Origin of the sequence: Bacillus sp. (in: firmicutes), assembly GCA_012842745.1 — a bacterium.
GTDB lineage: Bacteria > Bacillota > Bacilli > Bacillales > Bacillaceae_J > Schinkia.
Genome location: DUSF01000044.1, coordinates 1 through 105,099 on the forward strand (window position 1 = coordinate 1; position 105,099 = coordinate 105,099).

General features: G+C 38.8%; 95 protein-coding genes and 3 pseudogenes. 80 read left to right on the top strand and 18 right to left on the bottom strand.

Annotation, left to right across the window (positions count from 1 at the left end; translation table 11 throughout):
* Nucleotides 1-118 precede the first annotated feature (118 nt).
* The 3 genes and pseudogenes from GX497_11195 to GX497_11205 form a co-directional block, all read right to left on the bottom strand.
* Nucleotides 119-382, bottom strand: a pseudogene (locus GX497_11195) (glycosyltransferase family 1 protein).
* Between the two features lie 195 nt (nt 383-577).
* Nucleotides 578-1,540 (bottom strand): peptide-methionine (S)-S-oxide reductase MsrA, encoded by a 963-nt coding sequence (gene msrA / locus GX497_11200; protein ID HHY73760.1) that lies wholly within the window; start codon nt 1,538-1,540, stop codon nt 578-580.
* A gap of 1 nt (nt 1,541) precedes the next feature.
* Nucleotides 1,542-3,614, bottom strand: coding sequence for a hypothetical protein (locus GX497_11205; GenBank protein HHY73761.1), 2,073 nt, complete (start codon nt 3,612-3,614; stop codon nt 1,542-1,544).
* 50 nt (nt 3,615-3,664) lie between these two features.
* Here GX497_11205 and GX497_11210 point away from each other — a divergent pair, with 50 nt between their 5' ends.
* From GX497_11210 to GX497_11255, 10 genes and pseudogenes are all read left to right on the top strand, one after another.
* Nucleotides 3,665-4,357, top strand: coding sequence for a response regulator transcription factor (locus tag GX497_11210; protein HHY73762.1), 693 nt, complete (start codon nt 3,665-3,667; stop codon nt 4,355-4,357).
* A gap of 169 nt (nt 4,358-4,526) precedes the next feature.
* Nucleotides 4,527-4,643, top strand: coding sequence for a DNA-binding anti-repressor SinI (gene sinI, locus GX497_11215; protein HHY73763.1), 117 nt, complete (start codon nt 4,527-4,529; stop codon nt 4,641-4,643).
* A 368-nt stretch (nt 4,644-5,011) separates the two neighbouring features.
* Nucleotides 5,012-5,224 (top strand): annotated as a pseudogene (locus tag GX497_11220) (UTP--glucose-1-phosphate uridylyltransferase).
* 419 nt (nt 5,225-5,643) lie between these two features.
* Nucleotides 5,644-6,855, top strand: a complete 1,212-nt coding sequence (locus tag GX497_11225; protein HHY73764.1) for an ABC transporter substrate-binding protein — start codon at nt 5,644-5,646, stop codon at nt 6,853-6,855.
* Between the two features lie 97 nt (nt 6,856-6,952).
* Nucleotides 6,953-7,828, top strand: coding sequence for a branched-chain amino acid ABC transporter permease (locus tag GX497_11230; GenBank protein ID HHY73765.1), 876 nt, complete (start codon nt 6,953-6,955; stop codon nt 7,826-7,828).
* A 12-nt stretch (nt 7,829-7,840) separates the two neighbouring features.
* Nucleotides 7,841-8,800: a branched-chain amino acid ABC transporter permease gene (locus GX497_11235; protein HHY73766.1), complete on the top strand. Its 960-nt coding sequence runs from the start codon at nt 7,841-7,843 to the stop codon at nt 8,798-8,800.
* A complete protein-coding gene (locus tag GX497_11240) occupies nt 8,790-9,578 on the top strand; it encodes an ABC transporter ATP-binding protein (protein ID HHY73767.1) in 789 nt (262 codons plus the stop codon). Before GX497_11235 ends, GX497_11240 begins: the two co-directional genes overlap by 11 nt.
* Nucleotides 9,571-10,278: an ABC transporter ATP-binding protein gene (locus GX497_11245; protein HHY73768.1), complete on the top strand. Its 708-nt coding sequence runs from the start codon at nt 9,571-9,573 to the stop codon at nt 10,276-10,278. The genes GX497_11240 and GX497_11245 overlap by 8 nt, the downstream gene beginning before the upstream one ends.
* 146 nt (nt 10,279-10,424) lie before the next feature.
* Nucleotides 10,425-12,959, top strand: coding sequence for an EAL domain-containing protein (locus GX497_11250; protein HHY73769.1), 2,535 nt, complete (start codon nt 10,425-10,427; stop codon nt 12,957-12,959).
* A gap of 207 nt (nt 12,960-13,166) precedes the next feature.
* Nucleotides 13,167-13,652 (top strand): PaaI family thioesterase, encoded by a 486-nt coding sequence (locus GX497_11255; protein ID HHY73770.1) that lies wholly within the window; start codon nt 13,167-13,169, stop codon nt 13,650-13,652.
* A gap of 72 nt (nt 13,653-13,724) precedes the next feature.
* Here GX497_11255 and GX497_11260 read toward each other — a convergent pair whose 3' ends face one another.
* Nucleotides 13,725-14,711: a diaminopimelate dehydrogenase gene (locus tag GX497_11260; GenBank protein ID HHY73771.1), complete on the bottom strand. Its 987-nt coding sequence runs from the start codon at nt 14,709-14,711 to the stop codon at nt 13,725-13,727.
* A gap of 231 nt (nt 14,712-14,942) precedes the next feature.
* Nucleotides 14,943-15,197, bottom strand: a pseudogene (locus GX497_11265) (MFS transporter).
* Between the two features lie 130 nt (nt 15,198-15,327).
* Between GX497_11265 and GX497_11270 the strand changes: the two are divergent.
* From GX497_11270 to GX497_11280, 3 genes are read left to right on the top strand one after another with little or no spacing between them, the layout of a single operon-like run.
* A complete protein-coding gene (locus GX497_11270; GenBank protein HHY73772.1) occupies nt 15,328-16,032 on the top strand; it encodes an ABC transporter ATP-binding protein in 705 nt (234 codons plus the stop codon).
* Nucleotides 16,032-18,392, top strand: a complete 2,361-nt coding sequence (locus tag GX497_11275; GenBank protein HHY73773.1) for an FtsX-like permease family protein — start codon at nt 16,032-16,034, stop codon at nt 18,390-18,392. Before GX497_11270 ends, GX497_11275 begins: the two co-directional genes overlap by 1 nt.
* Nucleotides 18,393-18,396: 4 nt before the next feature.
* Complete coding sequence (locus tag GX497_11280) at nt 18,397-19,638, top strand: efflux RND transporter periplasmic adaptor subunit (GenBank protein ID HHY73774.1); 1,242 nt, start codon at nt 18,397-18,399, stop codon at nt 19,636-19,638.
* Between the two features lie 84 nt (nt 19,639-19,722).
* On the opposite strand, the gene GX497_11285 is transcribed toward GX497_11280, so the two are convergent.
* Nucleotides 19,723-19,860, bottom strand: a complete 138-nt coding sequence (locus tag GX497_11285; protein ID HHY73775.1) for a DUF4023 family protein — start codon at nt 19,858-19,860, stop codon at nt 19,723-19,725.
* A gap of 198 nt (nt 19,861-20,058) precedes the next feature.
* On the opposite strand from GX497_11285, the gene GX497_11290 reads away from it, so the two are divergent.
* From GX497_11290 to GX497_11320, 7 genes are all read left to right on the top strand, one after another.
* Nucleotides 20,059-20,403 carry an ASCH domain-containing protein gene (locus GX497_11290; GenBank protein HHY73776.1) on the top strand — a complete coding sequence of 115 codons (345 nt, stop codon included), beginning with the start codon at nt 20,059-20,061 and terminating at the stop codon, nt 20,401-20,403.
* 30 nt (nt 20,404-20,433) lie between these two features.
* A complete protein-coding gene (locus tag GX497_11295; GenBank protein ID HHY73777.1) occupies nt 20,434-20,877 on the top strand; it encodes a DUF2269 family protein in 444 nt (147 codons plus the stop codon).
* 139 nt (nt 20,878-21,016) lie between these two features.
* Nucleotides 21,017-22,762 (top strand): ABC transporter ATP-binding protein, encoded by a 1,746-nt coding sequence (locus GX497_11300; protein HHY73778.1) that lies wholly within the window; start codon nt 21,017-21,019, stop codon nt 22,760-22,762.
* Nucleotides 22,763-24,625 (top strand): ABC transporter ATP-binding protein, encoded by a 1,863-nt coding sequence (locus tag GX497_11305; GenBank protein ID HHY73779.1) that lies wholly within the window; start codon nt 22,763-22,765, stop codon nt 24,623-24,625. It begins immediately after the preceding gene.
* A gap of 390 nt (nt 24,626-25,015) precedes the next feature.
* Nucleotides 25,016-25,711 carry a response regulator transcription factor gene (locus GX497_11310; protein HHY73780.1) on the top strand — a complete coding sequence of 232 codons (696 nt, stop codon included), beginning with the start codon at nt 25,016-25,018 and terminating at the stop codon, nt 25,709-25,711.
* Nucleotides 25,689-27,890 carry a GHKL domain-containing protein gene (locus GX497_11315; GenBank protein ID HHY73781.1) on the top strand — a complete coding sequence of 734 codons (2,202 nt, stop codon included), beginning with the start codon at nt 25,689-25,691 and terminating at the stop codon, nt 27,888-27,890. The genes GX497_11310 and GX497_11315 overlap by 23 nt, the downstream gene beginning before the upstream one ends.
* A 327-nt stretch (nt 27,891-28,217) precedes the next feature.
* Nucleotides 28,218-29,942, top strand: coding sequence for an LTA synthase family protein (locus GX497_11320; protein ID HHY73782.1), 1,725 nt, complete (start codon nt 28,218-28,220; stop codon nt 29,940-29,942).
* A 60-nt stretch (nt 29,943-30,002) separates the two neighbouring features.
* On the opposite strand, the gene GX497_11325 is transcribed toward GX497_11320, so the two are convergent.
* Together GX497_11325 and GX497_11330 are read right to left on the bottom strand one after the other, a co-directional pair.
* Nucleotides 30,003-30,320: a DUF2680 domain-containing protein gene (locus GX497_11325; protein HHY73783.1), complete on the bottom strand. Its 318-nt coding sequence runs from the start codon at nt 30,318-30,320 to the stop codon at nt 30,003-30,005.
* 80 nt (nt 30,321-30,400) lie between these two features.
* Nucleotides 30,401-31,543, bottom strand: a complete 1,143-nt coding sequence (locus tag GX497_11330) for an HD domain-containing protein (protein HHY73784.1) — start codon at nt 31,541-31,543, stop codon at nt 30,401-30,403.
* Nucleotides 31,544-31,696: 153 nt separating this feature from the next.
* Here GX497_11330 and GX497_11335 point away from each other — a divergent pair, with 153 nt between their 5' ends.
* The 4 genes from GX497_11335 to GX497_11350 all read left to right on the top strand — a co-directional run bounded on the left by GX497_11335 (nt 31,697) and on the right by GX497_11350 (nt 34,498).
* Nucleotides 31,697-33,190: a hypothetical protein gene (locus tag GX497_11335; GenBank protein HHY73785.1), complete on the top strand. Its 1,494-nt coding sequence runs from the start codon at nt 31,697-31,699 to the stop codon at nt 33,188-33,190.
* Nucleotides 33,191-33,264: 74 nt separating this feature from the next.
* Complete coding sequence (locus tag GX497_11340) at nt 33,265-33,609, top strand: DUF3307 domain-containing protein (GenBank protein ID HHY73786.1); 345 nt, start codon at nt 33,265-33,267, stop codon at nt 33,607-33,609.
* Nucleotides 33,610-33,812: 203 nt separating this feature from the next.
* A complete protein-coding gene (locus GX497_11345) occupies nt 33,813-34,079 on the top strand; it encodes an AbrB/MazE/SpoVT family DNA-binding domain-containing protein (GenBank protein HHY73787.1) in 267 nt (88 codons plus the stop codon).
* An 8-nt stretch (nt 34,080-34,087) separates the two neighbouring features.
* The gene (locus tag GX497_11350) at nt 34,088-34,498 is read left to right on the top strand and encodes a type II toxin-antitoxin system death-on-curing family toxin (GenBank protein HHY73788.1); all 411 of its coding nucleotides are present in this window, start codon (nt 34,088-34,090) and stop codon (nt 34,496-34,498) included.
* A 55-nt stretch (nt 34,499-34,553) separates the two neighbouring features.
* Here the strand turns inward: GX497_11350 and GX497_11355 are convergent, their stop codons facing one another.
* Both GX497_11355 and GX497_11360 read right to left on the bottom strand, forming a co-directional pair.
* The gene (locus tag GX497_11355) at nt 34,554-38,330 is read right to left on the bottom strand and encodes a hypothetical protein (protein HHY73789.1); all 3,777 of its coding nucleotides are present in this window, start codon (nt 38,328-38,330) and stop codon (nt 34,554-34,556) included.
* A gap of 180 nt (nt 38,331-38,510) precedes the next feature.
* Nucleotides 38,511-40,337 (bottom strand): CHASE2 domain-containing protein, encoded by a 1,827-nt coding sequence (locus GX497_11360; protein ID HHY73790.1) that lies wholly within the window; start codon nt 40,335-40,337, stop codon nt 38,511-38,513.
* A 292-nt stretch (nt 40,338-40,629) separates the two neighbouring features.
* Between GX497_11360 and GX497_11365 the strand changes: the two genes are divergently transcribed.
* The 3 genes from GX497_11365 (at nt 40,630) to GX497_11375 (ending at nt 43,922) form a co-directional block, all read left to right on the top strand.
* Nucleotides 40,630-41,001 (top strand): DUF423 domain-containing protein, encoded by a 372-nt coding sequence (locus GX497_11365; protein ID HHY73791.1) that lies wholly within the window; start codon nt 40,630-40,632, stop codon nt 40,999-41,001.
* A 251-nt stretch (nt 41,002-41,252) separates the two neighbouring features.
* Entirely contained in the window at nt 41,253-43,085 is a 1,833-nt protein-coding gene (locus GX497_11370; protein HHY73792.1) for a hypothetical protein, read from the top strand.
* An 81-nt stretch (nt 43,086-43,166) separates the two neighbouring features.
* Nucleotides 43,167-43,922: an S-layer homology domain-containing protein gene (locus GX497_11375; GenBank protein HHY73793.1), complete on the top strand. Its 756-nt coding sequence runs from the start codon at nt 43,167-43,169 to the stop codon at nt 43,920-43,922.
* A gap of 150 nt (nt 43,923-44,072) precedes the next feature.
* On the opposite strand, the gene gerQ is transcribed toward GX497_11375, so the two are convergent.
* From gerQ to GX497_11390, 3 genes are all read right to left on the bottom strand, one after another.
* Nucleotides 44,073-44,528, bottom strand: coding sequence for a spore coat protein GerQ (gene gerQ, locus GX497_11380; GenBank protein HHY73794.1), 456 nt, complete (start codon nt 44,526-44,528; stop codon nt 44,073-44,075).
* A 73-nt stretch (nt 44,529-44,601) separates the two neighbouring features.
* On the bottom strand, nt 44,602-45,027 hold the full coding sequence (locus tag GX497_11385) for a cell wall hydrolase (GenBank protein ID HHY73795.1): 426 nt from the start codon (nt 45,025-45,027) through the stop codon (nt 44,602-44,604).
* A 165-nt stretch (nt 45,028-45,192) separates the two neighbouring features.
* On the bottom strand, nt 45,193-45,936 hold the full coding sequence (locus GX497_11390; protein ID HHY73796.1) for a heme-dependent peroxidase: 744 nt from the start codon (nt 45,934-45,936) through the stop codon (nt 45,193-45,195).
* A gap of 325 nt (nt 45,937-46,261) precedes the next feature.
* On the opposite strand from GX497_11390, the gene pta reads away from it, so the two are divergent.
* Nucleotides 46,262-47,233 carry a phosphate acetyltransferase gene (gene pta, locus GX497_11395; GenBank protein ID HHY73797.1) on the top strand — a complete coding sequence of 324 codons (972 nt, stop codon included), beginning with the start codon at nt 46,262-46,264 and terminating at the stop codon, nt 47,231-47,233.
* 59 nt (nt 47,234-47,292) lie between these two features.
* Here pta and GX497_11400 read toward each other — a convergent pair whose 3' ends face one another.
* Both GX497_11400 and GX497_11405 read right to left on the bottom strand, forming a co-directional pair.
* Entirely contained in the window at nt 47,293-48,123 is an 831-nt protein-coding gene (locus GX497_11400) for a lipoate--protein ligase family protein (GenBank protein ID HHY73798.1), read from the bottom strand.
* 123 nt (nt 48,124-48,246) lie between these two features.
* Nucleotides 48,247-48,924: an RsfA family transcriptional regulator gene (locus GX497_11405; protein HHY73799.1), complete on the bottom strand. Its 678-nt coding sequence runs from the start codon at nt 48,922-48,924 to the stop codon at nt 48,247-48,249.
* A gap of 265 nt (nt 48,925-49,189) precedes the next feature.
* Here GX497_11405 and GX497_11410 point away from each other — a divergent pair, with 265 nt between their 5' ends.
* From GX497_11410 to GX497_11420, 3 genes are all read left to right on the top strand, one after another.
* Nucleotides 49,190-49,414: a DUF1450 domain-containing protein gene (locus GX497_11410; protein HHY73800.1), complete on the top strand. Its 225-nt coding sequence runs from the start codon at nt 49,190-49,192 to the stop codon at nt 49,412-49,414.
* A gap of 104 nt (nt 49,415-49,518) precedes the next feature.
* Nucleotides 49,519-50,811 carry an HD domain-containing protein gene (locus tag GX497_11415; GenBank protein HHY73801.1) on the top strand — a complete coding sequence of 431 codons (1,293 nt, stop codon included), beginning with the start codon at nt 49,519-49,521 and terminating at the stop codon, nt 50,809-50,811.
* A gap of 13 nt (nt 50,812-50,824) precedes the next feature.
* The gene (locus GX497_11420; protein ID HHY73802.1) at nt 50,825-51,346 is read left to right on the top strand and encodes a YwgA family protein; all 522 of its coding nucleotides are present in this window, start codon (nt 50,825-50,827) and stop codon (nt 51,344-51,346) included.
* Between the two features lie 12 nt (nt 51,347-51,358).
* Here GX497_11420 and GX497_11425 read toward each other — a convergent pair whose 3' ends face one another.
* Nucleotides 51,359-51,571 carry a 4-oxalocrotonate tautomerase gene (locus tag GX497_11425; protein ID HHY73803.1) on the bottom strand — a complete coding sequence of 71 codons (213 nt, stop codon included), beginning with the start codon at nt 51,569-51,571 and terminating at the stop codon, nt 51,359-51,361.
* 182 nt (nt 51,572-51,753) lie between these two features.
* Between GX497_11425 and GX497_11430 the strand changes: the two genes are divergently transcribed.
* On the top strand, nt 51,754-52,245 hold the full coding sequence (locus GX497_11430) for a hypothetical protein (protein ID HHY73804.1): 492 nt from the start codon (nt 51,754-51,756) through the stop codon (nt 52,243-52,245).
* 170 nt (nt 52,246-52,415) lie between these two features.
* Here GX497_11430 and GX497_11435 read toward each other — a convergent pair whose 3' ends face one another.
* Nucleotides 52,416-54,527 (bottom strand): penicillin-binding protein, encoded by a 2,112-nt coding sequence (locus GX497_11435; GenBank protein HHY73805.1) that lies wholly within the window; start codon nt 54,525-54,527, stop codon nt 52,416-52,418.
* Nucleotides 54,528-54,745: 218 nt separating this feature from the next.
* On the opposite strand from GX497_11435, the gene speE reads away from it, so the two are divergent.
* The 9 genes from speE to GX497_11480 all read left to right on the top strand — a co-directional run bounded on the left by speE (nt 54,746) and on the right by GX497_11480 (nt 63,500).
* Nucleotides 54,746-55,573: a spermidine synthase gene (speE, locus tag GX497_11440; GenBank protein ID HHY73806.1), complete on the top strand. Its 828-nt coding sequence runs from the start codon at nt 54,746-54,748 to the stop codon at nt 55,571-55,573.
* Between the two features lie 177 nt (nt 55,574-55,750).
* Nucleotides 55,751-56,632: an agmatinase gene (speB, locus tag GX497_11445; protein ID HHY73807.1), complete on the top strand. Its 882-nt coding sequence runs from the start codon at nt 55,751-55,753 to the stop codon at nt 56,630-56,632.
* Between the two features lie 274 nt (nt 56,633-56,906).
* Nucleotides 56,907-57,296 (top strand): GntR family transcriptional regulator, encoded by a 390-nt coding sequence (locus tag GX497_11450; GenBank protein ID HHY73808.1) that lies wholly within the window; start codon nt 56,907-56,909, stop codon nt 57,294-57,296.
* The gene (locus GX497_11455) at nt 57,289-58,191 is read left to right on the top strand and encodes an ABC transporter ATP-binding protein (protein ID HHY73809.1); all 903 of its coding nucleotides are present in this window, start codon (nt 57,289-57,291) and stop codon (nt 58,189-58,191) included. Before GX497_11450 ends, GX497_11455 begins: the two co-directional genes overlap by 8 nt.
* Entirely contained in the window at nt 58,166-60,193 is a 2,028-nt protein-coding gene (locus GX497_11460; protein ID HHY73810.1) for a multidrug ABC transporter permease, read from the top strand. Before GX497_11455 ends, GX497_11460 begins: the two co-directional genes overlap by 26 nt.
* A 126-nt stretch (nt 60,194-60,319) precedes the next feature.
* Nucleotides 60,320-60,745 (top strand): universal stress protein, encoded by a 426-nt coding sequence (locus GX497_11465; GenBank protein HHY73811.1) that lies wholly within the window; start codon nt 60,320-60,322, stop codon nt 60,743-60,745.
* A gap of 162 nt (nt 60,746-60,907) precedes the next feature.
* A complete protein-coding gene (locus GX497_11470) occupies nt 60,908-61,357 on the top strand; it encodes a DUF1934 domain-containing protein (protein HHY73812.1) in 450 nt (149 codons plus the stop codon).
* Between the two features lie 22 nt (nt 61,358-61,379).
* Complete coding sequence (locus GX497_11475) at nt 61,380-63,050, top strand: arginine--tRNA ligase (protein ID HHY73813.1); 1,671 nt, start codon at nt 61,380-61,382, stop codon at nt 63,048-63,050.
* Nucleotides 63,051-63,125: 75 nt separating this feature from the next.
* A complete protein-coding gene (locus GX497_11480) occupies nt 63,126-63,500 on the top strand; it encodes a DUF488 domain-containing protein (GenBank protein HHY73814.1) in 375 nt (124 codons plus the stop codon).
* A gap of 5 nt (nt 63,501-63,505) precedes the next feature.
* Here the strand turns inward: GX497_11480 and cls are convergent, their stop codons facing one another.
* Nucleotides 63,506-64,702 (bottom strand): cardiolipin synthase, encoded by a 1,197-nt coding sequence (gene cls, locus GX497_11485; protein ID HHY73815.1) that lies wholly within the window; start codon nt 64,700-64,702, stop codon nt 63,506-63,508.
* A 214-nt stretch (nt 64,703-64,916) separates the two neighbouring features.
* Here cls and GX497_11490 point away from each other — a divergent pair, with 214 nt between their 5' ends.
* The 39 genes from GX497_11490 to GX497_11680 form a co-directional block, all read left to right on the top strand.
* Nucleotides 64,917-67,025: a 4Fe-4S dicluster domain-containing protein gene (locus tag GX497_11490; protein ID HHY73816.1), complete on the top strand. Its 2,109-nt coding sequence runs from the start codon at nt 64,917-64,919 to the stop codon at nt 67,023-67,025.
* Nucleotides 67,022-68,212: an acetyl-CoA C-acetyltransferase gene (locus tag GX497_11495; GenBank protein HHY73817.1), complete on the top strand. Its 1,191-nt coding sequence runs from the start codon at nt 67,022-67,024 to the stop codon at nt 68,210-68,212. Before GX497_11490 ends, GX497_11495 begins: the two co-directional genes overlap by 4 nt.
* A 140-nt stretch (nt 68,213-68,352) precedes the next feature.
* On the top strand, nt 68,353-69,204 hold the full coding sequence (locus GX497_11500; GenBank protein HHY73818.1) for a 3-hydroxybutyryl-CoA dehydrogenase: 852 nt from the start codon (nt 68,353-68,355) through the stop codon (nt 69,202-69,204).
* A gap of 34 nt (nt 69,205-69,238) precedes the next feature.
* Nucleotides 69,239-70,381, top strand: coding sequence for an acyl-CoA dehydrogenase (locus tag GX497_11505; GenBank protein ID HHY73819.1), 1,143 nt, complete (start codon nt 69,239-69,241; stop codon nt 70,379-70,381).
* Between the two features lie 135 nt (nt 70,382-70,516).
* On the top strand, nt 70,517-71,659 hold the full coding sequence (locus GX497_11510; protein HHY73820.1) for an acyl-CoA dehydrogenase: 1,143 nt from the start codon (nt 70,517-70,519) through the stop codon (nt 71,657-71,659).
* Nucleotides 71,660-71,743: 84 nt separating this feature from the next.
* Nucleotides 71,744-72,367, top strand: coding sequence for a TetR/AcrR family transcriptional regulator (locus tag GX497_11515; protein ID HHY73821.1), 624 nt, complete (start codon nt 71,744-71,746; stop codon nt 72,365-72,367).
* 26 nt (nt 72,368-72,393) lie between these two features.
* Nucleotides 72,394-75,654, top strand: coding sequence for a methylmalonyl-CoA mutase family protein (locus tag GX497_11520; protein ID HHY73822.1), 3,261 nt, complete (start codon nt 72,394-72,396; stop codon nt 75,652-75,654).
* Nucleotides 75,655-75,866: 212 nt separating this feature from the next.
* Nucleotides 75,867-76,466 (top strand): DNA-directed RNA polymerase subunit delta, encoded by a 600-nt coding sequence (locus GX497_11525; GenBank protein ID HHY73823.1) that lies wholly within the window; start codon nt 75,867-75,869, stop codon nt 76,464-76,466.
* 199 nt (nt 76,467-76,665) lie between these two features.
* Entirely contained in the window at nt 76,666-78,267 is a 1,602-nt protein-coding gene (locus GX497_11530; GenBank protein ID HHY73824.1) for a CTP synthase, read from the top strand.
* A gap of 159 nt (nt 78,268-78,426) precedes the next feature.
* A complete protein-coding gene (locus GX497_11535; protein ID HHY73825.1) occupies nt 78,427-78,798 on the top strand; it encodes a response regulator in 372 nt (123 codons plus the stop codon).
* A gap of 128 nt (nt 78,799-78,926) precedes the next feature.
* The gene (gene fba / locus GX497_11540) at nt 78,927-79,790 is read left to right on the top strand and encodes a class II fructose-1,6-bisphosphate aldolase (GenBank protein ID HHY73826.1); all 864 of its coding nucleotides are present in this window, start codon (nt 78,927-78,929) and stop codon (nt 79,788-79,790) included.
* Nucleotides 79,791-79,865: 75 nt separating this feature from the next.
* Entirely contained in the window at nt 79,866-80,510 is a 645-nt protein-coding gene (gene fsa, locus GX497_11545; GenBank protein ID HHY73827.1) for a fructose-6-phosphate aldolase, read from the top strand.
* Nucleotides 80,511-80,656: 146 nt separating this feature from the next.
* Nucleotides 80,657-81,943 (top strand): UDP-N-acetylglucosamine 1-carboxyvinyltransferase, encoded by a 1,287-nt coding sequence (locus GX497_11550; protein ID HHY73828.1) that lies wholly within the window; start codon nt 80,657-80,659, stop codon nt 81,941-81,943.
* A 30-nt stretch (nt 81,944-81,973) separates the two neighbouring features.
* Nucleotides 81,974-82,939 (top strand): class II fructose-bisphosphatase, encoded by a 966-nt coding sequence (glpX, locus tag GX497_11555; protein HHY73829.1) that lies wholly within the window; start codon nt 81,974-81,976, stop codon nt 82,937-82,939.
* Between the two features lie 306 nt (nt 82,940-83,245).
* A complete protein-coding gene (gene rho / locus GX497_11560; protein ID HHY73830.1) occupies nt 83,246-84,517 on the top strand; it encodes a transcription termination factor Rho in 1,272 nt (423 codons plus the stop codon).
* 127 nt (nt 84,518-84,644) lie between these two features.
* Entirely contained in the window at nt 84,645-84,845 is a 201-nt protein-coding gene (gene rpmE, locus GX497_11565) for a 50S ribosomal protein L31 (GenBank protein HHY73831.1), read from the top strand.
* 179 nt (nt 84,846-85,024) lie between these two features.
* On the top strand, nt 85,025-86,092 hold the full coding sequence (gene prfA, locus GX497_11570; protein ID HHY73832.1) for a peptide chain release factor 1: 1,068 nt from the start codon (nt 85,025-85,027) through the stop codon (nt 86,090-86,092).
* Between the two features lie 5 nt (nt 86,093-86,097).
* Nucleotides 86,098-87,000, top strand: a complete 903-nt coding sequence (gene prmC, locus GX497_11575) for a peptide chain release factor N(5)-glutamine methyltransferase (protein ID HHY73833.1) — start codon at nt 86,098-86,100, stop codon at nt 86,998-87,000.
* 254 nt (nt 87,001-87,254) lie between these two features.
* Nucleotides 87,255-87,830, top strand: a complete 576-nt coding sequence (gene spoIIR, locus GX497_11580; GenBank protein HHY73834.1) for a stage II sporulation protein R — start codon at nt 87,255-87,257, stop codon at nt 87,828-87,830.
* A 112-nt stretch (nt 87,831-87,942) separates the two neighbouring features.
* Nucleotides 87,943-88,416, top strand: coding sequence for a GNAT family N-acetyltransferase (locus GX497_11585; GenBank protein ID HHY73835.1), 474 nt, complete (start codon nt 87,943-87,945; stop codon nt 88,414-88,416).
* Nucleotides 88,417-88,506: 90 nt separating this feature from the next.
* Nucleotides 88,507-89,556, top strand: coding sequence for a threonylcarbamoyl-AMP synthase (locus GX497_11590; GenBank protein HHY73836.1), 1,050 nt, complete (start codon nt 88,507-88,509; stop codon nt 89,554-89,556).
* Nucleotides 89,557-89,669: 113 nt separating this feature from the next.
* Complete coding sequence (locus tag GX497_11595; GenBank protein HHY73837.1) at nt 89,670-90,230, top strand: hypothetical protein; 561 nt, start codon at nt 89,670-89,672, stop codon at nt 90,228-90,230.
* 175 nt (nt 90,231-90,405) lie between these two features.
* Entirely contained in the window at nt 90,406-90,843 is a 438-nt protein-coding gene (locus GX497_11600) for a low molecular weight protein arginine phosphatase (protein HHY73838.1), read from the top strand.
* Between the two features lie 84 nt (nt 90,844-90,927).
* Nucleotides 90,928-92,229: a HAMP domain-containing protein gene (locus GX497_11605; GenBank protein ID HHY73839.1), complete on the top strand. Its 1,302-nt coding sequence runs from the start codon at nt 90,928-90,930 to the stop codon at nt 92,227-92,229.
* Nucleotide 92,230: 1 nt separating this feature from the next.
* Entirely contained in the window at nt 92,231-92,671 is a 441-nt protein-coding gene (gene rpiB / locus GX497_11610) for a ribose 5-phosphate isomerase B (GenBank protein ID HHY73840.1), read from the top strand.
* Between the two features lie 82 nt (nt 92,672-92,753).
* A complete protein-coding gene (locus GX497_11615; protein HHY73841.1) occupies nt 92,754-93,332 on the top strand; it encodes a TIGR01440 family protein in 579 nt (192 codons plus the stop codon).
* Nucleotides 93,333-93,432: 100 nt separating this feature from the next.
* Nucleotides 93,433-94,674, top strand: a complete 1,242-nt coding sequence (locus GX497_11620; GenBank protein HHY73842.1) for a serine hydroxymethyltransferase — start codon at nt 93,433-93,435, stop codon at nt 94,672-94,674.
* A gap of 233 nt (nt 94,675-94,907) precedes the next feature.
* Entirely contained in the window at nt 94,908-95,537 is a 630-nt protein-coding gene (gene upp / locus GX497_11625) for a uracil phosphoribosyltransferase (protein ID HHY73843.1), read from the top strand.
* A gap of 15 nt (nt 95,538-95,552) precedes the next feature.
* Nucleotides 95,553-96,716, top strand: a complete 1,164-nt coding sequence (gene wecB, locus GX497_11630; GenBank protein HHY73844.1) for a UDP-N-acetylglucosamine 2-epimerase (non-hydrolyzing) — start codon at nt 95,553-95,555, stop codon at nt 96,714-96,716.
* Nucleotides 96,717-96,961: 245 nt separating this feature from the next.
* Entirely contained in the window at nt 96,962-99,235 is a 2,274-nt protein-coding gene (locus tag GX497_11635) for a S8 family serine peptidase (GenBank protein HHY73845.1), read from the top strand.
* A 196-nt stretch (nt 99,236-99,431) separates the two neighbouring features.
* Nucleotides 99,432-99,629 (top strand): AtpZ/AtpI family protein, encoded by a 198-nt coding sequence (locus GX497_11640; GenBank protein HHY73846.1) that lies wholly within the window; start codon nt 99,432-99,434, stop codon nt 99,627-99,629.
* Nucleotides 99,630-99,682: 53 nt separating this feature from the next.
* A complete protein-coding gene (locus GX497_11645) occupies nt 99,683-100,081 on the top strand; it encodes an ATP synthase subunit I (GenBank protein ID HHY73847.1) in 399 nt (132 codons plus the stop codon).
* Nucleotides 100,082-100,098: 17 nt separating this feature from the next.
* Entirely contained in the window at nt 100,099-100,809 is a 711-nt protein-coding gene (gene atpB, locus GX497_11650) for a F0F1 ATP synthase subunit A (protein HHY73848.1), read from the top strand.
* A 54-nt stretch (nt 100,810-100,863) separates the two neighbouring features.
* Nucleotides 100,864-101,076 carry a F0F1 ATP synthase subunit C gene (gene atpE, locus GX497_11655; GenBank protein ID HHY73849.1) on the top strand — a complete coding sequence of 71 codons (213 nt, stop codon included), beginning with the start codon at nt 100,864-100,866 and terminating at the stop codon, nt 101,074-101,076.
* Between the two features lie 150 nt (nt 101,077-101,226).
* The gene (atpF, locus tag GX497_11660; GenBank protein ID HHY73850.1) at nt 101,227-101,754 is read left to right on the top strand and encodes a F0F1 ATP synthase subunit B; all 528 of its coding nucleotides are present in this window, start codon (nt 101,227-101,229) and stop codon (nt 101,752-101,754) included.
* Nucleotides 101,751-102,296, top strand: coding sequence for a F0F1 ATP synthase subunit delta (locus GX497_11665; protein HHY73851.1), 546 nt, complete (start codon nt 101,751-101,753; stop codon nt 102,294-102,296). Before atpF ends, GX497_11665 begins: the two co-directional genes overlap by 4 nt.
* An 18-nt stretch (nt 102,297-102,314) precedes the next feature.
* Nucleotides 102,315-103,826, top strand: coding sequence for a F0F1 ATP synthase subunit alpha (gene atpA / locus GX497_11670; protein HHY73852.1), 1,512 nt, complete (start codon nt 102,315-102,317; stop codon nt 103,824-103,826).
* 77 nt (nt 103,827-103,903) lie between these two features.
* On the top strand, nt 103,904-104,764 hold the full coding sequence (locus tag GX497_11675) for a F0F1 ATP synthase subunit gamma (GenBank protein ID HHY73853.1): 861 nt from the start codon (nt 103,904-103,906) through the stop codon (nt 104,762-104,764).
* Between the two features lie 73 nt (nt 104,765-104,837).
* Nucleotides 104,838-105,099: F0F1 ATP synthase subunit beta (locus tag GX497_11680; protein ID HHY73854.1), on the top strand; the 262-nt coding region annotated here is incomplete at its 3' end.

Here is a 105,099-nt window from a genome sequence, read left to right on the forward strand (position 1 = left end):
ACAATGTGGGGGAGACATGTACCCTGAGTATTATAAAGGTGTACATGGCATAGAATATAAGATTTCGGATATCTTCTAGACAAAAAAGGACTGAGTGAGGTGGTTTTCCTCACTCAGTTTTTCTTATCCATTTATAAGCAGCGTCTGTATCAGCTACAATAATGGCATCATAAGTATTATTTTTTATAATTGAAATAATCTTGTCTTCATCCTTTGTCAAATAAACCGGAGCAACATCCTGCATAATGTGCAACCCGCCATGGTCTGTTGTGTAAAGAAACTCTGTTTCAATTCCATGCTTTTTAAAATAGATTGAGCGATGTCGCCATCCAGCATTTACTCCACCAACAGTGAGCAGACGCCAAATTACAAGTACTTTCATAATCGTTTCTCCTCGTTTATTTTTGCTCGGATACCTCCTCATCTTAGCATTTTTGCAATTGATAGTATCTCTTTACATTTTGAATTAACGAAGCCTTCTCCTATATTTAATTCAACTATGGTACAAAATGTACAGGCACATATCTATATAATTAAAAAAAGACCGCTCCAATTTTTAATAGAGCGCTCCCTATTTTTATTGTGTTTGAAACAAACTCAAAAACTGCCCATACCCTTCTTCTTCCAACTTATCCTTATGAATAAAGCGAAGGGCAGCAGAATTGATACAATATCGTGCTTTATCAGGACCTGGTCCATCATCAAAGACATGGCCTAAATGTGAGTCCGATTGTTTAGCTCTTACTTCAATTCTTCTCATGCCATGTGACAAGTCCAACCGTTCCTCTAAGTCCATCCGCCGCAATGGCTTCATAAAACTCGGCCAGCCGCAACCTGCATCATATTTATCTGTTGAGCTGAACAACGGTTCACCAGAAATAATGTCAACATAAATTCCATCCTCGAAATTATTCCAATATTCATTCCGAAACGGCGGCTCAGTTGCATTATTCTTTGTTACTTCATATTGAAGTGCAGTTAGCTCTTTCCGCAATTGTTCATCACTTTTTACCGTTTTCCAATTTTTACGGATAAAGCGCGCCCGACCAGAACCTTCTTTATAAAGATTGTAATGTAGTGGGTTTCTTTTATAATAATCTTGATGCCTTTCCTCTGCACGGTAGAAAGGACCTACCGGCAAGATTTCTGTTACAATCGGCTTTTGAAAACGTCCACTCATAGCTAAGACTGCCTTTGAAGCCTCTGCCAATCTCCTTTGCTCCTCATCATGATAAAAAATCGCTGTTCGGTAAGACTGACCCCTATCATGAAACTGCCCACCGGCATCTGTTGGGTCAATTTGCTGCCAAAACAAATCAAGTAATTTTTCATATGGAAAAACAGCTGGGTTATACGTAATTTGAACCGCTTCGTAATGTCCAGTTGTATTAGAACAAACTTCCTCATATGTAGGGTTTTCTTTATGACCGCCAGTGTAGCCTGAAATAACTTCCTTTATCCCAGGCTGTTCGTCAAACGGTGAAACCATACACCAAAAACACCCTCCTGCAAACGTAGCTAATTTATATTCTTCAAACATTTTACATTCCACTCCTTTGTAAAGGTAAAATAAAGTAAAAGCAGCTTCCCTTGCCTACTTTACTCTCCACACCAATAATCCCGTTGTGATACTCAATAATTTCTTTTGAAATGGCAAGACCTAGCCCAGACCCATTGTGCGTTTTACTTTGGCTTTTACTTTTATAAAATCGATCAAATACAAAATCAAGCTCGTCTTCCTTTATACCCGTGCCGTTATCCTTTACTTTAATAACGACATTGTGCTCATCCCATTTTCCAAGCTCAAAATCAATTTTGCCATTTTCATTTACAAATCTTTGAGCGTTTTTAAGTAAATTCACAATAACCTGCTCTATTCGTAATGGATCCATTAAGACAAGAAATTCATTTTCTTCACCGGAAAGCAAATTATTACATACAAAGTGAATCTCCTGCTTTTCAATATCCAACCTATTTTTTTCATATAATTCATAAATATACTCACAGATATTTACCTTTTGCAAGTCAAATTTAATTTGCCGATTTTCGATATCTGTCATATCGTGAAGGTCATGCAACAGTAATGATAAGTAAAGACTGTGGTTATAAACTAATTGAATATAATCCTTATTACTTGGAACAACCCCATCTAACATTCCCATCGTATAAGCCCGAATACTTGTTAATGGAGTCGATATTTCGTGGGAAATATTTCGAATCCACATACTTCTTGATTGGTGCGCTTCTTCAAGACTTTCATTAGCGATTTTAAGCTGCTCATTCGCCTGTTGCAACTCTTTTGTACGCTCAAGTACTTGCCGCTCTAATGATGTATTAAGAATCGCCAAATCGTTAGATAGTTTTTCTGTACGCACAAAAGCCATTGCGTATCTTTTCGAAATCATAATAGATTGTGTAAATAAAAAGAAAAACAAACCGACAGAAGCCAATTCAGTTGTACGAATGAAGTGATTATAGTATAAAGTATCATTAACCGTCGTCAAGAATAACATTAGTAGGGCTATAGTATTTAATAACGACCCTTCCCGCTTCTTCCGAAAAGCTGTTATATACACATAAACTAAATATAGAAAAACAAGATCAATAATAAATTGTAGCAAAACCATTGTTTTTGTATAAAAAATAGCGGGAGTAAGTATGATAAAAAGGCTATACATAGCCAAAATTACAGCAATAATATTTCTTATTTTGCGATTCATATCTTCGGGAAACTGTGTATAAGCAAATAAAGTAAAAAACAAAACACCAGCGGATGCACCTAAATACTCCAGCTTCCTTGCCATTTCCCAATTCAAAAAGAAAAGAATCTCCGAGGCAAGCCCTTCTTCAAGAATAGTTGCTCGAATAGCGACCAAGATGCACAATACACCAAAATAAATTAAAGACCTTTCTTTTCTTCGGTATAAAAACATCAGGATATGGTAGATTCCGATAATCGTTAAGCTTGTTACAATGATTGAACGGTAAATCACCCTTTTTTCCTTGTATGTAAGAATGGTTTCTGGCTCTCCGATTAAAACTGATCCAAAAATCCCAGCCTTTCGTTGCTGAAAATTAGATACTTGCATAATCAGCTCAATCTCGTTTGTATCGACTTGGAACTGGACAATCTTCGGAACATTATTAGGTACTGTTGTGCCTTTACTTAAACCAACCATACCATTCTGCGCTTTTTCTTCACCGTTAACCCATAATTTATATGCTGAGGATACACCAGATATATATAAAGCTTTTATTTTACCAATCTCCTCTTTTGCAAGTTCAATTCGCAAACGGTATGTAGCGTATCCCACAAACGGCAGTTTTTCATCTCCTATATTGTAGTTTCGCCATGGGCTAGGGACTTGGACCATCTGAGGAGTAGGCTTGGAGGAACTTTGCAAAAACTCTTGCGGCGTATAAAGCTTCTGCCAATAAAATTCCCATTCTCCATCTAATTTCACAATCCTACCTTCTTGCATATGATTAAGACCAAAAATCCCTCCATTCGCTGTTTCACTTGTATTAGCTTTTACGGAAACAACTAATAAAATTGTACTAATGCTGAGAAAAAGTAATAATAATTTAAAGTATGTTGATTTTGTCTTTATCATCTTTAACATCCTTATCACTTATTTCTAAATTTGTAATGGAGGACGATATTGTGAGTCCAATCAAAATTTTAGTAATTGAAGATGATGCTTCAATTGTAGAAATTTTACGTATATATCTTCTGCGAGAAGGTTTTACTGTCTATACATCACCAAATGCAGCTGATGGGATACGCTTAATAGAAAAGGAAACACCCAACATATTGTTATTAGACATCAATCTCCCCGATGAAAATGGTTTTGAAATTGCCCGAAAGTATCGTGAAATTTCTGATGGTATTCTTATCTTTCTTACTGGTGAAAGAACAAAACGCTCGATTATCCATGGTTTTGGCATTGGATGTGATGACTATTTAACGAAGCCATTTGACCCAGGTGAATTACTAGCTAGAATAAAGGCCCAACTTAGAAGAGTCGGAATAGCCTCCTCTAAAGTTCTTACGACTGGAAATTTAACGATCAATTTCACTGATAAAAGTATATACAAAAAAGGTGAAAAGATTGACCTATTTACAAAAGAAAAAATGTTGCTTTTCCATTTAGCTGAACATCCTGGCCAAATATTTAGCGCGGAACAATTATATGAAAGGATATGGGGCATTGATTATAATGCTGATTTGAAAACTGTTTCTGTTCACATAAGTACATTGCGAAAGAAAGTGGAAGATGACCCTAAAAAACCACAATTCATTCAAACGGTCAGAGGGTTTGGATACAAATTTTCAATTCCGAATAAAAAAGTTTAACATATGTTTTTATCCATTCACTCCTTTACTCACCAAAATATACCCCAATTTTCTTAATATTTAATATTTTATTTAACCCAATTTTAACCTCATCCGTTTAGAGTAGGAATGGGAACTTTAATCTGGGCTATATGGTTAATCATAAATAGTAAACAGGAGTGAATTGTGGATGTTAGATCACGAATGGCTAAAACTAATCCTACAAGCAAAAGGTTTAGGGCTAACAATAGAGGAGATAAGGGAATTTCTTTATAAGGAACAGAAAAACATTAAAATAAAAAAATGAATTAGCGAGCGAAAATAATGTCATTACGTTCTCATTAAATATTAATCGTTTGCCTTAAAATTTCTTTGGAGCATCCGACCGCCCCCCGTGATCCATTATTTTCGTAATTCGAGCCCTATCCACAATAACAACATAGGTGGAATCATAAAGAAAGTTAATGGCCACATGTCGGTCTTAATTCCTAAGAAATCTACTAAAAAAATGTTCATAGGATGAACTGGTGCATGATATATCACAAAAAGCATCCCGCTTATAATATAACCATAGGAAATATTATTTTTGCATTTTCAGCTTGTTCTTTTGATTCCAATTTAACTTTCCCAGAAACTTTAACACCTTTTGTTAATAAAATGCCTTGGTTTACTTTATTAGTAGAAAAACCAAATAAAGAAGAGGCACCTTCAAGATATGCAATTATGAGGCGCTACGTATTAAGGCCTGAGATTTTTGAAATTCTCGATAAGCTTCCAGCTGGGCGGGGAAATGAATGACAGCTGACAGATGCCCTTAACGTCCTTAATAAACACCAGGCTGTTCTTGCTTATAAATTTGAAGGAACTCGTTATAATATTGGCGATAAAAACGAATTTAAAAATGTAGCCCTTAATCAACTCTTAAAAAAGATGAAAAGTCCGATTATTTTTGATGGTCGTAATATTTTTGAAGTTGTTAAGCTACAAGAATGTGAGGTGGTTGAATACTATCCAATTGGAAAACCTGCTCCTATAGTCGGAGATGAATAAACGATAGGAAGCAGGGAAAGATTCCCCTGCTTTCTATCACAATATAATTTTTAATTAGTATTCAGAAATATAGAAATACATAAAAAATTTACTAGACTTAATAGACGCTATGGTTTAAAATACTGTTATTGAAATAATATTATTAATTATTTTTTTACTCTGACAGATTCCGATGAATTAGTATATTAGACAAATAAATTACTGAGCTCATTATTGTCAGAATAATGGAATAATTATGCAAAAGGGGGATTTCTTAGATGAGTAAAAGATTTTCTAAAATTCTTTTATCGACTGCTTTATTTGCAGGTCTACTTGCCGGATGTTCAGGCGGTGGCGGCGACCAAGGGGCAGGAAATACAGGCGCGGGCGGTGGTGGAAAAGTAGCTGATGCTGATGTAATTAAAATCGGCGTAAATATGGAGCTTTCAGGTGCAGTTGCTTCTTATGGACAATCTAACACTGAAGGCGTTGAACTAGCTGTTGATGAAATCAATGCAGCTGGTGGTATTGATGGCAAAAAGATTGAGCTAATCAAAGTTGACAATAAGTCAGATGCTGCTGAAGCTACGAATATTGCAATCCGTTTGACAAGCCAAGACAAAGTAAATGCCATTATCGGTGCATCTACTAGCGGCAATACAGTGGCCCAAGCACAAATTGCGAATGGTACACCAACAGTTCTTATTTCACCATCAGGTACAAGCCCAACTGTTACAGTGAAAGAAGATGGCTCAGTTAATGAATACGTATTCCGTACATCATTCATCGATCCGTTCCAAGGAACCGTTGCAGCTAACTTTGCTGCAAATGATTTAGGGGTAAAAAATGCAGCTATCTTTGCAGATAATGCAAGTGATTATGCAAAAGGACTTGCAGTTGCCTTTAAAGAAACATTTGAAGCAGCGGGTGGCAAAATTGTTGTACAAGACGCATATGTAGCAAAAGATACAGATTTCCGTTCTACACTAACTCGTATTAAATCAAAAAATCCAGAGTTTATTTTTATCCCAGGTTACTATGAAGAAGTGGGCTTAATCGTAAAGCAAGCTCGTGAAATGGGCATTACTGCGCCATTAATGGGCGGTGATGGCTGGGATTCACCGAAGTTAGTGGAATTAGCTGGTGCAGAAGCTTTAAATAATACATTCATGACAAACCACTATTCTGCTGAAGACCCAAATCAAAAAATTCAAGACTTTGTTACAAAGTTTAAAGAGAAGTACAAAGGAAAATCACCTGATGCTTTCAATGGCTTAGGATATGACACAGTGTATTTATTAAAAGATGCCATTGAGCGTGCTGGTAGCTTAGACCCAGTGGCAATTAAGGATGCATTAGCAGCAACAAAAGACTTATCTTTAGTAACTGGTACAGTTACAATTGATGAAAACCATCATCCAATAAAAGCAATAACTGTTATCGAATTTGTCGATGGAAAGCATCAATTCAAGACGAAGATTAATCCTTAAGAATTAAATAATAAAGCTAGTGAAATGGGAGGAAATCCTTCCATTTCCCTTTTTTTGTAAAGCTATATTTGTATTTTAATAGAAGGAGTGAGAAATAATGGAGTGGGTCCAACAAATCGTAAATGGTATTTCGTTAGGAAGTATTTACGCTTTAATCGCATTAGGTTATACGATGGTTTATGGAATTATAAAGCTCATTAATTTTGCCCATGGCGATGTGTTCATGGTTGGTTCCTTTATTGGATTTTACGCCATTGTGGGCTTGGGTTTAGGGTTTCTCCCAGCCTTATTATTAGCAATGGCAGCTTGTGCTGTATTTGGTGTCTTGATTGAACGAATCGCTTATAAACCGCTTCGAAATGCTACGCGAATTGCGGCATTAATAACGGCAATCGGGGTTTCATTTCTAATTGAAAATGTCATGATTTATGCTCGTGGTGCCCAGCTTGAAACTTACCCGAATGTGTTACCAAACAAAACCTTTGATTTCTTCGGTGCTCAAATTAGCAGCCAATCCCTCCTTATTTTGTCGATTTCAATTACTCTGATGCTTATTTTGCAAATTATTGTGCAACGGACAAAAATCGGTAAGGCAATGCGGGCTGTTTCCTTTGATACAGAAGCAGCTCAGTTGATGGGTATTAACGTAAACACTACGATTTCTGCAACATTTGCGATTGGTTCAGCCCTAGCAGGTGCAGCAGGGGTAATTTTTGGTGTATATTATACAAAGATTGAGCCTTTAATGGGAGTTATCCCTGGTATTAAGGCGTTCATTGCTGCTGTATTAGGTGGAATCGGTATTATTCCCGGTGCAATGGTTGGCGGACTGCTGTTAGGAGTTGTAGAATCAATCGTGACGGCCTTAGGGTACTCACTATGGAGAGATGCAGCTGCATTTGTTATTCTTATCTTAATTTTGATTTTTAGACCAACTGGTCTTTTCGGAAAAAACACGAGAGAGAAAGTGTAGGTGAGATCAACGATGAAAAAATCAAAGGGATTTTGGCTATTTTTAGTTTTATCCATTATTATTTATACGGCTGTTCAATTCGCCATCAATTCCGGCATCATAAATACATTTTATATGAATACATTAATTGTTATCGCTATAAATGTTATTTTAGCTGTAAGTCTTCATTTGGTTATCGGTGTTACTGGACAATTTTCAATCGGACATGCAGGTTTTTTAGCGGTGGGGGCTTATATTTCAGCGATTATCACAATGAAAATGCACTTGCCTTTTCCAGTGGCATTGGTAGTTGGAGGCGTTGTTGCAGCAGCAGCTGGATTACTTGTCGGCATTCCGAGCTTACGTTTGCGCGGGGACTATTTGGCGATTGCAACATTAGGGTTTGCTGAAATTATTCGGATTATCTTTTTAAATATAGATTATGTAGGTGGAGCTGCGGGAATGCAGGTTTCCCATATGACTACTTGGACTTATGCTTTTATATGTTTATTGATTACTTTAATTGTGATTATGAACTTTACGAATTCGCGTCATGGAAGAGCTTGTATTTCTGTTCGAGAAAATGAAATAGCTGCTGATGCTATGGGTATCAGTACAACTTATTATAAGGTTATTGCTTTTACACTGGGGTCATTTTTCGCTGGAGTTGCTGGCGGATTGTATTCCCATAATTTCTATATTATTCAACCTAACCCGGTTAGTTTTGGTTTCTTTAAATCGTTTGATATATTAGTTTTCGTCGTATTAGGCGGACTTGGAAGTTTATCTGGTTCTGTCATAGCAGCAGTTTTATTAACAATTGTTTCAACGTTCTTACAAGGATATCCTGAAACGAGGATGATTATTTATAGTCTTGTCCTTGTTATTGTTATGATATACAGACCACAAGGATTAATGGGTACACGTGAAATTACAGATTTGTTCGGTAGTAAGTGGAAGAGTGCGAAAGGAGGCAACGGATATGGCAAATAATCCATTGCTTCAAGTTCAAGGAGCAGGCATTCAATTTGGCGGACTGAAGGCTGTTTCTGGAGTTAATATCGAAATCAACCAAGGAGAACTTGTTGGACTGATTGGGCCAAATGGCGCAGGGAAAACAACTTGCTTTAATTTGCTTACAGGAGTGTACGTACCAACGGAAGGCAATATTATTTTCAATGGTGAACGTGTGAATGGACAGCCGCCATACAAAGTAACGCGGAAAGGAATTGCCCGCACCTTTCAAAACATTCGTCTGTTCAACGAATTATCCGTGTTAGATAATGTGAAAGTTGCCTATCATTCGTTAGCTAAGCATTCTATTCTTAGTTCCGTTTTGCGGTTGCCATCCTATTTTTCTGGAGAAAAAGAGATGGAAGAGAAATCGATTGAGTTTCTAAAAATCTTTCAGTTGGATAGATTAAAAGATGAAAAAGCAAAAAATTTACCATACGGCCAGCAAAGGCGCTTGGAAATTGCGAGAGCCTTAGCTGCTGGTCCGAAGTTATTGCTTCTAGATGAGCCGGCAGCAGGTATGAATCCACAAGAGACGCATGAATTGATGAAGTTAATTGCGTTTATCCGCAATCAGTTTGATTTAACAATTTTGTTAATTGAGCATGATATGAAATTAGTAATGGGTATATGTGAAAGGATTTATGTATTAGATCACGGTCAGCTTATTGCTGAAGGAACCCCAGATGAAATCCGCAACAATCCTAAAGTAATTGAGGCTTATTTAGGAGAGGAAGTTGGTGATGATGATGCTTAAAGTTGACCATATTGATGTATATTACGGAAATATTCAAGCCTTGAAGGAAGTTTCATTAGAAGTAAAGGAAGGTGAAATTGTCACTTTAATCGGGGCAAATGGAGCGGGAAAAAGCACTCTCTTGAAAACATTATCAGGTTTATTGAAGCCAAAGAAAGGTGACATCCAATATTTAGGTGCATCTATTGCCGGAAAGCCAGCTCAGGCAATCGTAAAAGCAGGAATTTCTCATGTCCCTGAAGGGCGTAGAGTTTTTGCCAACATGACAGTGGAAGAAAACCTTGAATTAGGTGCCTATTTACGAAAGGATAAAAAGGAAATTCGTGAGGATTTAAATAAAGTTTATGAAATCTTCCCACGCCTTTTAGAACGGCGCAAACAATTATCGGGAACACTTTCAGGCGGCGAGCAGCAAATGCTTGCAATGGGGAGAGCAATTATGGCTAGACCGAAGCTCCTTTTACTTGATGAGCCATCAATGGGGCTCGCACCATTAATGGTGCAAACAATTTTCAACATTATTGAAGAAATAAATAAGGCTGGCACGACGATTTTATTAGTTGAACAAAATGCGAACATGGCTTTATCGATTGCCAATCGCGCCTATGTTATTGAAACGGGACGTGTTGTTGTTTCAGGAACAGCGGCAGAGCTACAAGCAAGTGAACAAATTAAACAAGCCTATCTTGGTGGGCTGTAATAAAGGGGGAGCAGAGAGTAAAATCTTTTGCTTCCTTTTTTTAAAATGTCATCAATTATAAAAAAGTTTCCTAAATTATTTAAATGATTTTGTTGTACAATGTTGTTATATTCTATCTTAAACGGCCTCTGGGAAGAAGGTGCATGATGAAGTCAGCATTTCAAAATATTTTAGCTTTTAAGAAGGGCAATGGCACAATTATTGTTTTTTCGGTCTTGCTTTTATTTATTGCCTTATTTTTTCGGGAATCATTGTACGGAATTTTTGGGGAACAGAACTATTTAACAATCCATTTAATTATGGAGTTTTTTATTATAACTATCGCTTTTACAATTGCAATACAATCATGGATGGTTTTTCCCCATATTCTTTCAAGCTATCGGTTATGGATAGGGGCCTTATTTTTTTCAGTTGGCATAATAGAAGTAGCGCATGCCATTACATATAAAGGAATGCCCTTTTTTATATCGGAAAGCTCTGCTTATAAAGCAACGTGGTTTTTTATGGCAGCTAGGTTAACGGAAGTGATTGTGATGTTAGCAATCGTAACCTCGAAAGACCGCCTAGTTAGTTCACGCCAAAGATATGTAGCTTATAGTATAGCCTTTCTGTATTCTGCAGTTTGGCTTGTAGCTGTTTATTATCCAAAACCGCTTCTGCCAGATCTTGTAATGGAAGGAATCGGGACAACTACCTTAAAAAATAACCTCCAATTTGTTGGAATTGGTATCGAACTTATTATTATTTATGTTGTAGCTAGTCGCTTTCAATCGAAACAAGTGTTTAACTATATGCTTATTACAGCATCGGTCTATTTAATCATTGCTGATTATTATTTTACGACTTATAAAAGCGTTTATGATATTAATAATTTTATAGGCCACTTGTTTCAGTTAGCGGGCTTTTATTTTTTGCAAAGAGCGGTTTATCATACATCGGTAGAGGAGCCGTTTGAAAAGAAAATAGAGACAGAAATTCTATTGAAACAAAGTGAGGAGTTTCTCCAATCGATTACCTCAAATATGGGGGAAGGGCTTATCGTTATGAATGATAATGGTGAGCTGACTTATATGAATTTTGAGGCAGAACAGCTTCTAGGCTGGTCTAAGGAAGATTTATTAGGCAAAAATATTCATGATTATATTCATCGTCATAAAGATGGGAGCCATTTTCCTAAAGAAAATTGTCCATCTTTAAAGGCAAGTAAAGAAGGAGAGGTGTATCGGGTTAATGAGGATTATTTTATTCGAAAAAATGGTAAAATATTTCCGGTATCCTATGTTGTTACGCCTTTTGCTAACAAGGGACAAGCATCTGGAGCAATTATAGTCTTTCGTGACATCACTCAAATGAAAAAGGATGAAGAACTTATCCATTATTTGGCCTTTTACGACGAATTAACAAAACTGCCGAACATCCGCTGTTTAAAGGAAAAGTGGGAGGAAATTGTTGAAGGGCTTCCAAATCAAAAGGCTGCCATTCTAATTCTTGATATAAATCGCTTTAAAAATATAAATGAAGCGTTAGGCCATTCATTTGGAGATTTAATCCTCCAAGAGGCTGCAAAACGGCTAAATGAACAACTCTTTCCAAATATGTTTTTATATAGGATGACAGGTGATGAATTTGTTTTAATTCTTCCGACAGAGGAGGAAACAGAAATCCTAACTAAATTTGAAGCGATTCAGCTAGGCTTCAAAGAACCGTTACGGGCACAACAATTATTATTAAATGTTACATTTAGATGCGGTGTTGCCCTTTATCCCCAACATGGGTCGGAAATAGAGGGACTACTTCAGCATGCAAATATTGCGCTTATGGAGGCGCAAAATCAAAACAAGTCGATTCAGCTTTATGAGCCATTTATGGATGGCAAGGCATTAGATAATCTCGTTTTTGAAAATGACTTATACAATGCTATTTCAAGAAATGAGCTCTATGTTGTCTATCAGCCGCAAGTTGAACTTGGCAGCGGTAAAATTATTGGGGTTGAGGCATTGATCCGTTGGCATCATCCTGCACACGGTTGGATTTCACCAGGGAAATTTATTTCCATAGCTGAGGAAACGGGGTTAATCATCCCGATTGGGGAATGGATATTACGTACAGCCTGTAGGCAAATGAAACAATGGCATAACGAAGGGCTTCCGCCACTTCGTGTCGCCGTCAATTTGTCAATTAGGCAATTCTATCAACAAAATTTATCAGATACAGTTCAAGAAATTTTGCAAGAAACAGGTCTATTACCACAATACTTAGAGCTGGAAATCACCGAAAGTATGATGATGAATATTGACCATACGAAGAAAACTTTAGATGCCTTAAAGCACTTAGGCATCGAAATTTCTATTGATGATTTTGGCACAGGCTATTCTTCTTTAGCTTATTTAAAGCATCTTCCGGTTGATAGATTAAAAATTGATCAATCTTTCGTTCGTGATATTGTCAATAAAGATAGTGATATGACGATTATTTCAACAATTATTTCAATGGCACGTTTCTTAAATCTTGAGGTTATTGCTGAAGGCGTAGAAACGGTAATCCAAAAGGAAATGCTGCAAAATGAGCAATGTATGCAAATTCAAGGGTATTTAATTAGCAAACCATTACCTCCTGACGAATTACTTAAAAAGTTTGATAGTCTTCAAGAAACGGCTAGGGTAATTGTTACAGGGGTATAAAGCTCATTTGCGTGGAATCCATATATTTGCAAAAAAAAGGAATACAAGCTACTTATTCATAATATTTTAATAGTAAAAGGCAATGTCTAAATAGCTCAATTAATAAATTTTTTAGGCATTGCTCTTTTATTTGCTAGGATATGTTATAATATTCTGAAAATACTAAAAACAGCTCTAAATAGCTGTAAATTAAAAGGGGGAGAAACAATGGAAGAAAAGGTAGTAAAGGCAATTCAAGATGATTATCCAGATGATTTTGCATGGTGTTATGGTTGTGGACGTTTAAACGAAAGTGGGCATCATTTTCGAACAGGTTGGCAAGGGAAAAATACGGTCACTATTTTTGAGCCACAACCTGAGCATTTGGCGTTACCGGGATTTGTTTATGGTGGCTTAACAGCATCATTAGTTGACTGTCACGGTACGGGTTCTGCTGCCCTTGCGTTGCATCGCAAAAATGGACATGAGCCTGGGGGCGAGGCTGAGCCACCGCGCTTTGTAACCGCCTCCTTACATGTTGACTTTTTAAAGCCAACACCACATGGTGTGCCATTAAAGGCGATTGGAACGGTTGAAGAGATTCATCCGAAAAAATGGAAAGTTAATGCGGAAGTTTACGCAAGTGATACACTTTGTGCTCGTGGCGAAGTCATTGCAGTTGTCATGCCAAGTACATTTGCGAAAAAAGAGTAGATTCCTACATAGGTATGTGCACAGCTGTATAAAAAACGCTTGGACGATTTATCCAAGCGTTTTTTGCAACTTTTATAGAAGCTCTTTCCGTAAATCAGCCGCTGACTTAGGGGATAAGTACCCTGGTGCAACATCAAATACAGTTTTTGCGCCATATTGCCCTTCTTGATTCATGCGGTAAGCTGCCCGTGCATAAGCAACGAGGACACTAGAGGTAAACTCAGGATTGCTGTCAAGCTTAATTGCATACTCAATAACTTGGTTCGTGCCTTCGCTAGTTTGTCCACTACGGATGACGAATCCACCATGCGGCATTGCCCCATGATTAGCTTTAAATTCCTCTTCGGAAATGAAATTTACAGTAGTATCATAGTCCGCAAAGTAGTTCGGCATTGTTTTGATTGCTGTTTCGATTTCTGTAGTGTTAGCACCATCTTCAGCCACTACCCAGCATTCTCTCAAATGCTTCTCTCTCGTTGAAAGCTTTGGATTTTCGGAATTGCGGACGCGTTCTACCGCTTCCTCAATCGGAATGGTATATTGTGCGCCTGCCTTAACACCTGGAACGCGGCGGATCGCGTCAGAGTGTCCTTGGCTTAAGCCTTTGCCCCAGAATGTATATGTATTGCCGTCAGGAACGATAACCTCTCCCATTAGTCGATTTAATGAAAATAAACCTGGATCCCAACCAACGGATATAATGCTTGTTTTATTATTTGGCTTAGCTACTTGATCGACGCTGTCAAAGTATTCAGGGATTTTTGCATGTGTATCAAAGCTGTCGATTGTATTAAAAATCCTCGCATAGGCAGGTCCTTGTTCAGGCAGGTCTGTTGCTGAGCCGCCACATAAAATTAACACATCAATTTCATTTGTATATTTCTCAATTTCATCAACTAAAAGTACTTTAATGCTTTCATCATTTACATGAACAGTTTCAGGAGCTCTCCTTGTAAATACATAAGAAAGGGTCATATCGCTATTTTTTTTAACAGCTGCTTGTACACCTTTTCCAAGGTTTCCGTATCCAACTATTCCAAGTCTAATTTGATTTCCCATTATTTATTCCTCCAATACAAAAGATGTCATAATATGCTAGTCTAGCATCAATGTTTGAAAATATCCAAATTTGTCTCACCTGTTCATTTTATAATTGAACACTTATCGAAACAATATATTGTTGGATAAAAATAAATAATCCATCGACCCTCTACCTTAACGAACACCTTTCATAAATGTTTGAATCTTCGGTGCCACCATGAAAAGAATTAAACCTAGTAAAATAGATGCTCCGCCGATAATCCCAGACATATAAACTAATGATCCGTAAATCGACATAATCGCAAGCGCTGTTGTTTCCTCTAGTCCTAACCCACCTTTTGAAACTTCATAATAAATATAAAAAACTAGGATTGCCCGCATTCCATAGTAAGAGAAGCGTTCCCAGAATTCAGTGAAGAAAAGCGTAAATAACCCTTTTGGGTGCCAAAAGAAGCCTTTTTGTGGAACGCTTTCGACAATTTTCTGCTTATCTATGTTCGATATATTGCAACCTCCATAAAATATTTTGTTAAAATGTTAGAAAAAATTAACACTTTGCGGCCAACTTTTAATGTATGGTAAAAGTAAGATTTCTATACTTTTAAGAACCTCATTCTTTAGGGAGAGGGTAACGATGACGGCTTTATTAACGGCTAAAAATTTATCAAAGGTCTACCAGATGGGTGAAGTTACTGTTCAGGCTTTGAAAGATGTTCATTTTGAAATAAAAAAAGGGGAATTTATTGTCGTTTTAGGCCCAAGCGGCTCTGGAAAAAGTACGATGATTAACTTAATAGGTGGAATGGATACTGCTAGTTCAGGTGAAATTTATTATTTGGAACAGCCATTGCATCAAGCGACGGAAAAAATTTTAACAGATTATCGGCGTAATGCAGTCGGATTTGTCTTTCAGTTTTATAATCTTATGCCAAATTTAACGGCCTACGAAAATATTCAGCTTTCGACACAAATTGCTAAAAACCCGCTAGACACGATGGAAGTTCTTGAGCAGGTTGGCTTGGCTGAGCGTGCAGACCATTTTCCGGCGCAATTGTCTGGGGGTGAACAGCAAAGGGTGGCAATTGCGAGAGCGGTTGCGAAAAACCCTGAGATTTTATTATGCGATGAGCCAACAGGGGCCCTCGATTTTTCAACTGGAATACAAGTATTAAAGCTTCTGCGTGAGTTCAATAAGACCTATGGAAAGACGGTCATGATTATAACGCATAATGCCGGAATTGCCGCTATGGCTGACCGCGTTTTTTATATTAAGGATGGTATGCTCGAAAAAATCGAAGTGAATGAACATCCTCTAGACCCAGAGGAGGTAACGTGGTAATGCTGTGGCGGAAAATGTTCGGAGATATTTTCGAAAATAAATTTGCTTACTTTGCCTGTGCGGTTGTTATTGCCATTGGGCTTATGGCCTATACATCAATGTCAATCGCAAAAGATGGCTTGTTTTATGCCAAAGATCAGTTTTATCAAGACTATCATTTTGCAGATGGTTTTGCGAAGGTAAAAGCGATTCCCTACACAAGAGCGAAAACGCTAGAGGAAATTAGTGGGATAAACAAAGTGGAAGGCCGTTTGATTAAAGATGTAAGGGTATTAATGCCAGACACGAAGGAAAATGTCTATTTACGCTTGATTTCTTTACATCGTGCGGATGGAAATAAATTGAATGGAATTAAGCTTGAAAAAGGCACATTTCCTGAAGAGAAGCGGCAGCAGATTTTAGTAGCGGATAAATTTTATGAGGCCCACGGGCTGCAGCTAGGTGAAAAAGTAAATGTCATTATTGAAGGGAAGCAAGTGGAGCTTTCAATTAGTGGCACAGGGCAAAGCCCAGAGTATATTTATGCCTTGAAGGAGCTTCAAAGCATCGCAGCAGATCCGAAGACATTTGAAGTAGCCTATATGCCATATGAGGATATGGAGCAGCTTTTTAATCAAAAAGGTTTAGTAAATGATATTTCTTTTACACTTCGTCCAGAAGTCAATTTTGTGGATGTTGAGCAAAGAGTAAAATCTGCTTTGGAAAAATATGAGCTTGAAAGCCTCTGCTCTGCTAAAGATCAGCTTAGCAATGCGATGCTGACGGAAGAATTAAAGCAAATGGAAAGAATGGCGAGCAGCCTTCCCGTTATTTTTCTCGTCATTGCGGCTATTATTTTATATATCATGTTAAAACGGCTTGTCGAATCGCAACGTGGGCAAATTGGGACTTTGAAAGCCTTTGGCTACCGCAACCTAGAAATATTGCTTCATTATATGTGGTACGGTGTTTTTATTGGTGTATTTGGTGGGTTGCTTGGCGGTTTATTAGGAATATGGGTGTCAAAATATTTTTTAGAAATTTATCAAATGTATTTTAGTTTGCCGAACCTTGAAGCGCATACTTCCTTGAAGTACTTTTATCTCGGTATTATAATGGCGGCACTTTTCAGTGCGGCGGCTTCCTTTCAAGGTGTGAAGAGCGTTATCCGCCTTCAGCCTGCTGAGGCAATGCACCCTGTTGTGCCGACTTTTGTAAAAAAAACAAAGCTGGAAGAAATCCATTGGTTTTGGCGGATGTTTAATGTGCAAGGGCGAATGGCAATCAGAAACTTGTTGCGCAATAAAAGCCGCAGCTTCTTTACGTTTATTGGCATTGTCTTTACTTTTGCAATGATGGCATCATTTTTTTCCTTTTACAGTATGGCAGAAGTAATGATTATGGACCAGTTTACAAAAGTGCAAAAGCAAGATGTTAAATGGACTTTTGCAAAACCAATGCCGCGTTCCGATGTCATCCGTGAATTACAGCATGTTACAGGAATGAAGCATGTGGAGCCGCTCCTTGAAGTCCCAGTTTCATTGCGGTTTTTAAATCATAAAAAGGATGTCGTAGCACTAGGGATAACGGCTGACTCGACATTGTACAATGTCTTTGACAAACAAGGAAATCGCCTGGAACTGCCGAAGTCGGGGATGATGGTTTCTGAACAAATTGCGGACAAGCTTGGTGTTAAAGTCGGTGATGTGCTGCAAATGGAAAGTATGTATGCAAAGGATGAAAAACTAAATATTACGGTAGAAAAAATCATTCCACAATATTTGGGGGCTAATGTTTATCTTAATCAAGATGTTCTTTTGGCGTTGCTAAAGCAGGGGGAAATGATGACCTCCGCTCTCATGGCGATTGACGAAAAAGCGATTCCAGATTTAAAAGAGCGGTATCGTTCCTCAAAATATGTGAGCACAATAGAGGTTAGGCAGGAAATGATTGATAAGTATACAGAAATGATGGCAGCCTCCTCCTCTGCGATGTGGATCATGGCGCTTATTTCGATTATCACAGGATTTGCCATTGTCTATAATTCTAGCATTATTTCATTAGCAGAACGGAAAAGGGAGCTTGCCTCATTGCGGGTCATGGGTATGACGCCAAAAGAAGTAATGGGGGTTGTTTCCGTTGAACAATGGTTTCTTGGTTTTGTTGGCATGATTGCTGGCATTCCGCTTGCCTTTTCATTTTGTAAGTTAATGTCAACAAGTATGAGCAGCGATCTTTATACAATTCCAGCTGTTATTAACTCCGATGCAATTATTCAGGCTTTAATAGGAACAATAGTTGCCATCGCCATTTCGCTGCTGGCGGTGTCACGAAAAGTAAAACAGCTTGATTTAGTTGCTGTTTTAAAAGAAAGGGAGTGAAGCTATGGAACGGCATATAAAATGGATTATAAGTGGTATTTTAGCATTAAGTATTGGTAGCTATTTTGCTTATTCATCGACAAAACCTCTTGAAACAGAATTGCTTGAGGTTAGGTCGCAAATCGTTTCGCAATCATTTAAAGAAGAAGGGATTGTGACAGCCAGCAACGAAAGACCTGTGTACAGTGTCATAAACGGAAAAATTAGTAATCTCCCAGTCAAAGAAGGGCAGCGTGTCAGGAAAGGTGATTTATTAGTAAAAATTGAAGCAGAGGATTTGGATTATCAGCTCGGCCAATTAAAAGCACAGCTGAAAAGCATCAAAGGGCAGGAAAAGCAGGCTAATAAAAGTTCCTACAGAGCGCAAGTGAAACAGCAACAATTACTCATTGAAGAAATGAAACGCCAGCTTACTATTGGAAAAGAAGATTATGATAAAATAAAAATTCTTTATGATCAAGGTGCAGTTTCAAAGAAAGATTTCGATGATGCCAAAAATAAAGTAGAGCAGCTTGAAAATACAGTAATGCAAGAGGAGCAAGCATTACAATTAATTGAAGAACAAGCTAAACCAGTACCTGGAACAGAACAATATTATGCAGGATTACAAGAATCAATAAATGAACAAATCAATCATGTAGAGTATCTGATTGCAAACAAAACAATCGTTGCACCAATGGATGCCATTATCAAAGAATTATCTGTCAAAGTAGGTGCAATGGTGACAAGCCAAACGTCATTAATGACCCTTATCACTAATGACAAACTTGAAGTAGATGTTTACCTTTTGACAGAAGATGTAATCAATGTAAATGAAGGGATGGAAGTCAAACTCACTCAGAAAAGGAAAAACGGGGATTATACATTTGCTGGCACTGTAAAGGCAATCGCCCCAGCAGCCGAAGAAAAGGTCTCAGCATTAGGACTAATTGAGCAAAAAGTGAAGATAACAGTCGCGCTTGGTGCCAAAGCACCAGAACTACGTCCTGGATACGCTTTGGATGTGCAGTTTACAACATTAGAGCAAAAAAGTAAATTAGCTGTTCCAAAAGTGGTTCTATTCCCAGATAGTAATGGTGGAGATGCTGTCTGGGTTGTCAAAAATGGCAAGGCTGTAATCCAAGAAGTAAAAACAGGAATGGAAACCGATGAGGTAGTTGTCATTGAAAAAGGATTAAAAGCTGGTGACAAAGTCATTAAAAATCCGCAGCTTGAAGGGATTAAAGAGGGGAAAAAGGTGAAGTAGTTGGGAACCTGGGCTGCCAATCAGTTGATATATAGCAATTGGCTGCCCTATAATATTATTTAATATGTGTAGTTCCCCCTACCATCATTTACTGTGCTTAGGGTTGTTATGCTTCTTTGTCGGTAACTGTTTTTCTGGGTGCCCTTTCCCGCGTTTGCGGTTTTGTTCATCTTTTTCCTGTGTGTCATGTAGTTTTTCAACAAATTCATGTGTGCTGTCCATATAAATGGCCTCCTTTTTTATTTCTGGAGTTTTCTATGTTACTTTATCCAATAACATTCAATTCATGTATAAAAAGAAGTACATTTTTCACAAAACTTAATACTAAAAACGTGATGTTAAAGGTGCAAACAGGGCAGAATATGTGATAAAGTTGATTTGAATAATTTTATAAATAATACATAGGAAGGTGGCTTTTTTATGACAAACCAAAATGATCATACTTCTTTACCACCAAAAACATGTACAATTGAACGATTAGTAACAGTAAAAGAAGATGTAGAAAAAGTATTAAAGGGACAAAAAACAGCTTCGCGCCGAAATGGCAGATATGCTGATATTGGCGAGGTTATGACACTTCAAGGAAAGGATTTTGTCGTTGAACGTGTTTATTCACAGTCACTTGGGGAACTGACTGATGAGCATGCCCAAGAGGAAGGATACGCTAATGTAGAGGAATATAAACAATCCATTTTATCAATGCATCCTGGGATGCCATGGCTGCCGCAAATGCGTGTATGGGTTCATGAGTATCGGCCAGTCTAGCCTATAGCCTAGAAAATTGCTTTATACTAGATGAACTATAATTTATATCAGATTATTCTTTATATTCATGTTGTTAGTGTGATCCTTACTATTGGTCCCTTTTGCATATTATTCCCGTTTATAAAAAAGCTGCAAAATGCAAATGAAGATGAACAACAGGCATATTTAAATGTATTTAAATTCACTGTTAGAGTATCAAAACATGCCGGGCATGTATTAGTTGTTACAGGAATTTTACTCGTTTGGATTACTTCATGGACATGGACAACATCTTGGCTCGTTGTGTCAATTTTTATTATGCTCTGCTCCGGCTATTTTTTAGCGCGCGCTTTTTCACCAACTGTGCGTAAGTTTAATGACCCAAATCAAGATAAGGAAAAATCAGTGCGCACTTTGTATCGGTCAACTTGGATTTACATTATCCTATTATTATTAATGCTTTGGTTTATGGTAGCAAAGCCTGTATTATGGTAGATAAACTGAAGGGGCTGTTCACGAGAACAGTCCCTTTTAAATATTTTATGGAACGAAATAGATGGATTTCCCATTAAAATGGAGTATATTTTAGTATAGATAGTTGGAAAAATAAGTGTTTTTAAGGTGGAATATTTTTATGAACTTTTTGAATAAATATGTCCGAAAATATTGGCTACCTTTTACCTTTGCTGTTGTTTTTTTAACTTTAGAAGCAATTGTAGATTTACTTTTGCCGACAATCATGGCAAAAGTAATCGATGTTGGCGTTGCTAACAGAGATATGGATTATGTGCTGAAAATGGGCGGTATGATGCTACTAATCACTTGTTTTGGGGCAGTGTCGGCAACTGCAAGGAATTTTATTTCCAGCTTTGTCTCACAGCGTTTTGGTGCAGAGCTGAGGTATGACCTTTTTTGTAAAATTCAATCATTGTCATTTCAAAACATTGATAAATTTGACCGCGCTTCGCTTATAACAAGAGTAACGAATGATGTTACCCAGATTCAAATGTTTTCTAATGGACTTATGCGAATATTTGTTAGAGCGCCACTCTTATGCATCGGATCCCTCATCATGGCTGTTCGTTTGAATCCTCATTTATCAATCGTACTAGCTGTTGTCGTGCCAATCATAGCGATTTTAATTGTTTTAAGTATGAGGCTTGGCTTTCCACGCTTTATGAAGGTGCAAAAAGCGATGGACCGCATGAATGGCGTCATGCGTGAATATTTATCAGGTGTAAGAGTTGTTAAAGCATTTAATCAATTTAATTTTGAGATTCATAAATTCGGGCAGGCTAATCTCGGTTTACAAAGTACGGCAACCTCTTCGACTCGGGTGTTATCTATTTTTGGTCCGATGATGGTAGCGGTAATGAATATTGGCATTGTTGCTGTGCTTTGGTTTGGCGGCTATGGCGTTCAGAGCGGTCATATTCAAGTTGGGGAGATTATTGCCTTCACAAACTATATGATTCAAATTTTATTTTCATTGCGTCTGATTTCGATGGTTTTCATTATGTTTGTACGGGCAAAAGCGTCTGCAGGGCGCATTGGTGAAGTGTTTGCCGAGGAAAATCAGCTTAAGTCTAAGGGGAAAAAGTCAGCAACAACAACGAGTGATGGTGGTTTGACCACAAAAGGGCGGATTGATTTTCACAATGTTTCATTTGCTTATAATGGCGCTTTAAGTGAAGCGGTTTTAAAAAATATCACGTTTACCTGCTTGCCTGGGGAAACAGTTGGCATTATCGGCTCAACTGGTTCAGGCAAGACGAGTTTAATCAACTTAATTCCGCGCTTCTATGATGTAAGCGAAGGAGTGGTGAAGGTTGATGGTGTTGACGTTAGAGAGTATGACATTAAAAAGTTAAGAGAAAAAATTGCGGTAGTGCCGCAACAGACGATGCTGTTTACAGGGACAATTGCTGAAAACATTCAATGGGGAAAAGAAAATGCCAGCGAAGACGAAGTAAAGCGGGCAGCCGTTATCGCTGAAGCAGCCTCATTCATCATTGCTTCACCAGAGGGCTATCATACAAAACTTGGTCAAGGGGGCATTAATTTATCAGGAGGCCAGAAGCAGCGGCTATCAATCGCTCGGGCATTGGTGAAACAGCCGGAAATTCTTATTTTGGATGATAGTACAAGTGCAGTGGACGTGGCAACAGAGACTAAAATCAAGGAATCTCTCAAAAAATATGCAACACAGTTAACATGCATGATCATTACGCAACGGGTTTCTTCGATAAGGGATGCTGACAAAATTCTTGTTTTAGATGATGGCAAACTTGTTGGCTTCGGTACCCACGAACAATTAGTGAAAAATTGCCAAGTATATCAAGAAATCTATCATTCACAAATTGGGAAGGAGGTGCTGTGAGTGGCCGCGGGTGTTAATGGTCAGTCGTCTGGAAAGGATAAACGTACTAATAGGGTTTCGCCGCCAGATGCAAAGCCTAAGAGTGGATTTAGCAAACATCACCTTAGACAGGCAGATAAGCCGAAAAATCTTAGTGGCACATTAAAGCGGCTGCTGTTTTTTATCGGCACGGAAAAAAAGCTCTTACTAACTGTTTTTCTGTTTATTTTAATTGATGCTGCTCTCTCCCTTGTCTCGCCTTATTTAATTGGAAAAGCAGTCGATGCGATGGCAAGCAAAAATGGCGCTGTTGATTTTGGCGTTTTAAGTACGATTGTCATCGTTTTGCTTTTTGCTTATGTCATGAGTGCCTTTCTTACATTATCAGAAGGCTGGCTCATGGCGGGAGTTTCGCAACGGATTGTTGCTAGTTTAAGAGAAGCGTTGTTTGCGAAGCTGCAAAAGCTTCCAGTTGCTTATTTTGACAGCCATACACATGGGGAATTAATGAGCCGCTTGGTGAACGATATTGATAATGTCTCAAGCAGTATTTCCCAGTCAATAACCCAGCTTATGAACGGCATTATTGTTATTATCGGATCATTTTTCATGATGCTGTATTTAAGTCCGACGCTTACATTGGCAAGTGTTATTACAATCCCGTTAATCTATTTGCTCACGAGGATGATTACAAAGCGAACAAAAACATTATTTCGCAACCAGCAAAGGCAGCTCGGGCTGTTGAACGGCCATATTGAGGAAACCATTTCAGGCTTACACGTCATAAAAGCTTTTAACCACGAGGAAAAAGTGATTGAGCAGTTTAAGGATATTAACGATGAGCTGCAAAAGGTCGGTTTAAAGGCGCAAATTTGGTCGGGATTTTTAATGCCGTTTATGAATATTATTGGCAACATCGGTTTTGTGATTGTCGCCATTGTTGGTGGGATTCTTGCGGTAAAAAATATGATTACAGTTGGAATCATCGCCAGCTTTCTAACATATTCGCGTCAATTTGTCCGCCCACTAAATGACTTGGCTAATATTTATAATGTTGTCTTATCAGGGATTGCCGGGGCGGAGCGGGTGTTTGAAATTTTAGATGAACAAGAGGAGCAGGAGGATTCAGTCGATGCCATCCCTCTGCAAAATCCGCACGGTCATGTAACTTTTGACAATGTCAGCTTTGGCTACCGAAGAGATGTACCGATTATTAAAAATATTAGCTTTGAAGCTATAGCTGGAAGCAGGACGGCGTTGATTGGCCCTACGGGTGCCGGTAAAACGACCATTGTGAATCTGTTGACCCGCTTTTATGATGTGACGAAAGGCAGAATCTTAATTGATGGCAGAGATATGAGGACTTATACGAGGGATAGTTTGCGTAGCAGCTTTGGCATCGTTTTACAGGATACGTATTTATTTTCTGGAACAATAAAGGAAAATATCAAATATGGTAAGCCAGATGCCAGCGATGAGGAAGTGGTGAATGCTGCTATAATGGCAAATGCCGATAGTTTCATCAATCGTCTTTCGAATAAATATGACACCGTTTTGGATGAGAATGGCGGCAATCTAAGTCAAGGGCAAAAACAGCTATTGGCAATCGCACGGGTTATCTTGCAAAAACCAGCATTTTTAATTTTGGATGAAGCTACAAGCAGCATTGACACACGGACTGAGCAACAAATCCAGAAGGCATTGACCAATGTAATGGCAGGCCGCACAAGCTTTATCATCGCCCACAGATTGAATACGATTCGCGATGCTGATACAATCATGGTCATTGATGCCGGAGAAATCGTTGAGAGCGGCAGCCATGAAGAGCTACTTGCGGAAAAAGGTGTCTACTTTGATTTGTATCGGAGTAGCAAGGTGCAGTGAGGATGGAACCTATATTTATGGAAAAACGCCCCCCCTTTAGGAGGCCTGCTAGATAAATGCGGGAATCCCAAAGGGTGTTTTTATACTGATAGGAATATTTAGGCAATCGGACAATAAATGCTGCTAACTGGACAATAAAGGGTATGCAACCGACAATAAAAGCCTTTAATTGGACAATAAAGTCCTCAGACAGGACAATAAATATTTTATTTTTAAGAAGACTCTACTAAATCTTAAGAAAATCTTAAGTTTTATCCTCGCTCAATGTTAAGAATTAGCGGCTACAATGGAAATAAGCTCATAGGGTAGATGAAAAAGCATGTATAAATGGTGGGTCTCTCTTAGAATTCGCCCAATAAAGCGATATAATTCGGAAAGGAGCGTGAAAAAATGAACAATTACTTTGTCCTAGTTGTCGATGATGAAAAAGAGATTAGAGATGCGATTGAAATATATTTAAAAAATGAAGGAATAACGGTCATTAAAGCAAAGGACGGCATTGAAGCGATTGAAAAGCTGAATGAGCAGGAAATTCATCTCATTATTCTAGACATCATGATGCCAAGATTGGACGGAATTGCGACAACCTTCAAAATTCGCGAGCAAAAAAATATCCCAATTATCATGCTTAGCGCAAAAAGCGAGGATACGGATAAAATTTTAGGATTGCAAGTTGGTGCGGATGATTATGTGACAAAGCCGTTTAATCCCCTGGAGCTTATTGCCCGTGTGAAATCACAGCTAAGACGATATGTGACGTTAGGAACTTATGGAGGTGCAACGGACAAAATTATTGATCTCCGTGGGCTAACACTAGATCAAGCTGCAAAAGAAGTCGCTGTCAATGGCGAGCAAGTGAAGTTGACGCCAATTGAATACAAAATCGTTGAACTATTGATGACAAATGCTGGCCGCGTTTTTTCGATTCATGAAATTTATGAACGTGTTTGGAACGAGCCTTGCTACAATGCGGAAAATACAGTGGCGGTTCATATTCGCAAAATTCGCGAAAAAATTGAAATTGATCCGAAAAATCCGAGATATTTAAAGGTGGTGTGGGGAATTGGCTATAAAATGGAAAAGTAAAATTGTAATTATTGCTTGGGTGTTACTGTTAACATATGGGTTAAGCGGGCTGTCTGTCGGTTTATCAAAAGGAAATTATTATCTCGCTAAAGATTATTTTCAAACCGACCAATTTGAAACCACTTTTGATCGTTTTATCAATGATTTGTTGATATTTGAATTAAATAGTTTGACAAGGGAAGAAGTGAAAAAGCAGCTTACTGTTTCTACAGAGGAGATTAATGAGCACCGCTATCGCTACGGGAATTTAAATGAACAAATTACGAATATTAAGGGACAATATGAAGGGAAAATTCAAGATGCTTTAGCAGCTAAGAACGAAGAAGTTGCAAAGCTATACACTGAAGAACGTGACCAAAAAATTGCAGATATTACAAATAATTTTACTAGTGATGAGCATGTTCGACAGAAGGTTCTTAAGGAAAAAGAAGAGAAAGTTGACCATTACTTTGTTGAGTTGGAACGGAATCGCCAAGAGTTTTTAGCTTATCAACATTCGTTTGTATACTACTTGAAAAACAGGAAAACAGGCGAAATCTATACGAATTTAAATGCAACAGAAGAAACAGCTGAACAAAAAATGACCAGTAAAAACATGGCATTTATTCGTACATACACGAACTTAACAACAAAAAATGATTACTATAATTTCGGTGATTACGGTATTGTTAATCCGATATTAGATAAAAATGTTGCAACTTTTGAAGGGAAAATTGCTGTTCCAAAAACAGCTTCGCAAACGAATACGGTTTTAAATGATTACTATTATTTTAAACAAAATCAAATTGTCTATTACATTTATTCGTTAGCAGGAATCGCTGCGCTTCTACTAAGCTTATTTTTTTATAAAAATACAGCGATAATTCGAACGCTTAGATTTGAAAAGTTGCAGCCTTATTATAATAAGGTTCCAATTGATGTAAAAATAGTAGCCTTCTTGTTTACCTGTTTGCTTGCCTTTCTTTTTCTAAATGAAAGTTGGTTTTTTAGCTATTGGGAAAGTATGTACAGTCTATTGAAGGTTATTTTTTATTATTTATTTTGGTCTACAGTATTTCTTTCTCTAGCACTTGTGCAGGGGAAACTTCTTTTTGAAAGATATAAAGACCGTTCTAATTTAAAGAACGATATTAAAGAGGCATTCTTAATTAAAGCAAAGGAAGCAGTAAAGAGCGCTTTTTTAAATAGACGTGTTGGCACCCAAATTTTCATTATTTTAGCTGTTGTGTATGCTTTTGGTTTAGGAGCCATCATTGTAGTGATGGAACCGGCTTTTATCATTATATATGGCGGATTGTTTCTCGTTATTGGCCTGCCACTTCTTATTTTAATCATGAAACGCACTGGTTATTTTAATCAAATTATCAAAAATACAAGTGAGTTAGCTAGCGGAAATTTCGAACCTGATCTGCCGATTGTAGGCAAATCTGTATTAGCAAAGCTTGCAGAGAATATTAATACGTTAAAATACGGTGTAAAAGCATCACAAAAAGAGCAAGCAAAAAGTGAACGTTTGAAAACAGAACTGATTACAAATGTCAGCCATGATTTACGGACACCATTAACTTCAATTATTACTTACACAGAGCTGTTAAAAACGCCAGAGCTTTCCGGTGATGAGCGGGATTCCTATATTGAAATCATCGACCGCAAATCTAAGCGCTTAAAGGTTTTGATTGACGATTTATTTGAGGCTTCAAAAATGGCGAGCGGCAATATTGAGTTACTAAAAGAAAAGGTAGATTTAGGGCAGTTATTGCAGCAGGCTTTAGCGGAATACGACGAAAAAATCGCTGAATCAACATTGCAGTTTCGAATTGCGACACCTGATGCGCCAGTTTATGCAATAGTCGATGGACAAAAAATGTGGCGCGTCTTCGATAATGTCATTGGAAACATTTTGAAATATGCGCTTGAAAACACGAGAGTCTATATTTCAATGAAGCAAACAGGAGAAAAGGTCGAAATCTCTTTTAAAAATATTGCAAAATACGAGCTTGGCGGTGATGTCAATGAGTTATTTGAACGCTTTAAGCGCGGTGATGTATCCCGGCATACGGAAGGATCTGGCCTTGGTTTAGCAATTGCAAAATCGATAGTTGACCTCCATGGTGGGGAATTAGAAATGGATGTTGATGGTGACTTATTTAAGGTTACGATTATGTTGGAAACAAAATAATTTGATTAACATCAGGAAATTGGATAAATAGACAAAGCCTTAGGGTATATTACAAACAATGTTCCACATGAAACGTCATTTTATTGCACAAGCCGATTTATTACGACCACTTTAGGGGCGAAAATCGGCTTGTGAACATTTCAATACTAATGAGGATGATTCATTTTGGTCAAAAGAAAAGATGCAAGTAAAGAAAGAAAAGATAGCATCGCCATAAGAATCGCAAAAATATTGTATACCCTTTTATTTGCAGCAGCTGTAGCGGGAGCTTTATTAATCTGTACAGAAACGTTTGTTCGTGGTGATTTCTTTGAGGCAAAAAAGTGGATGGCAGCTCACTACAATCCCTTTATTTTAAACTATATAATCTTGTTTGTATTTTTCCTTTTGTTTTTAGGGCTGTTTAATGATTTATTATTTAGCACTTTTGCGTTTACGGCTTTTATTTTTGTTTTAAGCTATATCGAAAGATATAAGGTTATGTTTTTAGGTGAAAATTTATACCCATGGGATGTATTGCTTTATCAGCAGTTATTCAACTTATTGCCAGAGCTTATCAAAGAGGTAAACAAAGAGATGGCGCTGATTGCAGCTATCGGAGCCGTACTAATGATGGCGGCGCTTATTTTTATTAAGAACAAAATAAAGTTTGTCGTATGTAGACTCAGTCTTTTGAACAGGCTTGCGTTGATTGTTGGAACTGCTGGGTTAATCGTTTCTTTCTTCCTATATAGTTCAACGCCATTAAAACATCTGTTTGATTCATTGCAAATTACGAATATGAACTGGAATCAGGAAACGAATTACAAAATAAACGGCTTTGTCCTCAGCTTTGTTTTAAATACGGAAAGTGCGCTCATTTTCCCACCAAAAGGATATGGAAAAGAAAATATAACGAATATTGTCAAAGACCTAAGTGCGAAATTGCCACCAGAGGTGCCAAAGAAAACGTTAAAACGGAACCCCAATATTATTTTTATTATGAACGAATCGTTCTGGGATCCTACCCAATTACAATCGGTTACATTAAGTGAGGATCCAATGCCAACGGTTAGGAAAAATCAAGTCGGCTGGCTTCTTTCACCACAGTTTGGCGGAGGTACCGCCAATATTGAATTCGAGGCTTTAACTGGCCTCAATGTTTCATTTTTGCCAACTGGCTCGATTGCCTACCAGCAATTTATAAACCGACCGCTTCCATCACTAGCAACGGTGTTAAAAGAACAAGGCTATGAGGCGACAGCAATCCACCCGTATTACAATTGGTTTTGGAATCGCGAGAATGTTTATAATTATATGGGCTTCAATGAATTTATTAGTTTAGATCACTTTAAGGGTGCTGCATACCGCGGCCCTTATATTTCTGATCAAGAAGTAAGCAAAAAAATTATTAACAAAATAGAGGCAACGGAAAAGCCTGACTTTATTTATGCAGTTACGATGCAAAACCATGGCCCATACGAAAAAAATCGCTATAAAGGCGCTAAAATAAAAATCGAAGATAAGAATTTGTCCGATGAAGCCCGCTATACATTGGAATCCTATACTCAAGGTGTTGTTGAAGCAGATGAAGCACTTTATGAGCTTATTCGGCATTATGAAAAATCAGAAGAACCGACGATAATCATTTTTTATGGAGACCATTTACCGTTTTTAGGTGCATACTATTTGGCCTATAAAGAAGCGGGGTTTGTAAATGATAACGAAGATAAATGGTCGCTTGGAGACTATCATAAAATGAGAACGACGCCATTAGTTATATGGGACAATTTTTCGAATAAAAAATCTGAACTTCCAAGCATAAGCCCATCATTCCTAGCACCGCATATTTTTAATTTAGCGCAAATCCAAAAGCCATTGTACTATCGATTCTTGGAGGAGTTTAATAAACAAATGCCAGGCTTTACCGCAGCCATTAAAAATGATGCGAACGGTCATTTGTATAAAGAAACGCCGGAAGCAGTGAAGCCGCTTGAGGATACTTATTTGCACCTGCAATATGATTTGTTGTTTGGGAAACAGTATGGGATAAAAGCTTTGTTTGACGGTTAAGGGGAATAGCACACTATCTATAAGCGATACAAAAAAGGTGAGTGTTAAGCCACTCACCTTTTAATCATCATCTTTGTCTTTATGGCAATGACGCGGCATATAGCCCTTTTCCTTCATCATTTTAGCTTTCTCTTGCAGTTTGGCCTTGATTTTGTCGCCTTGCTCCTTTGTCATTACACCGAATTCAACATGTTTATCAATCAATTTAAGTTTCTTTTCAAAAATTTCCTGGTGAATTTTAGCAAGCTCCCTTTTTTGCGCCTTTGTTAGCTCCACCTTTGGCTCGGGATTATCAGCCACCTCATTTTCCGCCCATGCGGGAATTGCCAAACCAAGTGTCAAAAATAGCACACTCAACAAAAACATAAACTTTTTCATGAGAAAAAACCCCCTATTCATATTTTTCATTGTTAATATGTAACAGAGGGGATGGTTTTATCCGTATTTCGTAAAAGTTTTCAAATGTCTTCATATGCAGCCTTTATTTTTAAAATTTCATCCAAGTTATTTAAAAATATATCAACAAGTTTTGGATCGAAATGGTGCCCGCGTTCCTCTTTAAAAAGATTTATAATTCGCTCCAGTTCCCAAGCCTTTTTATAATATCGATCACTGGCAAGGGCATCAAATACATCAGCAATAGCCGTAATTCGACCATATATATGGATTTGCTCCCCCTTTTTGCCATTAGGATAGCCTGTTCCATTCCATTTTTCATGATGTTCATGGGCGATAATCGCCGCTGCTTGAAGAATATGCCTTTTTGATTTTTCCAAAAGTTTGTAGCCAATTGTTGCATGTGATTGCATAATTGCAAATTCTTCTTCCGTTAACCGACTAGGTTTTTTTAAAATTTCATCTGGAATGGCAACTTTGCCGATATCATGCATTGGTGATGCCATTTTGATTAGTTCTGCTTCTGCTTCAGACATTCCAAGTCCCATTGCCAAAATCTTTGAGTATTCGGCGACACGCTTGACATGATTCCCTGTTTCTTTCGAGCGGCTTTCGCCAATTTCCCCCATTGTAAAGATAATTTCTTTTTGTGTTTCTTCAATTTCATGGAGGAGCATGGCTGATTCTAGTGCTTTTCCCGTATAAGTAGCGGCAAGTTCTAAATATTTTAAATCCTGATCAGAAAAAATACTTGCCGATGTCATTTTATTAATAGCCTGATAGCAGCCAATGATTTCCCCCTGCTGGTTTTTTATCGGAATAACAAGGATGGACTTCGTTCGATAGCCGGTTTGTTTATCAACATTTTGATTAAAGCGATCATCTTCATAGGCATCATCAATAATAATGGAGCGGCCAGTCAAAACAGCATAACCTGCTAATCCGTTATAAACAGGCATTTCAATTCTGTCGACACCATGTGCCACCTTTGTCCATAATGCCTCCGCATCTTTATTATATAACCACACTGTGCAACGATCGGAAATAATGAGCTCCCGTCCCATATCAGCCATTAGCATTAGTAAACGATCTAAATCTTTTTCATTGGAAATTTTCGCAACGTAATGAAAAATAACCTCAAGCAACTCATTAGGCTCTAATTCTTTTCTAAATTTGGATGAGCCAAATTCCGTACTTTGTCCCATGGTTCAACACCTCAATTTAAGAGTAATCTAATAATTCATACATGTTAAGTATTTCTTTAAAAAAATTAGATTTTGTGGCACTTATTGCCAATATAGTAGTATTTATGTTAATTTTAAAATAAGTTAAGTAATCTTATAAAAAAGGTGATAATTATGGAGAAAAAGCATTGGAAACGACTGATAGTGGCTGGGTTGATAAGTTTAACCGTTGCCTTTCAAACATCTGTTTCATTTGCTGCTTATAAGCCGGGTGAAGTTGTTACAAAAGCAGGCACTGGTGAGTTAGGGTATAAAGACGGTGCATCAGCGGCTGCGAAGTTTCACTTACCTTCAGTTGCAGTAGAGGCAGAGGATGGCATGATTTATGTTTCAGATACGGAGAATCATAGAATAAGAGTGATTACTCCAAAAAATGAGGTAAATACATATGCGGGAACTACAAATGAAACAGATCAATATGGCTTTCAAGTTGGCGGCTATAAAGATGATGAACGTTTAAAAGCAATGTTCAATGCGCCGAAAGGCCTTGCTTTATCAAAAGAAGGTTTTTTGTTTGTTGTTGACTCAGGCAATAATGCAGTAAGAGTGATTTATAAAGATGGTGTAGTGAATACAATTACAAAGGACTTAAACGGCCCAACAGATATTGTTATTGGAAATGATGGACAATTAATCGTCAGCGATACACTTAATCACCGCATCGTCGAAATAACAGAACAAGGGAAGATTTCCGTTCTTGCTGGCGGTGGCTATAGCAAGGATGGAGAATGGCTGATTGGCAGTTTTGCAGATGGTAAGGGAGATGCTGCAAAGTTTAACGAACCAACTGGCTTGGCCATAGATGCTGAGGGCAACTTGTATGTTGCAGATACAGGTAACCAAAGAATTAGGAAAATTGATGCAGCTGGTAATGTAACAACTTTTGCTGGGATAGGCTCTAGTAAAATGGATGGGACGAGCTATATCAGTGGAGGCTTTTTAAATGGCAACAAAACAAATGCCCAATTTAATTTTCCTTCCAGTTTAGCGTTTGATCAAAACGGAAATTTATTTGTGGCAGATACATTAAACCATATCATTCGGGTTGTAACAGTAAATGGAACGGTAGAAACAGTTGCTGGTATTGCTGGTGAAAGCGGCAATAAAATCGGTCCAGAAACAAATGCCCAATTTGACAGGCCTGTTGGTGTAACCGTTTTGAAGAATGGTAAATTGCTAATTGTTGATCAGCTGAATAATAAAGTACGAGAACTAAGTTGGTATGGTCTACCTGCTAATATAAAGGGAAGCCAAACAACGATTCATGTCGTTTACAAAAATAGTCTTATTGATTTTAAGGATGCAGCGCCTAAGGTCATTAATGGGCGTACGTTAATCCCGTTAAGAACCGTTTCTGCAACATTTGGCTACAAAGTAGATTGGAATGAAGCAACCGAAGAAATCGCTATTCAAAATGGTGATCAAACAGTCACGTTAAAAGTTGGCGATGTCGTTGTAAAAAAAGGGAATCATCAGTTTACATTAGATATTGCACCTGAAATTGAAAAGGCATCGAACAGAACTTATGTCCCATTACGCTTTATTGCAGAGGCCTTTAATTTGCAGGTGGATTGGTTAAGTGATGAGCGTGTAGTATTAATTAGGTAATGAAACGAAGTTTTATTTTCATCCATGGTTGAGTACGTCAGCCTATGGAGGGTTCGAATGAGAGGGGTTTATTGGTGAGTCCATTTGACATATTATTACTTGGTCATTTAATAGGTGATTATTTATTTCAAACGAGCTGGATGGCGGCCAACAAGGCAAAAAATTGGGCTGCCCTTCTCACTCATTCATTCGTTTATACTCTAGCGGTAGGAATAGTCGCCTGGTTTGGTTTTGGTGGGCTTTCAATATGGGGTCTTTTGCTCGTTTTCGGATTACATGTCTTTTTGGATCGGCGCACCTTTGTTGCTTGGTGGGTTCGAACCGTTATGACGTCAACAGGAAAAGAATCATGTTGGTTAAGCATTGTTGTTGATCAAGTGTTTCATTTAATTGTGTTGGTGATTGCGTTGCAAATATAGTAAAAGAGTGAAAAGTGGAGTTTTGTTGATTTTGTAAATAACCGACTACCAAATGGAGCAATTTTGGGGTCGGTTATTTTTCTTTGTAATGTTCGCTAGTATCGGGAATCTACCTAATATGTTAAAATAATCATATATTATAACGTTATAACGGTAATAAGTTGTGTCAATTAGGAATATACTAGTAAAGGGGAGAGTTCAGGATGGCGGTGATTGAAGTGGAAAGAAAAGTAACTAAAATCGGTAATAGCCTAGGTATTACACTTCCACAAGAAATTTTAGAACATTTAAAGGTGAAACAAGGGGACGAAATCCAGTTTCAATTAGAGGAAAATGGGAGAGTCTCATTTAAGAAAAAGCAGCATTTAAATCTTGAAGCACTTGACGGAATAGACCAGGACTTTTTGGACGGAATAAAAGATTTATTTGACAACTATGACCAAACGCTTCGAAATCTCGTCAATCGGTAATGGAAAGTATGATAAGATATTTAACCGAAAAAGAAGTTATCCTAATCAACGCTTTAGTCATTAGAAGATATTCACCTAAAGAACAAATAGGTGTGAAGCTGCCTGAGTTGCTGAATAGTGCTGTATATAGGCCGCAACAAAGCCTTTTCGAAAATGAGGCTTACCCTACAATATGGTTAAAAGCAGCTGCCTTATTTGAAAGCCTTGCAAAAAAACATTCATTTCATAATGCCAATAAACGAACAGCTTTTGCAAGCATGAAACAATTTCTGTGGTTGAATGGTTATACATTAACGGCATCTGAAACAGAAGCAGAAGACTTTACAGTTCATATTGTAGTTACGAAACCCAGTATTCCATTGCAACAAATTGCTGATTGGATTGAAGGGAATAGTATTGGAAGAAAGAAGGAGAGTTAATCATTTGTGATTACTCTCCTTTTTTAGTAAGCATTTATAAATAGTATTAAAATACTTAAAATGGGTCATCCATTAAAACAAATGTTATTTCCCAACTATTAGGATTATCACTTAGGTCATAAATGGTTTCAGGTGCAAACGTAATCGTTTTTCCACCTGCTAAATCAATCGGTATTGCTCCGTTGTATTTAACAAGGAATGTTACCGTATCATCTGGAGCATAGTTCGTAACAACGATACCAGTTGTTCCAAGGCTGTTATTAAATGCTGTTGTAATGGCATCTTTCGGATTCTTGCTTGGATTTAAAGGTTCATTAAAGGTGAGTACAAGCGTGTCACCAGAACTAAACTGTTTGTCTCTTGATGGTGAATACCACTCCGAATCCCAATCATAACTAGCACTTGAAGGTCCGACAGTATCTTGATTAACTGTACCGTATAAATCGAAATCAGCGACCCTAGGATCATCAGTAAATGTAATTTCGACTTTTTTAACATCTACCACAGGGTTAGTTAATTCAATCTCAGCAAATTTTCCTACGGGTTTAATAGTTTTTACGGGATTACCTAATTGATCATACAGTGTTATTACTGCGATTCCTTCAAAATCACCATTGGTGCTTGCCATAAAATAAGAATTTACAGTGACTAGACTTGGGAAGTCATAAACAAATCTTTCATCTTTCTTGTCTCCGATATTGTTACTAAAGGATTTGTCAGTAAAATAATTGTACTGACAGCCACCTTGGCAAAGACGATCATCATAGCGAACCATGCTATTTGTTCCTAATAAACTCATTTTGTCGCTTGTATCTGGTGTTGTAACGGTCACCATTTTTAGCTCTGACAAATTGTTATAATCAACCGCAATCATATAAATATCATAGGTCTGATTTGGTTCTAATCCAATAATGGTTAGTTGGCTAGGTTTATTTACGTCAATTGAAACATAAGATTCAGCACGTATTGCATTGGCTGGAGCACCGTATGTAACCTGATCAGCAGTTAATGTTGGTTCGCCACTAGGCATGACGACATAATACATGTGCGCAGACCCCGAATTTTCAGTAACGTCTATGTTGAAAGTTACTCGATCTGGATGAACGCTATTAGTGGTAGGAGTCCCATTTTCGAAAATTGGCGGCACATCATCAAAACGCTCAATGTAGTAAGTTCCTAACAGATTGTTGTCCTTATCAATTACAGAAAGTGCGAACTTATCTGCAATCGCATTATTAATTACAAAGTCTGAAAAAAGTACTTCTACATATGGGATTCCATTTTCCGCTTGGATTGTTAAATCACGGTTAATAGAGTCTCGGTAGTAACTTGCCTCTACTTCAACTGTTCCAATATCATCCAGTGGCAGTATAGTCCCATTGGCATATGGTTTAAAATATAGCCTAAAGCTTGATGTACTATGACCAATCGAAGCACTTGCAGAATAATTATCAATAGAAAACTTTCCGTTTACATCGAGGTCAAACCCAACGTTTTTGATTACGTTTATAGAAAACTCCCACAATTCATTCCCATTTTTCCCTCGAATAGGGTTAGAACAACAATCGTAACGGACGGTTGGATTTAGGCTTGTTAAATTATTTTCAGTTGTTGTTATTGCAATAGTTTGGCGATCTACAGTGATGTCAACAATGGAAACTACATTGTCAGTTTCATCGAACACACGAAAATTGCCAGCATCAATACTGTCTTCCAACTCCTCATCAAATGTAAGAATAATTTGTTCTCCATTTACTTTAGAGTTAATTAATGTTAATGATGGAGGTATTGGATAGCTATCTTCAGCAATTACGACATTCGAAGGCCTACTTTCAATTCCATTCACTGTTTGTGTGACATAGTAGCGTTTTCCATTAAGATTAACAATAAAACGAGGACCATTATCTGCGTTATCTATTGTTTGAACAACGGAATCAGTATCCGCATCATATAGTTTTAATAATGCGTGAATTTCATGATTAGTTATATCAATATAGAAAAAACCATCAGGACTTCCTGAAATTTTTGGGGCAGCCGGTCTTTTAATTGTATTCTCCAATGTATACTCAAATGAAGCCACTTCACTAGTCCGTATACCGTCTTTTACAGCAATCGCTTTAATGACAGTTTGATCAGATGTTATTCTTGGTTTATAGGTAGAATCATATACTATCTTGTTATTCTTAGTTGGTGTTGTGCCATCTATTGTATAATAAATATCTGCTCCTTCTGTCATTGCTTGTAGCGTAATTTCTTGTCCGACATCAACAATACCAACGGGTGGGTTAGCAGTTGGTTTAGGAACAGGTCCTTCAAACACGCCATATGTTGAAAAGTGGCTAACAGTTGCTGTTACTGTTTTGGCGGTTGGATTTACTTCGGACGATTGTTGATATTGCCATGTGCCATCACTATTTTGATAGAATATACCTATATCACTGCTAGCTGACGTATACGGCAGTGTAAGTGTTACACCTTTTCCTGCAAGATTACTTACATCAATTCCCGCAAATGTGAAACTAGCAATTGCTCCTGCTGGCTTTAGTCCAGTTGTTGCAAAAGTGTTAGGGTCAACAGACTTTACTGTTACAGAAGCTCCGCTTGGAATGTCTAATGTGCCAAGATTGAGACTAATTCCTCCTGTGAAATTTAGCGGCTCCCCTTGCTTAATTGCAACAGATGTTCCGATTGGGTTTATTGTTCCGCCACTTCCACCAGTGCTACCTTCGCCACCGCCGCCTGTAGTATTTCCACTTTGTTGTGGGGATTGATTTTGATTTGGATTTGTACTTGACGGTACGGATGGACCAATTTTATCTATTTGCTCCTGTGTTAGCCCTGAATTTTTAGCCGCTGTTGTTACTTGCTGTTGTGTAGTTGCTGTTTCCGTTTTAAGTGCATTATTATCTTTAATAATGTTATCAAGTGTTTGCTTATATGTTGTTTCTAGTATTCTTTCAACCTCTTGCCTAATAGAAGATTGACTAATTTCTTTCAAAACAGTCTCTTGAATATTTGCTAGGGCTGTGGCTGTCTTTGATAACTCTATCGCTGTTTTAATTAATTCTTCTTGCTTTGTTTGTTCGAACTGTTTTTGGGCCGCAAGTGCTTTTTCGTTCGTTTCCTTAATAACTCGTGTTAAATCTTGAATGATTTCAACAATCACGACTGGTTCAACTTGCCCAATCAATTGACCTACATCTAATAGCTGCGCTTCTGGTATTGCCGCTTGGTTTGTTGCTGTAACAAGTGTGTGATTGATTGTGACGAGCTGTTCTGCTAGTGAAAAGTTACCGTTTGTTGCGCTCCCGTTGTTCCTAGAATCAATATTTTGACTAACCCCTACGATTCCTTCGAGAACGGAAACAGATGATTTCCCAGCTAGAGGATCTGTTGAAACGAGAAAGTGAGTCCCGCGCACACCCATTACAGCAGTAGGTGTTTCAATATCATACTCATCATTGACATTCGACAGATTCTTTACGCTATTCCAAACCTTCCCAGACAGTACTTTTGTTTTTGTTTGCTTTCCATCATCTTTATTATCTAACTTAGAAACGATAAGCTTGGAATTGGCTCCAACGGTAGCTTTTGAGCCATCATCATAATGAATATTGGCGGAAGCTTTTCCTTCCGTGCGGACGGAGTCCCCTTGCGTAAGACTCATTCCATCCTTAGCTTTAAATTCCCGTTGTCCGCCACCTTTTTTAATGTAAACTTCACCTTTGACCTCTTTTACGACCGCAATGCGTGCGGCATCTGCATGAAAAAAGGCGGGAAGAAGCAATGAAAAAAGAAACAAAATGGATACCCAGAATTTTATATTCTTCAAACTATCCCCCCTCATAAAAAGAAACTTATATAGAGATAAAACTCTCCGTTATGATAAATTTGTGATAAATTTATCACAAATTTATCATAAAAAGGCAAAAGATTGGAATCGGTTTTGGGTAATTATGAAAAAAATATTACTTTTGATAAAAAATATTACTTTTAGCATAGGACAAAAGCACTATTCTTCAGCTTCAACGGAATAAATTTGCACAGGTTTTTCTTTCCCTTTCACTTGAATCGCTTCAAGCGGTGTTATTACAAATAAATCCTTTATTCGTTCATACGTATTTTCGCTAATTAATATTTGCCCTGGTTTTGCATTTGACTCAAGCCGGGCTGCTAGATTGACAGTATCCCCAATAGCGGTGTAGTCAAGGCGGTCAGTTGAGCCGATGTTGCCAATGACAGCAGGTCCAGAGTTAATGCCGACACCGAAATATACGGCACGTCCATACTTTTTCTCTAAGCGTTCTGCCATTGCAATCGAATTCTTTTTCATTTCAAGAGCTGCCCGTACAGCACGTTCAGCATGGTCAGGCTGCTCAATTGGTGCACCGAAAATGGACATTACGCCATCTCCAATAAATTTATCAAGTGTACCTTCAAATTTGAACACGGCACGTGTACATAAATCTAAATACTCATTTAAAATTAAAATAATTTCCTCAGGTTCCATTTTTTCGGAAAGTGGGGTAAAGCCCCGAATATCAACGAATACAAGCGTTACATCTTTACGTATGCCGCCAAGTTTAACTTCTTCTTTTGATGCTAAAATTTCATCAACAACCCCTTTTGAGACATAGCGTCCAAAAAGGCCGGTTACACGAGCCTTCTCCTTTCTTTCTACTAAATATTGCATGGCAACGGATGTAATATAAACAATAATGAACGCTATTATCACATAAAAGAATGGCAAAAGAATATTATTCTGAACGAATAAAACCTTTGATACTATTAAATATAAGCTTGTAAACCCAACAAAGGCTACGAATCCCCATTTTACTTTCAGACGATCAATAATTAAATAGGATAGTGCTGTTAATAGGGTAATGATTAAATAACCAGTCGTAGTGGAAGCTTTCGAATAAATAGTTCCATCCAAGAAGCTTTGAATGATGTTAGCATGAATTTCAACTCCGTTCATTTTGGTAATTTCACTCATTGGAGTCGTATATTGATCCTGAAGTCCCGCTGTATATGGTCCAATCAAAACGATTGTATCTTCAAAATATTCAGGCGGAAAATCCCCATTAATTACTTGATAGATTGGAATTGTATCGAACTTTTTACCTAAAAAACCCACTTCATTTGAATCTTCTTGCGGCTTTGTGGAGTAGGAGAAGCGGATATCATTTCGGGCTCCTGTTGGTATTTTTTTGTCTCCGATAAACCATTCGTTTTCGTCATTCCATGTTATTTCTCGTCCTTCGTCCTGTAATAATAAATTGGCCAACTTAACAGAAATGGCAGGGATTACTTCATTCTGATTCCCTTTTATTCCTAACATAATATTACGAACGACACGGTCACGATCTTCAATAACATTGATATGACCAACTTGGGCTTTGTCTATTGGTACGGCTGGCCAATTAATCATATCGTATGCCAGCTCATTTGTATTTTGCTGTTGCTTTCCTTTAAAAACAAAGTTTGCAGCTAAAAAGATATTGTCATGTTGATTGACTACTTGGGCTAATACTTCATCCTGCGCCTTGTCTTGGCTAGGCTCAGAGAAAAGTACATCGACAAAAATTCCTTTAGCTCCTGCACTTGCTAGCTTGTCTATTGTATCGGCAATCACACTTCGAGGCCAGGGCCATTTTCCAACCTCGGTTAAGCTCTCATCATCAATTGCCAAAATCACGATATCATGTGATACCTCTTTTTCGTCATCCTTCGTTAAACGGTCAGAAGTAAATTCATCAATAATAAAAAATGTGTTTTGTGCGTAAACAAAGCAAATAATAAAGCTTATAATCGCAATTGTAAGTAATTTTCGCAGCAAGATAACCATCCCTCCTTTTTAAGGTTGACTATTTTGTAGTATTCATATTTTTAAAATGAAACAAGTTTAAAATAATTTTCTGATTATGATAGGGTACTATATTTTTATTTTCCAAGTCCCTTAAAACAAAATTAACGACGTCTTCTGATATTCCAGAAATTTTACTAATATCTTCTTTTTAACAATTTGATAATTATATGTAAAGATTACGCAAAATTGTTGGAAGTTGTAAAGCCTTAAATGTTAAAATCAAATAAAAGAGACATTTTATAAAGAAAAGGTGAAGCATTCGATGAGGTTATTTATTATTTTAGGGGCAATTAATGCTTTTTTATCGGTGGCATTAGGGGCATTTGGGGCCCATGGTCTTGAAGGCAAGTTAACTGAACATATGATGGATGTGTGGGAAAAAGCAGTCACCTACCAAATGTTCCATTCCGTCGGCTTATTTGTTGTTGCCTTTGCAGCTGATAAGTGGCGCGGCTCTAGTCTTGTGACGTGGTCTGGTGTGATGATGCTTATCGGGATTCTTTTATTTTCGGGAAGCCTTTACGCACTTAGTACATCTGGAGTCACGATATTAGGCCTTATCACCCCGTTTGGTGGCGTTTCATTTTTGGCAGGTTGGACATTATTGATGCTTGCGGCTTTTAAAGCGAGATAATTGGAGTACAGGGTATCGCGTTATAAGGAAATAAAAAAGGACAACGGTATTTACATGACAGTAAATATCGTTGTCCTTTTTATATAATTTAAAGTTATGACTTATTCATGACTTATTCATGACTTTTGTCATAAAAAATATGACTCTTTAAAAGTATAATTATTTTCATATTCTGGAAAATGCTCCGTAAATTAACATGCACTTTTGAATAGTTGAAATCATATTTTAATAGATTTTAAGGAGGAAATAAAATGATAAGAAACTTGTTCCTCGTTTTGTTTTTATTCATGGTCAACATTACGCTTGTCTCAGCAAGTACATTGCCATTAATTCAAAGTATCGAATTAACGTCAGAAATTGATGACGGTGGAGAACCAACAACACTCACTCTAAATGAAGCTTATTTTGACACAAATCAAAGGGTAGTAGCACAAGCGGGAAAAAAGATGTATATTTCCGTGTCAGCTCCTAGAGCTATTGAGGTAAAGGCAACAGTAAAATTACCAGATGGTATTGAACAATTGCATGATTTTACAAAAGCATTTAATAATGAATGGACGTTGGAATTAATACCGCTCGATTCACAGACGGGTGTATGGAGTATTGTGAAAATATCGGCGATGGACAGTACAAATCAAGTGGAGGAAATTACACCTGACTCATTGCAATTCTATGTACTTCCTTCACAATATCAGCAATTTGCTACGAAATATCTTTCACCTGAAAATCAAATTATAAAGACAACATTTACAAAAGAAATGGATCCATCTACTATCAATAAACAGTCTGTTTCGTTAATTGAAAGTACAATGGGAGCTGTTCCAAAGTTTCATATGCTATCTGACTTTACGATTCAAATGTCGGCTGACCATAGGAAGGCTTATATCGTCAAGGAAAATCCTTATGAAGACAATAAAAATTATGTAGCCGTCTTTCATGATAGCGTTGCTGATACCGAAGGAAATAAATTAGGTAATCCACTTTACGTCTTTATAACCGGAATTGCTCAAATACAGAGTATTGACGATGTTACGGTGACGGTGAAGCAAAACACTCCGTATATAATGCCGAAAACAGTTATGGGAAAAGCCGCAAATGGAGTACTTTGGCCAGTTAATGTAACGTGGGAGCCAACTACAGTTGATACATCAACACTAGGAGAGAAGATAGCTACAGGAACTGTACAGGGATATAACGGAACGGTTCAATTAAAGGTAAAAGTGGTAGCAGATTGGTTGCCACCAGTACATGACGGCTCGCTCAAAAATACATTAAATGATCCGAATTTGGCTCAGGCAGTTGCTAGTTGGTTAGGGAAAACGGTAGATGATAAGGTTACGGTTGATGATATTAATGCACAGCTTGCTAAAACCTATAATTCTATTGATTTTTCCCAGCGAGGGATTTCAGATTTGGGCGGTTTTAGCAATGTATTTGCGAATACAAATATTGCATCCATAGATTTATCTGGAAATTCGATTACTACTTTTGCTGATTATAGTTATTACGAACATTTGAGATCAATAAATTTAAAGAATAACAAACTACAAGTGTTTGATATAATGTCTAAACCAGCACTAACTCATTTAGATGTATCTGACAATGATTTAACTAATTTTAGAGTTGATACTGGTTCACTTAATTGGTTAGATCTTTCGAAAAATAAGTTGACATCATTCGATGCAACAAATATGAAGGATTTAACACATTTAAATTTATCAAAAAATAATATACGTACATTTACTTGGGGGCAGTTAGATCAGCTTCAGCAATTGGATGTAAGCTTTAATCAATTGACATCACTTGAAGCAAATGAAATGACAAATTTAAGAGCACTTTTTGTTCAGGATAATCAGCTTACTAGTCTGTCCCTTCCAGTGACTCATATTGGATTAATTAGTGCATTAAATGTTCAAAATAACCAATTAACAGCATTCCCAACAAATATTGAGAAGCAAAGCTACCTTCGAATCTTCTCAATATTTAATAACAAGATTGATTTCGGGCAATATCAAAGTATAGACGACTATTTGAAAAATCAGCTTGGGTCGAATTATTACACTACAATGCCATTAAGTAATTAATAGAAAAGTATAACAAAAAGTAATAAATACAAGGGACAGCCTGTGTGGCTGTCCCTTATTAAAAATGGATGTGTAAAAAACATGAATAAAATCATCCCAATCACTGTCCTACTTTTTTTCTTATTGCAGACTATTACGTATGCACGAACATCTCTACCAGAAATTACCTCAATTGAATTGATTAATATAGTCAATGATTCGACTCCCAAAAAAGAGCATAATAACGGTGGAGGCTCGCTTCCTTTTAAAGGCAAACCGCTTTATAAATCCGAACCTGTTGTGGAGGAATCGATTCTTGTATTTGTTTTTAAAGATATAAAAGGACATTGGGCGGAAGAAATGATCAAAGAGGCACTAGCTAGAAAACTAATAAGTGGATATCCAGACAATACGTTTCGTCCGAATCAGCCAATTACCCGAATGGAGTGGATTTCCATTATGGTCCGTGCTCTTTCATTAGAAGGAGAAGGGGAAGAGATTTATTTTTCAGATTATCAAAATGTCCCAGAATGGGGGAGAAATGCTTTAGAACTTGCCATACGAGAAAAGTTGGTTGAAGGGTATCCAGATGGGAGTTTTCGACCAAATGATTTTATTACGAGAGCAGAAATTGCATGTTTAATAGCAAGACAAATGAAAATTGAAACACCTCGAAGGATGGAGACGACATTTGCAGATTATGAAAAGATTCCGTTATGGGCTAGAGGAGAAATTGAAATGTTAGCTAAAGAAGGTATCTTAAAAGGTCGCAGCAACAATTTATTTGAACCAAAAGAACTTACAACGCGAGCGGAGGCAACTGTACTTTTGCTTAGGATGGTTGACAATACACGATGATTAATAGGGGAAGATATATGGAAAAATCCTAGCTTCTTATTAATAAATACGGCAGAAAAGCTGCCGTATTTATTGTTAACTACATTTACTGGGGTTGTGTATACTGTTATTTTTTCCTTTTGAACAAATATTTTGGAGCCGTTTTTTTAATTACCGTGGACTAAAGGAGCTTAGTCCAGCTGCACTGCCGCTAAACGGATATTGATAGTCAATTTCCTCAGCAAATGTCACATAATCTATATAAATCATTGGAATTAAATAACGAGTCCCTGTTTGTGGATCACTGAGAATGAGGTGATCTCTACCAGCAGCCTCAATATTGCCTTTGAAAACTTTTGCATTCCATTGCGTATTATTTTCAAACGTTGCATAGACAGTAACTGTTTTTCCTTTGTTTAATCTTAAAATATTCTCGATGTAGGATTCCTCAATTGGCAGCATCCCTGGAATTTGCGGAGCACTAGGTGTAACTGGTGTTTGAGTTACACCGCTAAATCCTGGGAAGGGGCCACCTGAGACTGTAGGTGGTACCTGTACTTGTTGTGGATAGGTGAACTTCGGGTATTGGCCATAAGCAGGGGTTTGATATGGATAATTTTGTGCCATTTTATATTCCTCCTTTGATGATAGCTTTCTAATGCTTTAAAAAGGCGAATAATCCATAGGGTATAAAGAAAATTTAGTAATAAATTTGTGGGCAATCTGACTGGTCTGGGGCATAGAAGCAGTGCGATTTGTGTCGACCCACATTCCATTGATTAAACCATTGTGCAGGGCAGCTGCCAGACGGCTTAAAAAACCAAAGCGAATAAGAAGCCGGATGGTATTTCCAACCTTTAATAACTTGACGCGCTAACTTAATTTCCGCTTCTCTTGCTCGTTGAAAAAAGTAGGGTTTATCAACGGCTTCATAGCCACCAGGCTTTTGGAAAACCATATCTCTTAGCGATCGAATTTTTTTGAAATCGAGGCAATTACCAACTACACGATTTACACCAACATTACCAACCATTAACATGCCGAGCTTTCCTTCACCCTCCGCTTCGGCTCGCATTAATCTTGCTAAAAGTCTTATATCTTCTGTCGTATGAGAAACAACGGCCATTTTCTCACCTCACAATTACGGTTACTTTAATAACATATTGCAAGAGTGGAAAATCGTGACTTGTTTAAGATAACTTTTTAGTATTATCACTTAGATACTATGCGGGATAGATTGTTTTTATGATAAAAAAGGAAGCAGGAGAATCGTCCCTGCTTCCTCAAATATTTACACATGCAAGAATTGCGCTATAGCTTCCTCTGCCAAAATATTTCCGACAAAGAATGACCCGAATTCGCCATATCTTGCGCTTACTTCATCAAATCTCATTTCATACACTAGCTTTTTAAACTGGAGGACATCATCCGCAAATAAAGTGACGCCCCATTCCCAATCATCAAAGCCAACAGAGCCTGTAATAATTTGTTTTACTTTACCTGCATACTGGCGGCCAATCATACCATGGGAGCGCATCATTCTGCTGCGATCTTCCATCGGCAGCATATACCAGTTATCATTGCCTTGGCGGCGCTTGTCCATTGGGTAGAAGCAGACGTGCTTCGCCTTCGGTAAAATTGGATAGAGCCGTGCTAAGATTTCAGGGCTTTGGTATGGGTCCTCGTCAGAAGGTAAATAGTTACTTAATTCAACAACAGAAACATAAGAATGAGCAGGGATTAAATATTCGGCTAGTTTTGTTTTATTAAAAGCCGTTTCTAACTCATTAAGCTCTTCCATTGTTGGGCGAAGAATCATTAACATGAAGTCCGCTTTTTGACCAACAATAGTGTATAGCGCATGGCTACCTTGTTTAGCATCTTCTGTTTTTTTCAAATTACCGAGAAATTCTTGGAATTCACGGATGGCTTCATTGCGCACATCAATTGGGGCTATTTTCCAACTTGTCCAATCAACAGTGCGGAAATCATGTAAACTATACCATCCATCTAATGTTTTTGCTGGTTCACTCATTACAATTACACTCCTTACTATATTATTTTATTTCTTGCCTCTTTCCAGATTGTGCATATCAATAACTACTATAGCAATAGTTTTATTTAGAAGAAAGGTTTTAGCTTATTCTTTTAATAAAAGGAGAAAAAGAACAGTGTTTTCAATATTACGATATTTCTGAAAATATAAACTTTTCAATGAAAACGCTTACAATCGATAAATTCTATTTTCAAGAATATTGAAAAAGTATATCTTAATAATAAGCGGAAAAAAATATAGAAAGTTTCCATTATTGTGTGGAACAAAATGAAAGAGCTTACATTAAATTTTGGAGGTAGTAGATTTGAGCGATTTATTTTCAATTGTTAAAGAAAAGATTAAAGGCAAAAATAAAACAATTGTATTTCCTGAAGGCTTAGATGAGCGGATTTTAACAGCGGTAGGAAAGTTGGCTTCTGAGGAAATTGTTAAGCCAATTGTTATTGGCAAAAAGGCCGAGGTTGAAGAAAAAGCTGCATCTCTAAATATTTCGTTAGGAAATGCTGAAATTATTGATCCAAATACATATGCTGAGTTTGATGCGCTTGTAAGTGCATTTGTAGAACGACGCAATGGCAGAGAAACTGAGGAACAAGCTAGAGAAATTTTAAAAGATGAAAATTACTTCGGTACGATGCTCGTTTATTTAAACAAAGCAGATGGCTTAGTAAGTGGTGCTGCACATTCAACAGCGGATACTGTTCGTCCTGCATTACAAATCATAAAAACAAAGCCAGGCATTAAAAAAACTTCTGGTATGTTTGTTATGGTTCGTGGCGAAGAAAAATACATCTTTGCAGACTGTGCAATTAATCCTATGCCAGACAGTCAAGACTTAGCGGAAATCGCAATTTTAGGTGCTGAATCAGCTGAATTATTTGATGTGGAGCCACGCGTAGCAATGCTAAGTTTCTCAACGAAGGGCTCAGCTGTAACGCCAGAAACAGAAAAAGTAGTTGAAGCAGTCAAAATTGCGAAAGAAATGCAGCCAGATTTAATTATCGATGGTGAGTTCCAATTTGACGCGGCATTTGTACCAGCGGTTGGCAAAAAGAAAGCGCCGGGTTCTGTGATTCAAGGCGATGCAAAAGTATTTGTATTCCCTACATTGGATGCTGGAAATATCGGCTATAAAATGGTAGAACGCCTTGGCGGCTTCGAAGCAATCGGGCCAGTTCTTCAAGGTTTAAATCAACCAGTAAATGACCTATCACGCGGCTGTAATGCTGAAGATGTGTACAAGCTTGCATTAATCACTGCTGTTCAATCACTTTAAGAGGGCATATCCACAAAAATAAAGCATGATGATTTGCTTGGTAAAAGACTAGGCAGCCATCATGCTTTTTTATATTTATTCCGTTTTAAAATACGCTCATAATTGTATTGCAACAATTCCTGTTCAAGCTCACTTAAGGGAAGCGTTGAAATTACTGAGTCGGCTAAATTTTTCACCGTTTTAAATAACAGTGTAATCATTTGTTCAGTTGTAATATTTTCATTTAATAGCTCTCTTAATGAGGCCATCGTAGCTGGAATAATGTTCGGATATATGAATTTTGTCTTTTCTCCTTGCAAAGAATGGTCATAAAAATCTTGAATGATTTCTGCTCGCCCACTACCGCTTCCAGTCACACAAAGATACATTTGTACGGCAACACCAGAGCGCAGTCTCCGTTGTGAAATCCCAGCAAATTTCTTATTGTTAATACTTAAATCAAAGCTGCCAGGGCAATAACTGCCGATGATTTCCTTTGCTTTAATTTGCACTTTAAAATCTGCTAACATGAATTGGATAAGCTGCCACATTGCTTCATAGCCGCGATTAATATCAATTCCTTTACCTTCAGGCAAAATAAGCGAGAGGTTTACTATGCCTTCATCTAATATAACGGCCAAGCCGCCAGAGTTGCGGACAATAGTTTGGTAACCCTTTTGCCTAAGAAATTCAATCCCTTGTTCTAAAAAAGGCAGCTTCGCATCCTGAATACCTAAAACAACAGTTGGTCGATGAATCCAAGCCCTAATGATTGGGGGCGAATCACCCGTTCCCACAGACGTACAAAATGTATCATCATAGGCAAATGATTTCAGTGCACTGAAATGGAGCCCAAGCTTGGAATGGTCGATAAAGCGCCATTCCTTTTGCAACAAAAGCGGATTGTTCACTGGCATAGCTTTTCCCTCCTTTTTTAAAAGGAATTATATCATGTTTCAATTCGAAAAAATAATAAGCGAAGCCACTTAATTAGTAGCCTCGCCTAGTGTTAGTTTCACCCATTCAAATAAATGTTATTTTGCAATCCGCTCTAAGTTGCCGTTCTTATCCATTTTAAATGTATTTGCCGGTTTCTCCTCATCCTCAAACAAAACCATTTTACGAGCGCGATCCATTATTTTAACAAGTGCTTGATAATCCTCTTGGATCGTTTGGAATTCACGTTCTGTACGTTCAAGCTTTTGTTTTAATGATGCAATTTCGTCGGCCAGCTCTTTATTTTCCATTTTTAATCTATCATTCTTTTGCTGTAGGCTCATAGATTGGTGGTCATTATTTTCTACAGTGCTTAAAAATAAAATGACATCATCCAATGAAATTGCCCTAGATTTTAACATGGTATTCATTTCCGACATTTCCCCTTCTGTTTTACCATCTTTTTCAACCATTATTTCCTCGGCAGTTTCAAACGAAAATGTTGGTGGTGGCGGTGTATAAAGCGGTTTTGTTTTTTCGCCTAGCGCTCGTTGCCTTTGTTTTCGTTGTTTTTTCGCTAAATCAATGGCTTTTATATAATCTTGCCTAACGACGGCATTCCAGCGGAATCCGCAAGCTGCTGACGTCCGATTTAGGCGATCCCCTACCTCCTCAAATGCGTTTAATTGTGTACTACCCTCCCGGATGTGACGCAATACGGTCTCTGCTAATAGCAGGTCATCTTCTTCAGACCATGCATCCTGTCTTTGAATCATCATGTAACACTCCTCGTTTATTTTTCTAGCAAAAAGTAAAATAATTAAAATAGCTGTTAGCTAAAGGATGGACAATTTCGAAAAAGTTTATACATATTTTAGAAGGATACTAGGGGATTTGTTTTTGAATAAGTCTTATGTCATTGCTACAAATGGCTTGAAGTGGTAAAATGTCATTTGTTTAAAGTTAGATAAAAATGTAAATTAGTAATAGAGACTGTTGAATATTCGTGAACGGAATATTGAAAGGCAGGTGTGACCCCTTATGTCAAAAAATGAATTTCGAGTTTGTGATGATTGCCAAGCCACTAATTTAAAAACTTTATTGCCAAAGTTAAAACAATTAGATCCGGATGCCGAGATTGTCATTGGCTGTCAATCTTATTGCGGACCAGGTCGAAAGAAATCCTTTGCCTTTCTAAATAATCGTCCGATTTCTGCACCAACAGAGGATGAACTAATTGTGAAGCTTGAAAAAAAATTGAAATAAAAGATAATCGAACAATAAAAAACCTCTTTTTGTTGAAAAAAGAGGTTTTTTGGTGAGAAAATAGAATGTATAATGGAAAAAGTATGATGAAAGGAGCTCCTTTCATGGCCTACGAAAACGAACAACTACATGAGGAAAAGGTGTTTAAAGATCCAGTCCATCGCTATGTGCATGTTCGCGATAAGCTAATATGGGATTTAATTGGTACCGCCGAATTCCAAAGGCTGCGAAGGATTCGCCAGCTTGGTACGACATTTTTCACGTTTCATGGAGCAGAGCATAGTCGTTTTAATCATTCTCTTGGCGTCTATGAAATTGTCAGAAGAATCATTGGCATTTTCCAAGGCCGCGAGCATTGGGATAATTCAGAGCGGTTATTATGCCTCTCGGCAGCCCTTTTGCACGATGTTGGCCACGGTCCGTTTTCCCATTCGTTCGAAAAGGTTTTTAACCTTGACCATGAGAAATGGACAAGAGCCATCATTACTGGAGCCACAGAGATAAATAAAGTATTAAAAAAAGTGAGCGACGATTTTCCGCAAAAAGTTGCCGAGGTCATCGCGAAAACTTACGAAAATAAACTAGTTGTCAGCATGATTTCAAGTCAAATCGATGCCGACCGCATGGATTATTTGCAACGCGATGCTTTTTATACAGGGGTTAGTTACGGCCATTTCGATATGGAGCGTATCCTACGGGTTATGCGTCCGACTGAAGATCAAATCGTCATTAAAAAGAGCGGCATGCATGCGGTTGAAGATTATATTATGAGCCGCTATCAAATGTATTGGCAAGTTTATTTCCACCCTGTCACAAGAAGTGCAGAAGTAATTCTTACAAAAATTCTTCACCGCGCGAAAAAGTTATACGAGGAAGGCTATCAATTTTCAATTGCCCCTACCCATTTTTATTCGCTATTTAATGGGAATGTAAGTCTTAAAGATTACTTGGCACTTGACGAATCGGTCATGCTATTCTTTTTCCAAAATTGGATGGGTGAAGATGATGCCATTTTAAAAGACCTATGTACTCGCTTTATGAACCGCAACCTTTTTAAGTACATAGAATTCAATCCTAATTCTGGATACTTACAATTAATGGAATTGATGAAGCTTTTTAATGAAGCGGGTATTGATACGAATTACTACTTAGAGGTTGATTCTTCTTCTGATTTGCCTTACGATTTTTATCGTCCTGGTGAAGAAGGGGAGCGAATCCCGATTTATTTAGTAATGCCAAACGGTGATCTGCGAGAACTTTCTAGGGAATCAGAGATTGTTGAATCGATTTCTGGCAAAAAAAGAACAGACCATAAACTTTACTACCCGGAGGATTTTGTCGACAATCTTCCTGAAGGGGATGTTAAGAGACGGATAAAAGTAATATTGCAAGGATAGGAGATGACACTTCGTGTTACAGGATCATGCCAAATTGATGCAAGTATTTTCATATGCGGGTGAAATCGTCGGTAGAAAAAAACTGCAAAAGATGATTTATATTGTCAAAAAACTACAGTTCCCTTTTAACGAAAAATATAATTTTCACTTTTTCGGCCCATATTCTGAAGAGCTAACATTACGAGTAGAAGAGCTTGAAAACAACGGCTTTTTAAATGAGCAAATGGAGAAAAAAGGTGGATATGTACAATACCGCTATACATTGTTGGAAGAAGGCAGAGAGTTTCTAAAACATTTTCAAGTGGACATGCCCCATTTGGAAACATGTGTGAAAAATATGAATGAGCAAAGCTCTCGTTTTTTAGAACTTGTATCAACAGTCCTTTACTTTGAGGACCTTTCAAAAGAGCAAGTAAAGGAAAAAGTGTTTACATTAAAATTTAAACAGCGCTATACAGATGAAGAAGTTGAACAGGCATATCAATACATCGAAACGCTCCGCGGACAAACAATAGTAATGGCTAGGTCAGTATAGACCTAGCCATGATCATTTTTCACTAGCCATTTTTCCGCCTACACAAAGATTTGTTTTTGGCATCTCTTCAATCATGACATGAACTCTATCAGCAGGTGCACCTGTAGTTTCAGCGACAGCTACCGTGACCTTTTCCGCTAAAGCCTTCTTTTGTTCATCAGTACGACCTTCTAACATTTTAATCGTGACATATGGCATAATCCCATCTCTCCTTTTTTGGTTCATATGTATTTTTAAAAGCTTAAAACTACATGAAATTATATCATAACGGATTTAGGGTGGGGAAATACGATAAGTCGAGAAAGATGAAGTTTTTGTGTTACGGTGCTAAAATAAGGATATCATGTTAATAATAGTATTTTAACTAAAATGTTTATTATTTTAAAAGAAAAGAGGTGTCTATCTTTATGAAAAAAAATCAATTTAATATTATAAAAAATGATTCAACTGATGGGCATGGCGGCTATGGCGTCGGGTCGGTTAGTTTAAATAATGTCTCGCCTGTCATTATTGATACGGAAAAACAAGAAGCCTTTATTGATATGGGAGCGCTTCATGCAAGAAGTGCGATTGAAAAGGGCATTAAGGTGACGGCTAACCGTGATGATGTGCCGAATGGTAAAACATATTGGGTCGTTTGGGTAACTGTTAACCGCAATGAAAAAGGGCCTTATTATCACGGACTAGGAGCTTGTGAGCTTTTCATTGACAGTGATGCACGGCGCGGCTATAAATCAATGCCAGAGCATGTGAATAATATGGACCGATCGCTAAAGGGCAGGGTCATCGTTGATAATATGGATGAACAATCAAGACACATATTAGGGGAATTTTTAAAAAATTTTAATGAGGAAATGTGGGCGAACACATCGGAGCAATTGAAAAAAGTATTGATTTGAAATATTTGAACTATTTTTGAACTTTCCGTAAATAGCTTGAGCTTTTTTCAAAAAAAAAGTAAACTAGTTTATAGTCTAAACACACACATAGACTAGGACAAAAAAAGAAACGAAGTGTCCCATATTGAGGAACACTTAGTTTCTTTTTTCTTTGCGAAAAAACATTATTTTTACCACCATTTAAACAGTTTATCGAACCAGCCTTTTTTCGGTTGTTCCTCCTTACGATAGTTCCTATCTAGTTCTCCATCGCCATTCGGCAAGTGAACAGAACAATATTCGGTTGGCTCCGTGCCTTCCACATAGTAGGATAAACGGGCGTTTTTGCAATTGCTTGTCGCAAGGTAACCGTTTGCTGGATCGACATAAGCTGGTATAACTCCTTTTGGCGGTTTAAACGTTACAAATGGCTTATCCTTTAAAACATCCTCCATATACTTTGCCCAAATTCGCTTCGCATACGCTCTTTCAGCGACAATGTCTATCGTTTTGTCACGGTCATAGCCAATCCAAACCCCTGTTACAAGCTGTGGTGTAAAGCCAATCATCCAGCTATCAGTTGTTGTTGTCCCAGATTTTCCAGCATAAAGACGTGTCAATTGGTTGGCAATGGATTGGCCGGTCACGGAAGTATAGGCATTTAATTTTTTATCAAACATTCCCGTCATTAAATGAGCGGTAACGAAGGCAAGCGCTGGGTCCAAAATTTGTTCTTTTGTTTGCTCGTATTCATAAATCACTTCGCCATTATAATTGGCAACTTTTTCAATAAAAATAGGTGCTACATTAGCGCCGCCGTTGGCAATCGTACCATAGGCTTTGACCATATCAATCATTTTCACTGTCGATGTGCCGAGCGCAAGTGATGGAACGGCATCAAGCTTGCTCGTTATGCCAAGTGTTTTTGCTGTTTCGACAAGTTTGTCAACACCTAAAAACATATGTGTTTTTACCGCATAAATATTATCAGATAAGGCAATCGCTTGTGCCATTGTAATGAAGTCGTTCGCATAATAATTATTATAATTGTCAGGACGATAAACCGACCGGCCTTCATCATATGGGAAACTCATTGGCTCGCTGCGCATGGTCGTTGAAGGTGTATATCCATGTGCAAGTGCCGCGTAATAGAGAAATGGCTTAAACGTGGAGCCTGGCATCCTCTCTGCCTGGGTGACCCGATTAAAAGGGCTTTTTGAATAATCACGACCACCAACTAACGCGCGCACCTTTCCCGTTTGTGGCTCCATTGATAGTAAGGCAACTTGGATTTCCGACTCTGGGTTTATAATTGTGTTAATATGCGTTTCCGCTTTTTCCTGAGCATCTGGATCTAATGTTGTGTAAACACGAAGGCCGCCTAATTCGATTGTCCGTTCATCAAGTTGGACAACATTTTTTAAAGCAAGTTTAACAGCATCTTGAAAATAAGGTGCAAGTTCTTTATGGGTAAGTTCATGATCATTTTTAAATTGCAATGGTGCTTCAAAAGCGTTTATTAACTGGGCTTCCGTTATGGTGTCGTTATTCACCATCGACTGAAGTACGATTTTTTGTCTAGTCTTGGCCCTTTTTTCATCAACAAAAGGGGAGTAATAGCTCGGTCCTTTAGGAATACCGGCAAGCATAGTAGCTTCGCTTAATGAAAGCTCATTTGCATGTTTATTAAAAAAATAGTTGGCAGCCGCTTCAATTCCATAGGCACCATGACCATAATAAATCGTGTTTAAATAGCCCTCGAGAATTTCATCTTTACTATAGTTTGTTTCAAGCCTAATTGTATATAGAACTTCCTCAAATTTCCGCTTCCACGTTTTTTCATGCTCTAAAAATAAATTTTTTGCATATTGCTGGGTGATTGTGCTTGCACCTTGTACTTTAGCCATCGCCTTAAGATCAGCAAAGATGGCACCGAAAATTCTGTGAATATCAAAGCCATAGTGATTATAAAATTTTCGGTCTTCAATTGATATCGTGGCATCAATAACCTCTTGCGAAACTTCATTTAATGGAATCCAATAACGATTTTCCCCATTATGAACGCCTTCACCGATTATTGTTTTTCCGTCACTAGCATAGTAGATTGTCGTTTGCGGCACCGAAAGTGGCGGCGGCCCTTTCATATAGCCATATGAGACTAAGCTAATAATTAAAATAAGAAGTAAGATTAATAGGATGATTCCAATAACAAAAATAGCCCGTAGCCATTTTCGCGTTTTTTCAAGGTTTTCCTCGGTAATAAGCTCCAATTCAATTTCCCCCCTTTTCCGTGAGATGAGCATAGTAGTAGTATTGGAACTTTTTATTAAAAATAAACATATACGGCTCCCTAGTTAGAAAAAATCCCTTGAAATTTCACTAGATTTCACTATAATCTGTATTTGTACTTTCTGTTTTTTCAGGAATTCCATCATTTTTATAGTTACATCGGGAATAGTAATAAAGCAGTGAAAATTGTGGCATAAGGTTTTTTTACTTTATGGAAAGGAATGGAGAAAAGATGGAATTATGGTTTACTGAGAAACAGACGGAAAGCTTTGGCATTACAGCGAAGATTAAACAGACTTTACATACAGAACAAACTGAATTTCAAAGGTTAGATGTAGTTGAGACAGTACAATTTGGCAATATGCTAATTCTAGATGGAATGGTTATGACTACAAAAAAGGATGAGTTTGTATACCATGAAATGGTTGCCCATGTTCCGTTGTTTTCGCATCCGAACCCTGAGGATGTTCTTGTTGTAGGCGGAGGGGACGGCGGTGTCATTCGTGAGGTTTTAAAGCATCCAAGCGTGAAAAAAGCGACTTTAGTTGAAATTGATGGTAAAGTAATTGAGTATTCTAAGAAATTTTTGCCGGAAATTGCTGGGGATCTTGAAAATTCACGTGTTGAGGTAATCGTTGGCGATGGCTTTATGCATATTGCTGAGGCGGAAAACAAGTATGATGTGATTATGGTAGATTCAACAGAGCCAGTTGGGCCAGCTGTCAATCTATTTACGAAAGGATTTTATTCAGGTATTGCGAAAGCGTTGCGAGAAGATGGCCTTTTTGTAGCACAGACGGACAATCCCTGGTTTAAAGCGGATTTAATTCGTGATGTCCAGCGCGATGTGAAAGAGATTTTTCCAATCGTAAGGTTATATACGGCTAATGTTCCTACATATCCAAGCGGACTGTGGACTTTTACAATCGGTTCAAAAAAGCATGACCCATTAGCAGTGGAGGAAAGCCGTTTCCATGACATCGAAACAAAGTACTATACAAAAGAACTACATAAAGCTGCGTTTGTTTTGCCGCGCTTTGTGGCAGATTTAACGAAATAAGCTAGCGTAGAGTATGAGTACTGCTGTCTATTGTCCTAATTTAGACGTTTATTGTCCGAGTTGCTCCCTTTATTGTCCAGTGGAAGATTATATTGTCTATCAACGGCAGTTTATTGTCCGAAAAAGCACTTTTATTGTCCGATTGCTAGTTATTGTAAATATGGAGGTTTAAAAAATATGAGATTTGATGAAACATATTCAGGAAATGTTTTTATAAAAAGTCATCCGCATTTTGAAGAAAGCGAAGCCGTTTTATATGGAATGCCAATGGATTGGACCGTAAGCTTTCGTCCGGGCTCACGATTTGGTCCAGCACGAATTCGTGAAGTATCGGTTGGGTTGGAAGAATATAGTGCTTATTTAGACCGAGAGTTGGAAGAGGTTAAATATTATGATGCCGGTGATATTCCGCTTCCGTTTGGCAATGCCCAAAGAAGCCTTGATATGATTGAGGAGTTTGTCGATGGAATTTTAGCGGCAGATAAGTTTCCACTTGGAATGGGTGGCGAGCACTTAGTTACATGGCCAGTTATTCGAGCGATGTACAAAAAATATCCGGATTTAGCAATTATACATATGGATGCACATACTGATCTTCGCGAGGACTACGAAGGGGAACCATTATCACACTCAACACCCATTCGCAAAGCAGCAGAATTGATAGGGCCAACGAATGTATTTTCTTTCGGTATTCGCTCTGGGATGAAAGAAGAATTCGAGTGGGCTAAAGAAGTAGGCATGTATATTGCGAAGTTTGAAGTACTAGAGCCATTGAAGGAAATTTTACCGAAGCTTGCTGGCCGTCCAGTTTATGTTACGATTGATATTGATGTATTGGACCCAGCATTTGCACCTGGGACAGGAACAGTTGACGCAGGTGGCATTACTTCCCGTGAACTACTTGCCTCCATCCATGAAATTGCCAAATCTGATATAAAAGTAGTCGGAGCAGACTTAGTTGAGGTTGCCCCAATCTACGACCCATCTGAACAAACAGCCAATACAGCAAGCAAATTGCTGCGTGAAATGATTTTAGGCTGGGTACAGAAAAGAAAATAGCCATTAAAAAAACACTTGTGGACTTATGGACAAGTGTTTTTTTATTGTCGGAAAACGGGAATTTATTGTCCGTTATTACATTTTATTGTCCAGAAATCCCCTTATATTGTCCGGGAATCGTAACTTATTGTCCAATTACCATAAAAAGGAGAATAAGTCTGCCGCCCAATTTGCCACAAATCTTATTATTGACAATACTGTATTATTCACTATAATACAGTTATAACACATAATACAACTAACACAGCAAGATGAGAGGAGGCTAACCAAAAACATGTTCCAATTAGATATCCGCAGCCGGGTGCCCATCTATGAACAGCTCGTCGAAAAGTTGAAAGACTTAATTATTAATGAAGTGTTAAAAGCAGACGAACAATTGCCGTCCGTTCGCCAGATGGCAAAGGATTTAACAATCAATCCGAATACGATTCAAAAGGCATACCGTGAATTAGAACATCAAGGCTATATTTACTCAGTGCCAGGGAAGGGCAGTTTTGTCACACCGCCGTCAGAGATCAACAAGGGGGAAAAGGTGAAGAAGATGAAACAAGAATTAATGAAATTAATTTCCGAAGCCATTTTTCTAGGAGTGGAAAAAGAGGAGATTGTTTCACTCATTGAAGAGGCGGAAAAGTCAATCAAAGGAGGGGAGAAGCATGATTGAAATAAAAAATGTCCGTAAAGCCTTTGAAGACTCGGAAGCTGTAAAAAATGTCAGCTTACATATTGAAAAAGGCTCCATCTATGGGCTACTCGGCTCAAATGGTGCGGGAAAAACAACACTTCTTAAAATTTTAGCTGGCATTTACAAACAAGATAGTGGAGAAATTCAAATTAACAACCAATTAGTCTTTGAAAATATTAATCTTAAGCAAAAGCTTATTTTCCTGCCTGATGCCCTATACTTTTTTTCACAATATACAATTAAGCAAATGGCTGATTACTATCGGAGTCTTTACCCATCATGGAATGAGGAACGCTATAAAAAATTAGGTAAAGTTTTTCCGATTGACGAAAATAAAAAGGTCCACCGCCTTTCAAAAGGGATGCAACGCCAGGTTGCTTTTTGGTTATCGCTTGCCACAATGCCTGATGTATTAATTCTTGATGAGCCGCTTGATGGCTTGGATGCGGTGATGCGACAAAAAGTAAAAAATTTACTCGTACAGGATGTTGCAGACAGAGAAATGACGGTCCTCATTTCCTCACATAACTTGCGGGAAGTGGAGGATATTTGCGACCATGTCGGGATTTTACATCACGGAGAAATCATTATTGAAAAAGATTTAGATGATTTAAAAGCAGATGTTCATAAAATTCAAGTGGCATTTAAAGCGGGGGAAACACCAGTACAATTTTTACAAAGTCTAGACGTTCTTTATCAGGAAACACGCGGAAGTGTGCTTCTATGTATTGTCAGAGGGAAAGAGGAGGATGTCACTGCAAAAGTACAATCGTTCCATCCTGTACTGTTTGACCTATTGCCGTTAACGCTGGAGGAAATTTTTATTTACGAAATGGGGGATGTCGGTTATGCAATCGAAAGTATCATCGTTTAAACGCGGCATTGTTTTGCAAGATTTACGCAGTGTTGGCTGGATCGGCATCATTTATCTAATCGCACTTTTGTTTGCAGTACCTTTGCAGTTAGTCATGCTGGCTGAAAATGATCAACTTTTATATCAACTAATAGAAACCCGTGGTCTTTTTACAGTTTTAGCTGGTGCTCAAGGTTTTTTAATATTTACGATACCGATTATACTAGCTGTTATTCTTTCACGGTATTTGCATGTAAAAATAGCAGCCGATTTCATTCATAGTTTACCAATTAAAAGAACAGCCCTATTGAACCATCATTTTCTCATAGGAGCATTTTTGCTAGTTGTACCGGTTATAATTACAGCTGTTTTTATTGCGATAGTACATGGGATATTAGGATTCGATGATTATTTTACAATGGTAGAAATTGCGAAATGGGCTGGAATCACTATTTTATTTAATCTATTTGTGTTTGTCATGACGATGCTAATTGGAATGGTTACAGGCATTTCGGCCGTACAGGTTGTCTTAACTTATATTTTTCTAATCTTTCCTGCTGGCGTTATGGTGTTATTTAATTTTAATCTAAAGTACTTTCTATACGGATTTGCTTATGATTATTACTTTAATCGAGATATTGCAAGTTTATCACCAGTGCTCCGGTTCGCAGAGATTTGGACTTGGAAGTTCACGATAACGGAAATATTGGTCTATATCGTAGTAACTGTCGTTTTCTACTTATTGACAATGTTTGCTTATAAAAAAAGATCTATTGAAGCTGCAACACAAGCGATTGCCTTCCGTTCTTTAAGGCCGATTTTCAAGTACGGTGTGACATTCTGTACAATGCTAGTAGGCGGGATGTATTTTGGCGAAACACAGCAGCAATCCATCGGCTGGATTTTATTCGGCTATATTTTCGGCTCCATCTTTGGCTATGTGATTGCTGAAATGGTGCTCGAAAAGACGTGGCGAATTTTTAGAAGGATGAAGGGGTATGTTGTCTTTGCCGTGGCTGTCGTTGCAATTGGTTTTCTGTTAATTTTAGATAGTACTGGTTATGAGAAAAAAATGCCGGCAGCAGCCGAAATTGAACGTGCTTATTTTGCTGAAGGTATTCACTGGTTAAAGGTGGGAGATGACGAAGCCGCTTATGGCGAAGTGATGGCTAAAGATGGGACTTTCATTGAAAGCGCCATAAATAATGAAAATCTCTTTTATTTTAACAATCCTGATAATATCAATTCCATATTGAAACTGCATCAGCAGTTAGTGATGAATAAAAGTAATAAAAAGAGTGACAATCCAAGGTACAATAAACACCTTGCAATTGCTTATGAGCTAAAAAACGGCTCGAAGGTCGTCCGCCAATACCAAATTCCTGAAAAAGCCTATCACGAATTCTTAAAGCCGATTTATGAATCAGAGGAATTTAAATACTCAAATTACGAGTTATTAAGATTAAAAGAAGGAACGACCATTGATAAGATATCAACTTCCTCAAGAATAAAAAGCTCTGTATTTGTTGATGCAAAACAAATTGAGGAAATAATCGATGCACTAAAATTGGATATGCTCGAAGAGCCGTATGAAGAAATGGTCAATAAGCGCGAAACATGGGGGCATATGGAGATATTATTAAGAAATAATGAACGCTTATACATTCCATGGAAAAAATCTTATACTCATTTCGAAGCTTGGTTAAAGAAAAATAATAAGCTAGAATTGGTTAAATTAATGCCAGAGGATCTCTCGTATGCAACGGTTATTCAAGTTGATGATAATTTTAGTGAAAAAGCATTCAACGGAATGTCCGGAGAGTTTATAGAGAATTTGTTTGCAAACAATGAGAACTCTTTCAAGATTGAAGACCCGAACCAGCTTGAAGAATGCTTATACGAAGCATCTTGGCGATTGGAAGGAGAATATTTACTTGCCATTCATTATAAAACAAATGGAAATCCCGATTTCTATGGCTTTGTTGATGTTCCACCATTCATCGTCGAACATTTTAAAAAATAAAAAATAGACCAGCTTAGTATGTTGCTAAGCTGGTTTTTCCTGTTCAAATAATAAGTTTTGACAGGAAAAATCACACGTTTTGTCGAATAATATAATAGAACGTCGATTTATAATTGGAGGTGCACGATGGAAAATACAATACTAGTCCCTGTTGATGGTTCAGACCATTCAAGAAGAGCGTTGAAATTTGCTGTTCATATTGCGAAAGGACTTCAAGCAAAAATAATTGTTCTAAATGTTCAGATAAGCCTTAATACACGTAATGTCAAAAGATTTATAAGCCAAGAACAAATCCGTGAATATCAAGAAGAGGAAGCACAAGAAGCTATCAATAAAGTATTAGATATAGTAGAAGGACAAGATATAGAGGTAGTGACAAAATTTAGAGTAGGGTCACCAGACATGGAAATTTGTAAAGAAGCAGGGGAAGAACAAGTAACCTCTATCGTAATGGGAACGAGAGGTTTAGGTGCTTTTAAAAGAAATATACTAGGCAGCGTCAGCTATAGTGTTCTACAACAAGCACCATGTCCTGTAACGGTTGTACCATAATAAAAAATATTTAAAAACCACTTCATATACGAACGCTTGGATGATCTTAAATGAAATCCAGGCGTTTTTCTAAAGTGACATATTCCCCACGTCTTCCTATTGCGAACATTGGATACAATTAATATAATAGATTAGTTAAAGAGACTATGAGGACGTGTCTAAATGGTGGAAAAAGATTCAGCAAAAATTCCAATCCGACTAAAGCTTGTAACTGAAATTCGCGATGGTGCAGGCCGAAAAGAATTGCTAACAACTAAGGTAGAAGGTACTTTATATTCGAAAGAAGATGCAACATTTCTTGCTTATAAGGAAATGATGGAGAACGTAGGCGAGATATCGAATATAATAAAAATCAAAACCGATGAGGTGACGATTATCCGTTCCGGTGGAGTATCGATGCGCCATACATACAAAAAAGGTGCAACAACCTCAGGCCACTACCAAAGTCCGTATGGAATGATGGAAATGGTCACAAAAACAGAAAACGTCGATTATACATACAGTACAAAATCACAAAAGGCGAAATTAGTCTTGTCATATCAATTGCAAATGCAAGGAGAATGGGTAGGCCGTCATCGGCTAACTTTTTTAATAGAAAGGCTCTATACATAAAAATTTTAGGAGGTAGTCCACGATGAATATCGTTGAACAAGTGAAGGATCGTTTAAAAGAGGAAATCAAAGCGGCTGTCATCAAAGCAGAATTGGCTAGTGAAGCTGAGATTCCTGAGGTTATTTTAGAAATGCCAAAAGAAAAAGCTCATGGTGATTACGCGACAAATATGGCGATGCAGCTTGCCCGCGTTGCTAAAAAAGCGCCGCGCATGATTGCCGAGCAGCTAGTCACTCATTTTGACAAATCGAAAGCATCGATTGAAAAAATTGAAATTGCTGGGCCTGGTTTTATTAATTTTTACATGAATAATAGTTACTTAACAGATTTGATTCCAACGATTTTAGAAGCGGGATTAGAATACGGAAAAACAAACACAGGTAACGGTCAAAAAGTTCAAGTTGAATTTGTTTCAGCGAACCCAACAGGGGACCTTCATTTAGGACATGCCCGCGGTGCTGCTGTTGGCGATTCCCTCTGCAATATTTTAGCTAAAGCAGGCTACGACGTCGCGCGTGAATACTATATTAATGATGCAGGCAACCAAATACATAACTTAGCGCTTTCTGTCGAAGCCCGCTATCGCCAAGCTCTTGGTCAAGATGCGTCAATGCCAGAGGACGGCTATTATGGTGCTGACATTATTGAAATCGGCAAAAAATTAGTGGAAGAACAAGGCGAAGCGCTTTTACAAAAGGATGAAAAAGAGCGCTACAAATATTTCCGCGAATATGGTTTGAAGCTTGAGCTAGCTAAGCTCCGTGAGGACCTAAAACAATTCCGAGTTGAATTTGACAACTGGTTTTCAGAAACATCTTTATATGAAAATGGTAAAATTGACATTGCGCTTGATGCACTGCGCTCAAAAGGAGAGCTATATGAAGAAGATGGTGCTACGTGGTTCCGTTCGACAACATATGGCGACGACAAAGACCGCGTACTAATCAAAAACGACGGCAGCTATACTTATTTAACGCCAGACATTGCCTACCACCAAGATAAATTAAAGCGCGGCTTTGAAAAGCTCATTAACATTTGGGGTGCAGATCATCACGGTTATATTCCAAGAATGAAAGCGGCCATTCAAGCCTTAGGCTATAATGCTGACACATTGGAAGTAGAAATTATCCAAATGGTAAATCTCTTCCAAAACGGTGAAAAAATGAAAATGAGCAAGCGAACTGGTAAAGCGGTAACGCTGCGTGAGCTTATGGAGGAAGTAGGCATTGACGCGATGCGTTATTTCTTCGCGATGCGCAGTGCGGATAGCCACTTGGATTTTGATATGGATTTAGCGGTATCGAAATCAAATGAAAATCCAGTTTATTATGCGCAATATGCCCATGCCCGTATTTGCAGCATGCTCCGCCAAGGAGAGGAACAAAATCTTTCCTATGAAGCCGAATTAGATCTTTCCTATATTCAAGCGGAAAAGGAAATTGATTTACTGAAAAAACTCGGTGAATTCCCAGAAGCGGTTGCTGAAGCAGCTGAAAAGAGAATGCCGCACCGCATCACAAATTACATCAATGAGCTTGCCTCAGCACTTCACAGCTTTTACAACGCTGAAAAAGTAATTAATCTTGACGAGCTTGAAAAATCGAAGGCACGTTTAGCCTTAGTAAAAGCTGTACAAATTACATTGAAAAATGCCTTAGATTTAGTTGGCGTTTCAGCACCTGAGAAAATGTAAAAATATCATGTCAAAGCCCTCGGCAGTTTCCATTTGGATTCACCTGAGGGCTTTTGCGCTAAGGAGAAATAAGTTATGCATATTATAAAAAATAATCTTCAAATAAAGCGCATATATGAGCCGCCAACTACTAATGATGGCCTGCGCGTCTTAATTGACCGGTTATGGCCGCGGGGCATCGCAAAAGAAAAGGCAAAAGTCGACCTTTGGCTAAAAGAAATCGCCCCAAGTCCAGAGTTGCGAAAGTGGTTTTCCCATAACCCAGAGCGTTTCTCGCAATTCCGCGAACATTACTTAAAAGAATTACAGGAAGATCCAGTCCATAAAGAGCAAGTAGAAATATTACAGCAAAAAATGACTGAACGTCCTGTCACATTGTTATACGCAGCGAAAGATTGCGTACATAATCATGCGGTTATATTGTATGAGTTTTTAATTGATAAAAAGTAAATCTCCTACAACAAATCAGAAATTAACGAGGAAACGAGTTCTTTGCCTCGCTGTAAAATAGGTCGCTTTTCAAAGCGAGCTAACGTAAACTTTTCTGATTGGCGAAAAATATCATTTAAAAATTCATTGCGAATTTTCTCGATAAAAATAGGGTCGCGAATAAAGCAGTTAAGCTCATCATTAATAAAAAAGCTGCGCTTATCAAAATTAGCCGTTCCAAAATCACAAAGTTCATTATCAATCAAAACCAGCTTTCCATGATAGAAGCCATTCGTATAGTGATAAATATGACAGCCAGCCTTTAACATATCTTTAAAGTAAGGAAAGGTAGCCTCTTTTACAAAAGGATGGTCTGCTTTATATGGTACGAGGACAGTTACATTAACGCCACGCCTGTTTGCCTCCAAAATTGCTTGCAAAACTTCCTTCCCAGGAATGAAATAAGGAGTCCCGATTAAAATTTCAGTCTTTGCCTTATTTATTAACTCTATTAATAAATCTTTTATAAATGCACCATCTGTTGGAAGAAACCACAATGGCAAGGAGCCTTGCGGCAATTTCGGAAAGTAAGCGGGATGACCAAGCACGTTTTCCCTCGTTGCTTTTTCCCAATCTAACAAAAACTCCGTTTGTAAATCTTGAACACCATCACCAACAAGCTTTAAATGAAAATCCTGCCAGTAGCCAAGATACGGGTCTTGTCCTAAATACTCTCGGCCAATATTAAAGCCGCCGAAGTAGCCAATCGTTCCATCAATAACCGTGATTTTACGATGATTACGATAATTTAGTGAATAAAAAAAGTAAGGAAATCTAGGTTTATTGCTAAAAGAAAAATGAACGCCACTATTTCGAAGTGAACGAATTTCTTTTCTACTTATTTGACGGGAGCCAATTCGGTCTAAAAGTAAACGAACTTTAACACCTTCTTGCGCCTTTTCTTTTAATAACTTCAAAAATTCTTGGCTCACCACATCGTTTTTAACGATATAAAACAAAATATGAATATGTTTTTTTGCGTTCGAAATATCGGAAAACAAATTTTTATAAAGCTTTTCCCCATCTGTAAAAAGCACCCATTCTCCATGTCTTATCGGATAGTTTCTTTTTGATATGTTTTTCAAATGGTTTTTGCGACCGAAATAAAAATCGATCGTTAGCCAGGCTATAAAAATTAATAAAAAAATTAATATTATAGTCATAAACGTGGACTCCTCAATCATATTAATTGCTATTAGATAGTATGTACAACCTATCTTGTAGTTAAGAATATTTTTTTGAGAAAAATGTCGACTGAACGCTCGCTCAAAATTTTAAGTTTTATGTTATAATGAATTCAGAACATTTTAATATATTTGAAATTGGGCCCAATTTGATACAAGCTTTCATAAAATAAAGAAAAAAGGGGAGACATTTATGCTGTTAGCTAACTGGATTGCGTTCCTAATCATAACCGCTTACGGCATCTATTTATTTTCTTATCTAATTAAAACAAGACATGAGTACATCAAATTAGGTAAAAAAGTAGAATTTGACCGTAAGTATAAGGAACGTTTCAACAAAATTTGGGTTATGGTATTCGGACAAAAGAAGCTTATGAAAGATAAGAAAAGTGGCATTATGCATATTATGATGTTTTACGGCTTCCTGCTTGTCCAATTTGGTGCAATTGATTTCATTTGGAAAGGTTTAGTGCCAGGCTCACACCTGCCGCTAGGGCCATTGTATCCTGGCTTCACATTTTTCCAAGAAATCGTTACATTAATAATTTTGCTTGCGGTGCTGTATGCCTTTTACCGCCGTTATATTGAAAAACTTTCCAGACTAAAACGCGGCTTAAAAGCGGGTATAGTACTTATTTTTATCGGTACATTAATGTTGACTGTTTTACTTGGAAATGGAATGAACCTCATTTTGCAAGGGTATGAAGCATCAATGAGCGAACCTGTTGCATCATTCATTGCAACGATTTTTGCTGGCTTTAGTAAGCCAATTGCAGTTACCGTATTTTATATCGCATGGTGGATTCATTTAGTAGTGTTGCTTACTTTCCTTGTTTACGTGCCACAATCGAAGCATGCTCATTTAATTGCTGGACCGTTAAATGTCTTTTTTAACCGATTAGACAAGCCCGGCAAGCTCAGAACTATTAATTTTGAAGATGAAACACAAGAATCTTTTGGCGTTGGAAAAATAGAAGACTTCACACAGCATCAAATGATTGACTTTTATGCTTGTGTGGAATGTGGGCGTTGTACAAGCATGTGTCCAGCAACAGCTACAGGAAAACTGTTATCACCGATGGATTTAATAATCAAAATGCGCGACCATTTAACTGAAAAAGGGGCGGCGATTACTTCAAGGGCACCATGGGTACCAACGTTTGCCTTTGCCAACACGGTTGGTAATCAGCTAGCAATGCAAAGAGCCGGGGCTGGCAAGGGTGTGGAGGAATCGGCAGCAGCACTGGCGGGTTATGATCGAAATTTAATCGGTGATGTCATTACTGAAGAAGAAATTTGGGCCTGTACAACCTGCCGCAACTGTGAGGACCAATGTCCAGTCATGAATGAACATGTTGAAAAAATTATTGACCTGCGCCGTTATCTTGTTTTAACAGAAGGAAAAGTAGATTCAGATGCCCAGCGTGCAATGCAGAACATTGAACGCCAAGGTAATCCTTGGGGCATTAGCCGCAAGGAGCGCGAAAACTGGCGCGACCTCCGTGATGATGTTGTAGTAAAAACGGTAAAAGAAATGCAAAAAGAGGGCGCTGGGTTTGAATATTTATTCTGGGTAGGTTCGATGGGCTCCTATGATAATCGCAGTCAAAAAATCGCGCTGTCATTTGCAAAATTAATGAATGAAGCAGGCGTATCGTTTGCGATTTTAGGAAATAAAGAAAAGAACTCTGGTGATACGCCGCGCCGCCTTGGAAATGAATTTTTATTCCAAGAGCTAGCAGGCGGTAATATTGCCGAAATTGAAAAAAGCGGTGCAAAGAAAATCGTTACGATTGACCCGCATGCCTATAATACATTGAAAAATGAATATAGTGATTTCGGATTTGAAGCGGAAGTGTATCATCATACAGAAGTTTTAGCGCGGCTAGTGAAGGAAGGCCGCTTGCAGCCAATATATGCGGTCGATGAATCGATAACGTTCCATGATTCATGTTATCTTGGCCGTTATAACGAAATTTACGATGACCCGCGCGAAATTTTAAACGCGATTCCTGGTGTGAAGCTTGTTGAAATGGAGCGCAGCCGTGATTCAGGAATGTGCTGTGGTGCCGGCGGTGGGTTAATGTGGATGGAAGAGCATGTTGGCGACCGCATTAATGTGACGCGGACAGAGCAAGCGCTTCGAACGGGTTCAACGGTTATTTCCAGCGGCTGTCCATATTGCTTAACAATGTTAAGCGATGGCACAAAAGCGAAGGAAGTTGAAGACAAAGTGAAAACGTATGATGTTGCAGAATTGCTTGAAATGTCTATTTATCGTAAGGAGGAGGAAACGAAATGACAAGAACTGTTATTATAAGTGGAGCAAGAACACCCTTTGGAAAAATTGGTGGTGGTCTAAGCTCATTAACAGCGGCACAATTAGGCGGCATCGCCATTAAGGCCGCATTGAAACGAGCTAATATCGACGGCGCCCAAGTTGATGAAGTAATCATGGGGACCGTTTTACAGGGAGGGCAAGGACAAATTCCTTCCCGACAGGCGGCTCGCGAGGCAGGTATTCCTTGGGAAATACAGACAGAAACAATCAACAAAGTGTGTGCTTCTGGAATGCGAAGCGTAACGTTAGCTGATCAAATCATTCGCCTTGGTGATCAAGAAGTGATTGTAGCCGGCGGGATGGAATCGATGAGCAATGCCCCTTACTTCATGCCATCAGCCCGCTTTGGAGCACGGATGGGTGATACAAAAATGATTGATCTTATGGTCCATGATGGTTTGACCTGTTCCTTTAAAAAAGTCCATATGGGTACATATGGAAATAGTACGGCTGAAGAATTTGGTTTAACGAGGCAAGAGCAGGATGAATGGGCATTGCGTAGTCATAAGCGGGCCATTGCGGCGATTGAAGCAGGAAGGTTTAAAGATGAAATAATCCAAGTTGAAGTGCCGCAGCGTAAAGGTGCCCCGGTTGTAATCGACACTGATGAAGGTCCGCGCCAAGATACATCGCTTGAAAAACTAAGCAAATTACCTCCAGCGTTCGGCCCTGAAGGCACGATTACAGCCGGAAATGCGCCAGGTGTTAACGATGGCGCAGCTGCGTTACTATTAATGTCCGAAGAACGAGCCCAAAGAGAAGGAAAAGCAATATTGGCCACAATCGTTGGCCATGCAGCAATTGCCGTTGAGGCCCATCGTTTTCCGGAAACGCCAGGCATCGTCATCAATGAACTATTGAGGAAAACAGGCAAATCATTAAATGACATCGCTTTATTTGAAATCAATGAAGCATTTGCCGCAGTTGCTTTAACGAGCGGAAAAATAGCCGGGCTTGACCCTGAAAAAGTCAATGTTAACGGCGGTGCTGTAGCTTTAGGACATCCAATTGGAGCCAGCGGTACACGGATTATTTTGACATTAATTCATGAATTGAAACGGCGCGGCGGCGGACTTGGCATTGCCGCAATCTGCAGCGGTGGCGGTCAAGGCGACGCCATCATGGTTGAGGTGAACTACCAAAACTAATGCAATTGTGAATTTCGTGGAAAAACAGCGCAATTCCGTGGAAATGGTCATGGATTTTGTGGATAAAAGCCAACTTTCGTGGATAAAGTGATGAATTTCGTGGATATGCAATTCAAAATCAAATTGGGGAGGAATAATTGATGAGCATTCAAAAGGTAATGGTAATTGGAGCAGGACAAATGGGCTCTGGTATTGCCCAAGTTTGTGCAATGGCAGGCTTCGATGTTATTTTACAAGATGTGAAACAAGACTTTTTAGCGCGCGGCATTGGCATCATCAGCAAAAACCTTCAGCGCCAGGTTGATAAAGGGCGCATGACCGCAGCAGAAAAGGAAGCGATTAGCACCCGTATCGAAACATCAATAGATATCAAGTCTGCTAGTAAAGTAGATATCGTCATTGAAGCAGCGACAGAAAACATGGAAATTAAAAGCGGTATATTCAAGCAATTAGCCGAAATTGCACCAGCGCATGCGATTTTAGCAACGAATACATCTTCGCTGCCAATTACGGAAATTGCCGCCGTCACAAACCGTCCGGAAAAAGTCATTGGCATGCATTTTATGAATCCAGTTCCAGTTATGAAGCTCGTTGAGATTATTCGTGGTTTAGCAACTGCTGACGAAGTGTACGCTGCGATTGAAGACATGACAAAAAAGTTAAACAAAGTGCCAGTTGAAGTGAATGATTTCCCTGGCTTCGTTTCCAACCGCGTGTTAATGCCAATGATTAACGAAGCGATTTACACCGTTTATGAGGGAGTGGCAACACCTGAAGCCGTTGATGAGGTTATGAAGCTAGGCATGAACCATCCAATGGGCCCGTTAACTTTAGCTGACTTTATCGGTCTTGATACTTGCCTTTACATTATGGAAGTCCTTCATGAAGGCTTTGGCGATGACAAATATCGACCATGCCCATTACTGCGAAAATATGTAAAAGCAGGCTGGCTAGGCAAAAAATCAGGCCGTGGCTTTTACAAATATGAGTAAATCCTTCTAAAAAGCATCAAGGGGGACTAAGACTATGAAACTAACATTTACAGAAGAACAAGAAATGATGCGAAAAATGGTCCGTGATTTTGCCCAAACAGAAATTGCTCCATTTGTTGAACGAATGGAAGAGCATGACGAGTTTCCGCGCGAAATTCTTAACAAAATGGCAGGGCTGGGCTTAATGGGGATTACGATTCCGGAAAAATACGGCGGCGCTGGCATGGATTATATTTCATATATTATAGCGATTAACGAGATTTCAAAAGTGAGCGCAACAGTGGGGGTCATTTTATCTGTTCACACATCCGTTGGCACAAACCCAATCGTTTATTTTGGAACGGAAGCGCAAAGGGGGAAATATATTCCAAAGCTTGCGACCGGTGAGTACTTAGGGGCATTTGCATTAACAGAGCCAAACGCTGGGTCAGATGCAGCCGCTTTAAAAACACGTGCAAAAAGAAATGGCGATTTTTATGTTTTAAATGGATCGAAAATTTTCATTACAAACGGCGGGGAAGCCGATACGTATATCGTTTTTGCGATTACTAACCATGAAAAAGGAACAAAAGGGATTTCGGCGTTCATTGTCGAAAAAGATACACCAGGTTTAATTATCGGAAAAAATGAACGTAAAATGGGCCTCCACGGTTCTAAAACTGTGCAGTTAACATTTGAGGACTGCCAGGTTCCTGCTGAAAATTTACTAGGTGTGGAAGGCGAAGGTCTTAAAGTAGCGATGAGTAATCTCGAATATGGACGCATCGGCATTGCCGCGCAGGCGTTAGGGATTGCAGAAGCAGCTTTAGAAGCAGCTGTTCGTTATGCAAAAGACCGCAAGCAATTTGACAAGCCAATCGCGCTCCAGCAAGGAATCGGTTTTAAGCTGGCGGATATGGCCACGGCGGTTGAAGCTGCAAAGCTATTAGTCTATCGCGCCGCCTATTTAAAAGGAAGTGGCCTACCGTGCGTGCAGGAGGCACCAATGGCGAAGCTGTTTGCCTCAAAAACAGCGATGGAAGTAGCCACAGAAGCAATTCAAGTGTTTGGCGGCTACGGCTATACAAAAGAATATCCCGTGGAACGTTACTTCCGTGATGCGAAAATCTGTGAAATTTACGAGGGTACAAGTGAAATACAGCGCATCGTAATCAATCGAAATTTGCTTACAGATTGACTGAGCCCTCAGTCAAAAAAAGAAGAAATTGTTGCGTAAATAATCTCTATGAGCATGGAGTGCACCATGATATAAATAAATCTTTGCTATAAATTACTTGGATTTTTTAAAAATATAAACAAGGGGGACGAAACAATGAACTTCCAATTATCTGAAGAACATGAAATGCTCCGAAAAATGATCCGTGACTTTGCAAATGAGGTGGTAGCTCCAACGGCTGCGGAACGTGATGAGGAAGCACGATTTGACCGCGAAATTTTTGAGCAAATGGCTGAGCTTGGTTTAACAGGGATTCCATGGCCGGAAGAATACGGCGGCAGCGGCTTTGATTATTTAGCCTACGTCATTGCTGTTGAAGAGCTTTCCCGCGTCTGCGCATCAACAGGTGTAACATTGTCAGCGCATGTTTCATTAGCAGGCTGGCCAATTTACAAATTCGGCTCTGAGGAGCAAAAACAAAAATATTTGCGTCCAATGGCAGAAGGAAAAAAAATCGGTGCCTACGGTTTAACAGAACCAGGTGCAGGCTCGGATGCAGGCGGTATGAAAACGATTGCAAGGCTTGTTGGAGACGAGTATATTTTAAATGGCTCAAAAATCTTTATCACAAATGGCGGTATTGCCGATACTTATGTTGTATTTGCTCTAACTGATCCAGAGCAAAAGACAAAAGGAGTAAGTGCCTTTATCATTGAGAAAGACTTCCCAGGCTTTTCTGTCGGTAAAAAAGAAAATAAATTAGGGATTCGCTCATCGCCAACAACAGAAATCATCTTTGAAGATTGCCGTGTACCGAAAGAAAACCTACTTGGCAATGAAGGCGAAGGTTTTAAAATTGCGATGATGACGCTTGACGGTGGGCGCAACGGTATTGCTGCCCAAGCTGTTGGAATTGCTCAAGGTGCTTTAGATGCCGCGGTAGCTTATGCAAAAGAGCGAAAGCAGTTTGGTAAGCCAATTGCCCTCCAGCAAGGCATCGGCTTCAAGCTTGCGGACATGGCAACAGCGATTGAAGCCTCAAGACTATTAACCTACCAAGCTGCATGGAAAGAGTCAGCCGGTTTGCCATACGGTCAAGCATCAGCAATGGCGAAGCTAATGGCTGGGGATACGGCAATGAAGGTAACAACAGAGGCTGTTCAAGTTTTCGGGGGCTATGGCTATACGAAGGAATATCCAGTTGAACGCTATATGCGTGATGCCAAAATCACGCAAATTTATGAAGGCACACAAGAAATTCAACGCCTTGTGATCTCAAGGATGTTGATAACGGATTAATTTTAGTGGAGAATGTAAATTGAGCGCGTCTAAATAAAAAAAGTTGGTCGCGCTCCATTTCACATGAGGGAGAGAACGACTTTGATGACGAAACGAGAAGTGCCGGCTTCAGTTAAAGACGAGAAGCTTATTCAAAAAAGACGAGACCAAATGATTAAGGGAGCAGTAAAGCTTTTTATTAAAAAAGGCTTTCACCGTAGTACAACTAGAGAAATTGCCAAAGCCTCTGGTTTCAGTATCGGCACGCTCTATGAATATATTCGCAAAAAAGAAGATGTTCTTTATTTAGTTTGTGACTCCATCTATGACCAAGTGCAAGAACGACTACAGCAAGTTATCGATACAGATAAAGGCAATATTGAAAGTTTGCGTGATGCAGTTACAGCTTATTTTAAAGTAATGGATGAAATGCAGGATGAAGTGCTCGTAATGTACCAAGAGGCCAAATCATTAACAAAGGATGCCCTTCCATATGTGTTGAAAAAAGAACTTGAAATGGTTGGCATGTTTCAAAGTGTAATAGAAGGCTGTGTTCGTAATGGTGAACTAAATTTAGAGGATCAGGAAATTAAGCTCATTGCCCATAATATATTTGTTCAAGGCCAAATGTGGGCTTTTCGCCGCTGGATTTTGCGGAAGCTATATACGCTCGAGGAGTATACAGAACTGCAAATAAGGCAGCTACTGTGTGGGGTCACGGCTAAATAAACATGAAGACAAAGGGGGAGTAAAGATTGGTTGAAGTGTATCGACTTAAAAATCATGTTCGTTTTGTGACAGCATCAAGCTTGTTTGATGGCCATGATGCCTCAATAAATATAATGAGAAGAATCCTTCAAGCAAGCGGAGCAGAGGTCATTCACCTTGGGCATAACCGCTCTGTTGAAGAAATTGTCAACGCTGCCATCCAGGAGGATGTCCAAGGAATTGCGGTTTCCTCCTATCAAGGCGGTCATGTTGAATATTTTAAATATATGTATGATTTATTAAAAGAAAGAGGAGCATCACATATCCGCATCTACGGTGGTGGCGGTGGGGTCATTATTCCTAAGGAAATAAAGGAGCTCCATGATTATGGGATCGCTCGTATCTTTTCACCAGACGATGGTCGTGGACTAGGCTTGCAAGGTATGATTAACACGATGATCGAAGAATGTGATTTTCCAACTGTTACTGGGTTAAAGGAAGAAGAACTCGAGCGTCTTAAAGCAGGGGATCACCAAGCGATCGCTAAATGCATTACGATAGCAGAAAATGCAATGACGTCAACAGATGAGGCCGCAGCAACAGCACAATCAATCCTTTCAAAAGTAAAAGCACTAGAAAAAAATGTCCCGGTTGTCGGCATTACTGGAACAGGCGGCGCCGGAAAATCCTCGTTAACAGATGAACTCATTCGCCGTTTCATTCATGAAATTCCTAACAAAAAAGTGGCGATTCTATCAATAGACCCGACAAAACAAAAGACAGGCGGTGCTCTCCTTGGCGACCGTATTCGTATGAATTCGATTTTCAACCCGCGTGTTTATATGAGGAGCCTTGCTACTCGCACATCAAAATCGGAGCTTTCAGCAGCTATTAAAGAGGTAATTCAAGTTGTAAAGGCGGCTGGCTTCGACCTCATCATCGTTGAAACGAGCGGAATTGGTCAAGGTGATGCGGGTATTACTGAAGTAACTGATCTCTCCATGTATGTAATGACGAGTGAATTTGGAGCGCCATCACAGCTTGAAAAAATAGATATGATTGATTATGCTGATTTGATTGTCATTAACAAATTTGAACGCCAAGGCTCAGAGGACGCCCTCACTCAAGTTCGCAAACAATATCAGCGCAGCCATCATCTTTTTGAAAAAGAGCCAGAGGAGCTGCCTGTTTACGGTACAATTGCCAGCCAATTTAACGATGAAGGGACAAACACATTGTTTGTAGCATTTCTTGAAAAAATCGAGGCGAAATTCGGCGGCGAATGGTCAACGAACCTTAAAAAATCAAATAAAGTTGTGAAGCAAAACATCATCATTCCAAACAGTCGCCGCCATTACCTCAGAGAAATTGCCGATACCGTCCGCTATTATCACAAACAGACAGAAGAGCAAGTAAAAATTGCTCGTCAGCTGTTCCAAGTAACAGGAACACTGGAAGTTTTAAAATTTAAAGAAACAAACAGTGAAGTAATCCAATCATTAGAGGCACTGAAAGCTTCGATTGAAGAAAGGCTGACAGCGGAATCTAAGAAAATATTACATGAGTGGCCGCATCTTCTTAAAGAGTACAGTGGCAAAGAGTTGGTCACAAAAGTCCGCGATAAGGAAATTCGTACACAATTAACAACTCGCAGTCTTTCAGGTCTTGATATTCCAAAAGTGAAGCTACCGAAATATGAAGATTCGGGCGAAATTTTACGCTGGGTTTACAAAGAAAATGTACCAGGGTGCTTCCCATACACAGCGGGCGTATTCCCATTCAAGCGCCAAGGTGAAGACCCGAAACGCCAGTTTGCTGGGGAAGGCACACCTGAACGGACAAATCGCCGCTTCCATTACTTATCAAAGGATGATGATGCGAAACGTTTAAGTACGGCTTTTGATTCGGTTACCCTCTACGGCGAAGACCCGGATGAGCGTCCCGATATTTTTGGAAAAGTAGGCGAGAGCGGTGTCAGCATTTGTACGCTCGATGATATGAAAAAGCTTTATGCCGGCTTTGACTTATGTGCACCATCGACATCCGTATCAATGACCATTAACGGCCCGGCGCCAATAATCCTTGCCTTTTTCATGAACACAGCAATTGATCAGCAAGTCCGTATATTTGAAGAAGAAAATGGACGCATTCCAACTGTCGAGGAATTTACAAAAATTAAAGAGTGGACGCTGCAAACAGTACGCGGAACAGTCCAGGCCGATATTTTAAAAGAAGACCAAGGTCAAAACACATGCATCTTCTCAACAGAATTTGCCCTCCGCGTGATGGGTGACATCCAGCAATATTTTATCGACCATAAAGTTCGAAACTATTATTCTGTGTCGATTTCTGGCTATCATATTGCCGAAGCGGGTGCCAATCCAATTTCACAGCTGGCATTTACATTAGCAAACGGCTTCACCTATGTCGAATATTATTTAAGCCGCGGCATGGATATTGATGATTTCGCGCCAAACCTATCATTCTTTTTCTCTAATGGCCTTGACCCTGAATATACAGTGTTAGGCCGTGTCGCTAGAAGGATCTGGGCTATCGCAATGAAAAATAAGTATGGGGCCAATGAGCGCAGTCAAAAGTTAAAATATCATACACAAACATCAGGCCGCTCCTTACATGCGCAAGAAATTGACTTCAATGATATTCGTACAACATTGCAAGCGTTAATCGCCTTAATGGATAACTGTAATTCGCTTCATACAAATGCTTATGACGAAGCGATTACAACGCCGACGGAGGAATCTGTACGCCGCGCGATGGCGATTCAAATGATTATTACAAAAGAATTTGGTTTAACGAAAAATGAAAACCCGTTGCAAGGCTCGTTCATTGTCGAAGAACTAACGGATATTGTCGAGGAGGCCGTTCTTCAAGAGTTTGAACGACTCAATGACCGCGGCGGCGTTTTAGGTGCGATGGAAACGCAATATCAACGCAGCAAAATTCAAGAAGAGTCGATGTATTATGAACATAAAAAACATAGCGGCGAACTGCCAATTATCGGTGTCAACACGTACTTAAATCCGAATCCGCCTTCAGAAGAAGAAATGAATAGCATTGAGCTTGCCCGGGCAACAAAAGAAGAAAAAGAAAGCCAAATTCATAATTTGCGCAAGTTCCAGGAAGTACATGCTGCGGAAGTGGAAGCAGCCTTGACTAAACTGAAAGAAGTTGCCGTATCAGGCGGCAATATTTTCGCAGAATTAATGGAAACTGTAAAAGTAGCCAGCCTTGGCCAAATTACAACAGCCCTTTATGAAGTCGGGGGGCAGTACCGCCGAAATATGTAAAACATCTAAGAATTCAATAGTGGAAAACCAATGGGAAGCATGGTTTTCCTTTTTTCTGTTGAATATTTTATAAAATCCTCTTGATTACTCTAGCATATTATATATAGATTTGTTTATAATGAATGGTATGATTTTCTATATAATCTATACTTGCTAAAAATCATTATATAAAAGTGAAATATTATTTTTTACATAGAGAGGGGTCGCCTTACATGATATCGAAATTAACAATTGAAGAAATTCAGGAGCTATCGATGATTGAGATTGCTATGATGCTTTTACAAGAGGAAAAGCAGGCAGTAGATTTCTATGATTTATTTAATAAAGTTGCAGACTTAAAAGGCTTGTCACAAGAAGAAAAGGATAACCGGATTGCACAGTTTTATACGGATATGAACGTGGATGGTCGTTTTTTGTGCATAGGTGAAAATCGTTGGGGATTACGAACTTGGTATCCATATGATCAAGTAGATGAGGAAGTTACAGTGCCAGCGAAGACTAGGAAGAAGAAAGGTAAGAAGAAGATTGTCGAAGATGAATTCGATGATTACGATGAGGATGAAGATTACGAAGATGAAGATAGTGAGGAAGACTATCTTGAAGAAGATGAAGACCTTTTAGATGACGAGGGTGATGAAGAAGAGGAAGAAGATTTAGATTTTGACGACCTTGACGAAGATGAAGATGAAGAAGATGAAGACCTCTTAGAAGAGGATGAATTTGAATTGGACGAAGATTTCGAAGACCCAGAACTAGAAGATGAACTAGAGGAAGACGAAGACGAAGATTTTGATAAAGAGGAAGAAGATTAAAACGCTTGACTTTAAAAGTCGAAATCGGTAGAATTTTTCTTGGGCTCTCATTAAACAATCAAAATTGTTATTATGAACGAGAAAGTGCTCCCTATAAAGGGTTGCACTTTTTTTTATTTTTACGTACAAAACATCACATACTATGGGTGAGCTTTTCATTACATTGTTATTTTAAGTTTTTGGAAAAGAGGGGAAAAGAATGACGAAATATATTTTCGTTACTGGAGGCGTTGTGTCTTCACTTGGTAAAGGAATTACAGCCGCATCATTAGGCCGCCTGTTAAAAAACCGCGGTATAAATGTTACGATCCAAAAATTCGATCCATATATAAATGTGGACCCAGGAACGATGAGTCCGTATCAGCATGGAGAGGTTTTCGTAACAGATGATGGTGCAGAAACAGACTTAGACTTAGGTCATTATGAGCGTTTTATTGATATTAATTTAAGTAAATATAGCAATGTCACAACAGGTAAAATTTACTCAACAGTGTTAAAGAAAGAACGCAGAGGCGATTACTTAGGTGGTACAGTTCAAGTTATTCCACATATCACAAATGAAATTAAAGACCGCGTATTCCGTGCTGGTCGTGAAACAAATGCTGATGTTGTTATTACCGAAATCGGTGGAACGGTCGGGGATATCGAATCATTGCCGTTCTTAGAAGCAATTCGTCAGATTAAGAGTGATATTGGCAGTGAAAACGTGATGTACATCCATTGTACGCTTATTCCATACATTAAAGCGGCTGGCGAAATGAAAACAAAACCAACACAGCATAGCGTTAAAGAGCTTCGTAGCCTTGGAATTCAGCCGAACGTCATCGTGACTCGTAATGAAATGCCAATTACGCAAGATATGAAAGATAAAATTGCGCTATTTTGTGATATTGATGCAAATTCAGTGATTGAATGTCGTGATGCGAAAAATTTATATGAAATTCCGCTCGCCTTGCAGGAACAAGACTTTGACAAAATCGTTTGTGACCATTTAAAACTGAATGTAAAAGAAGCAGAAATGACCGAGTGGAAAGCATTAGTTGAAAAAGTAACAAACCTTTCAAAAGAAGTAACTATCGGTTTGGTCGGCAAATATGTTGAACTGCAGGATGCCTATATCTCAGTGGTAGAAGCATTGCGCCATGCGGGCTATAATGATGATGCTGATATTAAAGTGAAGTGGGTTAACGCTGAACAAGTAGCGCCGGAAAATGTTGCTGAATTGCTTGGCGATGTTGATGGAATTCTAGTTCCAGGCGGCTTCGGCGATCGTGGTATTGAAGGTAAAATTGAAGCGACACGCTATGCTCGTGAAAATAAAGTGCCGTTCCTTGGCATTTGCTTAGGAATGCAGCTAGCAACGGTTGAATTTGCCCGTAATGTATTAGGCTACAAAGAAGCAAACTCAGCTGAAATAAATCCTGAAACCCCCTATCCAATTATTGATTTATTGCCGGAACAAAAGGATGTTGAGGATTTAGGGGGAACATTGCGTTTAGGCTTATACCCATGCAAGCTAAAGGAAGGTACATTCTCCTATGAAGCCTATGATGATGAGTTAGTTTATGAGCGTCATCGCCATCGCTATGAATTTAACAATCAATATCGTCAAGCATTTGAAGATGCTGGCCTTATCTTTTCCGGGACAAGCCCTGACGGTCGTCTCGTTGAAATTATTGAAGTGAAAGATCACCCATGGTTTGTTGCCTGCCAATTCCACCCGGAATTCAGATCAAGGCCAACAAGACCACAGCCATTATTTAGACAATTTATTCATGCATCTTTGAATAATAAAGCATAAAATGAAAAAGCACTATCGCAATGCGGCGGTGCTTTTTTTATTTTGCATTTTCTGTCGATATTTTCTTTGCAAATTAGGCAGGAAATAATGAAAGACTAGAGAAATTAATAAAACAAACAGATTAAAATTCGAACATTATGTGAACTTAATTGGGGTGATATCTTGGTAAGGAAACTATTAATTGTTGATGACCAGTATGGGATACGAATTTTATTAAATGAAGTTTTTCAAAAGGAGGGCTATTTAACGTTTCAAGCTTCTAATGGAATGCAAGCGTTACAAATCGTTGAAAAAGATAGACCGGATCTTGTTTTACTAGATATGAAAATTCCTGGAATGGACGGCATTGAGATTTTAAGAAGATTAAAAGAAATTGATAAAACAATCGAAGTATTTATTATGACGGCATATGGTGAATTGGATATGATTCAGCAAGCGAAGGATCTAGGGGCGCGCACGCACTTCGCTAAGCCATTCGATATTGATGAAATTCGTGCAGCCGTTAAAGCACAAGTGCCGATGGAAGCATAATTATAGTAATAAGAAATGACAAAAATTGGTCATTTTTAATGAGAATTATAGCATATTTGCTTTAATATGCTATACTTATTTTGTATGTACATAAAATTACAATCGGTGATTAGGGAGGATATGAACCAATGCCTTTAGTTTCAATGACGGAAATGTTGAACAAAGCAAAAAATGAAGGATATGCTGTAGGACAGTTTAACATCAACAACCTTGAGTATACGCAAGCAATTTTACAAGCTGCTCAAGCAGAAAACTCACCAGTGATTTTAGGAGTTTCCGAAGGAGCTGGTAAATATATGGGCGGCTTCAAAACCGTTGTAGCAATGGTGAAGGCTCTTATAGAGGATTACAAAATTACTGTTCCTGTGGCGATTCATCTTGACCATGGTTCAAGCTTTGAAAAGTGTGTAGAAGCAATGTACGCTGGTTTCACATCAGTTATGATTGACGGCTCGCATTTTCCATTAGAAGAGAACATCGCCTTAACGAAAAAAGTGATCGATGTTGCTCATACATTAGGTATTTCAGTTGAAGCTGAATTAGGCCGCATCGGCGGTCAAGAGGACGATTTAGTTGTAGATGAAGCAGAAGCGATGTATGCGATTCCGTCTGAGTGCGAGCAATTAGTACGTGAAACAGGTGTAGATTGTTTTGCTCCTGCATTGGGATCTGTTCATGGACCATACAAGGGGGAGCCTAAACTTGGCTTTGACCGCATGAAGGAAGTAATGGAGCTTACGGGCATACCATTAGTGTTACATGGCGGTACAGGCATCCCAACAAAAGACATCCAAAAAGCAATTTCCCTTGGAACAGCAAAAATTAACGTAAATACAGAAAATCAAATTACCTCTACAAAAACAATTCGCAAAATTTTAGAGGAAAAACAAGAGCTTTACGATACACGTAAATTCATGGGTCCTGCCCGCGATACAATTAAAGAAACAGTAATTGGCAAAATCCGCGAGTTCGGGTCATCCAATAAAGCATAAAAAAACGAAAGAAACCGCCATTAGGGCGGTTTCAATTTTCGCATGTCTACAAAATAAAAACGAGGAGTGAACATGATGAAATTTTTCATAGATACAGCAAACATTGACGAAATCCGCGAAGCGAACGCCCTCGGGATTTTAGACGGTGTGACTACAAATCCAAGTTTAGTAGTGAAAGAAAATGTCTCATTCCATAATCGCTTAAAAGAAATTGCTGCGGAAGTAACAGAAGGATCTATCAGCGCTGAAGTCCTTTCTTTAAAAGCGGAAGAAATGGTCGCTGAAGGCAAAGAGCTTGCAGCGATTGCTCCTACTATTACAATAAAAGTACCGATGACACCAGACGGTTTAAAAGCTGTAAAAGCCTTTAAAGAACTTGGAATTAAGACAAATGTGACGCTTATTTTCTCTGCAAACCAAGCGCTTTTGGCAGCAAGAGCAGGTGCTACCTACGTCTCTCCGTTTTTAGGACGTTTAGATGATATCGGCCATGACGGGTTAGCGTTAGTGTCGCAAATTGCTGATATTTTTGCAATTCATGACATTGAAACAGAAATCATTGCCGCGTCGATTCGTCATCCAATGCATATTACAGAAGCCGCCTTAAAGGGTGCGCATATTGCAACTGTCCCTTTCAAAGTCATTATGCAGCTCTTTAACCATCCATTAACTGAGAGCGGAATTGAGAAATTTTTAGCTGATTGGAATAAAAATAAATAAAAAGCCAATAATTATGACGAAATCCCGCTTAGTTGTTCAAAATGCATACATATGTAAAAAGTTTTTAAGGAAAATGGTATAATATAATTTGAGTTCGTCATTTTTATGGTAAAAGAAAAATCGAAAAGGGGACGCAAAGTGGCAAAATGGAAAAATTAATTATTGAAGGCGGTCATCCGTTAAAAGGGACCGTTCGCATAAGTGGTGCCAAAAACAGTGCTGTTGCTTTAATTCCTGCAGCTATTTTAGCGGATTCACCGGTAACAATAGAGGGTTTACCAAATATTTCCGACGTACATACATTATGTGGCCTTTTGGAAGAAATAGGGGGAGCAGTTTCGTTAGAAAATGATAACGTTACAATCGATCCTTCTAAGATGGTTTCGATGCCATTGCCTAATGGTAAGGTTAAAAGACTTCGGGCATCCTATTATTTAATGGGTGCGATGCTTGGTCGGTTTAAACAAGCGGTGATTGGTTTGCCGGGTGGCTGTCACCTCGGTCCACGACCGATTGATCAGCATATAAAGGGTTTTGAAGCGCTAGGGGCAACTGTGACGAATGAGCAGGGGGCCATCTATTTGCGTGCCAAAGAATTAGTAGGGGCACGCATTTATCTTGATGTTGTAAGTGTAGGAGCAACAATCAATATTATGCTTGCCGCTGTTAGAGCAAAAGGACAAACAATCATTGAAAATGCTGCAAAAGAGCCTGAAATTATTGATGTGGCGACACTTCTATCAAGCATGGGGGCAAAGATAAAAGGTGCTGGCACGGACGTTATCCGCATTGATGGTGTCCAAAAGCTGCATGGCTGCCGCCATACGATTATTCCTGATCGGATTGAAGCAGGGACCTATATGATTATGGCCGCTGCCCAAGGGGAAGAAGTTTTGATTGATAATGTGATTCCACAGCATTTAGAATCGTTAATTGCAAAGCTCAGGGAAATGGGTGCCAATATTAAAATTATTGATGATCAAGCTTTAATTACAAAAGTACCAGAGCTTAAAATGGTCGATATTAAAACACTTGTATATCCAGGCTTTCCAACCGATCTTCAACAGCCGCTTACATCATTATTGACGAGCGCTGTTGGAACAGGACTTGTTACAGATACAATCTATGGGGCTCGCTTTAAACATATTGATGAGCTGAGAAGAATGAATGCCAATGTGAAGGTCGAAGGACGTTCGGCAATTATTACTGGCCCGATTAGACTCCAAGGTGCAAAGGTGAAGGCAACTGATTTAAGAGCAGGTGCTGCCCTTGTTATTGCTGGGTTAATGGCAGATGGAATCACTGAAATTACCGGTTTAGAGCATATTGACCGTGGCTACGAAGATTTAGTAGACAAGCTTATTAATTTAGGCGCTGTTATTTGGCGTGAGAATATGACAGAAGCAGAAATAAAAAATTTTCAAAATTCATAGCTAAAAATGACCATGGGAGAGGATTGAATCATGGAAAGAAGTTTATCAATGGAATTAGTGCGGGTAACGGAAGCAGCTGCCCTTGCATCAGCTAGATGGATGGGTAGAGGTGAAAAAGAAGCGTCTGACAACGCTGCCACAGAAGCTATGCGGACTGTATTCGATACTATACCAATGCAAGGTACAGTTGTCATTGGTGAAGGGGAAATGGATGAAGCGCCAATGTTATATATTGGTGAAGATCTTGGCACAGGGCATGGCCCAAAAGTGGACGTAGCAGTTGACCCGCTTGAAGGCACGAATATTCTTGCAGCTGGAACTTGGGGTGCTTTTGCCGTAATTGCCATCGCTGACCATGGCAATTTACTACATGCACCTGATATGTATATGGATAAAATTGCTGTCGGGCCGGAGTGTGCCGGAAAGATTGATATTAATGCACCGGTAATTGACAACTTACGAGCAGTTGCTAAAGCGAAAAACAAAGATATTGAAGACGTAGTGGCAATTATTTTAAATCGTGAACGTCATGAAAAAATTATTTCTGAAATTCGTGAAGCAGGTGCTCGGATTAGACTAATTTCTGACGGGGATGTTGCGGCCGCATTGTACACTGCTTTTGATTTTACAGGTGTTGATATTATGTTTGGTATTGGTGGCGCTCCAGAGGGGGTATTAGCAGCCGTTGGTTTGAAGTGTCTAGGGGGAGAACTTCAAGGTAAGCTTGTGCCGCAAAATGAAGAAGAATTAAAACGATGCCATGAAATGGGCATCACTGATATTAATAAAGTATTAATGATGGATGATTTAGTGTGTGGGGATGATTGCATTTTTGCTGCCACAGGTGTAACGGATGGAGAACTGTTAAAAGGTGTTCAATTTAAAGGCGGCATTGCAACGACTCAATCATTAGTTATGCGGGCGAAATCGGGAACAGTTCGCTTTATTGATGGCCGTCACAGCCTGAAAACAAAACCAAACCTAGTAATGAAATAGTAGAATAAAAGTGAAGATTATATGAACCAGCTGGAGTTCGGGCTTACGGACTTAGGAGCTAAACTCCAGCTGATGTTTTTCTAAATATAAAACTACAGAACAACTGTTTGACTTTTTGAGGGAGTATGGTATACTTTTTTAATAGTCTACCTCGGCTGGATTTTGTTTTATATAGAGATTATTACTACAATTTAACTTCACGTTTACAGATTTGTCCTTCTCTCAACTTAACTTCCTTGATTTTTTGAATTCCTGTTATGAATGAAATATAGTAATATTTTAAAAAAAATAAAGAGTGGTGTAAAAATGTCTGTATCTATTTCACATTTAGAAAATATGAAATTAAAGGAATTGTATGAGCTTGCACGTGAGCTGAAAATTTCCTATTATAGCAAACTGAATAAAAAAGAGTTGATTTTTTCAATTCTAAAGGCTCGAGCTGAACAAGACGGCTTATTATTTATGGAAGGCGTTTTGGAAATTATCCAGTCTGAGGGCTTTGGATTCTTGCGACCGATTAACTATTCGCCTAGTTCAGAGGATATTTATATTTCTGCTTCGCAAATACGAAAATTTGACTTGCGGAATGGTGATAAAGTATCCGGTAAAGTTCGACCACCAAAAGAAAATGAACGGTACTATGGATTGTTACATGTTGAAGCTGTAAATGGTGAAGACCCTGAAACCGCAAAAGAAAGAGTTCACTTTCCGGCACTAACACCTCTTTATCCTGACCGCCACATGATTCTTGAAACCGACCCCCATCATCTGTCAACAAGAATTATGGATTTACTAGCTCCCGTTGGTTTTGGTCAACGTGGTTTAATTGTGGCGCCTCCAAAGGCCGGGAAAACGGTTTTACTGAAGGAAATTGCCAATAGCATCACAACAAATCATCCCGAAGCTGAATTAATCGTCCTTCTAATTGATGAACGCCCAGAGGAAGTAACTGATATTGAAAGATCTGTTGTCGGTGACGTTGTAAGCTCTACATTCGATGAAGTACCGGAAAATCATATTAAAGTAGCAGAGCTTGTATTAGAAAGAGCGATGCGTTTAGTTGAGCATAAAAAAGATGTTATTATTCTTATGGATAGTATTACCCGCTTAGCGAGAGCCTATAACCTTGTTATTCCGCCAAGTGGCAGAACATTATCAGGTGGTATCGACCCAGCTGCTTTCCATCGTCCGAAGCGATTCTTTGGGGCTGCCCGTAATATTGAAGAAGGTGGAAGCTTAACGATTTTAGCGACTGCTCTAGTGGATACAGGTTCAAGAATGGACGACGTTATTTATGAGGAATTTAAAGGAACAGGAAATATGGAGCTGCACCTTGACCGCAGCTTGGCAGAACGCCGTATCTTCCCAGCGATTGATATTCGCCGTTCAGGAACACGGAAAGAAGAGCTATTATTGCCAAAGGGCCATTTGGACAAGCTATGGGCAATCCGTAAAACAATGACAGACAGCCCTGATTTCGTCGAACGCTTCTTAAAACGCTTAAAAAATACAAAAACAAACGACGAATTCTTCCAAAAGATGGACGAAGAAATGCGTGGAGTTACTAGTAAAAGATAGGAATCAATAGGCACACGTACTTAAAAAAGGAATATTGCATTCATAATGCATTCCTGTTATAATCTTTTCATGTGTGTAAAGTTAAACTCTGTTTCCTCAGGATTCAGGGCGGAAGGAGATGAAAGACATGAAACAAGGAATTCACCCTAATTATAAAAAAATAAAGGTGACATGTGCTTGTGGAAACGAATTTGAGAGCGGATCAGTAAAGGATGCAGTAAAGGTAGAGATTTGTTCAGAATGCCATCCATTCTATACAGGACGTCAAAAATTCGCTGATGCTGGCGGCCGTGTGGATCGCTTTAAGAAAAAATACAATCTTAAGTAATTATTTTTTCCAAAAATTAGTGCTTGTGAATATTCGGGGCTGTTTCGAAATGATTCATTTTGAGACAAGCCCTTTTTACTTTTAAACGCTAAATTATAATTTCAGTATAATTTTGACTAGCATTCTTACTTATACTATAATTTAAATGTTATGGACTTATATATTTGAGGTGAGTAAGCGTGTTAGACCGTCTGCAAACGATTGAAAATCGTTATGAAAAATTAAATGAACTGCTAAGCGATCCAGCAGTGATTAGTGATACAAATAAATTGCGTGAATATTCAAAAGAACAATCTGGAATTGAAGAAACTGTTCAAGTTTATCGCGAATATAAAGCAGTATTAGAGCAATTACAAGATGCAAAAGCGATGCTTGAAGAAAAGTTAGATGCTGACATGCGTGAAATGGTGAAGGATGAGGTCTCTGAGCTGTCAGATAGTGAAGGACAATTATCAGACCGTTTAAGAATCTTACTTCTTCCGAAAGATCCTAACGATGATAAAAACGTTATCGTTGAAATCCGCGGTGCAGCTGGCGGTGATGAAGCGGCCCTTTTTGCTGGTGATTTGTACCGAATGTACACGCGTTATGCAGAAGCCCAAGGTTGGAAAATTGATGTTATTGAAGCAAATACAACAGGAATTGGCGGTTACAAGGAAATTATTTTCATGATTAATGGTAATGGCGCTTATTCAAAATTGAAATTTGAAAATGGTGCACACCGCGTTCAACGTGTTCCGGAAACTGAATCTGGCGGGCGCATTCATACATCGACAGCAACTGTTGCCGTATTGGCTGAGGCTGAAGAGGTTGAGGTTGAAGTTCATGAAAAAGATATTCGGGTTGATACATTTGCTTCAAGTGGTCCGGGAGGACAAAGTGTAAATACTACGATGTCTGCTGTCCGTCTAACCCATATCCCAACAGGGATTGTTGTTTCCTGTCAGGATGAGAAATCACAAATTAAGAATAAGGAAAAAGCGATGAAAGTATTACGTGCCCGTATTTATGATAAATTCCAGCAAGAGGCACAAGCCGAGTACGACCAAACGCGTAAATCGGCGGTTGGAACAGGGGACCGTTCAGAGCGCATTCGCACGTATAACTTCCCGCAAAACCGTGTAACAGATCATCGCATTGGTTTAACGATACAGAAGCTTGATCAAATTTTGCAAGGAAAATTTGATGAAATCATTGATGCATTAATTTTGGATGATCAAGCAAAAAAAATGGAGCAAGCAGAGTAATGGAAATGAAGCCAACTATACCAACATTCACGTATATATATGAAGCCCTCAACTGGGCTTCTTCTTTTTTAGAAACACAAAATCGGGAAGCATTTGCGGCTGAACTTTTACTAAGGCATCATCTTAAGCTGACACGGGCACAGCTTTATTCATCGCTTCGCGATGTGTGGCCGAACGAGGAAATGAAGGAAGCTTTTACAAACGCTGTCCTCACCTATGCAAAAGGTACACCTGTCCAATATGTAATTGGTTATGAGGAGTTTTACGGGAGAACATTTGAGGTTAATGAACATGTAATAATACCACGTCCAGAAACAGAAGAATTAATTGCGGGTGTTTTAAAAAGAAGAAAAGAACATTTTCAGCAGGCCGCAAAACTTGATGTTGTAGATATCGGTACTGGAAGTGGGATCATTGCTATCACATTGGCACTTGAGGATTCGACGCTACAAGTAACAGCTACAGATATTGCCAATGAGTCGCTAGAAGTTGCTAACAGAAATGCGCAAAACCTTGGGGCATCTTTCATCCGTTTTATTCAAGGTGATTTGCTTACACCGTTTATTGAGCGCGGTGAAAAATTTGATATAATCGTATCGAACCCGCCTTATATACCGGAATGTGACATTCCAACATTATCAGATATAGTTAAAGACCACGAACCGATGCGTGCCTTGGTTGGCGGGCCGGATGGGCTCGACCTTTATCGCCGCTTTATGGAGCAACTGCCTTTTGTTGTACAAGATCATACGCTGATTGCCTTTGAAATCGGCGTTGGCCAAGGTGAAGCTGTTGCCGCGATGCTTAGAGAAACTTTTCAACATAAAGGTATACATGTTGAAATCATTGATGATATCAATGGCAAGGATCGGATGGTATTCGGCCGATTTATCCTTGATAAGGCTTAATAAATTGGTCGTTTTCCGCTTCTGAGCTTTATATTGTCGAGAAGCAGCAATTTATTGTCTGGAAACTAGGGTTTATTGTCCGCAAATCACCGTTTATTGTCCGGCGAGGCCCACTTATTGTCCGATTGCCATATACTGGTTTTTTAAGGTGGAAGCAAGTGGGCCTAACTACTAATCTAAAAAAATTTCAATTTACTAGTTTAAGATGTTTGCTTTTTGTCCACACTGTCTTAGTGAAGGACGGTGCAGATAAAATGAAAAAACAAACACAAGCAATCATCTTTATGCTTTTATTATTAATAGGCGGAAATTCAATTCAAATTTTTGATAGAGCGATCGCCATGGCAGAGGGGCCTGTCGTCATTCCAGATGAAGCGATTCGGTTGCGGATTCTAGCTAACAGTGATTCGAACGAGGACCAAGCATTAAAACGAAAAGTCCGCGATGCGGTGAATGCTGAGATTACAACATGGGTAAAAGATTTAACATCAATTGAGGCGGCGCGAACATTAATAAATAGCCGTGTTTCCGAAATAGAAAAAATAGCATATAAAGTGTTAAAGAATGAAGGTAGCAATCAAACCGTTCATGTTGATTTTGATCAAGTGAACTTTCCAACAAAAATTTATGGCAACTTTATTTATCCCGCTGGTCAATATGAGGCGATTTTAATCACCTTAGGCAATGGTGAAGGTGCGAATTGGTGGTGTGTCCTATTCCCGCCGCTTTGCTTCTTGGACTTTTCCAACGGGGATGCTGTCAAACAAGCGGATGAAGAAGTGGAAGTAAAATCCTTTATAGTAGAATTAATTAACAAAGTAAAAGGTTAAAAAATAATAGAATCGCTAGTCATCGAATCTACTTTTCGAACATAGTTTTAAGTATCATCATGCGTGTTGGTCAAAGCGAGCAACCACATATATTGGGGGAGAGATACGATAAATGCAAATCATTCGAAAAGCTAGGCATGAGGATCTAGACACAATTCTACAGCTAGTTGGACAAGCGGGTTTAGAAACGGAAGGCATTGCCGAAAATGTGGATCACTTTTTAATAATGGAAAAAGAAACAGATAGGACGACAACGAACGAGGAATCATTAATTGCGGTAGTCGGCTTTGAACTGCAAAAACAAAATGCCCTGCTACGTTCTTTTGTTATGAATGATAAATCCAATCAATTCAATATATTGGAAATCGTGCAAGCAATTCTTGATTATTCGAACAAAAATGGCTTAAAAAAGCTTTTCTTATGCACAAAAAAGCAACCATCTGTAAAGCTTTTTCAAATGCTTGGCTTCCAATTAGCAGAGGAAACACCAGCGGAATTAAAAAGTTTTAGCCATTATCAAAACATATATAGAGAAAAACCATACATTATGTATTATGAAAATCCACAAAGTTATCCACTTTTTTAATAAACTTATCCACATTATGTGGATACTTTTGTTTTAAGGCTTTAATATAAATAAAGAAAAAAGCGATATGATAAAGGAAAGGGTTAGGCTATGAACAATTTACTAACAAAACATTGGATTGTGGATAAAACTGAGCGCCCACTCACAGCTAATCCACAAATAAAAGAGGCGGCGTTGTGGATAACTGAAGATGAAGTTGTCGCTTTTCCTACAGAAACAGTGTACGGACTTGGAGCAAATGCCTTGTCAGACAAGGCTATTGCGAAAATTTATGAAGCAAAAGGGCGTCCAAGTGATAATCCGCTAATTGTCCACATTGCAAATAGAGAACAACTTATTAATCTTGTGGAAAATATTCCGGATACAGCCCAAAAACTAATGGCTGTTTTTTGGCCAGGTCCATTAACGATTATTTTTAAAAGTAATGTTGCCGTTTCGGAAAAAGTGACAGCAGGACTCAAAACGGTGGCTGTCCGTATGCCTGACCATCCAATTGCATTAGCTATTATAGAGGCTGCAGCAGTGCCGTTAGCTGCACCTAGTGCTAATCTTTCCGGTAAACCTAGCCCAACAAAAGCAGCCCATGTTTTACATGACTTAAATGGACGAATTGCCGGTGTCCTAGATGGTGGCCCAACTGGTGTCGGACTGGAATCAACCGTCATTGACTGCACGATCACTCCACCGATGATTTTGCGCCCAGGCGGTGTAACGAAAGAACAAATTGAAGCAGAAATCGGCCCAGTAGCTGTGGACAAGTCACTTTTAGAAAAAGATGAAAGTCCAAAGGCGCCGGGGATGAAATATACACATTATGCCCCTAAAGCTCCATTACTTGTTGTTGAAGGCTCAAATACTTTTATTGAAACACTTATTAAGGAACAGCAGCAAAACGGCAAAAAAGTGGGTATGTTGACAACTGAAGAAAATAAACACGATTATAATGCAGATGTAATTGTTGCCTGTGGATATCGGGAGGATTTAAAAACAGTTGCCCAGCATTTATATGATAGCTTACGAGCTCTTGACGAAAAAAATATAGACATTATTTTTTCTGAAAGTTTTCCACAATCAGGTGTAGGTGTGGCGATTATGAACCGTCTTTTTAAAGCAGCTGGGGGACATGTAATAAAAGAATAAACCTTTTCAAGCCCCATTTGGCTTCATTCCTGCCCGCAAGCCAGCGGCTCAATTGGGCATAAATCCCTTTGGACGTGCATATGTTATACAAGCATGCCACGGGGGGAAAGACGATGGGGGTAACAGAGCTAATTGGAGAGATTATAACATTATCTATTATGGCTATTGCTCTAGGAATGGATGCTTTTTCACTAGGGTTAGGAATGGGTATGGTCCGCTTGCGCTTGAAGCAAGTTTTAAACATTGGAATAATCATTGGCATTTTTCATGTGATTATGCCGCTTTTAGGAATGGGCCTTGGCCGCGTAATTTCCTTTCATTTTAGTGGCATCGCAACTTACATAGGTGGAGCGCTTTTATTAATTTTAGGATTACAAATGGTCATTTCATCCTTTAAATCAGGTCAGGAAACCTTTGTGACGCCAATCGGTTTCGGATTAATTATTTTTGCATTAAGTGTCAGCTTGGATAGCTTTTCGGTTGGCTTAAGCCTCGGAATTTTTGGTGCACGGACAGCGGTGACAATTTTCCTTTTTGGTTTTTTTAGCATGATATTGACATGGGCTGGCTTGTTATTAGCTAGAAAGGTACAAGTATGGCTAGGATCATACGGAGAAGCGCTTGGTGGTGGTATTTTATTCGCTTTCGGCCTAAAGCTATTATTACCAATTTAAAAATCATTTGACAAACAGCTTACTAATCATCGTTGATTAAGTAGGCTTTTTTGTAAAACGGAAATAATGACGAAGTTTATTTGATTATTTTTAATAATTTATATTAGAAACAACCTAATTGTTTTATAATAGTATACAGAGTTGTGCCAATTTGTGAATGGAGGAGGGAGCCTTCATGCGTAAAATCCTATTCATTTGTACAGGAAATACATGTCGCAGTCCAATGGCAGAGGCTATTTTGAGGCATCGAACAAATAACCGCTACGAAGTTAAATCGGCTGGTATTTTTGCGCACGATGGTAGTACCGCGTCGCCTCATTCTATTGAAGTTTTAAAAAAACAATCGATTTCGATTGACCATAAATCGAAACAGCTTACAACCGAACTAGTAACATGGTCTGATTTAATTCTAACGATGGGAAAAAGCCATAAAGAAATGATTCTAGAGCGCTATCCGAAGGCTTTTGATAAGGTATTTAGCTTAAAAGAATTTGCCCAAAACAAGAAAGTGGATATTGCCGATCCGTATGGCGGAACACTTGATGACTATGAAAAAACTTTTCAAGAAATAGATGAAGCCATTGCGAAGCTTATTGAAAAATTGGGGAGTTAAAACACGGACATTATTGAAGTGTATTCAACTTAGCTTTAGATTGTTTCGGAAAAACAGTAATGTTATGAAACAGGAGGCAGCCTAATGAAAAGAAGATACAAGTTTAGCTTGCGTTTAAAAATGATAGTGTTTATCACAGTTGTTTCATTTATAACATATTCAACAAGTGCATTTTTCCTTTACTTTGTTTATGATTATGTAAATAATTATATTTTTTCAATGACTAAAGAGGTATTTACCATTATTACTTTGTTGTTGGGAATCATTTGGTCGGGGATTCTTACTGCTTTCGCCGCCGGTTTTATCATCAAACCATTGCAAACACTCGAAGAAGCCGCCCATAAGGCTGCAGAAGGCGATATCCGTGATGATGTGAAAATATCGCAATCTGATGATGAAATTCGTTCATTAGGACTAGCTTTTAATAACATGTTAAAATCTTTAAGAACAATGGTAGTTAATATTGAGCAAAACTTTCAAACAACAAGCCAAAATGTAGACATTATTTCAGAAGCATCAAAAACGGCAGCTATTAAAGCCGAAGGTATTTCGAAAACACTTGAAGATATAGCGCATGGTGCTGAACGTTCAGCAGTTGCCATTACAGCAACCGTTGAATCGATTAACACTGTTACGAATATTTCCGAGGAAGTTTTAAAGCATGCAAAAGGCTCTGAAGGGGTTTCCGCGCATATGGTTGCTTCATTGGAGAATAGCAAAAAAGTTATTTATTCGCTAGTTGAGGGAATTGAAAGACTTGTAAAGGACAATCAAGCCTCTTTAGCAGTCGTCCAACGACTTGAGAAGGATGCGCAGGAAATTGATAATATTATTTCGCTTGTCGGTGATATTGCTGAAAAGACAAATTTATTAGCTATTAACGCTTCTATTGAAGCCGCGCATGCCGGGGAACAAGGCAAAGGCTTTGCGGTTGTTGCGGAAGAGGTACGCCAGCTAGCTATCCAAAGTAGACAAGCTGTTCAGGGAATTTCTGATTTAGTTCAAAAGATTCAAGATGAGGTTAAAAATGTAGTCACGCAAATTCTTGAACAAGTGGATACAGCAAATAAAAGTGCGGAAAAAGGGCTTAAAACTAACACAGCTATTCAGCAAATGACGGAATCTGTCCATACAATGGAAGAAGCTATTCAACAAATTGCCGTATATGCCGAAAAACAAATGAAATTCATCCAAGAAACATCTTCCCAATCTGAGGAAGTAGCGGGCGTTGCGGAAGAAACTTCAGCTGGCACAGAGGAAATTGCGGCGACTACGATAGAGCAGGTAGAGATGATGGAGGATATTGTAACCATTGCCAGTGAATTATCGATACAAGCACAGAAATTAAAACAAACAATCAGCCAATTTCAATTAGGGGGAAAATAGCATGAAAGTAGCAATTGCTTCAGATCACGGCGGGATTCATATTAGAGAGGAAATTAAGAATTTAATGGAAGAGATGGGGATTGAATATGACGACTTTGGCTGCGAATGCAGCACCTCTGTCGATTATCCAGATTATGCCTTTCCAGTTGCGGAAAAAGTTGCAAAGGGAGAGTATGATCGTGGCATTCTTATTTGTGGCACAGGCATTGGTATGTCAATTTCAGCGAACAAAGTAAATGGAATACGTTGTGCTTTAGTGCACGACGTTTTTAGTGCGAAAGCAACACGAGAGCATAATGATAGCAATGTTCTTGCAATGGGTGAGCGTGTAGTCGGCCCTGGTCTAGCAAGAGAAATTGCTAGAGTATGGCTGACAACTGAGTTCGAAGGCGGCCGCCATTTAAATCGTGTCAACAAAATTACTGATTACGAAAAAAAATAATGTAACACATGGGACACGGGGAAAGGCTTGGTGTCCCGTTTTATTGAGGATATTTATTTTCACGGAAAAGGGGTAATTTTTAATGGAGATAGATTTAGAGCTAATAAAAAACGAGCTTCAAACTGTAGTAGCTGACCTCCAAAGAGCCGCATCGCTTACAAGAGAGCATATCCTTGTAATTGGATGCAGTACGAGTGAGGTGATTGGCAAGCGAATTGGAAGTTCTGGCACAGATGATGTTGCCCAAATAATTTTTGAAGTATTGGCAAAGTTTAAGGAAGAGACGGGTGTACAGTTAGCCTTTCAATGCTGCGAGCATTTAAACCGTGCCATTGTTGTTGAAAACGAAACAGTGCAAAAAAAGCAGCTTGAACAAGTTTCTGTTATACCGGTTAAACATGCGGGTGGAGCGATGGCTACATACGCTTTCCACCGTATGGAAAATCCGCGAATGGTTGAATTTATAAAAGCGGATGCTGGTATAGACATAGGTGATACATTTATCGGAATGCATATTAAACATGTCGCGGTCCCAGTTCGTAGTAAAGTAACAGAAATTGGGAAGGCTCATGTAACAATGGCTTGCAGCAGACCGAAATTAATCGGTGGCGAACGAGCTGTATATTCGGAAATAAAAGTGAATAAAACTTGTGACAGCTGAAGTATTAATAGTTTTTTCTTGAAAACAAATATGATACAATGGTGTTTGAGTGTTAATATTCGGATTTCACTAAATTCATATATATTGTAGGAGGATCATCATGGAGTTTTTAAAAGCACAAGACGCAGAGGTTTTTCAAGCGATTCAAGACGAACTTGGTCGCCAACGCAATAAAATTGAGTTAATTGCGTCAGAGAATTTTGTAAGTGAAGCAGTAATGGAAGCGCAAGGTTCAGTTTTAACGAACAAATATGCTGAAGGTTATCCGGGCCGTCGCTATTATGGTGGTTGTGAGTATGTCGACGTAGCAGAAAACATCGCTAGAGATCGTGCGAAGCAAATTTTCGGAGCAGAGCATGTTAATGTACAACCACATTCAGGTGCACAAGCGAACATGGCAGTTTACTTCACAATTTTAGAGCATGGGGATACAGTTCTAGGCATGAACTTATCACACGGCGGACATTTAACACATGGTAGCCCTGTCAACTTCAGTGGTGTCCAATATAACTTTGTTGCTTATGGCGTCGACGAAGAAACGCAACAAATCGATTATGAGGATGTGTTGGCAAAAGCGAAAGAACATAAGCCGAAATTAATCGTCGTTGGAGCTAGCGCTTACCCACGTGAAATTAATTTTAAGAAATTCCGTGAAATTGCTGATGAAGTTGGTGCTTACTTAATGGTTGATATGGCTCATATCGCTGGATTAGTTGCAGCAGGTCTACACATGAATCCAGTGCCATATGCTGATTTCGTAACAACAACAACACATAAAACATTACGTGGACCACGTGGCGGGATGATTCTATGCAAAGAAGAATTCGCACAAAAAATTGATAAAGCGATTTTCCCGGGCATCCAAGGTGGCCCATTAATGCATGTGATTGCAGCAAAAGCTGTTGCATTCGGCGAAGCACTTCAAGCTAGCTTTAAGGAATATGCCGAAAATATTATTAAAAATGCAAAACGACTTGCTGAAGGATTGCAAAAGCAAGGCTTTACATTAGTATCAGGCGGCACTGACAACCATCTTTTATTACTAGACGTTCGCAACTTAGGTTTAACTGGAAAAGTTGCCGAAAATGCATTAGATGATGTAGGTATTACAGTGAACAAAAACACGATTCCATATGATCCGGAAAGCCCATTTGTAACAAGCGGCATCCGCATTGGCACTGCAGCAGTTACAAGCCGCGGCTTCGGCCTTGAGGAAATGGCTGAAATTGCTGAAATTATTGGCTTAACTTTAAAAAATGTTGATAATGAAGAAAAACTTGCGGAAGCTGCAAAGCGTGTCCAAGACTTAACATCTAAATTTACATTATATCCAACTCGATAATAGGCATTGTTTTAAAAAAAGGGGATCTCACACTTCATTTTTTGAGTGTTGGGCCCCTTTTTGTATGAGGGCGAGCCTCCTCTTGTCCTCCTTTCATTTTTCCTATACAATTTACTAGATAAACATCTTTCGACTAAAATAGGCAAATTTTTCTCTGAATCCGAAGATGATTTTTCTATTTGTACAAACTGGGCAACATACATAATGTGAGAACGCAGAAAAGGAGAGTTTAGATGGGAAAAATTCATGTTTTTGATCATCCGCTAATTCAACATAAGCTTACAATGATTCGCGATAAAAATACGGGTACGAAGGAGTTTCGCGAGCTAGTAGATGAAATGGCTAGTTTAATGGCGTTTGAAGCTACACGTGACCTGCCGCTCAAGGAAGTAACTGTTGAAACGCCAGTGGCAACAGCAAAAGCAAAAGTGCTTGCTGGCAAAAAGCTCGGTTTAATTCCGATTTTACGTGCAGGATTAGGCATGGTGGACGGCATTTTAAAGCTAATTCCTGCAGCAAAAGTGGGGCATGTCGGTTTATACCGTGACCCAGAAACATTGAAGCCGGTTGAATATTATGTGAAGCTTCCTTCAGACATCGAGGAGCGTGAGTTCATTGTCCTTGATCCGATGTTAGCAACAGGAGGCTCAGCAGCAGCAGCAATTACCTCTTTAAAAACTCGTGGTGCGCAGCATATCCGCTTAATGTGTGTCATTGCCGCCCCTGAAGGAGTTGAGGTTATTCAAAAAGAACATCCAGATGTTGATATTTATATTGCTGGATTAGATGAAAAATTAAATGATCACGGCTATATCGTTCCTGGTTTAGGTGATGCAGGCGATCGTTTGTTTGGAACAAAGTAATTGGAGTGAATGAAAATGTCAAAACGAATTAAAATTTTAACAACCTTTGGGACAAGGCCAGAGGCAATAAAAATGTGTCCGCTTGTGCTTGAGTTGGAAAAACGGTCAGATGAATTTGAATCAATTGTGGCGGTAACCGCCCAGCACCGCCAAATGCTTGATCAAGTTTTAGAAATTTTTAATGTGAAACCGGACTATGATTTAAACATCATGAAGGATCGGCAAACATTAGTGGGCGTAACGACTAAAGGGCTTGAAGGTTTGGATGCGGTAATAAAAGAGGTTAAGCCCGATATTGTGCTTGTACATGGTGATACAGCGACAACGTTTATCGCGAGCCTAGCTGCTTATTACAATCAAGTAGCAGTAGGCCATGTTGAAGCAGGCTTAAGGACTTGGAATAAATATTCGCCATTTCCAGAAGAGATGAATCGCCAATTAACTGGCGTAATTGCTGACCTTCATTTTGCGCCAACGGAAAAGGCTTTTGCAAACCTTATCGCGGAAAATAAAAAGCAAGAAGCGATTTTTATCACCGGAAACACAGCGATTGATGCCTTGAAAACGACTGTAAAAGATGATTATCATCATGACGTTCTTGAAAAAGTACAGGGTGGTAGACTTGTGCTAGTGACTGCTCATCGCCGTGAAAATCTTGGTGAGCCAATGCGTAGCATGTTTCGGGCGATTCGCCGCATTGTTGATGAGTATAGTGACGTACATGTCATCTATCCTGTGCATTTAAATCCCGCTGTTCGAGAAATTGCAAATGAAATATTGGGTGGACATGAGCGCATTCAGTTAATCGAGCCGCTTGATGTTATTGATTTCCATAACTTCGCTGCACGGGCCCATTTAATTTTGACTGATTCAGGCGGTGTCCAGGAAGAAGCACCATCGCTTGGTGTACCTGTCCTTGTGTTGCGTGATACGACAGAGCGGCCTGAAGGAATTGAAGCGGGAACATTGAAGCTTGCTGGAACAGATGAGGATACGATTTATCGCTTGGCAGCTGAATTGCTTACAGATTCGGATGAATATGAAAAAATGGCAAAGGCCTCCAATCCATATGGTGACGGCAACGCTAGCGCGCGCATTGCCGAAGCAATCCGCTACCGTTTTGGCCAAATAGGAGAGCGTCCTGAAGCATTTGTGGTGGGGCAACGTGTTCCAAAATAAAAATAGTAAAGCAGTACATGTTAGAAGTAAATCTACATGTGCTGCTTTTTTTTGGAAAATTAATGCAATCGGACAATAAAAGTCCCATTTTGGACAATAAGTGCCTTTACTTGGACAAAATAGTACGAAATCTGGACAATAAGTCCCCTGTATCGGACAATAAATCCGCTAAGTTGGGCATTCATTCACTACATAAAAATACCAATCAAGTGACACAATACCAAGTTAAGGAGTGTGTTGCCGAAATGTTAAAAATTTTAATAAGCGCATTGATGGGAGTTTATTTATTTTTGTGTAGTCAGCCGATATTAGTGGAATCTACGCAAATCAAAGCAACAGTACCAAAAATAAAACGAATAGACATAAATGTTGCCCCAAAAGAAGACGAAGTTCAAAAGTTCATCATCGAAGTGGAAAATATGGATGTCTTAAATAAAGTTAAAGACAGTCAGCCAAGTATAAAACTAGATAAAGTATTTAATACCGTTCTGCAAGGAGCCTCTATCAAAGCAACAGCAGCCGACATCGAAAAAATTAAGAGTCAGCCCGGTATTAAGCGAATCCATCCGATAACGACCTACAAAGTAGAGCTTGATAAAAGTGTGCCATTTATCGGAGGCACGCTCTTACGCGGCGAATTTGATGAAAACAACGAGCGGCTCACTGGCAAAGGTGTAAAAATTGGCGTCATCGATACAGGGATTGATTATACACACCCAGATTTACAACGGAACTACAAAGGGGGCTATGACTTAGTTGATGATGATGAGGACCCAATGGAGACGGTGAAGAGCCAAGGAGAAGCAACATTACATGGCACGCATGTGGCCGGGATTATTGGCGCAAACGGCAAATTCCTTGGGGTTGCACCAGATGCAGAAATCTATGCTTATCGCGCATTAGGACCAGGCGGCTATGGCACTTCTGACCAAGTGATTACAGCGATTGAAAAAGCTGTTAAAGATGGCATGGATATCATAAACCTTTCATTAGGAAGCTCTGTAAATGCCCCGGATTACCCAACAAGCATTGCTTTAGATAAAGCTGTCGAAATGGGAGTTGTCGCTGTAACATCTAATGGTAATTCTGGGCCAGGATTATGGACGGTCGGCTCGCCAGGTGCTTCCGAAAAGGCAATATCTGTAGGTGCTTCAACACCGCCGCTTGAAATTCCGGTGTTGCAGCTTGAATTGGTACCAAATAAATCGATCTTTTTACAGCCGCTCGGAGGCTCGGTGCCATGGAATGTAACGAAAAGTCATCGAATTGTTTACGGCGGCTTCGGTTCCGAAAAAGAGTTGCTGGATGATGTAAAAGACAACATCGTGCTAATGGAAAGAGGTGAGATTTCTTTTACAGATAAAGTAAAAAATGCCTATAACAAAGGAGCGAAAGCAGTTTTAATTTTTAATAATAAAGACGGACTTTTCTCAGGTGGGCTTGAAGAAGCTATAAAGATACCAGCGATAGCCTTATCTAGGGAAGACGGATTATTTTTGAAAAAGGAATTAGAAAAGGGACATAACTGGGTAAAAACAAAAGGGAAGCAAGTCAAAGACAGCTTGGCAAATTTCAGCTCAAGGGGGCCAGTCACACATACGTGGGCAATCAAGCCTGATGTTGTTGCTCCGGGTGTAAAAATTAATAGCTCCATCCCCGATGGCTATGTTTCGCTGCAGGGAACATCCATGGCCGCACCCCATGTAGCTGGGGCAGCGGCATTAATCCTCCAAGCGCATCCAGACTGGAATCCAGAACAAGTAAAAGCAGCGTTAATGAATACAGCAAGACCGATTTTTGACGATGCGGGTAAACAATATAACCCATATGAACAAGGGGCGGGGCGCATTCAAGTTGATAAAGCGGTTAAGGCTAATGTGCTTGCTTATCCGGGAACGCTGGCATATGGTGCTTTTGAAAAAACAGGAGATGTAAGAGAGCGCGCGCTTAACATAACGATAGAAAACAAATCAAATAAAGTACAAAAGATATCATTTCAAGCGCCGAAAATCGAAGAAGGAATCAAATGGAAACTGCCGCTTTCATTATATTTGCAGCCATTGGAAAAAAGGCAGGTAGCAGCATCTCTTTTCGTCGACACTGAAAAAATAATAGAAGGAACTCATTTTGGGAGTTTAAAAATGATATCAACAAGTGATGGAGAAATTGATTTGCCGTATTTATTTATCATTGGTGATGCAAATCATCCTCGTGTAATGGGCTTTTCATTTGAAAAGGAAAATACCGAAAACAAGAAGGAGGATGCTTATAAATATGAGGTTTATTTGCCGGAACGCGCGGATGAATTAGGTATAGCTCTTTTCGACCCGTTAACATTAAATTTCGTAGGATTTTTGCTGCATGAAAGGAATGTAAAACGTGGTCTCTTAGAGGTTGTAAAACAGCGCGAAGAAATCCCATTTGCCGATGGCGTCTATAAAGTAGTTGTTTATGCTATTCAAAATGGCCGTGAAACTGCAGAGGAAAATACAATTATAATTGGTGAAAAAGGAGGGTGAAGTAATCCCCCAGATAATTTGACATCCATGTGACAATTTTCACTAAAATGGATTGACATTAAAAGGGGCCTATTGTATGCTAAAAAAGGTGTGAAAAGGGGAAATAATCTGTTGTATTTTCAGTGTATTTAAAAAAATTACCAAAGGAGCGTTTTCCTTGTCTGATGAGAAACGGTCTAGAAATCCTTACAAGGCAATGGCACTCATGTCTGCCATTTCCGCGCAACTAGTCGGTTCGATTTTAATAGGTTTATTCTTTGGGAAATGGTTGGATGGGAAATTAGGAACGTTGCCATTATTTTTACTTGTTGGCCTGTTTCTTGGACTAGCTACTGGCATCTATAGCATGTTGCGTCTTATTAAAACCTTTACAGGTGACAAGGATAATAAATAAAGAATAATTAACATATGATAACCTCATCGATAGCCTCAAAGGGAGCCATGATGATTAAAGAATACAAACAAATCTTCATTAGAGAACTAAAGATTATTATTAATCTACTAGCAATTTTTGTAATCGGTTGGGGCTTCACACCATATCCACATATTTTTTTAGGGCTAATACTAGGAACAGTTATCAGTACATACAATTTATGGTCGATGCATAGCAAAGTCAACAGGCTAGGTCAAACGATCGTTGACAATGCTAACAAAAAAGAAGATGAAAAGAAAAAGAGAATGCGTTCTCTTGGAGCTTTGAACCGTCTAGCAGCTGCTTCACTTGCAGTTGTTATTGCTATGCGCTATCCTGATACATTTAACGTAATAGCCGTGATAATAGGATTAATGACAAACCATTTCGTCATTATGATAGATTTTCTTTTTCAATCCATTAGGAAAAACTGAAAGAGAGGTGAAACAACTTGGAACATGGTGCTCCAATAGTAACATTTTTAGGACTTCAATTTAATTTATCTAACGTCCTTATGATCACTGTTGCCTCTGTAATTGTATTCCTACTCGCAACTGCTGGTGCGAAAGCCGTACAACTCCGCCCGACTGGGATGCAAAATTTTATGGAGTGGGTTTTGGACTTCGTCAAAGGCATCATCGGGAATACAATGGACTGGAAAACAGGTGGTCGTTTCCTAACATTAGGTGTAACAATCATTATGTATATCTTTGTATCAAATATGTTAGGTCTCCCATTCGCAGTCTCGATTGATGGCGTTCTGTGGTGGAAATCACCGACAGCTGACCCAACAATCACATTAACTTTAGCTGTAATGATTGTAGGTCTATCACATTATTACGGGATTAAGTTAACAGGGGCAAAACATTATGGAGGAACATTCTTCTCTCCAATGAAGTTTTTATTCCCACTAAAAATTATTGAAGAGTTTGCAAACACTCTAACTCTTGGTCTGCGTCTTTATGGTAACATCTACGCAGGTGAAATTTTACTAGGTTTACTAGCAGGATTAATGTCAAGCGGTATCGGAGGCGCACTAGGCGGTATTTTACCGATGCTAGCATGGCAAGGATTTAGTATTTTCGTTGGTACAATCCAAGCATTTATTTTTACAATGTTAACAATGGTTTATTTGTCTCACAAAGTGAGCACGGACCATTAATATAAAAATTTTATTATTATAAAACTTTTCATAGGAAAAAGGGAGGACTTTTAAATGAATTTAATAGCAGCTGCAATTGCGGTAGGTTTAGCGGCACTAGGTGCTGGTATTGGTAACGGTCTTATCGTTGGCCGTACTGTTGAAGGGATTGCTCGTCAACCAGAACTTCAAGGTAGACTTCAAACTACAATGTTCATCGGGGTTGCGTTAGTTGAAGCATTACCGATTATCGGGGTAGTTATCGCGTTTATCGTAATGGGTTCTTAATAGCGCATTACAAACCGATTTTGTTCATAATGGCGAAAGATCGATCTAAGCGAGATCCTTCGCCATTCCTTTATCTAGCATTAGTTATTTGCTAAATCGCATTATTCATTTTCATTATGGATAGGCACGTATTGAAAGGAGTGAAATACAGTGTCATTAGACTTTTTAGTATTAGGTGCAGCTGGCGCACTTGGCGGTATTAACACAGGTGATATCGTTGTTCAGCTTGTATCGTTTATCATCCTATTACTTTTACTTCGTAAGTTTGCATTCGGCCCATTAATGGGTATTATGAAAAAACGTGAAGAGCATATTGCTAACGAAATCGATGCAGCAGAAAAAAGCCGTAAAGAAGCGCAAGAATTTGCAGCTCAGCAGGCAGAAGCTTTAAAAGCTGCACGTCAAGATGCCGCAGATTTAATTGAAAGTGCGAAGAAGCTTGGCGAGCAACAACAAAAGGATATCGTTGAAGCAGCAAAAGTTGAAGCAACACGTATTAAAGACGCTGCAGTAAAGGAAATTCAGCAAGAAAAAGAGCAAGCGATTGCAGCTTTACGTGAACAAGTTGCTTCATTATCTGTACTAATTGCATCTAAAGTGATTGAAAAAGAGTTAAGTGAACAAGATCAACAAAAATTGATCAATGAGTACATTAAAGAGGTAGGCGAAGCGCGATGAGTCAAAATGCTGTTGCAGGTCGCTATGCTGTAGCCCTTTACAATCTCGCAAAAGAGCAAAACCAATTAGATCAATTAGAACAAGAGCTCAAGGTTGTTGAGAAAGTAGTAGCCGAAAATCCACAATTTCTAACAATCTTAAAACATCCAAAAATCGCGAAAGATACGAAAAAGGCATTAGTAAAAGAAGTGTTCAAAGATGCGTCACAAACAGTGATTAACACGATTCTTCTTTTAATCGATCGCAAGCGCGAAGATTTACTTCTTGAAATTGCTGAACAATATTTTCTATTGGCAAATGATGCACGCGGCATTGCGGATGCTAAAGTATTCTCTGTCCGCGCGTTAACAGCTGATGAAGAACAAGCACTTTCAGAAGTTTTTGCAAAGAAAATTGGCAAATCAGAACTACGTATTAATAATATCATTGACGATAGCCTAATCGGCGGCGTCAAGCTAAGAATCGGTAATACAATTTATGATGGCAGTGTTAAAGGTAAATTGGAACGTATTGAACGTCAATTACTAACTGCACAACGCTAGAGGTTAGGGGTGAAATTCATGAGCATCAAAGCAGAAGAAATTAGTGCACTGATAAAAAAGCAAATTGAAAACTATCAGTCTGAAATCGAAGTGAATGATGTTGGTACTGTAATCCAAGTTGGTGACGGTATCGCACGTGCTCATGGTCTTGATAACGTAATGTCAGGAGAACTTGTTGAATTCTCTAACGGAGTAATGGGTCTTGCCCAAAACTTAGAAGAAAACAACGTTGGTATCGTTATTCTAGGACCATATACAGAAATTCGTGAAGGTGACGAAGTTCGTCGTACAGGCCGTATTATGGAGGTTCCTGTTGGTGAGCAATTATTAGGACGTGTTGTAAACTCATTGGGTATGCCGGTTGACGGCCTAGGCCCAATAGAAACAACAGAAACTCGTCCAATTGAAGTAAAAGCATCAGGCGTAATGGATCGTAAATCAGTACATGAACCATTACAAACTGGTATTAAAGCGATCGATGCTCTAGTTCCAATCGGACGCGGACAACGTGAGTTAATCATCGGTGACCGCCAAACTGGTAAAACATCAGTAGCAATCGATGCAATCCTAAACCAAAAGAACGAAAATATGATTTGTATTTACGTTGCAATTGGTCAAAAGGAATCAACGGTACGTGGTGTTGTTGAAACATTACGTAAAAATGGTGCATTAGACTACACAATCGTAGTAACGGCATCTGCATCACAACCAGCTCCACTATTATACCTTGCTCCATATGCAGGTGTATCAATGGGTGAGCATTTCATGTATAACGGTAAGCACGTATTAATCATCTATGATGATTTATCAAAACAAGCAGCAGCATACCGTGAACTTTCATTATTATTACGTCGTCCTCCAGGCCGCGAAGCGTATCCAGGGGATGTATTCTATCTACACAGCCGCTTGTTAGAGCGTGCAGCAAAATTGAACGATGAATTAGGCGCCGGCTCTATGACAGCCCTACCATTTATCGAAACACAAGCTGGTGACGTTTCTGCGTACATTCCAACGAACGTTATCTCAATCACAGATGGACAAATCTTCTTACAATCAGACTTGTTCTTCTCAGGGGTACGTCCAGCGATTAACGCAGGTTTATCAGTATCTCGCGTAGGGGGATCTGCGCAAATTAAAGCGATGAAAAAGGTATCTGGTACATTACGTCTAGACCTTGCTTCTTACCGTGAGTTAGAAGCGTTCGCTCAATTCGGTTCAGACCTTGATAAAGCAACACAAGCAAAATTAAACCGTGGTGTTCGTACTGTAGAAGTATTGAAGCAAGGTTTAAACAAGCCACTTGCCGTTGAAAAGCAAGTAGTCATCCTTTATGCATTAACAAAAGGCTTCCTAGATGATATTCCAGTAGTAGACATTCAACGTTTCGAAGAAGAGCTTTTTGCATGGATTGATATGAACCGCAAAAAAGAGATTTTTGATCATATTACAAGCACAAAAGATTTACCTGCTGATACAGACATGGCAGCGGCAATTAATGACTTTAAAAAGACATTTGCAATTTCTGAATAAATAAAATTTACAAATAAAAAAAGGTGGTAGGCCTTAGCCTGCCCCTTGTCCCCTGAATAAAAAGGTGGTGAAAACGAGTGGCTTCATTACGCGATATAAAAGGCCGTATTACATCGACAAAGAAAACGATGCAAATTACGAAAGCGATGCACATGGTATCTGCTTCTAAGTTAAGTCGTGCTGAAGAAAACGCAAAGTCATTTTATCCTTATATGGAAAAAATGCAAGAGGTTGTTGCTAGCATAGCACTTGGAAGTAAAGGTGTTCGTCATCCAATGCTTGAGTCAAGACAAGTGAAAAAGACTGGTTATCTAGTGATTACATCTGACCGTGGTTTAGCAGGCGCTTATAACAGTAACGTTTTACGTGCGGTTTTACGGCAAATTCAAGAACGTCATAAATCAACTGATGAATACGCAATCGTTGCAATTGGCCGTATTGGACGTGACTTTTTTAAGAAAAGAAATATGCCAGTTGCGAAGGAAATCACTGGTTTAGCAGACCAGCCAGTATTCTCAGATATTAAAGACATTGCTAGCCAAGCGGTTGGAATGTTTTCAGATGGTGCTTATGATGAACTTTATATGTATTACAACCACTTCGTTAGTGCAATTCAACAGGATTTATCGGTGAGAAAACTATTACCGTTAACTGAAATTGCTGAAGGTGATACGAAGCTAAGTTCATATGAGTATGAACCATCTCAAGAAGAAATTTTAGAAACACTGCTTCCGCAGTATGCTGAAAGTTTAATATATGGAGCGCTGCTCGATGGTAAGGCTAGTGAACATGCTGCACGTATGACAGCGATGAAAAGTGCGACTGATAACGCTGGAGAGCTTATCGATTCACTTACACTATCATACAACCGTGCACGTCAGGCTGCCATTACCCAAGAAATTACCGAAATTGTCGGTGGTGCAGCAGCTTTAGAATAGTGTGATCTAAGTAAAGTAGTACTTAGTTAGAACGGAATGTTCACAGTGGACAAATCTGTTAGGAGGAAAAGCGATGAATAAAGGACGCATAACAGCAATTTTGGGTCCAGTTGTAGACGTTAAATTCGAAAGCGGCAAGCTTCCTGAATTATACAACGCCCTAAGAATTGAACATAAAGCGCGTACTGAATCTGAAGTTGACATCAATTTAACTTTAGAAGTTGCCCTTCATCTTGGTGACGATACAGTACGTACAGTTGCGATGGACTCTACTGACGGTTTAATTCGCGGAATCGAAGCAGTAGATACAGGCGCACCAATCTCAGTACCAGTTG

Bases quoted from the DNA above. Each gene is read 5' to 3' on its own strand.
- GX497_11275 (HHY73773.1), top strand. From the start codon at position 16,032: ATGCTGTGGCGGAAAATGTTCGGAGATATTTTCGAAAATAAATTTGCT.
- sinI (HHY73763.1), top strand. From the start codon at position 4,527: ATGTTAGATCACGAATGGCTAAAACTAATCCTACAAGCAAAAGGTTTA.
- GX497_11235 (HHY73766.1), top strand. From the start codon at position 7,841: ATGAAAAAATCAAAGGGATTTTGGCTATTTTTAGTTTTATCCATTATT.
- GX497_11500 (HHY73818.1), top strand. From the start codon at position 68,353: ATGAGCATTCAAAAGGTAATGGTAATTGGAGCAGGACAAATGGGCTCT.
- GX497_11465 (HHY73811.1), top strand. From the start codon at position 60,320: ATGGAAAATACAATACTAGTCCCTGTTGATGGTTCAGACCATTCAAGA.
- GX497_11450 (HHY73808.1), top strand. From the start codon at position 56,907: ATGTTCCAATTAGATATCCGCAGCCGGGTGCCCATCTATGAACAGCTC.
- GX497_11410 (HHY73800.1), top strand. From the start codon at position 49,190: ATGTCAAAAAATGAATTTCGAGTTTGTGATGATTGCCAAGCCACTAAT.
- GX497_11415 (HHY73801.1), top strand. From the start codon at position 49,519: ATGGCCTACGAAAACGAACAACTACATGAGGAAAAGGTGTTTAAAGAT.
- speB (HHY73807.1), top strand. From the start codon at position 55,751: ATGAGATTTGATGAAACATATTCAGGAAATGTTTTTATAAAAAGTCAT.
- GX497_11365 (HHY73791.1), top strand. From the start codon at position 40,630: ATGAGGTTATTTATTATTTTAGGGGCAATTAATGCTTTTTTATCGGTG.
- GX497_11470 (HHY73812.1), top strand. From the start codon at position 60,908: ATGGTGGAAAAAGATTCAGCAAAAATTCCAATCCGACTAAAGCTTGTA.
- GX497_11640 (HHY73846.1), top strand. From the start codon at position 99,432: ATGGCACTCATGTCTGCCATTTCCGCGCAACTAGTCGGTTCGATTTTA.
- GX497_11250 (HHY73769.1), top strand. From the start codon at position 10,425: ATGAAGTCAGCATTTCAAAATATTTTAGCTTTTAAGAAGGGCAATGGC.
- cls (HHY73815.1), bottom strand. From the start codon at position 64,702: ATGACTATAATATTAATTTTTTTATTAATTTTTATAGCCTGGCTAACG.
- GX497_11230 (HHY73765.1), top strand. From the start codon at position 6,953: ATGGAGTGGGTCCAACAAATCGTAAATGGTATTTCGTTAGGAAGTATT.
- fsa (HHY73827.1), top strand. From the start codon at position 79,866: ATGAAATTTTTCATAGATACAGCAAACATTGACGAAATCCGCGAAGCG.
- atpE (HHY73849.1), top strand. From the start codon at position 100,864: ATGAATTTAATAGCAGCTGCAATTGCGGTAGGTTTAGCGGCACTAGGT.
- rpiB (HHY73840.1), top strand. From the start codon at position 92,231: ATGAAAGTAGCAATTGCTTCAGATCACGGCGGGATTCATATTAGAGAG.
- glpX (HHY73829.1), top strand. From the start codon at position 81,974: ATGGAAAGAAGTTTATCAATGGAATTAGTGCGGGTAACGGAAGCAGCT.
- GX497_11225 (HHY73764.1), top strand. From the start codon at position 5,644: ATGAGTAAAAGATTTTCTAAAATTCTTTTATCGACTGCTTTATTTGCA.
- GX497_11405 (HHY73799.1), bottom strand. From the start codon at position 48,924: ATGATTCAAAGACAGGATGCATGGTCTGAAGAAGATGACCTGCTATTA.
- GX497_11595 (HHY73837.1), top strand. From the start codon at position 89,670: ATGGGGGTAACAGAGCTAATTGGAGAGATTATAACATTATCTATTATG.
- gerQ (HHY73794.1), bottom strand. From the start codon at position 44,528: ATGGCACAAAATTATCCATATCAAACCCCTGCTTATGGCCAATACCCG.
- GX497_11245 (HHY73768.1), top strand. From the start codon at position 9,571: ATGCTTAAAGTTGACCATATTGATGTATATTACGGAAATATTCAAGCC.
- upp (HHY73843.1), top strand. From the start codon at position 94,908: ATGGGAAAAATTCATGTTTTTGATCATCCGCTAATTCAACATAAGCTT.
- wecB (HHY73844.1), top strand. From the start codon at position 95,553: ATGTCAAAACGAATTAAAATTTTAACAACCTTTGGGACAAGGCCAGAG.
- GX497_11635 (HHY73845.1), top strand. From the start codon at position 96,962: ATGTTAAAAATTTTAATAAGCGCATTGATGGGAGTTTATTTATTTTTG.
- GX497_11300 (HHY73778.1), top strand. From the start codon at position 21,017: ATGAACTTTTTGAATAAATATGTCCGAAAATATTGGCTACCTTTTACC.
- spoIIR (HHY73834.1), top strand. From the start codon at position 87,255: ATGAAAAAACAAACACAAGCAATCATCTTTATGCTTTTATTATTAATA.
- GX497_11615 (HHY73841.1), top strand. From the start codon at position 92,754: ATGGAGATAGATTTAGAGCTAATAAAAAACGAGCTTCAAACTGTAGTA.
- prmC (HHY73833.1), top strand. From the start codon at position 86,098: ATGAAGCCAACTATACCAACATTCACGTATATATATGAAGCCCTCAAC.
- GX497_11590 (HHY73836.1), top strand. From the start codon at position 88,507: ATGAACAATTTACTAACAAAACATTGGATTGTGGATAAAACTGAGCGC.
- GX497_11280 (HHY73774.1), top strand. From the start codon at position 18,397: ATGGAACGGCATATAAAATGGATTATAAGTGGTATTTTAGCATTAAGT.
- GX497_11490 (HHY73816.1), top strand. From the start codon at position 64,917: ATGCTGTTAGCTAACTGGATTGCGTTCCTAATCATAACCGCTTACGGC.
- GX497_11620 (HHY73842.1), top strand. From the start codon at position 93,433: ATGGAGTTTTTAAAAGCACAAGACGCAGAGGTTTTTCAAGCGATTCAA.
- GX497_11260 (HHY73771.1), bottom strand. From the start codon at position 14,711: ATGGGAAATCAAATTAGACTTGGAATAGTTGGATACGGAAACCTTGGA.
- GX497_11345 (HHY73787.1), top strand. From the start codon at position 33,813: ATGGCGGTGATTGAAGTGGAAAGAAAAGTAACTAAAATCGGTAATAGC.
- GX497_11435 (HHY73805.1), bottom strand. From the start codon at position 54,527: ATGCTCATCTCACGGAAAAGGGGGGAAATTGAATTGGAGCTTATTACC.
- GX497_11240 (HHY73767.1), top strand. From the start codon at position 8,790: ATGGCAAATAATCCATTGCTTCAAGTTCAAGGAGCAGGCATTCAATTT.
- GX497_11310 (HHY73780.1), top strand. From the start codon at position 25,016: ATGAACAATTACTTTGTCCTAGTTGTCGATGATGAAAAAGAGATTAGA.
- GX497_11460 (HHY73810.1), top strand. From the start codon at position 58,166: ATGCAATCGAAAGTATCATCGTTTAAACGCGGCATTGTTTTGCAAGAT.
- GX497_11430 (HHY73804.1), top strand. From the start codon at position 51,754: ATGAAAAAAAATCAATTTAATATTATAAAAAATGATTCAACTGATGGG.
- speE (HHY73806.1), top strand. From the start codon at position 54,746: ATGGAATTATGGTTTACTGAGAAACAGACGGAAAGCTTTGGCATTACA.
- GX497_11665 (HHY73851.1), top strand. From the start codon at position 101,751: ATGAGTCAAAATGCTGTTGCAGGTCGCTATGCTGTAGCCCTTTACAAT.
- GX497_11515 (HHY73821.1), top strand. From the start codon at position 71,744: ATGACGAAACGAGAAGTGCCGGCTTCAGTTAAAGACGAGAAGCTTATT.
- GX497_11375 (HHY73793.1), top strand. From the start codon at position 43,167: ATGAATAAAATCATCCCAATCACTGTCCTACTTTTTTTCTTATTGCAG.
- atpA (HHY73852.1), top strand. From the start codon at position 102,315: ATGAGCATCAAAGCAGAAGAAATTAGTGCACTGATAAAAAAGCAAATT.
- GX497_11495 (HHY73817.1), top strand. From the start codon at position 67,022: ATGACAAGAACTGTTATTATAAGTGGAGCAAGAACACCCTTTGGAAAA.
- GX497_11320 (HHY73782.1), top strand. From the start codon at position 28,218: ATGGCAGCTCACTACAATCCCTTTATTTTAAACTATATAATCTTGTTT.
- GX497_11335 (HHY73785.1), top strand. From the start codon at position 31,697: ATGGAGAAAAAGCATTGGAAACGACTGATAGTGGCTGGGTTGATAAGT.
- GX497_11285 (HHY73775.1), bottom strand. From the start codon at position 19,860: ATGGACAGCACACATGAATTTGTTGAAAAACTACATGACACACAGGAA.
- GX497_11330 (HHY73784.1), bottom strand. From the start codon at position 31,543: ATGGGACAAAGTACGGAATTTGGCTCATCCAAATTTAGAAAAGAATTA.
- GX497_11255 (HHY73770.1), top strand. From the start codon at position 13,167: ATGGAAGAAAAGGTAGTAAAGGCAATTCAAGATGATTATCCAGATGAT.
- msrA (HHY73760.1), bottom strand. From the start codon at position 1,540: ATGTTTGAAGAATATAAATTAGCTACGTTTGCAGGAGGGTGTTTTTGG.
- GX497_11205 (HHY73761.1), bottom strand. From the start codon at position 3,614: ATGATAAAGACAAAATCAACATACTTTAAATTATTATTACTTTTTCTC.
- GX497_11605 (HHY73839.1), top strand. From the start codon at position 90,928: ATGAAAAGAAGATACAAGTTTAGCTTGCGTTTAAAAATGATAGTGTTT.
- fba (HHY73826.1), top strand. From the start codon at position 78,927: ATGCCTTTAGTTTCAATGACGGAAATGTTGAACAAAGCAAAAAATGAA.
- rpmE (HHY73831.1), top strand. From the start codon at position 84,645: ATGAAACAAGGAATTCACCCTAATTATAAAAAAATAAAGGTGACATGT.
- GX497_11425 (HHY73803.1), bottom strand. From the start codon at position 51,571: ATGAACCAAAAAAGGAGAGATGGGATTATGCCATATGTCACGATTAAA.
- GX497_11585 (HHY73835.1), top strand. From the start codon at position 87,943: ATGCAAATCATTCGAAAAGCTAGGCATGAGGATCTAGACACAATTCTA.
- GX497_11530 (HHY73824.1), top strand. From the start codon at position 76,666: ATGACGAAATATATTTTCGTTACTGGAGGCGTTGTGTCTTCACTTGGT.
- rho (HHY73830.1), top strand. From the start codon at position 83,246: ATGTCTGTATCTATTTCACATTTAGAAAATATGAAATTAAAGGAATTG.
- GX497_11290 (HHY73776.1), top strand. From the start codon at position 20,059: ATGACAAACCAAAATGATCATACTTCTTTACCACCAAAAACATGTACA.
- GX497_11505 (HHY73819.1), top strand. From the start codon at position 69,239: ATGAAACTAACATTTACAGAAGAACAAGAAATGATGCGAAAAATGGTC.
- GX497_11550 (HHY73828.1), top strand. From the start codon at position 80,657: ATGGAAAAATTAATTATTGAAGGCGGTCATCCGTTAAAAGGGACCGTT.
- GX497_11600 (HHY73838.1), top strand. From the start codon at position 90,406: ATGCGTAAAATCCTATTCATTTGTACAGGAAATACATGTCGCAGTCCA.
- GX497_11270 (HHY73772.1), top strand. From the start codon at position 15,328: ATGACGGCTTTATTAACGGCTAAAAATTTATCAAAGGTCTACCAGATG.
- GX497_11390 (HHY73796.1), bottom strand. From the start codon at position 45,936: ATGAGTGAACCAGCAAAAACATTAGATGGATGGTATAGTTTACATGAT.
- GX497_11325 (HHY73783.1), bottom strand. From the start codon at position 30,320: ATGAAAAAGTTTATGTTTTTGTTGAGTGTGCTATTTTTGACACTTGGT.
- GX497_11480 (HHY73814.1), top strand. From the start codon at position 63,126: ATGCATATTATAAAAAATAATCTTCAAATAAAGCGCATATATGAGCCG.
- GX497_11370 (HHY73792.1), top strand. From the start codon at position 41,253: ATGATAAGAAACTTGTTCCTCGTTTTGTTTTTATTCATGGTCAACATT.
- GX497_11510 (HHY73820.1), top strand. From the start codon at position 70,517: ATGAACTTCCAATTATCTGAAGAACATGAAATGCTCCGAAAAATGATC.
- GX497_11455 (HHY73809.1), top strand. From the start codon at position 57,289: ATGATTGAAATAAAAAATGTCCGTAAAGCCTTTGAAGACTCGGAAGCT.
- GX497_11295 (HHY73777.1), top strand. From the start codon at position 20,434: ATGAACTATAATTTATATCAGATTATTCTTTATATTCATGTTGTTAGT.
- GX497_11475 (HHY73813.1), top strand. From the start codon at position 61,380: ATGAATATCGTTGAACAAGTGAAGGATCGTTTAAAAGAGGAAATCAAA.
- GX497_11350 (HHY73788.1), top strand. From the start codon at position 34,088: ATGATAAGATATTTAACCGAAAAAGAAGTTATCCTAATCAACGCTTTA.
- GX497_11525 (HHY73823.1), top strand. From the start codon at position 75,867: ATGATATCGAAATTAACAATTGAAGAAATTCAGGAGCTATCGATGATT.
- GX497_11385 (HHY73795.1), bottom strand. From the start codon at position 45,027: ATGGCCGTTGTTTCTCATACGACAGAAGATATAAGACTTTTAGCAAGA.